Consider the following 112,341-nt stretch of genomic DNA (forward strand, 5'->3'; position numbering starts at 1 on the left):
CGCCTGGAGCGCAAGCCCGCGAGCGTCGCCGTGCACACCCGCGGCGTCGACCCGCACGTCGCCGCCCGGGCCGTCGAGGCGGTCCGCAGCGGACCGGCGACCTGGGACGGCGTGACAGTCACCCAGGGCAAGGAAGTCATCGAGCTGTCGGTGGTGGTCACCAACAAGGGCACCGCCGTCGACCAGCTCCGCACCCAGCTCGCCGCCAGCGCGGTGCTGTTCATCGGCGACGACGTCACCGACGAGAACGCCTTCGGCAACCTGACCGGGCCGGACGTCGGCATCAAGATCGGTCCCGGGGAGACCCGGGCCGACTACCGGGTGGCCGAGCCGATCGAGGCGGCCCGCGCGCTGGGTCTGCTGCTGGAGACGCGGCGGCACTGGCTGTTCGGCGAGCGGGCGGTGCCGATCGAGCGGCACTCGATGCTCGCCAACGGCCGTACGGTCGCGCTCGTCACGCCGGAAGCCAAGATCACCTGGCTGTGCCACCCGAAGCCGGACTCGGCGGCGATCTTCGCCGACCTGGTCGGCGGCAGCCCGGCCGGGCACTTCACGGTCGGCCCCGAGCGCGGCGGCATCCCGCTGGGCCAGCGCTACCGCAGCAACACGATGACCGTGGAGACCCGCTGGTCCGGCCTGACCGTGACCGACTGGCTCGACCTTCCGGTACGGCAGACCACGCCGGACGACCCGGCCGTGGTCAGCGGCGACTCGACACTGGTCCGGGTGCTCAGCGGCACCGGGCGGGCCCGCGTCGAGTTCGAGCCGCGCCCCGAGTTCGGTCAGGTGGCGGTGCAGCTCCAGCCGCTCGACGACGGGCTGCTGGTGCTCGGCTCCAACGAGCCGGTCGCGCTGCACTCCCCCGGCGTCGAGTGGGAGGTCACTAACGACGCCGGGTACGAGACCGCGAAGGCGGTGGTCGACCTGTCGGCGGCCGGTGGCCAGGTGGTGCTGGAGCTGCGCTTCGGCACGCAGAGCCTGGAGCCGCACCGGCTGCCGCTGCACGAGCGGCAGGCCGCCGCCGAGCAGCCCTGGAAGGACTGGGTGGCCTCGCTGCGGCTGCCCGCCACCGCCCGGGACCTGGTCGCCCGCAGCGCGCTGACGCTGCGTGGGCTCTGCCACGAGCCGACCGGCTCGATCCTCGCCGCGGCCACCACCTCGCTGCCGGAGGAGCTGGGCGGTGTCCGCAACTGGGACTACCGCTACTGCTGGCTGCGCGACGCCGCGATGACCGCCCGCGCGCTTGTCGACCTCGGCTCCACCGAGGAGGCCGAAGGGCTGCTGCGCTGGATCGACGGCGTCGTCGAGCGCACCGGCGGGCACCCGGAGCGGCTGCACCCCCTCTACACGGTGGACGGCTTCGAGCTGGGCGCCGAGGCGGTCATCGACACGCTGCCCGGGTACGCCGGCTCCCGGCCGGTACGCGTCGGCAACCTCGCCAACCACCAGCTTCAGCTCGACGTGTTCGGCCCGGTCGCGGACCTGATCGCGGCAGTGGCCGACGCCCGGGGCTCGATCCGCGACGACGAGTGGCGGGTCCTGGAGAACATGGTCGAGGCGGTACGCCGCCGCTGGCACGAGCCCGACCACGGCATCTGGGAGGCCCGCCTCCCACCGCGGCACCACGTCTTCTCCAAGGTCATGCTCTGGATGACAGTGGACCGGGCGCTGCACGTGGTGCGGCAGCACGGCGGCGAGGACCGGCCCGAGTGGGTCGAGCTGCGCGACCGGATCGCCTCGAACGTGCTGGAGCACGGCTGGCACCCGGAGGCCGAGGCGTACAGCGTGGCCTACGGCTACGAGGAGATGGACGCCTCGTCGCTGTGGATCGGCATCTCCGGGCTGCTCGCCGGCGACGACCCGCGCTTCCTCTCCACCGTGCTCAAGATCGAGGCGGAGCTGCGCAGCGGTCCGGTCGTCTACCGGTACCACTGGGACGACGGCCTGCCCGGCCGCGAGGGCGGCTTCCACATCTGCACGTCGTGGCTGATCGAGGCGTACCTGCGCACCGGCCGCCGCAGCGATGCCGAGGAGCTGTTCACCCAGATGCTCGACACGGCCGGGCCGACCGGGCTGCTCCCGGAGCAGTACGACCCGCTGGCCGAGCGCGGGCTGGGCAACCACCCGCAGGCGTACAGCCACCTGGGCCTGATCCGCTGCGCCCTGCTGCTGGACAACATGCTCAAGCAGTGACCTGACCGAAGCGCCCGGACGGCGGCGGGAGACCAACGGTCCCCCGCCGCCGTCCCCGTTCCACCCGCCCCGCCCCGGCCCGTCCCGGCCCGCCCCGGCCCCGGCGATCTTGCACTTGCTGCCCCGGCAAATGGGCTGTAACGGGCACCTGGCGGGCACCAAGTGCAAGATCGGCGGGGCGGCGCAGGGGCGGGGGCGGGTCAGGCTGGGGTGTGGGGGGTCAGGGCGTGCACGACGTCGCCGACCACGACGATCGCGGGCGGGCGCAGCGCGGCGGCCTCGACGTCGGCGGCGACACCGGCGAGCGTGGAGCGCAGCGTCCGCTGGCCCGCTGTGGTGCCCTCCTGGATCACCGCGGCCGGGGTGCCCGCCGGCTTGCCGTGCGCGATCAGGGTCGCGGCGATCGCGGCGAGGTTCTTCAGCCCCATCAGGATCACGAGCGTGCCGGGCAGCCCGGCCAGCGCCTCCCAGCGCACCAGCGACGCGGGCGAGTCGGGCGCGACGTGCCCGGAGACCACTGTGAACTCGTGTGCCACTCCCCGGTGGGTCACCGGGACGCCCGCCACCTCGGGCACCGCGACCGCGCTCGTAACCCCGGGCACCACTGTCACCGGTACGCCCGCCTCGGCGCAGGCGAGCAGCTCCTCGCCGCCGCGGCCGAAGACGTACGGGTCGCCGCCCTTGAGCCGCACCACCACCTTGCCGGCCCGGGCCCGGTCCACCAGGATCCGGTTGATCTCTTCCTGGGCGCGCGACGGCCCATACGGGATCTTGGACGCGTCGACCAGCTCGACGTCGGGGCGCAGCTCGTCCAGGAGCAGCCCGGGCACGAGCCGGTCGGCGACGACCACCTCGGCCTCGGTGAGCAGCCGCCATCCCTTCACGGTGATCAGCTCCGGGTCACCCGGCCCGGCGCCGACCAGCGCGACGCGCCCGCCGGTGTTAACAGGGGGCCCTTCCTCTACCTGAGGCGTTAACGGGGGGCCCTTCCTTACGAGCAACTCGCGGACGGCGTCGCGGACGGCCATCGCGCGGCGCGGGTCGCCGCCGCCGAGCACCGCCACAGTCACCGGGCCGTGCCGGGTCACCGCCGGGGTCCACGCGCTCGCCGCCGACCTGTCGTCGGCGCGGACGCAGAAGATCCGCCGCTCGGCCGCGGCGGCGCTGACCGCCGCGGCGGCGGCCCGGTCGTCCACAGCCACCTGGACCAGCCACGCGCCGTCCAGGTCGCCGGGGGCGAACCGGCGCGGCTCCCAGTGCAGCCGCCCGGCGTCGACGTGCGCGCGCAGCGCCGGGGTCAGCTCGGGCGACACCAGCAGGACGTCCGCGCCGGCGTCGAGCAGCGCCGGCACCCGCCGGGTGGCGACCGCTCCCCCGCCCACGACGACCACGCGCCGCCCGTCCAGCCGCAACCCCAGGGGGTACGGGCTGGGCGACGTCGGTCCGGTCACTTCTCCGCCACCCCGGCGGATTCGAACGTGGCGACCTCGTGCAGTACCCGGACCGCGCCGGTGACGACCGGCAGGGCCAGCAGCGCCCCGGTGCCCTCGCCGAGCCGCAGCCCCAGATCGATCAACGGCTCCAGGCCGAGGTGCCGCAGCGCCGCCGTGGCGCCCGGCTCGGCGCTGCGGTGCCCGGCGACCATGGCGCCCACCGCGTCCGGCGCGAACGCGGCGGCGGCGAGCGCGGCGCTCACCGCGATCACGCCGTCCAGCAGCACCGGCACCCGGCGGGCGGCGGCGCCCAGGATCAGGCCGGTCAGCGCGGCGTGCTCCAGGCCGCCGACCGCCGCGAGGACGCCCAGCGGGTCGGCCGGGTCGGGCTGGTGCCGGGCCAGCGCGGCGCGCACCACCGCCACCTTGCGGGCGTACGTCTCGTCGTCGACCCCGGTGCCCCGGCCGGTGGCCGCCTCCGCGTCCACGCGCGCGAACGCGGCGATCAGCGTGGCCGACGGGGTGGTGTTGCCGATACCCATGTCGCCGGTGAGCAGGATGCCCGCGCCGGCGTCGATCAGCTCGCCCGCGACCCGGATGCCGGTCTCGAGCGCCGCACGGGCCTCGTCCCGGGTGAGCGCGGCGGTGACCGTCATGTCCCGGGTGCCGGCGCGGACGTTCGCGGCCCCCAGACGCGGCCCGGCCGGATCGGCGGATTCGGCGCCGGGGACCGGGGTGGCCACGCCGACGTCCACCACGGTGACCGAGGCGCCGGCCTGGCGGGCGAACGCGTTGACGACCGCGCCGCCGGCCAGGAAGTTGGCGATCATCTGGGCGGTGACCTCCTGCGGCCACGGGGTCACGCCCTGGGCGTGCACGCCGTGGTCACCGGCGAAGATCGCCACCGCGGCCGGCTCGGGCAGCGGCGGCGGGCAGGCGCCGGCCAGCCCGGCGAGGCGTACCGAGAGCGGCTCCAGGGCGCCGAGCGAGCCGGCGGGCTTGGTCAGCCGGCCCTGCAACTCGCGCGCCGCCGCCATGGCGGCCTCGTCCAGCGACCGGATCGCCGCGACTGTGGACTCCAGCATCATGCCTCCAGGATCCCTGCCAGCGTCCTGATGAACGCGTCCGTGGTGCCCGGGTCGCGTACCGCGATCCGGAGCCAGTCCGGGCCGAGCCCGGGGAACGTGTCGCCCCGGCGTACCGCCCAGCCGAGCGCGCGCAGCCGCTCCCGCACCTCGGCCGCGCCGGCGAGGTGGATCAGCACGAAGGCGCTGGCCGGGCGGCCCGCCACGCGTACACCGGGCAGGCCGGACAGGCGGGCGACCAGGTGGTCGCGGTCGGCGGCGAGTTCGGCGGCGATGGCGCGTTCGGCGGCGACGGCGGCCGGCGTGGCGCAGGCGGTGGCGGCGGCGAGCGCCGGGGTGGAGACCGCCCAGAGCGGCTGCGCGGCGGCGAACCGGGCCGTCAGCGCGGCGTCGCCGAGCAGGTAGCCGATCCGCAGCCCGGCCAGGCCCCAGGTCTTGGTGAGGCTGCGCACCACGACGAGGCCGGGCAGGTCGCGGCGGGTCGCGAGGGACTCGGGCTCGCCGTCGACGCCGGGCGCGGCGGTGGTGTCGGCGAACGCCTCGTCGACCACCAGCACCCGACCGGGACGGGCCAGCGCGGCGATCGTGCCCGCCGGGTGCAGGACCGAGGTCGGGTTCGTGGGGTTGCCGATCATGACCAGGTCGGCGTCGTCCGGGACGCGGGTCGGGTCCAGGCGGAAGCCGTCGGCCGGGTCGAGCAGGACGCGGTCCACCCGGTGCCCGGCGGCCCGCAACGCCGCCTCCGGCTCGGTGAACTGCGGGTGCACCACCACCGGGCGGCGGGCGCCGGACAGGGCACGGGCGATCAGCACGAATCCTTCGGCGGCCCCGGAGGTGAGAAGTACCTCCTCCGGGGGTCGCCCGTGCCGGTGAGCGACGGCGGCGCGGGCCGGCGCCGGGTCCGGGTACGCGGCCAGGTCGCCCAGCGCGGCGGTGACCGGGTCGGCCAGCCAGTCCGGCATCGGGGCACGGCGCACGTTCACCGCCAGGTCGACCAGGCCGGGCGTGGCCTCGGCGTCTCCGTGGTGGCCCAGGTCGGGCTCGTCGAGCGCGGCGGCGCTTCCGGTCGGTGGTGCGGGCATGTCCGCGATCCTGCCGGGAAGCCGCCGCCCGGGACAGCGCATCCCGGCGTGGGTCGCGTCACGGTCCGCCAGTTTATGAGTTCTTCTCATTTCCGAATCGGAAATGTCATAGCTTGACCCCGTGAGCAATCGTCCCCTTGCTTCCGCTGGCCGTCTCGTTCCTCTCCTCCGCGCCGGGCTGATCGCCGGCATCGTCGTCGCCGCCGCGTTGTATCCGCTGGTCGCCGTCACCGGTCTCGGGGCCAAGGCCACCGCGCACGCGATGGAACAGAAGACGAACATCCTCAAGACCGCGCTGCCGGCCGAGACCTCGTACGTCTACGCGCCGGACGGCAAGACCGTGCTGACCATGTTCTACGAGGAGTACCGGCAGTACACCAAGATCGAGAGCATGTCGCCGAACATCCAGCAGGCGATCGTCGCCGCCGAGGACAACCGCTTCTACCAGCACCACGGCGTCGACCCGAAGGGCGTGGCGCGGGCCTTCGTCTCCAACGCCCGATCCGGCGGCGTCTCCCAGGGCGCCTCGACGATCACGATGCAGTACGTGCGGATGGCGCTTCGGGACAGCGCGACCACGCCCAAGGAGGTCCAGGAGGCGACTCAGCAGACCAGCCTGCGCAAGGTCAAGGAGATGCGCATGGCGATGGACATCGAGAAGCACCTGAGCAAGGAACAGATCCTGGAGCGCTACCTCAACTCGGCGTATTTCGGCCACCGCGCCTACGGGATCTACGCCGCCTCGCAGATCTTCTTCTCCAAGACCCCGGCCACGCTCACCCCGGTCGAGGCGGCCACGCTGGCCGGGCTGGTGAAGTCGCCGTCGGAGTACGACCCGATCACCTCCGACCAGAAGGACGCCACCGCCCGGCGCAACTACGTGCTGGACAACATGTCCCGCCTCGGCTACCTCTCGCCCGACGCCGCCGCGGCGGCCAAGGGCCAGCCGATCAAGCTGAAGCTGACCGACCCGCCGAACGACTGCGCCGCGATCGACGGCGGGCACCGCAGCTGGGGCTTCTACTGCGACTACCTGAAGAACTGGTGGAGCTCCCAGCCCGCGTTCGGTGAGAACCGGCTGGAACGGATGGACAAGCTGCGCCGCGGCGGCTACCGGATCGTGCTCGCCGTCGACCCGAAGACCCAGGCGGCGGCCGAGAAGAACGTGGGCGCCAAGGACAACACCGGCAGCCCGTTCGCCAACGGCATCGTGGTCGCCGAGCCCGGCACCGGGCGGATCAAGGCGATGGCGGTGAACCGGAACTACTCGCTCGACCTGGCCGAGAACCCGAACAGCTCGAACCCGGAGGCCGGCCCGAAGGTCAAGGCGAACTACCCGAACACCGTGGCGCCGCTGCTCGGCGGCGGGACGCTCCCGGGCTACCAGGCCGGTTCGACGTTCAAGATGTTCCCGATGCTCGCCGCGCTCAACGCCGGGATGCCGCTGTCCACCGCGTACGACTCGCCGTACACGTACAAGTCGGCCGTCTACGACGGATGGGCGCCGTCGAACGCCAGCGGCGCGATGACCGGGCGGCAGACCATGTGGTCCGGCTTCGGCAAGTCGGTGAACACGTACTTCGTCCAGCTGGAGGAGAAGATCGGCGCGGACGCCGGGGTGCACCTGGCCGAGCAGCTGGGGCTGCGCTGGCGTACCGACGTGGACCGCGACCAGGCGTCACCCGCAAAGGTGAAGAAGTGGGGCGCGTTCACGCTCGGCGTCTCCGACGCCACCCCGCTGGAGATGGCGAACGCCTACGCCGCGATCGCCGCCGACGGGCGCTACTGCGAGGCGATCCCGGTCAACTCGATCATGAACCGGGACGGCACGCCCGCCACGTACACCACAGCGGGCGGGGTGCAGCGGGAGGTGGCCAAGCCCCGGTGCCGGCAGGTGGTGAACGCGGACGCGGCCCGGGCCGCCACGGACGCGGCGCGCTGCCCGACCGGCGACACCCCGGCCAAGGGGAGCTGCGGCGGCTGGTCGACAGCCGACAGCGTCCGCGGCACCGTGGGGCGGCCGGTCGCCGGCAAGACGGGTACGACGGACAGCACCCGGTCGGCCTGGTTCGTCGGCTACACGCCGGAGCTGGCGGCGGCGAGCTTCATCGCCGACCCGGACAATCCGTTCAACGCGGTGGGCGACGGGCAGTCGCAGATCCCGGTGAACGCGGTGGCGCAGACGCTGCGGGACTCGCTGAAGGGCCAGCCGACCCGCCAGTTCACCCCACCCTCGGACCAGATAGTCGGCTGACCCGCCCTGATCCGCCCGGGGGTGCGCCCGGGTAGTCGATCAAGGAGTTTGCGTCCGGATCGTTTGATCCGCCGACGCGAGCTCCTTGATCGACGTTGCGGCGGGGGCAGGCCGTCACCTGACAGGTCAGGCCGGCGCGGGCACGGGGGCCAGCGCGGCGGCCACCAACCGGGCCGCGACGCCCGGGTGCGCGGTCCAGTGCGGCACGAGCTGCGAGGCGTGCACGGCCTGCCGGACGAAACCCTCCGGATTGCCGCCCTCCCAGCGCCAGGCCGGCCGCTCACCCGCACGGGGCGTCAGCACTGCGGCGTGCTGCTTGTGCCCGGTCACCGTCGTACCGGCCGGGGCCACCACGCTGTCCGTGACCGCCGTGGCGGTGCGGTAGCCGACCACCAGGCCGTCCCGAACCGTGCCGACCGCGTCCAGCACCCCGCACATCGGCAGGCCGTCCAGCTCCCGGGCCAGCCAGAGCAGGCCGGCCCCCTCGGCGATCACCGGGCGGCCCGAGCGGGCCAGCTCGGCCACCGCGATGCAGAGGCGGCGGTTGGCGGAGAGCTGCTCCGCGTACGTCTCGGGCAACCCGCCGCCGACGACGAGCGCCCGAGCCCCGGCGGGCAGCGCCTCGTCGCGCAGCGGGTCGAGCGTGACCACCTCGGCGCCGGCGGCGCGCAGCAGCTCGGCGACCTCCGGGTGGCTGTAGGCGCCGGCCGGGCCACCGGCCAGCGCGACCACCGGGCGCTCCGCCGACGCCGGCGGGGCGTCGGCCGGCTCCGGAGACCACGGCTCCACCGTGAGCGCCGGGGCGGACCGGGCCAGCACCAGCAGCCGGTCGAGGTCGACGGTGGCGGCCACCGCCTCCCCGAGCCGGCGCACGCCGCGCTCGGCGTCGGCGTCGCCGCGCACGACGGCACCGGTGCCGTGCCGCCGGGCGGGCAGGACGGGGGGCAGCTCGTGCCGGCGCAGCGCGCCGTAGACCGGTACGCCGACGTCGTCGAGCGCCTCGCGCAGCAGCGCCTCGTGCCGGGGCGAGGCCACCCGGTTGAGGATCACGCCGCCCAGCCAGAGTTCGTCGTCGTACGCCCGGAAGCCGTGCACCAGCGCGGCCACCGACTGGCCCATCGCGGCCACGTCCACCACGAGCACCACCGGGCTGCGCAGCGCGGTGGCCACCGCCGCCGTGGATTCGCTCTCCGGCCGCCCGGCGACCGAGTCGTAGAGGCCCATCGTCCCCTGCACCAGGGCGAACCCGGCTCCGGCCGCGCCGTGCGCGAAGAGCGGGACGATCCGCTCCGGGCCGACCAGTCTCGGGTCGAGCGTGCGCCCGGGGCGGCCGGCGGCGAGCCCGAGGTACGCCGCGTCCACCTGGTCCGGCCCGACCTTGAAACCGGCCACCGGGAGATCCCGGTCGGCGAGGGCCGCCAGCAGGCCGAGAGAGACGGCGCCCGTGCCGTGCCCCGAGGAGGGCGCACTCAGCACGACGCGCGGCACGTCGGTCATCATCGACTCCTGATGTGGGTGGTTTCCGCCCGCGTGACCATACCCGCCCGGCCCGGCCCGCGGAGGTCCGCGCGTACCGCCGTTTCTGGCCGGCGACGGCGAGTGGCATCGCTCATACGGGTAGCCTTGGCCAACGTGTACCGGTTCCTGCTGACCCCGCGCTGGCTCGGCTACCTCGCGCTGACGCTCGTCGCCGCGACGGTGATGGTGTTCCTGGGTAACTGGCAGCTGGACCGCTACCGGGGCCGGACGGCGATCAACGACCGGATCGACGCCGGAGCCACCATGACGCCCGCGCCGCTGCGCGACGCGCTGCCAGCGCCCACCGGCGGCGCGGGTGCCGTCGGTCCCGCTCCGGCCGAGGAGCTGACCTGGAGCCGGGTCACCGCCACCGGCCGGTACGACAGCACGAACACCGTCCTGATTCGCGGCCGGACCGTCGACCGGACGGTCGGCTTCGAGGTGCTCACCCCGCTGGTGCTCGCCGACGGCAGCGCGGTGCTCGTCGACCGGGGCTGGATTCCGCCCGCGCCGGGGGCCGGCGCGATGGTGCAGCCGCAGGTGCCGGCGGCGCCGGACGGCGAGGTGACAGTGACCGGCCGGGTGGTCGCCAGCGAGAGCGGCGGGGGCGGGGTCGGCCGGCGCGACGGGAAGCTGGAGGCCCGGCGCATCGACATCCCCCGTCTGGCCGAGCAGCTCCCCTATCCGGTGACCGGCGGATACGTGCTGCTCGACGGGCAGACGCCGGCCGCCGACCCGGCCTTCCAGGCGGTGCAGATCGGGCACACGAACAACTGGCAGAACTTCGGCTACGTGTGGCAGTGGTGGATCTTCGCGGTGATGAGCCTGTTCGGCTACGGCTGGGTGGCGCGCCGGGAGGCCCGCCGACTCGCTGGGCTGGACAAGCCGGGTGAGCCGGTGGACCGGGCCGCCGAGCCGGCCGCCCCCACGTCCGCCTGAGCAGGACCGGTCAGCCGGTGATCCGGCCGGCGTGGATGGCGCGGACCGCGTCGATGGTGTCCGCCTCGGCGGCCGTCTTGTCGTGGCGGTAACGCAGCACGCGGGCGAAGCGCAACGCCATGCCGCCCGGGTAGCGGCTGCTGGTCTGCACCCCGTCGAACGCGATCTCGACCACCTGCACCGGCCGGACCCGCACCTCCCAGTCGCCCTTCTCCACTGCGAGCGAAAGGAACCGTTCGGTCTGCCAGCGCAGCAGCTCGTCGGTGAGCCCCTTGAACGTCTTGCCGAGCATGACGAACTCGCCGGTCCGCGGGTCGCGGGCGCCGAGGTGCAGGTTCGACAGCCACCCCTCCCGCCGGCCGCTGCCCCACTCGACCGCGAGCACCACCAGGTCGAGCGTGTGCCGCGGCTTGACCTTCACCCAGGCCGAGCCGCGCCGGCCCGCGTCGTAGGGCGCGGCCGGATCCTTCACGACCACGCCTTCCTGACCCGCGTCGACAGCCGCGGCGAACGCCGCGGCTGCCTGCTCCGCATCGTCCACCTCGACCCGGTCGACGAGCAGCGACGCGTCGACCGCGCCGGCCAGGGCCGCCCACCGCTCCCGACCGGGCGCGTCGATCAGGTCGGCGCCGTCGAGGTGCAGCAGGTCGAAGAAGTACGGCGTGAGCACCGGCTCGCCGGTGCGCTCGGCGGCGGCCAGCACTGCGGGCGCGACCTGCGTCGGCCCGGTGGTGCTGGGCGTGGCGCGCCGGGCCGCCCGGCTGGACGTCTCCTGGAACGGCAGCGGCCGGCCGGCCGCGTCCAGCCCGATCGCCTCACCGTCGAGCACCAGCTCGCGGGCGGGCAGCGCGCGCACGGCGGCCACCACCTGGGGCAGCCGGCCGGTGATCTCGTCCAGGCTGCGGGTGAACACGGCGATGTCCGGGCCGGAGCGGTGCACCTGGATGCGGATGCCGTCGAGCTTCACGTCGACCGTCGCCGGCACGCCGGTGGCGGTGAGCGCCTCGTCGACAGAGGGCGCGCTCTGCGCCAGCATCGGTGCGAGCGGCCGGCCCACCTGGAGCCCGAACCCGGCCAGCGCCGGAGCGCCGCCGGTGAGCGCCGCGACCGCCACGGCGCGCAGGTCACCGGCGAGCAGCAGGGCACGCCGGACGGCCGCCACCGGTACGTCGGCGGCGCGGGCGACCGCGTCGGTCAGCAGCCCGGCCGGCGCGCCCTGGCGCAGCTCGCCCCGGAACAGGCCGGTCAGCAGACGCTGCTCGTCGGCGGTCGCGGCGGCGAACAGCCGGCCGACGAGGTCCCGCCGCCGGGCCTGCGAACCGGCCCCGGCGACGCGGGAGATCTCCTCGATCGCCGCGTCGACGGCGGTGACGGTGAGCGTCGGCTCGGCGGCCGGCGGGGGCAGGTCACGCAGGCCGGCCCAGCCGACACCGGTCTGACGCTGGCGCAGCTCACCGGCGAGATAGCCGGCGCCGGCCGGGATCTCGCCCGGCTCCAGCCCGCGCAGCGCAGCGGCCAGCAGCTCCACCTTGGCCCGTCTGCCACTGGTGGCGCCGACCGCGGCCGAGGTGGCCGCCAGCTCCGCGAAACGCACGCCCATATCCTGCCAGCCACCAGCGACACCGGGGCCGATCCGGCGACCCGGCACACCACACGGGTGGCCGGGTCACCGGCGGCCGGTCAGGCCGAGACCGGTTCCTCGATCCGCAGGCCGCGGCCGCGCACGCCCTCGGCGACCCGGGTGAGCAGCGCGTCGAGCGTGACCAGCGCGGCGGAGAGCTCGCCGATCTGTTCCTTGAGCGTGTCCTCGGACCACGCGGAGACGTCGACGTCCCCCAGAGCACGGACGGCGGCCTGAAGCCGCTCAATCTCGTCGTTCGTACGCATGTTCGAAAGGCTATAACACCCCGCCCGTCGACACACCACAAACTCCGACATCGGCCCCGAAGTTACGGTTTCGACACCTCAGGCGCGGTTTCCGGCCTCCGCCACCCGGGCCAGCAGCAGCGCCTCGGCCAGGCAGACGCGGGCGAACTCGCCCAGGTGCAGGCTCTCGTTCGGCCCGTGGGCCCGCGCGTGCGGGTCCTCCACGCCGGTGACCAGGATCGCGGCCTGCGGGAACATCTCCTGGAACGTGGCGATGAACGGGATCGACCCGCCCACCCCGATGTCGACCGGGTCGGTGCCGTCCCAGGCCGCCTTGAACGCCGACCGGGCCGCGTCGAACATCGGGCCGGAGGCGTCGATGACGCAGGGCGCGCCGTCGTGCTCGAGCGTCACCGACACCTGCGCGCCCCACGGCGCGTGCCGCTCCAGGTGCGCGGTCAGCGCCGCGTACGCCTTCTTCGGGTCCTCGCCCGGCGCCAGCCGTACGCTCAGCTTCGCCTTCGCCGACGGCACCAGCGCGTTCGGCGCCTCGCCGGTGGCCGGCGCGTCCAGGCCGAGGATCGCCAGCGCCGGCTTGGTCCAGAGCCGGTCGGTGATCCGGCCGGTGCCGAACAGCTCCGCGCCGTCGACCAGGCCGGCCTCGGCGCGGAACCGGTCCTCCGGGTAGTCGACGCTGGCGCCCTCGCGGCCGACCAGCCCGTCCACCGCGACGTCACCGGCCTCGTCGTGCAGCGTGGCGAGCAGCTTCACCAGCGCGGTGAGCGCGTCCGGCACGGCGCCGCCGAACATGCCGCTGTGCACCGCGTGGTCGAGCGTGCGCACCTCCACGAAGCAGTTCACGACGCCGCGCAGCGAGGTGGTCAGCGCCGGCACGCCGACGTCCCAGTTGGTGGAGTCGGCGATGACGATGACGTCCGAGGCCAGGTCGTCGCGGTGCTCGGCGAGCAGCCGCTCCAGCGAGTCCGAGCCGTACTCCTCCTCGCCCTCGATGAACAGCACCACGCCGACCGGGAGCCGGTCGCCGAACGCGCGCAGCGCGGCGACGTGCGCCATGATGCCGGCCTTGTCGTCGGCGGCGCCCCGGCCGTAGAGGCGGCCGTCGCGCTCCACCGGCTCGAACGGGTCCGACTCCCACAGCGACAGGTCGCCGACCGGCTGCACGTCGTGGTGCGCGTACATGAGCACGGTCGGCGCGCCGGGCGGGGCCGCCTTCGTGCCGATCACGGCCGGCTGGCCGCCGGACCGGACGATCCGCGTGTCGAGGCCGCAGCCGCGCAGCAGCTCCGCCACCGCCTCGGCGGAACGCTCCACGTGCGAGTGGTCGAAGCCCTCGAAGGCGATGCCCGGGATGCGGACGAGTCGCTCGAGGTCGGCACGGACGCCGGGAAGTTCCCGCTCGACGGCGGCCCGCACCTCGGACTCGGAGAGGATCGGAGTGGTCATGAGCGGAATCGTATGCTGGCCTTACCCCGGCACGTCGCCCGAGCCCGATCGCCGCCCCACCCGCACGTAGTAGCGGTCCGCGTCGTGCGGCAGGGCGGGCGCCCCGTCCACCACCAGGTCCACCGCCGCCGCGGTGCCGTCGGCGGCGAAGTGCGCCCGCTCCCCCTCGTGCCAGCGGCGCAGCTCCGGCAGGATCTGCGCGCCGTCGCGGGCAAGCGCCCGGCGCAACCGCAGCTCGGCCGGCGCGGTGACGAGCACCGACAGGGTCAGCTCGGGGCGCACCGCGGCGCGGGCGGCGCTCACCCCCTCCACGATCAGCACCGGCCCGGCCAGCACCGGCACCACCCGGTCCAGGAAGCTCCGGCGCACCCAGCTGTACCGGCGGTAGCCGCCCGCCCGGCCCGCCCGCACCGGGCCGAGCACCTGCTCCTCCAGCCGGGCCCAGAACGTGAGCTGGTCGTCCCAGCCGTCGAGCAGGTCGTCGGTGTGCACAAGCGGCGGGCGCACGCCGCCCGCCCGCTCCGCGAGCGCGTCCGCGAGGCGCGTCGCGAACACGCCCTTGCCCGCGCCGCTGGGCCCGTCGACTGCGACCAGCCGGGTACGCCCCAACCGCGCCGGCCCGGTCAGCACCCGGCGGGCCAACCCGGCGTACGCCTCGATCACTGCGACGTTCACCCGACCGACGCTAACGTTCCCCCGTCCGCTGGAACCTGCGACCCGGGCGGACCGTTTCGGCGAGCGGCGGCGCGGGCCGCTGGGCATCATCGGGGGGTGCTCCATGACGTGATGTGTCCGGGCGTCGACGCCCTCCTGGAACAGGCCCGCGCCGGTCTCCGCCGGCTCACTCCGCACGAGACCGTCGAGGCGGTCCGAGGCGGCGCGCTGCTTATCGACACGCGTACCGAGGCGCAGCGCCGCGAGGAGGGTGAGCTGCCCGGCGCGATCGTCATCGACCGCACGGTGCTGGAGTGGCGGCTCGACCCGGCGAGCGCCTGGCGCATCCCCGAGGCCAACGGATACGACCGCGAGATCGTCGTGGTGTGCCGGGAGGGGTACAGCTCGAGTCTGGCCGCCGCCAGCCTTCAGACGCTGGGGCTGCGGCAGGCCACCGACATGATCGGCGGGGTGCAGGGCTGGCGGGAGGCCGGGCTGCCGATGTCCGACCGCCCGGCCGACGTGCGCTACTGAGCCCCGCGCTCCACGGCCACCACGCGCTCCTCGGACGCCGGGCGCTCGACGGACGCCGGGCGCTCCTCGGACGCCAGGCGTGCCGGCTGGCTCGGGCGGCGCCTCAACGCGGTGGTGCGCCGGGCGGCACGAACGGCAGTCCGGGCGGCGGGCCGGACTCGATCAGCCGCCACAGCGCGTCCGTGTCGAGGTGTTCCTCCACCATGTCGCCCAGCAGATCGAGCGTCCGCTCCCGGGCCGCCGCGAAGGACGTGTCGGGCGCGACCTTGAAGCCGGTGCGTCCGGCCGCCTCCGCGACGTCGGTGAGGAACCGGCGGCGGAACGCGTCCGAGGAGAAGGCGCCGTGCCAGTGCGTGCCGTACACGGCGCCGAGGCGCGCGCCCTCGCCGGTGCCGTCGGCGTAGCGCAGCAGCGGCGGGAGACCCGGGTCGGCGGCCGAGACCCGGCCGTGGTGGATCTCGTAGCCGTACACCGGCACGTCTCCGGCGGCGGTGCCCTCGGCCCGGCGGACCGTCTTGCGCGGCTCGAAGGTGATCTCGACGGGCAGCAGTCCGAGGCCGGGCACTGTGCCCCGGCGGCTCTCCACCGGGTCGTGGATCGCCCGGCCGAGCATCTGGAAACCGCCGCAGATGCCGAGCAGCGGCCGGCCGGCGGCGGCGTGTGCCAGTACCGCGTCGGCCAGGCCGGTCTCCCGCAGCCAGGCCAGGTCGGCGACGGTCGACTTGGTGCCGGGGAGCACCACGAGGTCGGCGGCGGCCAGTTCGGCCGGCTCGACGGTGAGGCGTACCCGCACCCCCGGCTCGGTGGCGAGGGCCTCGACGTCGGTGGCGTTGCTGATCCGGGGTAGCCGCACCACTGCGACGTCGAGCCAGTCGGTGCCCCGGGGCGCGGGCGGCCTGCCGAGCACCCGCCCGTACGCGAGCGAGTCCTCCGCGTCCAGCCACAGGTCCAGCGCCCAGGGCACCACCCCGTACGTGGGACGGCCGGTGACCCGGCGCAGCATGTCCAGCCCCGGCTGGAGAAGCCCGCGGTCGCCCCGGAACTTGTTCACGACAAATCCGGCCACCAGTGCCTGGTCGGCCGCGTCGAGCAGGGCGACGGTGCCGAACATCGAGGCGAACACGCCGCCCCGGTCGATATCGCCGACCACGATCGTCGGCAGCCCGGCCTGACGTGCAAGCCCCATGTTGACGTAGTCCCCGTCGCGCAGGTTGATCTCGGCCGGGCTGCCCGCGCCCTCGCAGATCACCACGTCGTACTCCTCGCGCAGCTCGGTCAGCGCCGCGTACGCGGTGGTGGCGAGCCGGGACCGCACCTCGTGGTAGTTGCCGGCGGTGACCGTGTCCACCGCCTCACCGAGCAGCACCACCTGGCTGGCGTGGTCGCTGCCCGGCTTGAGCAGCACCGGATTGAACCGCAGGTCGGCGTCGAGCCCGCAGGCGGCAGCCTGCATCGCCTGGGCCCGGCCCAGCTCTCCGCCGCGCCCGTCCGGCCCGACCACGACGGCCGAGTTGTTGGACATGTTCTGCGCCTTGAACGGCGCGACCCGGACGCCGCGGCGGCGCAGCCAGCGGCAGATGCCGGCGGTGAGCACGCTCTTACCGGCGTCGGAGGTGGTGCCGGCGACCAGCAGCCCGCCGCTCACCGCACGCTCTCCCCGTACCCGTGCGCCTGGCCCCCGCTCCACGCCTCGGCCGCCCGACCCGGGACGCGAGCCGCCCGACCCCGGATGCGAGCCGCCGGAGCGGAGGCCCGAGCCGCTCGACTGAGGACGCCCAGCGCGGCCCGTCCGGCCGCTCCGGCCAGGCGCCCGACGGTCACCGGGTAGAGCGCGGCCAGGCCGAGCGCGGCCACGCCGACCGCGCCGGAGATCCGGGCGGCCCGCTTCAGGTGCCGCGCCTCGGGGCGGGGACCGTCACCGAGGAACGGCCGGGTCTCGGCACGGCCGAAGTAGACGTTGCGCCCGCCGAGCCGGACGCCGAGCGCGCCCGCCATGGCCGCCTCGCACTGACCGGCGTTCGGGCTCGGGTGGTCGGCCCGGTCCCGCCGCCACACCTGCCAGGCGGCGGCGCGGTCCCCGTGCGCGGCCGGCGCGACCGCCACCGTGAGCAACCCGGTCAGCCGGGACGGCACCAGGTTCAGCACGTCGTCCAGCCGGGCCGCCGGGGTGCCGAAGCGGGCGTACCGGGGCGAGCGGTGGCCGACCATCGCGTCGAGCGTGTTGGCCGCCCGGTAGCCGAGCAGGCCGGGCAGGCCCGCGACCGCGCCCCAGACCAGCGGGGCGACCACGGCGTCCGAGGTGTTCTCGGCGACCGACTCGACGGTGGCGCGGGCGAGTTCGGACTCGTCCAGGGCGGACGGGTCCCGCCCGCAGAGGTTGCCGAGGCGGGCCCGGGCGGCGGGCAGGTCGGCACGGCCCAGCGCCCGTGCCATCACCCGGGACTCGTGCCGCAGCGTGCGCCCACCCAGCACCGTCCAGGTGCCGGCGGCGACCAGCGCGGCCCGGCCCACCGGATGACGGCGGGTGGCCAGCGCGGCGGCGGCGCCGAGCAGGACCGGCGCGCCGACCGCCAACGCCGTGAACGCCGCGCCCGCCGACCGGTCGGGGCGGTAGAGCCGCTGTTCCAGCGCACCGGCCGCCCGGCCGAAGCCGGCCACCGGATGCCACCGGCGGGGGTCACCGAGCAGCGCGTCGAGCGCGTAGCCCGCCACCAGTCCGGTCGCGTTCGCCATGGCGGTCGCCTGCCGCACCCTCACCACCTCCGGCGGGCCAGCCTAGTCGTACCGCGGGGTGGTGACGCCGATGTCACCACCCCGCGCCCCCGTCGGACGAAGGGTCAGGCGGGCACCGGGGTCCGTCGCCTGCTCCGGCGCCCCGACGCGGTCCCGCCCGGGCTCGCGCCGCCCGGCTCGCCCTCACCCGGCCCGGAACCACCCGGTCCGCCGGCCTCCGGCGCTGCGACCTCGCCCAGTTCGTCGTCCTCGGCCGGGGCCGGCCCGTCGTCCGCCACGTCGCCCAGCTCGTCCTCCTCCCCCACCGGGCCACCCGAACCGGGGTCGAAGCCGGTGGCCTGCCGCTCGCCGGGCCGGTCGTCGAACGGGTCGGGCTCGCCCACCCGCTCGACGGTGCCGACGAGCCCGACCCGGCCGCCGCCGTACTCCGGGGGCGGGAAGTCGTCGTCGAAGGGCCGGTCGTCGAAGGTGGCCGGGGCCTGCCCGTCAGGCACCGGCTCGGTCGTCTCGCCGTGCACCCGCTGCTCGGCCTCCGCGTCCTCGACAGTGCTGGTGGCCGCACGGGGCTGGTTGCGCAGGAACCGGGCCCGGCCGCGGGACAGGTCGTGCCCGACGGCGACCGCCTCCAGTTCGTAGAGCGTGCGGTGGGTGCCGGATTCGTCGGTCCAGTCCCGGGTGTAGAGACGGCCGGCGACTATCACCGGGTCGCCCACCGCCACCGAGGACGCGACTCCCTCGGCCAGGCGACGCCAGCAGTTCACCCGTACCCGCAGGCTGTTGCCGTCGACCCAGCGGCCGCTGTCGCGGTCGAGCCGGCGGGCGGTCGAGGCGACCTTGAAGTTGGCCACCAGCGTTCCGCTCTGGGTGGTCCGGCGCCACTCCGGCGCGGTCAGCACATTGCCGACGATCGTGACGTACGTATCGAACATCGCCCCTCCCAGGGATCGACTTGTCCCGGTGAGCGTCGTCCGGCCGTCTCGCCCGGACCACCCGCCCGGCCCGTGCCTGTGGATGACGGACCGCCCTGTGGACAACGCCCTGATCAAGGTCCCGATCTGCTAGGTCAACCGGCCCTACGCGCCTGACCTGCGGCGACGCATGATCGAGTGGAGCCGGCAAGCAGGCGTTCCGGAATCGCGCCGGTTGGGTAAGTACTTGATCAACCGAGAGAAAGGGAGCTCCGATGCTTCTCCGAGACGTCCGCGAGGCAGCGCGATGAGCGCCGTGGCGAACCCCGCGACCGTGGCCGAGTGCCTGCGGGTCGGCGCCGGGTTCTCCCAGGGCGACCGCAACTGGATCGCCGAGCAGTTCGCGACCCTGGACACCCGGCTCGCCGGCTTCCACGCCGACGCCACCGAGCTGGAGGTGTCCGTCAAGGATCGCGAGGCCCGGGGCCAGAAGGTGACCCTGGAGTGCTGGATCGCCGGTCGGCAGAAGATCGTCACCACCTCGACCGAGGAGGATCTGCACGCCGCGCTCAACGACGTCCGGGACGACCTGCGCCGCAAGCTCAACGACGCGAAGACCCGGCAGGAGCCGCGCAACAACAAGCACCTGCGCGCCGTCGACCAGCCCGAGGTCGCCCCGTTGCAGGACGCCGAGCGCGAGGACGCCGAAACCGTCTGAAGTCCGGCACGGCCCGCCCGCACGGTGCCGGCGGGCGGGCCGTCCCCGCGCTGACGCGTTGTTAACAAGGGGCCCTTCCTCTACCGGATGCGTTAACAAGGGGCCCCTCCTTACAACCCGGCACCCCTAGCGCCGGGTAGCGCGGCGGCGTACCGTCGCGGTCGTGGAACCGGACGTGCTGGGCGCCCCCTACGAGCGGCGGACGATCGACCTGGGCACCGACGACGAGGGGCCGGTCGTCGCGACCCTGGTGCGACGGCGGGCCGACCGCCCGACCGGGCGCGCCGTGCTCTACGTGCACGGCTTCGTCGACTACTTCTTCCAGACCCACGTGGCCGACTTCTTCGCCGAGCGGGGTTGGGACTTCTACGCGCTCGACCTGCGCAAGTACGGCCGCAGCCTGCTGGCGCACCAGACCCCGAACTTCTGCCGCGACCTGAGCGACTACTTCCCCGAGCTGGACGCCGCCGCGGAGATCATCCGCGCCGAGGAGGGCCACGACACCCTGCTCGCCATGGGCCACTCGACCGGCGGCCTGATCATCTCGCTGTGGGCCCACGACCGCCGCGACGCCGGACTGGTCGACGGCATCGTGCTCAACAGCCCCTTCTTCGACATCAACGCGCCCTGGATGGTCCGCCGACCCCTCGCGGCCGCCGTCTCCCGCCTGGGCCGCAGGGCGCCGCAGCGTGTCCTGCCGTTCGGCCTGGGCACGGTGTACGGCGAGAGCCTGCACGCCGACCACCGGGGTGAGTGGCGGTACGACCTGGCCTGGAAGCCGCTCGCCGGGTTCCCGGTCCGGGCCGGCTGGATCAGCGCGATCCGGGCCGGTCAGCGCCGGCTGCGGGCCGGGCTGGACATCCCGGTGCCGGTGCTGCTCGCCTGCTCCACGCGCAGCTTCCGGGGCACCAAGTGGCACGACAGCGCCACCGGCGCCGACGCGGTGCTCGACGTCGAGCACATGGTGCGCTGGGCGCCCCGCCTCGGCCACCACGTCACGCTGGCCCGCTTCGACGGCGGGCTGCACGACCTCACGCTGTCCAGTCCCGGCGTACGCGAGAAGGTCTTCGCGGAGGTCGGACGGTGGGCGGAGGGGTTCCTCCGCGCCGGTCCGACCGAGCCGGAGTCCACGACGCCGCCGTCCCCTCGGCGGCCGGCCGACGCGACCGCCGAGGGCTGAGGGCGTACCCGCCTCGCCGCTTCAGTCGGTGACGACCGCCGCGAGCGCGGCGCGGATCCGGTCGAACGTGGCGACCGGGTGCCTGCCCGCGCGCGACGGCAGCACCACGCCCAGGCAGCGCAGCGCCGGTCCGCCGTCCGGCCCGGCCTCGACCGCGAACACCGGCGCGCCCACGTACCCGGCGGGCAGCTCCGTGGTGACCCGCACCTCGCCGCCGTCCCGGGCGACCCGCTCGACCACCGCTTCCAGTGGCCGCGACCCGTCCTCGCCCGCACCCAAAGCCAGCACGAACGCCGAGGCGGGCGCCACGCCGATCCGGGCGACCCAGTCGGCCGGCGCGGCCACCGCCTCGGTGACCTGCTGGGTACGCCAGCGCCAGCCCCGGTCGTCGGCCCAGCCGTGCAGGCCGCCGGTCGGCATCGCGGCGAGCCCCAGCTCCGGCAGGTGCAGCCAGTGGTCGGCGAAACCGGGCAGCTCGATCGGCTCGTCCGCCCCCTCGGCCGGCTCGGTGACGCTCGGCCGCAACCCGATCTCCCCGTACGCCCGCTCGGTCAACGCGTCGGCGGTGAGCAGCCACTCGTGCGCGATCTCCCCGTCGTCGGTGGCGCCGACCAGCTCGCTGTAGAAGAAGGCTGTGCCGAGGACGCCGGCCGGCGCGCCCGGCCCGTCCGAGCCGGTGACGGGCAGGATCGCCCGTCCGAGGAGCTGACACAGCTCGAAGACGATCTCGTTCTCGGTTTCCTGGTCGAGCAGCATCCGACGAGGGTACGGATCGCGTCCCGCCCGGCCCGCGCCGGACCGCCGTAACTGTGGTGCCGGTCCAGGCCCCAGCGTGGGACGCTGAGGGGCGGAACGGACGCGCCGACCCGTACCCCCGGGCGGACGGGGAGCGGCGGTACCCTCTTGGCGCGACGACCGTCGGCGCGCGCCCGTAGCTCAGCGGATAGAGCAGGGGACTTCTAATCCCAAGGCCGCAGGTTCGAATCCTGCCGGGCGCACCATCACCGCCGCAGGTCAGATCGTCAGCGGGCTACAGGTTGTTGATCCGGGCCAGCAGCTCCGCCTCGGTCAGGTTCTCCAGGACCGCGTCCTGCTTGCGCCCCAGGACGGCCAGCAGCTTCTCCTTCTCCAGCTTCTTGGCCGCCGCCGCCTTCGCCGCCTGGTCCTCCGCGAGGCGGACGGCGATGACGTGCTTGACGACCTCCAACTTGGTCTCCAGGGTCGCCTTGGCCGGATTGGCCTCGGTGGCCACGAACGACTCGGTGTCGACGGCCTTGAGTTCGGCGTTGACCGCCTTGGCCACGTCGTCGAGGCTGAAGCCGGACTTGGCGGTCAGCGGAAGCTCCCACAACTGCTCCGTGGTCAGCAGTCCCTTGGCCGACGGATAGCGGAACTTCTCCCGCGTGGCCTTTTCAAAAATGGTCACGACGACCTCTCTCCGATTTCTGGTTGGGGGATCAGAACTGGATGCCGATGAGGCGGCGCCGGCCGCCGGTCATGGTCACCTTGGCGACCACAGAGTTGCGGATCGTGGAGCTGAAGCCGAGGCCGGAAAGCTGATCCGGAGACGGCTCGCACTTGGTGCGGTCGCCGAGAACCTCGAACACCTTGCGATGCGGTTGCAGGTCGGCGCGGAGGAACTCGTTGTAGATTCCCCGCGTCGGCTGGTCGTTCACGCACCCCTTCAGGATGAAGAAGTAGTGCCGGTTGCCGACCTCGTTGTCGTCGAAGTAGTTCGGCGAGTACATGATGGTGGAGACCGGTACGAACTGTTCGGTGGTGATCCCCCACAGCTCCTTGCCCGCACTGCCCCGCTGCACGTCCTTACCCGGCCGGAAAGCGGTGATCACGCCGTCGGTGACCGTCACCCGGCCCACCTCGACGGTCTCCTTGTGGCCGACCGCGCGCTCGTGGCGGTAATGCTCAATCTTCCCGTCGCTCTCGGTCTCGATCACGAAGCCGACCTGGGCGCTGTCCCGCTTGCGGTACTGGTTCACCTCGATCCGGTACTCACCGTCGAGGACATGGTCGGCCCAGGTGACGTTCTCCACCGGCTCGCGGGAGAACGGCCCGCTGGCGTTCATGTCGACGTCCAGCTTGTCGCGCTTCTCCTGGTACCAGATGTGGTCGCCGTTGGGCTCGAACACGTGCAGGTCGAGGTCGTCGTGGTTGAACCAGGACAGGCTCACCCGCAGCTTGCCGGTGACGTTGCCGCCGGCCCGCTTGACCTTCTCCCTGATCGAGTCGGTGACGTTGCCGCCGTACGACCAGCCGAAGTCGTTATCCCACTTGAACAACCGCGGAGCAGCCGGGTGCCGGCCGGTCGTGAGACTGACGAAGTGCGGCTCGTGGGTGTTGGCGACCCACAGGTCGATGGAGGTGGCGCCGGGCAGGATGTCCTTCATGAAGGAGACCACGGGAATCTCCTCCGGCTTCGCGTCACGGAGGCGCGCACCTGCCGGCTTCGTGGTGGCCGCCTGCATGAGCAGCCCTTCGATGCCGTCCTTCATTCGCGGCTGCGTGTCGTTGTCGACCCACAGCACGTTGGTGACCGACACATCGGACAGCCGCGCGAACCGTCGCTGCAACGACTCCTCGATGCCCAACTCGTCAATGGTCTTCATGGCAGCCTTGACCATGGCCGGGGTGATCAGCGCCGTGGGGCGCTGGTAGTTCTGCGGCGCCACCTTCGTCTCGAACGACCGGACCGCCTGCTCCGGGTCGACGCTCGCGGAGAGAGCCTGGACGAGGGTGCCGATCACCGTGTTGCGGAAGCGTGCCGCCGGGTTCATGGCGTTGGCGAAGACGAAGGCCCGTCCGTCGGCCGCCTCCGTCCACCGGTTCTGCAGCGACCGGAACTCGGTCACCGCCCGACGATGCTCCGCGCCGCGGTAGAGGGCGTTGTCGTCGATGAGGTCGACGACGGTGTCCAGAGCGTGCGGGGTCAGCTCGGCCAGGCCACGCTGGAAGACCTGCACCGCGGCGTCGAAGTCGCTCTGTGCCGCGCCGACGTCGTCGGCGCGATGCCGCTTCTCCACCCGGCCGTGCAGGTGGTGCCACACCTCGACCTGGCCGTCGCGCAGCGCTCGGTTGGTCTTCGTCCCGTACTGCGCCTGAGTGGACCGGAAGATGGTGGACAACGGCAGCGAAAGGACGAACTCGTCCAGAGCGGCTGCGACGACGGAGAAGACCGGGTCGGAGGCCGAAACCCCGGACCAGACGGTACGGACGCGCCCGGCGTGGATCTCGACGACGTTGCCCAAGTGCTTGATGAAACGGCGGCAGGTCGAGCAGTCGTACTCGGATCGCTCACGGAACCGCAGATTGGTGCCGGCGGGAAAGGACTCGAGAAACGTGAGCCAGAGTGAGTCCCGGTCGAGGCCGTCGCCGACGACGTACAACTCACCTTTGGACATGGTGGACAGACGTGAAGTCACATCCGCCACGAACTGCTGGAAATCGCCCACCGTTCATCCCCCTTGATCGCCGGAGATCCTACGGAGCGAAACGCCAATCGGAGAACCACGTTTCCGGCCTTCCGCACGGTCACGCGACGGGCGCCGGTCCCTCGTCTCCGTGTGCTACCAAGAAGCCGTTGCCTGCCGGCCCCGGACGTACTGCGGCCGGAGCGCCTTGGTGAAGGGCTAGGGGTGCGTGGATGAGAGCGATTGTGTACGACCGGTACGGGCCGCCGGATGTGTTACGGGTCGAGGACGTCGCCAAGCCCTCCCCCACCGGCCGACAGGTGCTCGTCAAGGTCGCAGCGACCTCGGTCAACCTGAGCGACTGGGAGACCCTGCGAGGCTCGCCGCTGTATTCGCGCATCGGCGGGCTGCGCTCCCCGGCACGGCGGACACTCGGTTCGGACATCGCGGGCTGGGTCGATGCGGTCGGCCCGGAGGTCACCCGGTTCCGTCCCGGCGACGAAGTGTACGGCGACAACCTCATGCTCAAGGGCGGCTTCGCCGAGTACGCGATCGCTCCCGAGTCGGTTCTGGCCCCCAAGCCCGCCGCCCTGACCTTCGCCGAGGCCTCAACGATCCCGCAGGCGGGAGCCATCGCCTGGCAAGGGACTCAAGGCGCCGCAGCCGGGAAACGGGTCCTGATCAACGGTGCCGGCGGAGGAACGGGCTCCTTCGCCATTCAGATTGCCAAGCAGCTCCGCGCCGAGGTGACCGGCGTCGACAACGCCGGCAAGCTCGACTTCATGCGGTCGGTCGGCGCGGACGAGGTGATCGACTACCGCAGCCAGGACTTCACCCGCAGCGGCCCGTACGACCTCATCCTCGACCTGGTCGCGTACCGGTCGGTGTTCGACTACCGCCGGGCGCTGGCCCCCGGCGGCCGTTACCGGTGCGTCGGCGGCCCGGTCCCGGCGGTGCTTCGCGTACTGACGATCGGTGCCGCGGTCGGCCGGCTCAGCCGCCGGCGCATTGGTGTGCTCGCCGTCAAGGAAGGGCCGGCGCATTTCGAACCTGTGGCCGACCGCTGCGCCACGGGTGAGCTCACCATCCACATCGACCGGTCCTTCGGCCTCGACGAGGTGCCCGAGGCGTTGGCCCACGTCGGAGAGGGCCGCGCCCTCGGGAAAGTCGTCGTGGCCGTCGTCTGACCGGCGGCCCACAGCCATGCCCACGCGGGTGCAGCCAGGGCCCCCGAGCCCACGCCGACCAGAACCGAGACCAGCGGACCACCTAGTCGACCAGCCGGGCAACCAGCGCGGCGATCAGGTCGGGGTGCTCGTCGGTGACGAGATGGCCGGCGTCGGGAACGATGTCGGCGTCGACATGGATCCGCTGTCGTGCTCCTGCGCGCAGTCGTTCCGGGGGCAGGAACACGTCGTGGTATCCGCTCGCGATCACGACCGGCATCGTGTGAGCGGCCGCCGGTACGAGGTCATCGGAACTCACCGGACGGGCGTTCCGGGCGACCAGCGTCATCCACTCCACCAGTTCGGCGCGGGGCTCTCGGCCGGGAGCAGACAGGATGCGTAGCAGTCGACGGCTCGAAGCATCTCGTGGCCGCACCAGCCATGCCAGGAACGCCAGCAGGACACGGGGTGTGATCCGGAGCCGGCACAATCCGCCTGGAGACACGGCGACCTTTCCCCGAATCCGCGAATGATCTGCGGCGAGCGCGACAGCGCCGCCGAATGAATGCCCGAACACCACGACCGGCCCGGCGGTGGTCTTCTCGATGACCTCTCCCAGCCATGAGCCGTACCAGGTGAGGCGGCCACCGGCGGTGCCCGCTTCATCGGAGCTCAGCCCTGGCTGACCCGGAATGTCGGCGGCGACCACCCGGTAGCGCTGAGCCAGGGCGGTGAGCAGCGGCAGGTAGGCGGCAGTGCTGAAGCGGTCGCCAGCGACGAAGACGACTGTGACCGGGCCTGCGCCGACGGAGACGACGTGCGTGTCTTCGGCCTGAGCGTGAATCACGCGTCGATCGTGCGGGATCGGCCATGCGCTCAGCTGTTCCTCGCACCACTGGCGGATGCCGTCCCGGCCCGCGGCGGTTCGATAGATCGAGGTCACGGCTGCATCCTGCATCAGGGTGTTCGGAAGCGCCACGAGCTGCAAGGTGACGAAGGCGAGCGGTACGCCTCTGCCGGCGTCCATCCGCCCGGCAGGTGACGTACTGCGCTCCGGGACCTACCGGCTCGGACGGATCCGGTCAAGTGCTCGCCGTACGGCCAGGACCACCCGCCCACGCCGGCCGCCGACCGGGCCGGCCGTTCCGGGCTCGTCCGGTCGGCGGTCGGCGTCCGCCCACTCCGCGTCGTTCCAGGTCGCGGGTACGGCCCCGACCGGCTGGAACCCCAGTCGTTGAGGGCGTCGAGGTTATGCCCGTAGTAGCCGGGGAACGCGAGCACGGCCGCCACGTCCCGGTGCATGGCCTCCTCGGTCGTCCAGCCCGAGGCGTCCAGGTGGGTGACCTGGTAGCCGTGATCGCGCAACCACCCGGTGGTCCGGTCGAGGACCGGCATGCGCCAGAAGAGGGTCACCGGTGTGTTGCTCAGGAGGCGGAAGCCCACGTCTGCGCTGAGATCGGCCTCCGCGTCGAACGCGGCCACGACCGGGACCGTACAGCCAGGCCCGATCAGGCCGCCAGCGCCGCCAGGGCGCGGTCCATCGCGGCGTTGAACTCCTCGGGCTTCAGCGTCAGCCGGGACTTGACGTCGCGGCTCCACTGGTCGGCCAGCACCTCGGCGGCGCCCGCCTCGACGCCGTCGAGCGCCGCGTCGGCCAGATCCGACGGCGCGATCTTGTCCACCGGCCAGCCCGCTGACATGTCGGTGTCGGCCAGGCCGAGGTGCACCGCCGTCACCAGCGTGCCCTGCTCGGCGAGTTCCAGGCGTACGCCGTTCGTCATGGCCCATGCGGCGGCCTTGGTCAGGTGGTACGCGCCGGCGCCCCTGGTCCCGAACCACGACATGGCGGAGAGGACGTTCACGATCGCGCCCCCGCCGTTGCGGGCCAGCGCCGGTGCGAACTCCCGGATCATCGTCAGGTGGCCGAGCACGTTGGTCTCCACCTCGTGTCGGACCGCCTCCAGCGAACCGGTCACCAGGTCGGTTCCGGTCTGGATGCCCGCGTTGTTGACGAGCAGCGTGACGTCCGGGGCGGCCTCGGCGACGGCCCGTACGGATGTGGCGCTGGTGATGTCGAGCGGCAGCACCTCGACCCCGGGCAGGTCGACGGTCTCGGGCCGGCGGGCGGTCGCGTAGACCTTGCGGGCGCCGCGTTCGAGCAGGCGCTGGGCGAAGGCGCGGCCCAGGCCGCGGTTGGCTCCGGTGACGAGGGCTACCGAGTTGTTGATGTCCATGCCCGGTACGCTAAAACCTGACGTTGACGTCAGAGGCAAGTGCTGTTCGCCGGAGCGGAGTGAGAGGAGCCACATGCCCGAGCTGATCCGCATCGGCGAGGTGGCGCGCGGCGCCGGTGTCTCGGTGCGCGCCGTGCGCTACTACGAGGAGCAGGGGCTTCTCGTCCCCAGGCGCAGTCCGTCCGGCCAGCGCCTCTACCGGCCGGACACGGTCACGCTGGTTCGCTTCATCCAGCAGATGTACGCGGCCGGCCTGACCAGCAGCCGGATCGCGGAACTCCTGCCGTGCTGGGACTCCGGGCACACCGACCCCGGGCAGCGGGCCATGCTGCGCGCCGAGCGCGAGCGCATCCAGGCCAAGGTCGACGACCTCCGGGCCGCCCTGGACCGCCTCGACGAGGTCATCGCGATCACCGACAGCCACCCGTAGGCGGACGTCGCGGGCCTAAGACGTCTGTCGGCCCTCGGTCTCGCGGTGGGCGCGCAGTGCGCCGACGACCGCCAGCCCCACGCCGCCGAGAGCGACAGCCGTCTCCACCGCCGGGGACACCCGCAGGGCGCCTCCCGCCGAAGCGCCCACGCTCACCATGATTCCCGGTTGCAGGAAGGCGTCCTCGGCGGGCTTGACCAGGGTCCACCAGCTCGCCCACGTGGCGGCGAAGTCCGAGCAGATTCGCACGGCCACAAGCGACAGCAGGACCATCCCCGCCGGGAGAAGCCCGTATCGGTCGCCCCGCCGTCCGGACCACGCGAGCACCCCGGCGGCCACGAGCGCGGCGAGCAACGCCGGCCACACCGCCGCGAACAGGTCGGGCAGCGGCGGCTCGCCGGGCGTCAGCGCCACGCGCGCCACGCACCAGACGAGCACGGCGACCGCCAGGGCCGTCGTCACCACACCCCGCCGCCCGCCGCGTGCCGGCGACGCCGACACGGCAGCCCACAGCAGGAGTACGCCGAGAGCCAGGCCCCCGGCTGTCAGCCGCTGCCGGTCCATGCCGTCCTGCCAGCTCTCCAGCAGGTACGCCCGCCCGGCAGCCTGCCCTCGTGCCGGCTCGCCCGCGTCCGCCGCCTGTTCCCCGTACCAGCGCAGGTTCGCCACCGTCACCAGGGCGAACAGCCCGGTGCCGGCGGCGACGCCCCACCTCACCCGGGGAGCACCGGAGGCGGTGAGCGCGTGGCCGCACAGCGCCGCCAGCGTGACCACTGCCCACAGAAGCGATGCCTGCCGCATGGCGAGCAGTGCCGCCCCGACCGACAGCAGGGCGGCCGCGACCGCGGCGACTCGCAGGCCCGACGACAGACGCATGGCGGAGAGAGTGGCACAGGAATCCTGGACGCGTTGACCCGCCGCCGACTTCCCGGACCGTCCCCGCAGCGAGGAGGATCTGTGGGCGGACGAGCGGGTGCAGGAGTCCGGCACGCACTCCATCCTGGACATGTCGCGGGTGCTGACCGACGGCGAGGAGCCCGACTTCGGGACGTTCCAGCGGGTGACCGAGGCCGAGGCGCTCGCACGAGCGGGCGCCGCCAGGCCGACCCGCGCCCACGTCGAGGCGCTCAAGCCGCTGGCCGAGCAGCGCTGGTTCGGCCGGTACGCCGTGCTGCACGACGAGGCGGGTATCCCGAACGAAATCTCCTTCTGGGGGTTCTCCGGGGACTAGCGGGCCCGGCCGGCGAGCAGCCACCGCCGGACAGGCACCTCCAGCAGCACCCGTTCGCTGTCCGGTGTGACCGGCTGCCGGATGTCCCATCCCCCGTACTTCTCCGCGAACGTCGCGACGACCTCGGGCGGGAAACCGGCGCGGTGTACGCGGGCCTCGCCCTCCGCGACGACCGGGTGGACGCCGTCCTCCAGGGCGAGCGAGACGCGGGGGTCGGCTGACACGTTGCGGGCCTTGACGCTGCGCCCCTCGCAGCCGATCCACCAGACGCCGTCGGCGTAGACGAACCACACGGGCGTGACGTGCGGTGAGCCGTCACGGCGCAGCGTGCAGAGCCAGACGTTGCGCTCGCGGGCGAGCCGGTCCTCGACGGCCGGCGGGAGCGGTGTGGTGGGAGGTGAGGTCATGCAACAAGTGGATCAGGCGTGGCGCGGAGGCTCGCCGCCGGACCGGACCGATTGTTCCCGTCGCGCCGCGTGCCGCGCCTGCAACCCGACGGCGCCGATCAGCGTCACCACGAGCACGGCGGCAGCCTGCCAGGCCCGGTCGGCGCGCCCGTCGGAGCAACTCCGGTTCGCCATGTCCAGGTAGTAGGCCCGGTCCGGGTAGTCGGGGACGTCCCGCCAGTGGTTGAGATCCATCACGAGCGCGTTGCCGCAACTGGTGTTCTTCTCGTGGTCGCCGGGGCCGATCCGCACCGGCATTAGCAGCAGGAAGGCGATCACGACTGCGCCGAGCAGCGCCACCAGGAACGGGCCGAGCCCCAGGCCGCGCGGAGACTCCCCCGTCATGCCGCGCAGTATGCCCGAACCATGAACGCCTCGCCGCCCCGCAACCGGCTCACTCGCAGATCCGCCACTCCCCGCCCTCCTTGACCATCGGGAACGACTGGGTCACGTTGGTGCCGGTCGCCGGCGTGAAGCGGATGGTCGTCGAACCGCTCACCCGCCCGTTGTTGTTCGACACGTTCAGCCCGGTGATGTCGTAGCCGGTGAACTCCGGCTGGGAGGACTGCTGCTGGGCGAATTCGGCCTCGCTGACCCGGTCGCGCACAGAGGAGCAGAGCTGCCGGTACGCGGCGGGGTAGTTTCGGTCGACGATTGCCTCGGCATAGGTCTCCGCAGTGGACCGGGCCGGGCCGGTGGCTTCCTGCACGACCCGGAAGAGGAAGAAGCCGCCGAGCACACCGCCGGAGCAACAGACCGCCAGCACCACGCCGAGCACGATGAACAGGGTTCGCTTGGACTTCTTCGGCGGCACCATGGCCGGCTGGTATGCCATACCCCGCAGGGTAGGAAACGCGAGCAACGGTAAACCGGATGCCGCTACTCCGCTTCTCGGCGGCGCCGCGCGACACTGGACCCCGACTGCTTTACGGCGGAGCGAAACTCGTCAAGCACCAAGGGTGACCAGTTCCGACAAACCGTGTTATTCTCCGGCGTCAATCTATGCCGTGCGGACCCGGCCGGGTCGCTGCCGGAAGGACATCTCCCCGATGCCGGTCGCTGCCGCCATGCCCCTGCCCGGGTCTCCCCCGGCCCGTCCGGCGGGCGAGGCGTTCGCCCTCATCTTCACGACGTTCCCTGCGGTTCTGCGGCTCACCTGCGGCCTGGTCGGGGCGGTGGTCGCGCTGTCGGTGCGGACGCCGCCGGTGCGGGTGGCGCTGCTGATCCCCGCTGTCGTCGTGCTCACCGCCTGGTCGGTCTGGTACGCGTGGCGGGCGTTCCGGCACGGCATCGACGGCCCGCTGGTGGCCGGCGACGTCGCGCTGACCACCGCCGCCGCGTTCGCCGTCCCGTGGCTGGTCGCGCCGGAGGTGCTGCCGGGCGAGGCGAGCTGGATCGCGGTACTCGCCAGCTCCACGGTGATCAACGCGCAGGCCACCGCTCCGGCGCGCTGGTCGGTGCCGGCCGGGCTGCTGGTCACCGCCGCGTACGTCACCGGGGCCACGCTGGCCGGCAACCCGGTCGAGGCGCGGGCGCACGCCGGCACGCTGCTGGTGCAGACCGGCAGCACGGCGGTGATGACAGCGGTGATGCGCCGCCGGATCGGCCGCGCCGACGCCGCGTTCGCCGACTATCAGCGGCTGTCCCACGAGGCGGTGGTGGCGCGCGCCGCCCGCGAGGCCGAACGGCGGCACAACCGCGACCTGCACGACACCGTCCTGGGCACGCTCACCATGGTCGGCCTCGGCGCGGTCCCCGACTCGGCGACGTTGCGCGAGCGGTGCGCGCACGATCTGCGTACCCTGACCGCCCTGGCCGGCGCGCGGACCGCGGGCGCGCCCGGCGAGGCCGACCTGGACGAACGTCTGCGCGAGGTGCTCGCCGGGATGTCCGAGCCGGCGGTGACCGCGACCCTGGAACCGTGCCGGCTGCCGGCGGAGGTCGCCACGGCGCTCGCGGACAGCGCCGCCGCCGCGCTCGCGAACGTGGCGCGGCACGCGCCGGGCGCGGCTGCATCGCTGCGCCTGGCCCGCGAGGGCTCCGCCGTCGTGGTCGAGGTGGCCGACGACGGTCCGGGCTTCGACCCCGCCACGGTCCCGGCCCACCGGTACGGGCTGCGCGAGTCGATCCACGGGCGGATGGCCACCGTGGGTGGACGCGCGGTGGTGACCTCTGCCCCTGGCGCGGGCACCCGGATTCGGCTGGAGTGGTCCGATGGCGACTGAGTCGGGTACGGCGGTGACCGCCGACTCCGTGCTGCGCCCGCTGCCCCGGCAGCGGGTGGCGACGCGCCCGGCGCCGGCCACGGCCCCGCCGGAGGCGCACGCGGTGGCGGACGCGTCCGACGGGGGCGCTCGGGTCGCCGTGATCGTCATCGCGGCGGCCTGGCACCTGGCGGTCGCGCTGCCGGCGGTGTTGCGGGCCGGACAGGGCATGGCGGCGCCGACCGTGGTGGCGGTGGGCTGGCTGGTGACCGCGCTGGTCGGGGTCGGGGCCGGCGTACGGCTGCTGCGCGGCGGGCTGCCCCCGGCCCGGAGCCTGGCCGTGGCGCTGCTGGTGGTCGACGCGGCGGTCGTCGCGGGCGCCGGCGAGCGCTTCCTGTTCAGCACCGCCAACTGGGTGTGGGGCGGTCTGGCCTGGTTCTTCCTGCTGGCGCTCTGGCAGCGGCCGGTGCGCTGGCTGCTGGTCATGCTCGCCGCGCACGGCGCGATCGCGATGACGGCGGTGGTGCTGTACGGCGCGACCGCGCCGGCCGATCTGAGCCGGGCCACGATGTACGTTTACGGCACCTCCACCCTGCCGGTGGCGGTCTTCGTCGGCGCGGCGGCGATCACCGCGCAGGCCCGCGACCGGGCGGCCACCGCGGCGGCGGCGCTGGCCGTGGCGGCGGAGCGGGAGGCGGCCGAGCGGGCCCGCACCGAGCGCCAGGAACGGCTGGCTCTGGTCAGTGGTACCGCCGAGGAGGTGCTCGCCGAACTGGCGGCGGGCGACGCCGACCCGGCCGATCCGGCGGTGCGGCGGCGGGCGGTGCTGGCCGCCGCCCGGCTGCGCCGGCTCATCGCCGAGTCGGACGACGTGCCCGACGCGCTGCTGCACGAGCTGCGCGCGGCGGCCGACCTGGCCGAGCGCAACGGGCTGCCGATCGACCTGGTCGCGGTCGGCACGCCACCGGAGCTGCCGGTGGAGATCCGGCGAGGGCTGGCCGACCCGCTGACGGCGGCGCTCGCCGCGGCCGAGGGCTGGGCCCGGCTGACGGTGGTCGCGGGACCGGACGAGGTGGTGGTCAGCCTGGTGACACCGGAGCACGACGGCCCGGACGAGACAACGACCGGTGGGGGTGGGCCGGTGGAACACCTGCACGAGCGGGACGGGGAGATCAGATGGACGCAGACCCGCTGGCGGCGGACGTGAACGCCGGGTGGCCGATCGGGGTGGCGATCGTGGACGACCATCCGGTGGTGATCGACGGGGTGCGTGCCTGGCTGGCCGGCGAGCCGCGGTTGCGGGTGCTGGCCACCGGCGACGACCCGGACGAGGTGCTGCGGGCCGCGCCCGACGCCGAGGTGGTGCTCCTCGACCTGCGGCTGCACGGCCGGATGGTGCTGGACAAGCTGGCCGAGCTGAGCGCGGCCGGGCGCCGGGTGGTGGTCTACTCCGAGCACAGCGACCCGCCGACCATGCTGGCCGCGCTGGACGCGGGCGCGGTGGCGTTCCTGGCCAAGCACGAGGGACGCGAGCACTGCGTGGCCACCGTGCTGGCGGCGGCGCACGACCGGCCGTACGTGCCGCCCGCGCTGGCCGGCGCGATGGTCGGCGACGCCCGTCCGGATCGTCCGGCCCTGTCCGACAAGGAGCGTGAGGCGCTGCTGTTGTGGTTCCAGTCGATGTCGAAGGCGTCGGTGGCGCGCCGGATGCAGATCAGCGAGCACACCGTGAAGCAGTACGTCGACCGGGCGCGGATCAAGTACACCCGAGCGGGTCGTCCGGCCGCCACGAAGGCGGCTCTGCTCGCCCGCGCGATCGAGGACGGACTCGTCCGACCGGAAGAGATCGGCATCTACCGGTCGCAGGCGTCGGCCGACCGGCCGACCCCCTAACAGGTGTCATGACAATCACCCTACGAATCCGGCAGGCTCCCTGATACCGCCAACCGTCACCGGGAGGTCGTACCGTGCCGGAGGACGCCGCACCATTCTTCGTCGGGCCGCATCGGTTCGACGCCGACGCCGACCCCACCCGTCCCGTGCTCGACCGGCGTTACGCGCTGGTGCCCGAGCCGGGTGAGCGCATGCTCGGGCACCATCTGCTGCGGGTCGCCGGTCACCTGCTGGGCCCCACCGAGGACGTCCGCTGCTGGGCGCTGCCCACGCCGGCGACGATCACCGTGACCGACCGCCGCCTGGTGTACGTCTGCAGTGGCTCCGAGTTGTCAGTGGTCCCCGGGCGGGACAGCCGGACGGGTGCCCGGCACCGGCGTCCGGTCCGGCTGTCCCGCCTGGTCAGCGGTCAGATCCGCTGGCAGTGGCCGTCCCGGCTGGAACTGGCCGACCTCGGCGACGGCACTGCCGAGTTGCGCGTGGTCTGCGACGCGCTGCGCACCATCCGGCAGCCGGCGCTGGCACTGAGCGGCCCAGTCGGGCCGGTCGCCGGGCTGGCCCGGCAGGTACGCCGCTCGGTGGCCGGATACCGCCTGGCCAACCCCGATCTGGTCGACCTCTCCCCGCCGGAGCGGGACGTGCTCACCACCCGGGTCGCCGCCTCCCCCGGCCCGATGCTCGGCACTGTGACGCTGCCGGGTTCGCTGCCGGTGGAGTTCCTGTCCCGCGACGACTACTACCGTCCGCCGGTGGCCGAGACGTCGCCGTGGGCACTGTCGGACGCCCCGGCCCGCGACCAGCCCGGCTCCGCCTGCTGACGCGCGCGGCCGGGCCGCGGGGTCAGGAGGCGCTGCGGGTGCGGCGCTCGGAGCGGTCCAGCTCGACGGCCTCCTCCGGGGTGGGCGCGCTGCCGCCCAGGTGGGCCGGCTGCCACCAGGTGTCGTCCGGGCCGGACGGCTGGTCCGGGTACTCCCGCTGGGCCCGGTCGACGAGCGCCGACAGGCGGGTACGCAGGTCGGCGGTCATGACCGTGGCGTCCGGGTAGGCGGCCGGGTCCATCGGCTCGCCGACGATGATGGTGATCGGCGTGTGCCGGCGGGTGAGCGTGCGCGGGCGTCCCTTGGTCCACAGTCGCTGCGTGCCCCAGAGCGCCACCGGCAGCAGCGGCACGCCGGCCTCCTGCGACATCCGGGCCGCGCCGTTCTTGAGGTCCTTGACGGTGAAGGAGCGGCTGATCGTCGCCTCCGGGAAGACGCCGACCACCTCGCCGCGGCGCAGCGCGCCGACAGCACTGGCGTACGAGCCGGCGCCGGCGGAGCGGTTGACCGGGATGTGCTTCATGCCGCGCATCAGCGGACCGGACACGCTGTGCCGGAAGACGCTGTCCTTGGCCATGAACCGGACCAGCCGCTTGGCCGGGTGCGCGCCGTAGCCGCAGAAGATGAAGTCGAGGTAGCTCACGTGGTTGGACGCGAGCACCGCCCCTCCGCTGCGCGGCACGTGGTCGCTGCCGGACACGTCCAGGCGCAGGTCGAGCAGGCGGAACATCGTCTTCGCGGCGGTGATCACGGGTGGGTACACGAGTTCCGGCATGGCGAAACTTTACCCCGAGTAGGTTACGCGACCGTAGGGCCGATCTGCCCTCGGCAGACCGGGCTCGCGCAACGGGCCGGGTGCGGAGACGATGGCACCATGACCGAACGCGCTGTCCTGCTCTGGATCCACGGCGGAGGCTGGCGGGCCCGCGCCGAGGAGGACGGCGCGGCGCTCGCGTCCCTCGGGCTGCGCGTGGTCGAGGCCACCTACCGGTTCTCCCACCAGGCACGCTGGCCGGCCCAGCTCGACGACGTACGCGAAGCCGCGCGAGCCGCGCGGACCGGAGCGGACGGCCCGCCGCTGCTGGTGGGCGGCGACTCGGCGGGCGGGATGCTGGCCCTCCAGCTCGCCCTGCGCGGGGTGGACCGGCCCGGCGATGTGGCGGGCGTGCTCGCGTACTGGGCGCCGGTCGACCCGCTCGACCCGGAGCAGCGGCGCCGGCGTGCCCCCGGCGACGACCCGTGGACCGACCTGCTGGGCCATCCGCCGGCCGCGGGCGACCCGGCCACCGCCGACGCGACAGTGGCCACCCACCTGGGCTCCGGCGTGCCCGTGCTGCTGGTCCAGGGCCGCGACGACGAGGCGGTGCCGGCCGCCCAGTCGGTCGAGCTGACCGCCCGGCTGCTCGCCGCCGGCCACCCGGTACACCTGTGGCTCACCGACGGCGGTCACGCGCTCGACCTGGACCGGCCCGACCTGCGCGCGGTGGCCGCCGCGTTCCTGGACAGCGTCCTGCCCGCCGTCGCGGACGACTAGGTTCGAGGCATGCCCGACCTCGCCGCGATCGTCATCCACTGCCGCGACCCCTACCTGCTCGCGCCGTTCTGGAGCGCGGTCACCGGGTTGCCGGTGGTCGAGGAGGACCGGGTCAAGCTCGCCGAGGGCACGCTCGCCCCGGCCGAGGCGGTGCTGCTGCGCGACCCGCACGGCCGCCGGCCGGACCTGTGGATCAGCCCCGCCGCCGAGCTGCCGGAGCCCGGCCGGATCCACCTCGACCTGGTCGGCGACGCCGAGGAGCGGGCCGCTGTGCTGGAGGCGGGCGCGACAGTGGTGCGCGAGCTGCCGCGCTGGACCGTGCTGGCCGACCCGGAGGGCAACGAGTTCTGCCTGCTGCCGCCGAACGAGGCGCACAGCGCGCCGCCGCCCGGGCACTGACTCAGTCGGCCGGCTCGTCGATGTTGAGCCGGCCCCGCGCGAACGCGTCCAGCCGGCCCCAGCGGCCCGGGATGTCCAGCAACTCGATGCGTCCCATGCCCACCGGCAGGCCCGGATCCACAGCCAGGTGCCCCTCGTGCGGCTCCAGGCCCAGCATGGTGCGGATCAGCAGCAACGGGGCGCCGGTGGACCACGCCTGCGGACTGCACGCGGTCGGGTACTCCACCGGGAACTTCGTCAGCTCCCGCTGGTAGCCGCCGAACGCCTCCGGCAGGCGGCCGTCGAAGTAGGTGGCCGCGTCGAGGATGCCGTTGGCCACGGTGGCCGCCTCCTCGGTGAAGCCGTACCGGCGCAGGCCCCACGCGACGAACGAGTTGTCGAACGGCCAGATCGTGCCGTTGTGGTAGCCGATCGGGTTGTAGCGGACCTCGCCCTCGGCCAGCGTCCGCACCCCCCAGCCGGACCAGAGCCGGGGTCCCACCAGGTGCTCGGCGACGCTCGACGCCCGTTCCTCGTCCACGATCCCGCTCCACAGCAGGTGACCGATGTTGGAGCTGAGCACGTCGCACTGGCGCCCGTCCGGGTCCAGCGCCAGCGCGTAGAAGCCGCGGTCGGCGACCCACCAGTCCTGGTTGAAGCGCCGCTTCAGCTCCGCGGCCTCGCGTTCGAGCTGATCGGCGTACGTGTGGTCGCCCCAGAACTCCCGGGCCAGGCGGGCCGCGCGCATCTTCGCGTCGTACGCGTACCCCTGCACCTCACAGGTGGCCCGGGGAAACGGCGGCAGCGTGCCGTCGGCGTACGAGATGGAGTCCCACGAGTCCTTCCAGCACTGGTTCTCCAGGCCGGTGTCGGTGTTGCGCCGCTCGTACCAGATGTAGCCGTTGCCGATCAGGTCGGCGTACTTGTCGATCCACTTCAGCGCGGCCCGGCACTCCACTTCCAGCTCCTTGACCAGCGCGCCGTCGCCGCTCCACCGCTCGTACTCGTCGAGCAGCACCACGAACAGCGGGGTCGCGTCCACCGAGCCGTAGTACGGCGAGTGCGGCTGCTCCTCGAACGCGGCGGTCTCGCCGTAGCGCATCTCGTGCAGGATGCGCCCGGGGTCCTCGTCCCGGAAGTCGTCGAACCGGGTGCCCTGGAGCGCGGCGAGGATCCGCAGCGTGGTCTTCGACAGCTCCGGCGCGAACGGCAGCACCTGAAGACAGGTGAGGATGCTGTCCCGGCCGAACATGGTCATGAACCACGGCAGGCCGGCGGCCGGCAGCGTCTGCCCGCCGAGCGACAGCGGCGAGAAGCGCAGCGCCGCGAGGTCGACCAGGCTCCGCCGGTAGGTCGAGGCGAGCTCCTCGTGCTCGCTGTTCAGCTTCGGCGCCCGGCTGATCCACTCCTCCAGGTCCTGCTGGAGCGCGAGCCGCTCGACGCCGTGCGCGCGCAGCCCGATCCGCAGGTCCCGGCCGCCGGGACCGATGGCGAACGTCTGCACGTCGATGACGGCGTCCCACTGCTCGTTGGGTTCCAACCGCAGGCTCCAGGAGAAGCCGCGTTTGTCGTAGCGGGCCGGCTGGTTGGCGGAGACGACGGTCTCGCGCCGGAAGTTGCCCCGCCGGTAGCCCAGGCGCAGCCGGTCCGACTCGGCCTCGGCGTACAGCTCGCCCTTCTTGTTCAGGATCTCGTCCTTGATCTGGAAGAGGTCGGCGAAGTCGGACCCGGCGTCCATCCGGATCTCCAGGTCCACTGCCTTCTCGTCGTGGTTGAGGATGGTCAGCGTCTCCCGGAAGCTGCCGCCGACCGCCCGCTCCCGGATCACCGACAGCTTCGCGTCGATGTAGTGCGTGGCCACGCCGGGCACCAGGAAGAACCGGGCCTCGTAGTACTGCAGGTCGTCGTAGGACAGCGTGTTGAGCCGCTCGCCGTTGACGGTGAGCACCCACTTCGACAGGTAACGCGTGTCGAGCGAGAAGAGACCCGTCGGCTCGTTCGGCGTGGCCTCGATGTCGCCGGTGTCCTCGCTGACCACGAAGGTGTTTCCGTCCAGGATGCGGACGGTGTTTGCCCCGGGCATCAGGCGTCCCTCCCACTGAACGTGTGACGTGGCCCCCGGGAATCCGGCGGACCGGGGAAGACCCGCTCGACCTGCAACACCAGCCGCAGGTCACCGACGACTGTCATGTCGCCGCGCAGCAGCGCCGCGATGGCGTTCTCCTCGCCGCCGACCAGCTTGGCGAAGAGGCGGGGCTCGGTGCCGACCACGGTGTCCGCCTCGCCGTCCTCCTGCCGGACCCGCAGGTTGCCCCGGTCGATCTCCAGCAGCCAGTGCGTGGTGTGCGGGCCCTCGTGCAGGTCGAAGCGAAGCGTTCCGGATGTCTTGACCAACAGCGGCTCGAACCCCCGCCGGTCCAGGTCCTCGAAGAATCTTGTGGCCATGTCCACCATCCGGGCGACTCCTCCCGCGATCTGCGGTCTTCCGTCCGAGATGCGGTGTGCCCACCCGTTCCCCGGTCAACCTCGCCCGATCCGGGTGAGCGCGCGCCGCGGGCGTGACGCGAGACGCCGGCTCCCGAACCGGGAGCCGGCGTCACCGCGTCTGACAGGTCAGTTGTTGGGGTCGTCGGCGCTGATGTCCGCGAGAACCGACTGGGGTTCCCGCTCGACCGCCAGGTCACCCATGGAGATCAGGCCGACCAGCCGGCCGTCGTCGACCACCGGGAGCCGGCGGACCGCGTACGTGCGCATCAGGTCGGCGGCGGCCACCGCGTCGTCGTACTGGCTCACCGTCACCACGTCCTTGCTGGTGATCTGGTTGAGCCGGGTGGCGGTGGGGTCCATGTCCTCGGCCACACCCCGCACCGTGATGTCCCGGTCCGTGACGATTCCGACCACGTTGCCGTCGTCGGTCACCACCACGTCACCGATGGCGCTGTCGCGCATCTCCTGCGCCGCGGCGATGAGCGTGTCGTTGCCGTCCATCGTCACCAACCGGGTCGTCATGAACTCTCCGACCGTTGTCATGGTGCTCCCCTCTCGGTGTCGGCACGGCGGTCTACCCGCCGCCCGAGGCGGGGTAACGCGGGGGCGGCCACGACGACGGCCGGCCTCAGCGCTCGGCGGCGACCAGCTCGGCGAGCTGCACGGCGTTCAGCGCCGCGCCCTTGCGCAGGTTGTCGTTCGCGCAGAACAGCGCGAGCCCGTGCTCGACGGTCTCGTCGACGCGGATCCGCCCGACGTACGTCGGGTCCTGGCCGGCCGCCTCCAGCGGGGTGGGCACGTCACGCAGCGCCACGCCGGGCGCGCCGTCGAGCAGCTCGCGGGCCCGGGCCGGGGTGATCGGGCGGGCGAACCGGGCGTTGATCTGCAACGAGTGGCCGGTGAAGACCGGGACCCGCACGCAGGTGCCGGAGACCTTCAGGCCGGGGATCTCCAGGATCTTGCGGCTCTCGTTGCGCAGCTTCTGTTCCTCGTCGGTCTCGTCGGAGCCGTCGTCGACGATCGAGCCGGCCAGCGGGAGCACGTTGAAGGCGATCGGGCGGGCGAACGAGCGCGGCGCCGGGAACTCGACGGACGAGCCGTCGAACGCGAGCCCGGTGGCGTCCTCGGCCACCTTGCGGACCTGCTCGTCCAGCTCCGCCACGCCGGCCAGACCCGCGCCGGACACTGCCTGGTAGGTGGCGACCACCAGGCTGACCAGCTCCGCCTCGGCGTGCAGCGGGCGCAGCACCGGCATCGCGGCCATCGTGGTGCAGTTGGGGTTCGCCACGATGCCCTTCGGGCGGTCGGCGATCGCGTGCGGGTTGACCTCGGCGACCACCAGCGGCACCTGCGGGTCCATCCGGAACGCCGACGAGTTGTCGATCACCACGGCGCCGGTCTCGGCGACCCGGGGAGCCAGCTCCTTCGCGGTGCCCTTGCCCGCCGAGAAGAGCACGATGTCCAGGCCGCGGTAGTCCGCGGTGGCCGCGTCCTCGACTGTGACCTCGCCGTCGCGCCAGGGCAGCGTGCGCCCGGCCGACCGGGCCGAGGCGAACAGGCGCACCTGCTCCGCCGGGAACTCGCGCTCCGCCAGCACCTGCCGCATGACGCCACCGACCTGGCCGGTGGCTCCCACAATGCCGATCCTCATGCCCGCGAGGCTACCCAGCCGGGCGGCGACGATGGGAAACGTTTCCCACCGCGCGGATGCGGGGCGACGGGAATCACAGGCCCGCCGCCCCGTCCGGTCAGGTGTGGTCGGCCACCTCGCCGAGACCGCTGGCGACCAGCTCGTCGCGGATGACCGCCGCGTCCCCCTCGATCACCATGGTCAGCGACTCCGGGTGCAGGTAGGTGGCGGCCGCGGCGGAGACGTCCTCGACGGTCGCCGCGAGCAGTTGCTCCCGCAGCCGCGCGTGGTAGTCGTCCGGCAGGTCGTGCACGACGAGCGTGGTCAGGGCCGCGGCGATCGCCCGCGGGCTCTGCAACTCGACCGAGAGCTGCCCGGCCCGCCAGGAACGCGCCACCTCCAGCTCCTCCTCGGTCACCCCGGTCAGCTGGGTACGCGAGATCTCGCCCACCGACTCGACGAGCGCCGGCGCGGTCACCGCGGTCTGCACGCCGGAGCTGACCGCGAACCGCCCGAAGCGCCGGGACGAGGCGAAGTCGCCCCGGATCCCGTACGTGTAGCCGCGTACCTCGCGGATCAGGTGGTTGAGCCGGGACGTGAACGCGCCGCCGAGCACGGTGCCGGCGAGCGTCATCGGCACGTGGTCGGGGTGGGCGCGGTGCGGGGACGGGTGACCGAGCCGCAGCGTGGACTGCACCGAGCCGGGCCGGTCGACCAGGATGATCCGGCGCTGCCCGGCCAGCCGCACGTCGATCGGTCCGCCGCGTTCCACCGGGCCCCCGCCGGCGCCGGCGAACGCGATGGCGGCGAGCGCGTCCAGGTCGATCCGTTCCAGGTCACCGGCGACGACGAGCGTGCCGGGGCGGATGAACCACTCGGAGTGGAAGACCGTGACGTCGTCCACCTCCAGCGCGGCCACGCTGCCCGGGTCGCCGTAGAGCGGGCGACCCCACCGGTGCTGCGCGCCGAACAGCTCGGCCCGCAGCACCGCGTCGGCACGCGGGCCGGGGTTGGCCCAGTCCATCCGCAGCGCCGTGGCCTCGTCGTCGCGGACGCGCAGCACGTCGGCCGGGGCGAGCCGGGGCGTCCGGACCGCCTCGGCCAGCAGTTCCACGGCGGCGGTCAGCCGGTCCACCGGCACCTGCACGCTCACCTGGAACGAGTCCCAGTCGAGCCCGGTCGACAGCTCGGTGCCGAGCGCCTCGATGGCCAGCGCGTACGCGGTGGCGTCCCGCTGCGCGGTGCCCTCCTCCAGCGCCTTGGCCAGCACCGCGCCGAGCCCCTCCTTGCCGACCGGCTCCCGGCCTGCGCCGCCGTCGAGCAGCAGCAACGCGACGGCGAGGTTCTGCCCGGGCAGGTGCGCGGCGACCACCTGGCCGGCGGCCGCCGTCCGCCGGACCACCTGCGGGAACCGGTACGCGCGCGCGGCGCCGGGGCCGGGACGGGCGGCGATCAGCGACATCACTTCTCCTCGGGCAGGTAGGTCAGGATCACCCGGTCGGCGGCGCCGAGCAGCTCGGCGGCCTGCTCGGCGATCTGCTCCGCGGTCACCGCGAGCCAGGCCGGCAGCCGGTCGGCCGCGCGGGCCGGGTCGCCGAACTGGGTGGCGTAGCGGCCGAGCGTGTCCGCCCGCCCGTCCACCGTGGACATCTGCCGCCACCACATGGTGCTCAGCAGCGCCTTGGCCCGGTCCAGTTCGGCGGCGGTCACCGGCACCGTGGCCAGCTCGTCGACCACCTCGGCCAGCCCGTCGCGCAGCCGCTCGGCGCTCACCCCGGGGCGGGCCGTGGCGGTGGCGATCAGCGGGGCGGGCGCGTGCGCCAGGTCCACCCCGTACGCGCCGACCAGGTCCGGCTGGGCGAGCCGCTCGCCGTCGGCCAGGCGCTGGTAGAGGCGGCTGCCCCGGCCGCTGCCGAGGACGGTGCCCAGCACCGTCGTCACGTCGTACCCCTGGGTGCCGAACGGGTGGGTGCGGTGCGCGACGTAGACGCGGGGGGCGGGCACGTCGGCGGTGACCGTCTCCACCGCCGGGCGGCCGGTGGCCGGCACGGTACGGCCGTCCGGCGCGGCCGGGATGTCGGCGCGCGCGTCGAGGCCGCCGGAGTACTTGTCGGCGAGCGCGAACACCTCGGCGGCGGTGGTGTCGCCGACCACCGTGAGGACGGCGTTGTTCGGCGCGTAGTACGTGCTGTGGAACTCCTGGAAGGTGGCCAGGTCGGCGGCGTTCAGGTCGGCCATCGACCCGATCGTCGCGTGGTGGTACGGATGCCCCGGCGGGTAGAGCAGCGGCAGCAGCCGCAGCCAGGCGTCGCCGTACGGCACGTTCTCGTAGCGCTGCCGCCGCTCGTTCTTCACCACGTCACGCTGGTTGTCGAGCGTCTCCTGGGTCAGCGCCGGCACCAGCCCGCCCATCCGGTCGGCCTCCAGCCAGAGCGCCAACTCCAGGTGCTCGGCCGGGACCGTCTCGAAGTAGTTGGTCCGGTCCGGGTTGGTGGTCGCGTTGAGCGAGCCGCCCGCGCCCTGGATGAGCTTCATGTGCTCGGTCTTCGCCACGTTCACCGAGCCCTCGAACATGAGGTGCTCGAAGAGGTGGGCGAAGCCGGTCTGTCCCGCCGGCTCGTGGCGGGAGCCCACGTCGTACCAGAGGTTGACCGCCACGGCCGGGGCGGTGCGGTCCTCGCTCACCACCACGCGCAGGCCGTTGTCCAGTCGGGTCGTCTCGATCGGCCAGGGGAAACCGCTGTCGGGCATGGCACCGACGCTATCCGATCTCGGAGGCGGAAAGGTGACACGCGCGCCGGAGCATCGTCGGTGCGCGCCGGGGTACCCGTGCGGGCATGGCCGCCACCACACCGTCCGCCGTCGAGCGCGCCGCCGCCGCGCTGGCCCGGCTCCGGCACGCCCGGCTGCTGCACCCGGCCGGGCGCACGTTCGGCGGCGAGGCCCGGATCTGGGGTACGCCGGGACCGCCGGCCGGGGTTCCGCTGCTCGACTCACCGGGCCGGTGGCCGGCCACGGTCCGTCTCTCCAAGGGTGTGCCGACGCCGGGCCGCTGGCCGGACGTGCTGGGCGTGGCGGTGCGGCTGCACCGCGACCCGGAGCCGCCGGTGGACCTGCTGTTCAGTTCCAGCGGCGCCGCGCCGGTGCTGCGGAACCTGCCGCTGCCCCGGCGGCGCTTCACCGGGACGTACACGTCGATCATGCCGTTCCGGGCCGGCGGGCGGCGGCTGTTCCTGGCCGTGCTGGCCGACCCGGAGTCACCCGACCTGGGTCGCGGCCTGGCCGAGGCCGGCGCGGCGGTCGCGGCCGACGAGCCCCGGCTGGTGCTGGCGGCGGCCTCGGCGGTGGGCCGGTGGCGGCCGTTCGGCGAGGTACGCCTCGACGACGAGCGCGGCGCCGCCGAGGACGCCGCGCTCGCCTTCGATCCGATCGGCAACGTGCCGCCGGGGTTGCGCCCGGCCGGCCCGCTGGCCCGGTTGCGGGACGACAGTTACCGGGGTTCCCGCCGGGCCCGGGGCGCGACGCTCAGTCGGGCGGCTCGACGGGGGTGACGGTCTGCTCGGAGGTGCGGTGCTCCAGCACCGTGTCGGGGGCGGCGTTCTGGTCCGCCTCGCGGATGTCGGACTCGGTGAGGATCGCGTCGGCCTGCGCCTCGGCGTCGTCGCTGCCCGCCGCCGCCTCCTCCGGCAGCAGATGCGCTCGGGACTCGATCCGTTCCTGGTCACTGGGGTCATGGCTGGTGGTCATGCCGATCACATACCCCGCGTTCCGCACTTCGGAACGACAGCGGGCTTTCCGGCGCGCGTCGGGTACGCTGGCCGACGTGACGCGGTCGTATCGATGGTTTAGGCAGCCGGCTGGAGGAGCCGGTGACTCGACCATGAGCTGACGTCACTTACCTCTTCGAGCCGGCCGGGCAGGGATTCTTTTCCCTGCCCTTTCGTATGCGAGCAGCCGGCTCGATCCCCCGGACCCGGCACGGGGGCACGGTCGGCGGAAGGAATCCCCACCGTGACCACGTCCCAGGACGCCCATCGGGTCATCGACCAGCGCATCGACCGTGTGGTGCCGCTGACCACCCCGGCCCTGCTGCACCACCACCTGCCACTGGACACCCCGCTGGCCGAGGCCGTCGTGGCGGGCCGGCGTGCCGTCGGCCGGGTGCTGGACCGCGCCGACGACCGGTTGCTCGTCGTCGTCGGCCCCTGCTCCGTGCACGACCCGGCCGCCGCCCTGGAGTACGCGGGCCGGCTGCGCGAGGCCGCCGCGCGGGTCGCCGACGACCTGCTCGTGGTGATGCGCGTCTACTTCGAGAAGCCGCGCTCGACGGTGGGCTGGAAGGGCCTGATCAACGACCCGGCGCTGGACGGCTCCGGCGACGTGAACACCGGTCTGCGTACCGCGCGGGCGCTCCTGCTCGACGTGCTGCGCCTGGGTCTGCCGGTGGGCTGCGAGTTCCTCGACCCGATCACCCCGCAGTACATCGCCGACACGGTGGCCTGGGGCGCGATCGGCGCGCGGACGGTGGAGAGCCAGGTGCACCGGCAGCTCGCCTCCGGGCTGTCCATGCCGATCGGCATGAAGAACCGCCCCGACGGCAGCATCGCCACCGCCGTGGACGCGATCCGGGCGGCCGGTGTGCCGCACGTCTTCCCCGGCATCGACGTCTCCGGCACCCCGGCGATCATGCACACCCGGGGCAACGCGGACGGGCACCTGGTGCTCCGCGGCGGGGGCGGCCGGCCGAACTACGACGCGGAGTCGGTGGCCGGGGCGCTGGAGCTGCTGCGGGCCGCGGGCCTGCCGGAGCGGGTGGTGGTCGACGCCAGCCACGCCAACAGCGGCAAGGACCACCGCAACCAGCCGCTGGTCGCGGCGGACGTGGCGGCCCAGCTCGCCGCCGGTCAGCGCGGGATCGTCGGCATCATGCTGGAGAGCTTCCTGTCGCCCGGCCGGCAGGACCTGGACCCGACCCGGGAACTGGCGTACGGCCAGTCGGTCACCGACGCCTGCATCGGCTGGGACAGCACGGCCGAGGTGCTGGAGCACCTGGCGCAGGCCGTCCAGGCCCGCCGGGCCACGCTTGCGGCACGGGCCTGAGCGGGGTTGGGGCGAGTTTGACCGGTTCGGCGCCGGGTAGGTGGTCGGCGTGACCGATGACGCGCCCGTGACCGAGCAGCCGGACACCCGGCCGCTCGACGACCTGCTCGACGACATCTACCACGGCCAGGAGCGGATCACTCAGGCGGACATCTACCGCCGGGCGGTGGCCGCCGAACTCCCCGCGGAGCTGCTCACCCGGATCGCCGCGCTCCCCCAGGGCGAGTACGCGGCGGACGAGGCGGCCGACCTGTTGGGCGGCACGGTCGCCTGAGCCCCCGCCGACGAGAGGACGCGACATGACCGACCGCAACCCCGACCCCGAGCACCTGGCGGCGCTCGGCCAGCCTCCGGAGGGCGTCGACACGCTCCCGGAGCCGGACTTCGCCAACGAGCACGACCGGACCGCTGTGGACCGGGAGGTCATCACCGGGGAGGACGAGGACGAGCGGGAGCCGGAGGCGTCGCGCGGCTGGGCCGGCGAGGACCACGGCACCACCCCCACCTGACGGTGGGAGACACGGGAAAGGGGGCCGGCTCGCCGGCCCCCTTTCGTGTCCGTGGTTCACGCCTCGTGGCGGTCGCCCTCGGCCGCCTGCTGGGCGACCGCGTACCCCATCTGGAGGAAGTCGGAGGCGGCCACCGCGGTCAGCGCGGTGGCGACCAGCCGGGTCAGCCGGGGCGCCAGCACCAGGCCGCCGGTGAGCCCGGTGGCCACCCAGACCGCCAGGCAGAACGGGCAGCTGACCAGCTCGCCGAGCGCGTGCCGGGTGGGGCTGCCCTCGTCGCGGACCTGCTCCATCACCTCGCCGCTGCCGATCGGGTGGTCGTAGCGGGTGAACGGCGCCCGCAGCGGGCTGGTGATCGCGTCCTTGGACAGCAGCCGGCTGAGCTTGTGCGTGGCGATCGAGAGCAGCACCACGTCCGCCGGCGTGGGCCGTTCGGGCACCGGCCGGCCGGTCGCCCGGACCAGGCCGACGAGCGCGGCGGTCACGCCCGCGTACGTGCCCATCGCTTTCAGGTAGCCCTCCAGCGGCCGGTGCTCGTGCGGCGCGTACGCCTGGCGCAGGCGCGCCACCTTCTGCTTCAGGCCACTCCCGGTCAACCCGGCCTCCTCGTGCTCGTCGTGCGGGCCGGGCTCATCCGGCGGTCAGGTTGTCGGCCACCTCGCGGTCGAGGTTGGCCAGGATCTCGTCGGCCAGGTCGTGGTCCGGGCCGGCCAGGTCGAGCCGCACCCGGGCGCCGCCCGCGCCGGCCGGCTCCACGTCGATCTCGGCGGACCAGTCCGCGGCGCTCCACCGGGCCCGCATGTCGTCGGCGTCGACAACCTCGACCCGGCACGTGCCGGAGTTGCGCAGCCGCTCGGGCAGCCAGGCCGAGGAGCGGTCCGGGTCGGTCGCGGTGTTGAACACCACCTCCGGGGGCGCGGACATGCCGCGCTCGGCGTGGCTGGCCATCAGGCGTCCCGCAACCGGCTCGGGTCGACCTCCCGGCCGGGGTGCCGGGCCAGGTACTCGGTCTCCAGTTCGGCGGTGCGCCGCAGGTGGTTGGCGAGCGCCGAGTCGGTGGCGTGGCGCAGCGTGTCCAGCCGGGTGCGGTGCAGGCTCTGCATCTCCCGGACCAGGTCCTCGTCGCCCAGCTCCACCGGGTCCACCCCGAGCTGCTCGCCGTCGACGGTGCGGGCGTGGTCGCCGTCCCACTCCGCGACCCGCTGTTCCGGGCTCGCGTCCCGGCGTACCGATTCGGTCATCGTCGCCCCCTCGTCTCGTTCGGGTTGGCACCTGTTCGGATGCCCAGCGGGCGTGTCACCAAACCACCGCCCGGACTACGACGCCGTGTCGGAGACGCCCGGCGGTCCCGGTACTCTCGTGGGCATGAATCGGCTCTGGACACCGGCGTGGATCTTCCGCCACGTGGCCATGGTCGTGCTGGTGGCGGGTTGCCTCGGGCTGGGCTGGTGGCAGGTCACCCGCGCCGCCGGGGGGAACGCGATCAGCTTCGGTTACGCGATCGAGTGGCCGGTCTTCGCCGGTTTCGTGATCTTCGTCTGGTGGCGTGAGGTCCGGCAGGCGCTGCGGGCCGAGCCGGCGGACGACGCGCAGCAGGCGGGCGACCCGGCGCCGTCGGCCACCGCCGGCCCCGAGCCGGACGACGCCGTCCCGGCGGTACGCCGTCCGGTGCGCGTCGTGCGGGTGCCGGCCGCCCCGGCGGACGGGGCGGACGACGCCGAGCTGGCCGCGTACAACCGCTATCTATCCTGGTTGAACGCCAATCCGGGCGCCCGGCCCGGCGACTATCCCGGCTGAGGCCGGTGCGGAAGGACGGACGACGGTGGGCGGAGCCCTTACCCGGTACCGCGTGATCGCCTGGATCGTGGGCGTGGCGCTCGTGGTGCTGGTCCTGATCGGCATGCCGCTGAAGTACGGCTTCGACAACCCGAGCGTGGTGGGCGTCGTCGGGGTGGCGCACGGCTGGCTGTACATGCTCTATCTGGCGCTCACGTTCGACCTGTCCCGCCGGGCCGAGTGGCCGCTGAAGCGGATGCTGCTGGTGATGCTCGCCGGCACCGTGCCGTTCGTCTCGTTCTACGCCGAGCGGCGGGTGAGCCAGTGGGTGGCGACGGAGCAGCGGCCGCGTACCCCGGAGCCGGTCGCGGGCTGAGCGCCGCTCACCGCGGCGGCCGCCACGGCTCGGGCGGCGGCGGGTCGGCCCAGCCGCCCATGCGTGCCGCCTCACGGGCGCGGCGCAGCGCCCGGCTGACCTGACCGAACTGCCGCTCGTCGTCGCTGCTGAACAGCAGCACCTCGGTGCCGCGGACGCGTCCCCACAGCTCGTGCGCCGGGGGCCGCCAGCGGTCGCCGATCAGCACGAGCAGCAGCGGCACCAGCCCGACCCCGCCGAGCATGAGGTACGCCCCGGCGGTGAGCCGGTGCAGGCCGCCGGTGAAGCCGAGCAGCACCCCGACCGCGGCGATCATCGCGGCGGACACGACGACCGCGGGGATCGCGAGCCGGTCGTGCGGGCCACGGTCGGTCCGCACCTGGGTGATCTCGGCCACCGGCCAGGTGTTGCGGCCGACGGTGAAGCGCTCGGCGGTGACGACGATGCCGGGCCGGGCGTAGAGCAGCTTGGGCGTGGCCGGTCGGGGCGGCTGGGTGGCGGAGCGGTCGGTCTGCACGGCGGCCTCCCGGGGACGCGGATCCCGTGCGGGAATCCCGGTTCCGGGCTTCATTGTGTTGCGGGTCCGCCACCTGACCTCGGGTTTTCGCCGGCCGGCCGCGAACCTGCCACGGTGGGGCCGCCGGAAAGAGAGACCGATTTCAGTCTTTGTCATGACTTTGCGTGGCGGTGGCTGACGACATCCGCCCAGAACGACCAATCGGGCGAGCCACACCATCTACGCACAGGGCCCGAACCCGGGTACGGCCGGTCGGCGAGGCGGGCACGGACGGTCAGGCGTATCACCGTCACTTTCCGCCACTTTGCCAACTTTCGCCCCTGCTTGAACTCCCGGCTACTCCGATCACGGGTTAGGTTGTGCAGGTCGGCCCGGTCGACAGCCATCCGCCCCGGATGGCCCCGGGCCGGTGTCGCCGGGGCGCGAACGCGCCCGGCGACCGGTGGGAGAGGAGCTTTCCGCTCTTGTCGTCCTTACGGATGCTGCTCCGCTCGCTGGCGGTGGCCGGCCTTTCGGCCGCGCTACTCGCCCCGGCGCAGGTGGCTCGGGCCGAGCCCACCCCCGCCGAGCTGACGAAGCAGATCGAGAAGTCCTCGACTGAGCTGGAGCGAATCGTCGAGTCCTACAACAAGCTCAACGAGGACATCAAGGCCAACAAGGCCACCGCGGCCAAGCTGGAGGCCCGCATCGGGCCGTTGCAGGAACAGGCCGAGCGCAGCCGCGCCGAGGTGGGCGTGCTGGCGGCGACGGCGTACAAGACCGGCGGCATGCGTACCGCCGCGGCCCTGCTGGACCCGGGCGGCCAGGCCACGCTGCCGGAGCGGCTGGGCACCCTGGACCAGCTCACCCGCCAGCGCCAGCGCACTCTCTCCAGCTTCACCGCCGACCAGCAGCGGCTGATCGACCAGAAGACCCAGCTGGACGTCACGCTCGCCCGCGAGGCGGCGCAGGCCAAGCAGCTCAAGGCCGCGAAGACGCGGATCGAGGGAGACCTGGCCGGCCTCTACGAGATGCGGCGCAGGGCGTACGGGCGGGCCACCGAGGCGCCCGGCAACGCCGGCTCGGCGGGCAAGCCCCCGGCCGTCTCGGGTGACGCCGGCAAGGCCGTGCGGTACGCCTACGGCGCGGTCGGCAAGCCCTACGGCTACGGCCAGGACGGCCCCGGCAGTTACGACTGCTCGGGTCTCACGCTCGCGGCGTGGCGGGTGGCCGGGAAGTCGCTGCCGCACAGCGCGGCGAGACAGTGGAGCGCCACCAAGCGGATCAGCCGCAGCGAGCTGCAACCGGGCGACCTGGTGTTCTACTCCGGGCTCGGGCACGTGGCGCTCTACGTCGGCAACGGCCAGATCATCGACGCGCCGAGCGCCGGACGCAACGTCAGCAAACGCGGTATGAACATCATGTCGATCGCCGGCTACGGCCGGGTCTGATCGACGCGGACGGCGAACGGCCGGCGTCCCCCTGTCGGACGCCGGCCGTTCGTTGTCTCAATTACTACCAGGTCAGGCCGCCTGCAGCCCTTCCGCGCGAGCCAGCTCACGCAGCCGGCCGAGGGCCTGGATCTCCAGCTGGCGGATCCGCTCCCGGGAGAGCGAGAACCGCGACGCGACCTCGGTCAGCGAGTGCTCGCGCCCGTCCTCCAGGCCGTAACGGGCCCGCATGATGCCGGCGGACCGGTCGTCGAGGTGGTTGAGCAGACCCTCGATCCGCTGCCGCTCCAGGCCGGTGAGCACGATCTCCTCGGGCGAGGGCGCGTCACTGTCGGCGACCAGGTCACCGAGGTTGGTGTCGCCGTCGTCACCGACCGGCGTGTCCAGCGAGACGGTGTCCTGCGACCAGCGGACCAGCTCGTTGACCCGCTCGACGGTCACGCCGAGGGCGGTAGCGATCTGCTCCGGCTCCGGGTCGGCACCCAGCTCACGGGTGAGCTGCCGGGCCACGTTGCGCATCCGGTTGACGTCCTCGACCAGGTGCACGGGCAGCCGTACGGTCCGCTCCTGCTGGGCGATCGCCCGGCTGATGGCCTGGCGGATCCACCACGTCGCGTAGGTGGAGAACTTGAAGCCACGCTCGTAGTCGAACTTCTCGACCGCCCGGACCAGGCCGGTGTTGCCCTCCTGGATCAGGTCCAGCATGGGCATCCCGGAGCGCACGTAACGCCGGGCGATCGACACGACCAGCCGCAGGTTCGCGCGGATGAACAGGTCCTTCGCGCGCTCACCCTCGACGACCAGCCGCTCCAGGTCCTCCCGGTCGACGCCGTCGGGGATGCGCTCTGAGTCGAGCAGGTGCTCGGCGTAGAGGCCCGCCTCGATCGCCTTGGAGAGGTCAACCTCCCGGGCGGCGTCGAGCAGCGGCGTCCGGGAGATCTCGTGCAGGTAGACGCCGACCAGGTCCCGCTCCTCGGCGACCTCGTCGGTACGCATGCCGATGTTCTTGTCCACGATTGCCACGGTCCCCTCGCTCGCGCCGGTTGCCCGGTTCCTTGCCATCCCCACGTTCATCAGCCCTCCCCGTAACCTCCGCTGTGCCCGTAGGTGCTGACACCTACACAACAGGTGTGACGCGTCGGGGATTCCTTGTCGTGAGTCGAAACTGTCACGAATGCCTGAGTGCTAGCTGAGAGCCCGGTCCATGTTTCCTGTTACCGGCCCGGTTCGGACGGCTTCCGGACACGGCTTTTGACGCCTGCCGGAGCTGCTGAATCGCTATTCGCCCATGGAATGGCACCATTGCCTGTTCCATGAACACAGCGAGCCGCGTCACCGGGTCGTTGCGATCCTGGTCACTGCGAGATACGCGCTCGCGGACCGGTCGGTTCAGCCATGCTCAGGATTACCCTCCGCCTCGTTGAACAATCCGTACGGGCGGGAACGTCCCCCTCCCGCACGTGATACGCGTCGCACCCGCCTGGCGGATGCGCCGGGCGGGTGGATCGGGCGGGAAGAGCGGGCCGGAGCGCTCAGGAGGCGAGCAGGGCCAGCGCGCCGCGTACCTGGTGGGCGGAGCGGGCCAGCGCCGCTCGGGCGGCCGGCACCTCGGCGCCGGAGACGAGCGCGACGAGCGCGGTCTTGAGGTCGCCGTCGGCCTCCCGCAGGGCGACCCGGCAGACCTCCTCGGCGCAGCCGGTGGCCTCCACGAGGATCGAGATCATGCGGCCGCGCAGTTTGGCGTTCGTGGCCACCATGTCGATCATCAGGTTCGAGTAGACACGGCCCAGACGCACCATGACGGCCGTGGAGAACGTGTTGAGCACCAGCTTCTGCGCGGTGCCGGCCTTCATCCGGGTCGACCCGGTGACCACCTCCGGCCCGGTGTCCACCCCGATGAAGACGTCCACCGACGCGGCGGCCTCGGCCTCCGGATTCGCGCAGAGCAGCACCGTACCGGCCCCCAGCTCCCGGGACGCGGCGAGCGCCCCGAGGACGTACGGGGTGCGTCCGCTGGCCGCCAGGCCCACCACCAGGTCGCCCGGGCGTACGCACTCGGCGGCCTCGGCGGCGCCGCCGCGCTCGTCGTCCTCGGCGTCCTCGACCGCCCGCCACATGGCGTCCGGGCCACCGGCGAGGTGCGAGCAGAACCAGTGCCGGGGCGAGTTGAACGTGGGGGCCAGCTCGGCCGCGTCCAGCACGCCGAGGCGACCGGAGGTGCCGGCGCCGAAGTAGTGCACGCGGTGTCCGTCACGCAGCGCGGCCACCGCCAGGTCGACGGTCTCGGCGATCTCGTCCAGCACGGCGGCGACGGCGGCCGGCACCCGCCGGTCGGCCTCGTTGATCACGGTGAGCACGTCCCGGGTGGACATCAGGTCGAGGTCGAAGCTGTGCGGGTTGCGGCGCTCGGTCGGCGCGCCGACACGCACCACCGGCCGGATCGCCGCCACGCCGTCGCGTTCCACCCGGCCCGCCGTCATCCCCGCCTCCGACCGGGACCGACCCGGCGCGACTTGACCGCCTCGGCGGTGGCTTCGAGCGCCTTCTTGGTCCGGGCCCGGCTGCGCGCGGCCACCCCGACGAAGAGGCAGTCGACGACGGTGAGCTGGGCCAGCCGGCTGGCCGTCGCGCCGGAGCGGTAGGTCGTCTCCCGGGCGGCGGTGGTGAGCACGTGGTCGGCGACCTCGGTGATCGGCGAGCGCGGGAAGTTGGTGAGCGCCACGGTGGTGGCCCCCCGGGCCCGCGCCTGCTCCAGCACCTCGATGACGTCGGACGTGGTGCCGGTGTGCGAGATGCCGACCGCGACATCGCCGCGCCCGAGCAGGGCGGCGGAGGTGAGCGCGGTGTGCACGTCCGGGAAGTAGAACGCGATGCGGCCGATGCGGTGCAGCTTCTGCTGGAAGTCCGAGGCGACGAAGCCGCTGGCGCCCGCGCCGTAGACGTCGATCCGGCCGGCCGCGCCGATCGCCTCGACCACCAGCTCGCAGACCGCCGGGTCGAGCTGCTCGGCGGTCTCCTCGACGGCCCGGGCGTCGTTGAACGCGATGGTGGCGATGATCTGGGCCAGGTCGGCGCCGGGCGGGATGTCGCCGCCGACCACCCGCGCGTCCGGCGGCTCGATCCGGCGGGCGGCCTCGGCGGCGAGGCGGATCCGCAACTGGGGATAGCCGTCCATGCCGACCGAGCGGCAGAAGCGGATCACTGTCGCCTCGGACGTCTCGGCGGCGGTGGCGAGGTCGGTGATCGTACGCCGGGCGGCGTCCGCCGGATCGGAGACGACCAGCCGGGCCACCCGCTGTTCGGCCGGGGACAGCGAGGGCAGCAGGCCGCTGATGTGGACGATCAGTCCACCGGGCTCGTGACTCGCAGAAATCTTCGAACTCTTCGCCACGGATGAAACTTACTTTCAGAGGGCGTGAGCGTCAACCATGACACCGCGTATCGGGAAATTTACCGTCTTCCGTGCCCGCCACCCGAGCCAAGGATCCCATTCTCGCAGCCCGGCCGCTTCATCCGGTCCGCTCGAGTCCGTCCCGCCGGGCGGCGTGCCGGTCCGCCGTCGCGCGACCCGATCTGGCTGGACGGCCTCGACCAGGCAGGCCGGACGGCCGCCGCCGGGTCGCCGGACGGCCGGTGGGGCCGTTCGTTAGCGTGTGTCCATGACGGAACGCACGGTGCTGGTGACCGGAGGTACGGGCGGGCTGGGCGGCGCGGTCACCGAGGCCTTCCTGGACGCCGGCTGGCGGGTGGTCGTACCCCAGCGGGAGCCCGGGACGGACGGCGGCGGCCCGGTCCGCGTCGAGGCGGACCTGCTGACCCCCGAGGGGGCCGCGCGGGCGGTCGAGGTCGCCACCGCCGAACCCGCCGCGCCGCTGCGCGCACTGGTCAACCTGGTCGGCGGGTACGCCGCCGGCGGCCTGGTGCACGAGACCCCGGTCGAGGAGTTCGAGCGGATGCTGCGGCTCAACCTGCGCCCGACCTACCTGGTGACCCACGCGGCGCTGCCGCACCTGGCCGCGACCGGCGACGGCGCCGTGGTGTGCGTCTCCGCGCGGGCGGCGGTGTCGCCGTTCCCGGGCGCCTCGGGCTACGTCACCGCCAAGGCCGCGGTGCGGGCGTTCGCCGACGCGGTCGCGGTCGAGTACCGGCAGCGCGGCGTGCGGTCCAACACGGTGCTGCCGAGTGTCATCGACACCCCGGCCAACCGGGCCGCCCAGCCCGACGCCGACCACCGGCGCTGGGTGCCCCCGGCGGAGATCGCCGGCGTGATCCGGTTCCTGGCCTCCACCGAGTCGGCGCCCACGAGCGGCGCCGGCATCCCGGTCTACGGCCGGGCCTGAACCGGCACCGGGCCGTCGCGGCCCGCCCCGCCGACCGGACGCGGCGGGCCGCCCGGAGCCGGGCCGGGACCGGCGGACGGATCATCGGGCAGCCACTCGCTCAGGTGCGCCCGGATCCGGCGGGCCACCTCCTCCGGCGGGCCGTTGCCGTCCACCACCACGAAGCCGCCGTACTCCGGCAGCCTCCGATACGCGGTGTCCGCGTCGGTCAGCCATTCCATGCTCTCGTGGTCGGTGCCGCGCCGCTCGATCCGGCGGTACGCCTCGGCCGGGTCCACTGTGAGCAGGAACGTCACAGCGGGCGCCGGGAAGACCCGGTAGCCGGCCCGGGCCAGCCGCTCCCACCGCTGCCCGCCGTGCGCCCGGATGCTCGCGTACTGGCAGAACGACCAGCGGTCCATCACCGCGGTACGGCCCGTGACCAGGCAGCTGAGCAACGCGAGCGCGATGGCCAGCCACCGCAGCGCCGACTCGACCGCGAGCAGGCCGTCGCGCCCGACGAGCCGCTGCGCGTCCGCACGGCCGACCCGTTGGGCGATGCGGCCCAGCCAGCGGCGGCCACCGGCGTTGCGGTGATAGGTCGCGGGGTGGCCGGCGGCGGTCAGGGCCTGGGCGAGCCGGTGCGCCTGGGTGGTCTTGCCCGAGCCGTCGATGCCGATCAGGGCTACAGCGCGCAGTCGGGCCCTGCCGCGCCGCGCTCGCCGTGAGCTGGCCACCTTTTCGAGGTTATCCGACCGACGCTCACATCGCCTATTTGTCGCTTTCCTGCCCGAGCGGACGGAACCGCGCCGCTACAGGTGTGACCAAAGCGCCAGCCGGGTACGCATCGTGATCCCAACGCCCATGACGACGAGGGAGCCGCAGATGGCCGAGCGCGGGGACGAGACCCTGGTGCACACGCTGAAGAAGGTCGCCGCCGTGCTCAAACAGTCCGAGATCCCGTTCGCACTGGGTGGCAGCTTCGCGGTGTACGCGCACGGCGGCCACTCCAGCGACCACGACGTGGACTTCCTGCTCCGGGAGGTGGACGTCGACCGGGCGCTGGAGGCGCTGGTCGAGGCCGGCTTCACCGCCGAGCGCCCGCCGGAGGACTGGCTGGTCAAGGTCTACGACGAGGACCGGATGGTGGACCTGATCCACCGGCCGGTCGAGACGCCGGTGACCGAGGAGACGTTCGCCGACACGATCGTGCGCCCGGTCGACGCCATCCACATGCCGGTGCTCTCGGCCAGCCAGCTCATGGTGCACAAGCTGCTGAGCTTCTCGCAGCACTACTGCGACTTCGCCCGCGCCCTGCCGCTGGCCCGCTCGCTGCGGGAACAGATCGACTGGGAACGGGTACGGAAGGAGACGCAGCACTCGCCGTACGCGGAGGCGTTCCTGGTGCTGCTCGACCGGCTGGTCGTGCTGCCCGGCGGCGTGCCCGGCGGAAGGGAGACCCTGTGACCGGACAGTCGCACGACGTGCCACCCGACGAGTACGTCGAGGCGGAGATCCAGAGCATGCTCGCCGAGGACCCCTCGGTGGCCGAGCAGGGCATCACAGTGGTGCGCCGGGAGAGCGGGCTGGTGCTCTACGGCGAGGTGGAGAGCCCGCACCGGCGGGAGGAGATCCTGCGGCGGGTCGCCGAGCGCTTCCCGGACACGCCGGTCACCAGTGACATCGGGGTGATCCACACCGAGGCGCCCACCCAGGTCGAGGAACTGCCGTGAGGGAGGTTCGATGGTGATCCGGATCGCCGCCGTGGGCGACGTGCATCTGGACGAGGACGTGGTGGGCCGGTTCCGGCCGGCGCTGGAGGAGCTGCCCGGCAGCGCCGACGCGCTGCTGCTCGCCGGTGACCTGACCCGGCACGGCACCGAGGCCGAGGCGCGCTGCGTGGCCCAGGAGTTCGGCGATGTCGGCGTACCGGTGATCACCGTGCTCGGCAATCACGACCACCAGTGCGACCAGGTGCCGCAGGTGGTGAAGGTGCTGGAGGACGCCGGGATCACCGTGCTGGAGGGCACCGGCACCGTGGTGGACACCCCCGGCGGGCGGCTCGGGGTGGCCGGCGTGAAGGGGTTCGGCGGCGGGTTCGCCGGGCGGTGCGCCAGCGACTTCGGGGAGCCGGAGATGAAGGCGTTCGTGCGGACCACCCGGGAGAGCGCGGACGCGCTGGCCGGGGCTCTGCTCTCGCTCGACTGCGACGCGCTCGTCGCGCTCACCCACTACGCCCCCGTGCCCGACACGCTCGCCGGCGAGCCGCTGGAGATCTATCCGTTCCTCGGGTGCTACCAGCTCGGGCAGGCGATCGACGCCGCGCCCACCGCGCTGGCGCTGCACGGGCACGCCCACCACGGCACCGAGCGTGGCACCACGCCGGGCGGAGTGCGGGTCCGCAACGTGGCGCACCCGGTGATCAAGCAGGCGTACAGCATCTTCCACCTGGGAGATCACCTGGACTGAGCGGGAGGTTTCCGGGATCGGACGTACGGGTATCCAGCCGCCATGGAGCTGATTCTCTGGATTCTCGCAGTCGTATTGGTGGTCGCCGGAATTCTCGCCCTGTTCCGCCGGCAGATCCTCTGGGGCATCGTCCTCATCGTCGTCGGCCTGCTGGTCGGCCCGGGCGGCGTCAGCATCTTCAACACCTAACCCCTACCGAAGCGCGACGCGCCGGAGTCCTCGGGCCAAGACGTTCCTCCCCCTCGGATCGGAACGTCGGAGCCCGAGGACTCCGGCGTCTGCGTGTCCGGGGCCGGTGCGCCTGTCCGCCGGCGTTTGCCCGCCCCGCTGAGCGGAAACATCTCGACCATGGAGATGTCGCAGAGTGTCACCCGGCGGACGGCCGGCGCCCGGAAGTGGTGGGCGCTGCTCGGCTTCGGCGCCGCCACCTTCGCCGCGGCCGCCATCGGCGGGCTGGGTGTCCAGGGCACCTCCGCCGAGTACCAGAGCCTGGAGCAGCCCGCCTGGGCGCCGCCGTCATGGCTGTTCGGCCCGGTCTGGACCGTGCTCTACGCGCTGATCGCGATCGCCGGCTGGCTGGTCTGGCGCCGGGCCGGCTTCGGCCCCGCGCTCTGGGCCTGGGTGGTGCAGCTCGTGCTCAACGCGATCTGGACGCCGCTGTTCTTCGGCGCCGGGGCGTACGGTCTGGCGTTCGCCGAGATCGTGCTGATGTGGCTGGCGATCGGCGTGACGGTGGCCCTGTTCCGGCGGATCTCCCGGCCGGCCACGCTGCTGATGCTGCCGTACTGGGCGTGGGTGACGTTCGCGTCCGCGCTGAACTTCGCGGTGTGGCGGCTGAACTCCTGACCGGTCCGGGCGCGAGGGCCGGTCGCCCCCGCGCCCGCCGGGCTCAGCAGCGGGGTACGCCGGGGATGTAGCCGTCGTAGCCGGTGTAGACGTAGGCGTCGGAGATGAACCGGCCGGAGCCGATCCGGTCCCAGATCGAGCTGGTTCCGTAGGTGCCGCTGACGCTGGTGCCGCTGGTCTGGCACTGGATGGTCACCTTCGCCCCGTCGGCGACCGTGCCGACCGAGCTGTAGCCGGTGCCGGGGCCGGAGCGGACGGTCAGCGGGGAGCCGGCCGTGTTGACGGTGCCCTCGCCGGTGTTCGTACCGCCGCAGCCGTTGTCGCTGGTGTAGGTCTTGGTGCCCCAGTAGAGCGCCTGGACGCCGTTGAACTTGATCTTCACGGAGCTGCCGTCGATGCGCTGCTCGTAGTGCAGGTGCGGGCCGGTGGAGCCGCCGGTCGTGCCGACGTACCCGATCACCCGGCCGTAGCCGACGGTCTGCCCGACGGAGACGTTGAAGCCGCTCAGGTGGGCGTAGTAGGTGGTGTGGCCGCCGCCGTGGTTGATCCGGACGTACTTGCCGTAGCTGGTGTCGCCGAGGTTGGTGACCACGTCGACGGTCCCGGGCGCGCTGGCGACCACCGGGTCACCGGCGTCGTCGGTGCGGTTGAAGTCGATCGCGTTCGCCGGGCTGTGGTTGGTCCGGGTCTGCCCGGACCAGGACTGGTTGCACGGGAACGGGACCTTGAACGTCGGCGCGGCCATCGCCGGCGCGGCCGGTACGAGAGTCGCCGCCAGGACCACCGCGCTCGCCCCGAGGGCGAGCCATCGCTTCCGCATCCACTGCCTCCTATGTTGAAAGTCTTCAATATGATGCAGACATCCTGACAGAAAGTTCCGTTCTCGGGAAGATTCGTGGGAGCGCACCCAGCCCCGTGACCAGGGTTTCGGGATTGTTACCGGGCCGTGTCCGGCCAGGGGTGGACCCGACATGATGCAAGCGCTTACATGTGAGGACGACCATCGGACCGGCGCGGGTTCGATCCCCCCACGCGCCGGCAAGGAAGGAGATCGGCATGGCGTTTGCCAGATCGCGCCAGACGCTCGCGGTCGCCGGCGTCCTGGGGCTGGCGCTCGGTGTCGCCGCCTGCGGCACCGGCGATGACAAGAAGAGCGACAAGGCCGGATCGGCCGAATGCGCCGCATACGAGAAGTACGAGGGTCACGACGGCAAGAAGGTGACCATCTACTCCTCCATCCGGGAGATCGAGGCCGACCGCCTCAACGAGTCCTGGAAGGAGTTCGAGGACTGCACCGGCATCGAGATCGACCACGAGGGCAACGCCGAGTTCGAGGCGCAGCTCCCGGTCCGGGTCGACGGCGGTAACGCCCCCGACCTCGCCTTCATCCCGCAGCCGGGCCTGCTGAAGCGCTTCGTCGACTCGGGCAAGCTCAAGCCGGTCGGCGCCGACACCAAGGCGATGGCCGAGCAGAACTACTCCCCCGACTGGCTGAAGTACAGCACCGTCAACGGCCAGCTCTACGGCGCCCCGCTCGGCTCGAACGTGAAGTCCTTCGTGTGGTACTCGCCGAAGACCTTCAAGGAGAAGGGCTGGACCGTCCCCACCACGTGGGACGACCTGATCAAGCTCTCCGACCAGATCGCGGGCAGCGGCACCAAGCCGTGGTGCGCCGGCATCGAGTCCGGTGACGCCACCGGCTGGCCGGCCACCGACTGGATCGAGGACGTGCTGCTGCGCACCGGCGGCCCGGAGGTCTACGACAAGTGGACCACCCACCAGATCCCGTTCAACGACCCGCAGGTGGCTGACGCGCTCAACCGGGCCGGCACCATCCTGAAGAACGAGAAGTACATGAACGGCGGCTTCGGCGGCGTCAAGAGCATCTCCACCACCGCCTTCCAGGAGGGCGGCACGCCGATCACCACCGGCAAGTGCGCGATGCACCGCCAGGCGTCCTTCTACGCCAACCAGTGGCCCGAGGGCAGCAAGGTGGCCGAGGACGGCGACGTCTTCGCGTTCTACTTCCCGGCCATCGACCCGGCCAAGGGCAAGCCGGTGCTGGGTGGCGGCGAGTTCGTCGGCGCGTTCGCCGACCGTCCCGAGGTCCAGGCGGTGCAGACCTACCTGGCCTCCGGCGAGTACGCCAACAGCCGCGCCAAGATCGGTGACTGGGTGTCCGCGAACAAGAAGCTGGACATCAACAACGTGCCGAACCCGGTGGACAAGCTCTCCGTGGGCATCCTCCAGGACGAGAAGACGGTCTTCCGCTTCGACGGCTCGGACCTGATGCCGGCCGCGGTCGGTGCCGGCACCTTCTGGAAGGGCATGGTGGCCTGGATCAACGGCAAGGACACCAACTCCGTCCTGAACGACATCGAGGGAAGCTGGAAGTGATCTAGCAGGTGGCCCGGTCCGCGCACGCGGACCGGGCCACCTCTGGTAACCGAGCCCTTGAAGGAGGGTCGATGGAGTTCGACTTCGCGGCGGAGCAGCCGAAGTTCCTCATGCTCATGTACGGGCTGATCGCCTTCGTCGCGGTGGTGGGCGGGCTGCTCCTGCTCCTCGACGTGGTGCCGTCGTACTTCGCCCGGCGCCGGGAGGCGCAACTGGTCGCCGCCTCGGTGAGCGGCACGCCGCTGCCCCGCCGGCCCAAGCAGCGCGAGGGCGCGTTCGCGTTCTTCTTCCTGTTGCCGACGCTGCTGCTGCTCGCCGTCGGACTGGTGGTGCCGGCCATCCGCACCACGCTGCTCTCCTTCATGGACTCCAGCAGCAGCAACTGGGTGGGACTGGACAACTACCGCTGGATGTTCGCCGAGGACTCGATCGTCCGGGTCCTGATCAACACGCTGATCTGGGTGCTGCTGGTGCCGCTGGTGGCCACCGCGTTCGGCCTGATCTACGCGGTCCTGGTGGACAAGGCCCGGTTCGAGGCCGTGGCCAAGTCCCTGATCTTCCTGCCGATGGCGATCTCGTTCGTCGGTGCCTCCATCATCTGGCGCTTCGTGTACGCCTACCGGGGCGAGGGCGACCAGATCGGCCTGCTCAACCAGATCGTGGTGAGCCTGGGCGGCGAGCCGAAGCAGTGGCTGCTGGACTCGCCGCTGAACACGTTCCTGCTCATCGTGATCATGGTGTGGATCCAGGCCGGTTTCGCGATGGTGGTGCTCTCCGCCGCGATCAAGGCCATCCCGGCCGACATCGTCGAGGCGGCCCGGCTCGACGGCACCACCGCGTGGCAGATGTTCTGGCGGATCACCATTCCGAGCATCCGCCCGGCGCTGATCGTCGTGGTGGTGACGATCTCCATCGCCACGCTCAAGGTCTTCGACATCGTCCGGACCGCCACCAACGGCAACTACGACACGAACGTGATCGCGACCGAGATGTACAACCAGGCGTTCCGCTACCAGGAGAACGGGCAGGGCTCGGCGCTGGCGGTGTTCCTGTTCGTCCTGGTGATCCCGATCGTGATCTACCAGATCCGCAACCTGCGCAAGCAGCGGGAGGGCTGAGATGACCACCACCACGCCCACCGTCGGAGTCGGCGCCCAGGCCACCGAGCCGACCACCCGGGTCGCCCGGGTGCGCAAGCGCCTGAACAGCCGTACCGCCACGCTCGTGTCGATCGTCATCGCGATGCTCTGGACGATCCCGACCTTCGGCCTGTTCATCTCCTCGCTCCGGCCGGAGAACGAGATCAAGACCACCGGGTGGTGGACGTTCTTCACCAACCCGCAGATCACGCTGGAGAACTACCAGGAGGTGCTGTTCAGCTCCGGCTCGTCCGGGCAGCTGGCCAGCTACTTCATCAACTCGCTGGCGATCACCATCCCCTCGGTGCTCTTCCCCCTGGCCTTCGCGTCGCTCGCCGCGTACGCGCTGGCGTGGATGAACTTCAAGGGGCGGGACTGGGTCTACATCGGCATCTTCGCGCTCCAGATCGTGCCGCTGCAGATGGCCCTGGTGCCGCTGCTGCGGTTCTTCTCCACCGGCGTCACGGTCGCCGGCGTGCAGATCATGCCCGCGTGGGACCTGGTCGACGAGCAGAAGTTCGCCCAGGTGTGGTTCGCGCACACCTGTTTCGCGCTTCCGTTCGCCGTGTTCCTGCTGCACAACTTCATCTCGCAGCTCCCCGGCGACCTGATGGAGGCGGCCCGGGTCGACGGGGCCACCCACCCGAAGATCTTCCGCACCATCGTGCTGCCGCTGATCATGCCCGCGCTGGCCGCGTTCGGCATCTTCCAGTTCCTCTGGGTCTGGAACGACCTGCTGGTCGCGCTGATCTTCGCCGGTGGCGGCGACGAGACCGCTCCGCTCACCGTCCGGCTCGCGGAGCTGGCCGGCACCCGGGGCAACGAGTGGCAGCGGCTGACGGCCGGCGCGTTCGTGTCGATCGTCGTACCGCTGATCGTGTTCCTGTCCCTCCAGCGCTTCTTCGTGCGAGGTCTGCTCGCCGGCAGCGTCAAGGGTTGATCCGGCGTCCCGCCGCCGGCACGGCCGGCGGCGGGCCCGGGTCACAGCGGGGAGCCCACGATGACCAGAATTGACGACGTCGCCCGGCTGGCCGGAGTCTCCACGGCCACCGTCTCCCGGGCGCTGCGGGGCCTGCCGACGGTCTCGGCCGCGACCCGCCGCCGGGTGCTCGCCGCCGCCGAACAACTCCAGTACGCGGTGTCGCCCAGCGCCAGCCGGCTGGCCGGCGGCCGGACCGGCACGGTCGCGGTGGTCGTTCCCCGGATCACCAGATGGTTCTTCGGCACAGTGGTCGAATCGGTCGAGGAGTTCCTCCAGGACAGCGGGTACGACCTGCTGCTCTACAACCTCGGCGGCCGGGAGCGGACCCGCCAGCGGGTGTTGCACACGGCGAGCCTGCACAAGCGCGTGGACGCGATCATCCTGGTCGCCACCCCGCTGCGGGCGGCCGACGTGCACGCGCTGACGAAACTGGAGCTGCCGGGCGTGACGATCAGCTCCGGCACCAAGGTCCCCGGCTGGCCCTGCGTCCGGATCGACGACGTGGCCGCCGCCCGGACCGCCACCCGCCACCTGCTCGACCTCGGCCACACCCGGATCGCGCACATCTCCGGCGACCCGGACGACGAACTGGCCTTCACCACGCACCTGGACCGGCGGCGCGGCTACCAGGAGGCGTTACGGGCCGCCGGCATCGCCCTCGATCCGAGCCTCGACGTCGAGTCCCGGTTCACCATCGACGGCGGCACCCGGGCCACGGCCGAACTGCTGGCCCGGGGCGAGCCGCCGACCGCCATCTTCGCCGCGTGCGACGAGATGGCGATGGGCGCGATCACCGCGCTGCGCGACGCCGGGCTGCGGGTGCCGCAGGACGTGAGCGTGATCGGCATCGACGACCACGATCTCGCGGGTGTGCTCGGTCTGAGCACCATCGCCCAGCCCGCCGCCGAGCAGGGGCTGCTGGCCGCCCGCATCCTGCTCGACCCGCTGGGCGTACGGGCCGCCGCGCCGTACCCCGGCCCGGTGCCCGCGCCGCGCGACGCCGACACCGACGACCGGACGCCGACCCCGGTGATCCTCCCCACTCGCCTGGTGGTGCGCGAATCGACAGCGCCGCCCCGGGCACACTGAACCAACTTGCTCGTCCCGCACCACCAAGACAGGAGTAAGGCGCTGAACACCCACGCGACGCAGCAGGCCCCGGGCACCGGATGGTGGACCGAGGCGGTCATCTACCAGGTCTACCCGCGCTCGTTCGCCGACTCCGACGGCGACGGGATCGGCGACCTGCCGGGGATCACCTCCCGGCTCGACCACCTCGCCGAGCTGGGCGTCGACGCGCTCTGGCTGTCTCCCTTCTACCCGTCCCCGCAGGCCGACGCCGGGTACGACGTGGCCGACTACCGCGACGTCGACCCGCTGTTCGGCACGCTCGCCGACGCCGACAAACTGATCGCCGAGGCGAAGGCCCGCGGACTGCGGGTGATCGTCGACCTGGTGCCCAACCACACCTCGTCCGCGCACCGCTGGTTCGAAGCGGCTGCGGCGGCCGCGCCGGGCAGCCCGGAGCGGCAGCGCTACGTCTTCCGCGACGGCAAGGGCCCGGACGGCGCCGAGCCGCCGAACGACTGGGTGAGCGTCTTCGGCGGCCCAGCCTGGACCCGGCTGCCCGACGGACAGTGGTACCTGCACCTGTTCGACTCCGGCCAGCCCGACCTCAACTGGGACAACCCGGAGGTGCGCGCGGAGTTCCTCGACGTGCTGCGCTTCTGGCTGGACCGCGGCGTGGACGGCTTCCGGGTGGACGTGGCGCACGGCCTGATCAAGCAGGCCGACCTGGCCGACTGGCAGGAGCCGCAGGAGATCCTCTCCGGCAGCGAGGTGGACAAGCCCCGTCCGCCGATGTGGGACCAGGACGGCGTGCACGAGATCTACCGGGAGTGGCGGCGGCTGCTCGACTCGTACCCCGGTGAGCGGATCCTCGTCGCCGAGGCGTGGGTGGAGCCGGCCGAGCGGCTGGCCCGGTACGTGCGTCCGGACGAGATGCACCAGGCGTTCAACTTCGAGTACCTGCTCGCCGCGTGGACCGCGCCGGCCCAGTACGCGGTGATCACCCGATCGCTGGAGGCCACCGACTCGGTCGGCGCGCCCACCACCTGGGTGCTGTCCAACCACGACGTGGTCCGGCACGCCTCCCGGCTCGGGCTCGGCACCGCCGGTGGGCGGGCCAACGGCGTCGGCGTGGACGACCCGCAGCCGGACGCCGCGCTGGGCCTGCGCCGGGCCCGGGCGGCCAGCCTGCTGATGCTCGCGCTGCCCGGGTCCGCCTACCTCTACCAGGGTGAGGAACTGGGGCTGCCGGAGCACACCACGCTGCCCGACGAGGCCCGGCAGGACCCGACGTGGGCGCGCAGCGGGCACACCGAGCGCGGCCGGGACGGCTGCCGGGTGCCGATCCCGTGGGAGGCCGACGCCCCGTCGTACGGCTTCGGGCCGACCGACGCGAGCTGGCTGCCCCAGCCGTCGACATGGGCCGAGTACGCGCTGGACCGGCAGCGCGGCGTGGCCGGCTCGACGTACGAGTTGTACCGGACCGCGCTGCGGCTGCGCCGCGAGCACGCGCTGGCCCGGGGCCCGCTGCGGTTCCTGTCCTCCGGCGACGAGGTGCTCACGTTCACCAACGGCGACCTCACCGTGCTGACCAACTTCGGCGCCGACCCGGCGCCGTTGCCGGCCGGCGCGCAGGTGCTGGTGTCGAGCGCGCCGCTCGACGGCCCCGCGGTCCCGACGGATGTCACCGTCTGGTTCCGGGTGTAAGGAAGGGCCCCTTATTAACGCCTCCGGTAGAGGAAGGGCCCCTTCTTAACACTCACCTGTTAAGAAGGGGCCCTTCCTTCCAGGCGGTCGGCTCGGGCGTGCAGCAGGTCGTGCACCTGCGCGATGTCCCGGGGTGAGGTGCGGGCCGCGAGCCAGTACATGATCCCGGTCGGGATGAAGAAGAGCTGGAACGCGGCCAGCCCGACCGCGTAGTTCAACGGCGGCGGGAAGGCCGTACGCAGCGCCGCGAACGCCACCCCGACCAGCCCGTTGCCGGCCGCCCGCCCGACGCCGTTCACCAGGTTGCCCAGACTGTAGACAGTGCCCCGGTGCTCGGGCGGGTTCACGTCGGCGATCAGCGCGAACCAGTTCGGCGAGTTCGCCGACGTCAGCGCCAGCGCCACCACGGCGGTGAGCAGGCTCAGCCCCACCGTCGGCTCGGTCAGCACGCTGGACAGCACCGCCGTCACCACCGCGCCCGCCCCGGCGCCGTCGGGCACGTCGATGCGGATCGGCACGAAGAACAGGACCAGGTAGAACGGCAGCGCCGCGAGGATGCCGACGGCCGCGACCGTGGCCCGGCCGCTCGGCGTACGCCGTTGCAGCGCGTCGCCGACCAGGCCGCCCACGATCGAGAACACACCGCCGAGTTGGAACAGCGTGGCGAAGACGCTGCCCACCACCACTGCCGTGGCCGGTGAGTAGCCCTGTGCCTCGGCCCGCTGGCTGAACAGCACCGGCAACCAGACCAGCGAGCCGAACGCGGCCTGGGCGGTCAGCCCCTGCATGATCAGCCAGCGGTTGGTCCGGCGGGCCAGGATCCGGGGCAGGTCGGCGCGGCTGATCCGGTAGTCGTACTCGTTCCCGGCGTCGATCGCCCCGGCCAGCTCCGGTTCGCTCTGCCCGCGCCGGATGTCGTAGGTGAACAGGTACGCCAGCGTCGCGGCCAGACCCACGCCGGTCAGCAGCAGGAACGGCCGCCGCCAGTCGGTCGACCCGAGCACGCCGCCGAGCAGCGTCCCGGCCAGCGTGCCGACGCCCTGGGACAGCCCCCAGAAGCTCATCACCAGGCCGCGTCGGCGCGGTGAGATCAGGTCGGTGACCACCGAGAAGCCGACCGAGCCCACCGCGCCCAGCCCGACCGCGCCGACGAACTGCGCGGCCAGGAACGTCGCGTACCCCTCGGCGAACGCGCTGCCCCCGGTGCCGGCGGCCCAGAGCAGCGTGCCGACCATGAGCAGCGGCTTGCGGTTGGTGCGGTCCCCGACGTACGCCCAGCCCACCGCCGCCACCGCGCTGACCAGGAAGCTGACGGCGGTGACCAGGCCGAGCATCCGGGTGGGTACGTCGAGCGCGGTGGAGATCGGCCCGTACAGCGGGGGCACCAGGCCGATCGCCACGTTGTCCAGTGAGGCGAGCACCACGAAGACCACGACGCTGTAGAGCCGGTGTGCCGCGTTCCCGCGCCGGGAGACCTTCGTGCCCGTCATGCAGGGCAGCCAATCAGGTGCGGGCCGGATCCGGGACACCGCCCCCGAACGCCGGGCGTGTTAAGAGGTCCTAACTTAATGATGTTGGGCGTAACCGACCGGATGTGAGGGTCGTTTCGTCTGGACGTGAGGAGGGGTGAGCAGCCGCCGTGGATCGTCTCGGATGAGTTGTGGGCCGAGATCGCACCGCTGCTGCCACCCCGCCCACCACGCCGCCGCCGGTACCCGGGGCGCAAGCCGCTGGATGACCGCAAGGTGCTGTGCGGGATCTTGTTCGTGCTCTACACCGCGATCCCGTGGGAGTACCTGCCCCAGGAACTCGGGTTCGGCTCCGGGATGACCTGCTGGCGCAGGTTGCGGGACTGGAACCAGGCGGGGGTGTGGCAACGGCTGCACGAGGTGCTGCTGGCCCGGCTGCGCGGCGCGGGCCAGTTGGACATGTCGAGGGCGGTGATCGACGGCTCCCACATCCGGGCGCTCAAGGGCGGCCCAAAACTGGTCCGAGCCCGGTCGACCGCCGCAAGCCTGGCTCGAAACACCACGTCATCACCGACGCCGGCGGCATCCCTCTCGCGGTCACGCTGACCGGCGGCAACCGCCACGACTCCACCCAGACCACCGCCCTGCTCGACGCCATCCCCCCGATCGGCGGACGCCCCGGCCCGCCACGGCGGCGCCCCGACCGGCTGTATGCCGATCGGGGCTACGACTACGACAGCCACCGCCAACAGATCCGGGCCCGCGGCGTCACCCCCGTCATCGCCCGACGCGGCACACCCCACGGCTCTGGCCTCGGCACCCGACGCTGGGTCGTCGAACGCACCATCGCCTGGCTGCACTGGTTCCGCCGCCTGCGCATCCGCTGGGAAATCCGCGACGACATCCACCAAGCCTTCCTCAGCCTCGCCTGCGCCCTCATCTGCTGGCGCCAACTCCAACGCACCCAAAGTTAGAAGTTCTAAGAAGGGGCCCCTTCTCTACCGGAGGCGTTAAGAAGGGGCCCTTCCTTACCCCCGGGCGTGGGCGTAGCGCTCGCGGATGGCCGGCACGGCCTCTGCCGCGTACTCCTCGGTGTCGCCGACCGACCAGGTGGGCGGGGTGTCGCCGCCCAGCGCGACCCAGGCGGCCTGCCGGGCCGCGCCGTCGGCCACGTACTCGCCGGGCGGCGGCACCGTGACCGGACGACCGAAGACCTGCGGCGCGATCCGCCGCACCGCGGCGGACCGGGCGCCGCCCCCGACCAGGATGATGCGGTCGGCGCGGGCGCCCTGGGCGAGCAGCGCGTCGAGACCGTCGGCCAGCCCGCAGAGCATCCCCTCGACCGCGGCCCGGGCCAGGTGCGCCGGGGTCGAGGTGCGCAGTGTCAGGCCCTTCAGCTCGCCGGTGGCGTGCGGTCGGTCCGGCGTCCGCTCCCCCTCCAGGTACGGCACCAGGACCAGCCCGTCGGCGCCGGGCGGGGCGGACAGGGCCAGTTCACCGAGCGTGTCGAGGTCGACGCCGAGCAGGGTCGCGGTGGCATCGAGCACCCGGGCCGCGTTCAGCGTGCACACCAGCGGCAGGAACCGGCCGGTGGCGTCGGCGAACCCGGCCACCGCCCCGCTCGCGTCGGCGGCCGGGGTGTCCGCGACCGCGAAGACGGTGCCGGAGGTGCCGATCGAGACGACCACGTCGCCCGGACCGGCGCCGACACCGAGCGCCGCCGCCGCGTTGTCCCCGGTGCCCGGCCCGAGCAGGATCCGCCCCGCCGCGCCCGGGTCGCGGTCGAGCACCGCCGGGTCGAGGTGTCCGGCCGCCTCGGCCGGGCCGAGCACGACCGGCACCTTCGGGCGCCGCCCGAGCGCCTGTTCCAGCAGGTCCAGCCGGTATTCGCCGGTGCGCGGCGACCAGTAGCCGGTGCCGCTGGCGTCGCCCCGGTCGGTGCGCAGCGCGTCCAGGCCGGGCGCGCCGGCCAGCCGCCAGGTCAGCCAGTCGTGCGGCAGGCACACGGCGGCCACCCGGTCGGCGTTGTCCGGCTCGTGTCGGGCCAGCCAGCGCAGCTTGGTGGCGGTGAAGCTGGCCACCGGCACCGCGCCGGTCGCGTCGGCCCAGAACCGGCGGCCGGTCTCCCCGCCGCCGGCCTCGGCGACCAGTTCCGCTGCCGCGTCGGCGGACCGGGTGTCGTTCCACAGCAGCGCCGGGCGGACCACCTTCCCGGACTCGTCCAGGCAGACCATGCCGTGCTGCTGGCCGCCGACCGAGACGGCTGTCACGTCGGACAGGCCGCCGGCCTCGGCGACCGCCGCCCGCAGGGCCTCCCACCAGGCGTGCGGGTCGACCTCGGTGCCGGGCGGGTGCGGCGCGCGGCCCTGCCGGACCAGCGCGCCGGTCTCCGCGTCCCGGACCACCACCTTGCAGGACTGGGTCGACGAGTCGACCCCCGCGACGAGCGGCATGGCGGCCCGCCTCAGCGCGCGCCGAGCACGTGCTCGACGGCGAGCTGGTTGAGCCGGACGAAGCCGAAGCCCTTGGCGCCGACCGACTCCGGGTCGAACTCCTCGAACGCGGTCCGGTCGGCCAGCAGCTCGCGGTAGCCCTCACCGGGGTTGAGCGTCGGGGTGGCCAGCTCGGCCACCCGGGCGGCGGCGAGCGCCTCGACCACCTCCGGGTCGGCGCGGAACGCCGCGGCCCGCTCCTTGAGCAGAAGGTACGTCCGCATGTTCGCCTCGGCGGAGGCCCACACGCCGGCGATGTCCTCGGTGCGGGACGGCTTGTAGTCGAAGTGACGCGGGCCGTCGTACGCCGGGCCGCCGTTCGGGCCGCCGTGCTCCAGCAGGTCGACCAGGGCGAACGCGTTGAGCAGGTCGCCGTGGCCGAAGACCAGGTCCTGGTCGTACTTGATGCCGCGCTGGCCGTTGAGGTCGATGTGGAACAGCTTGCCCTGCCAGAGCGCCTGGGCGATGCCGTGGGCGAAGTTCAGCCCGGCCATCTGCTCGTGCCCGACCTCCGGGTTGAGCCCGACCATCTCCGGGCGGGCCAGGGTGGAGATGAAGCCGAGCGCGTGGCCGACGGTGGGCAGCAGGATGTCGCCGCGCGGCTCGTTCGGCTTGGGCTCCAGGGCGAAGCGCAGGTCGTAGCCGTTGTCGACGACGTACTCGCAGAGCAGGTCCACCGCTTCGCGGTAGCGGTCCAGCGCGGCCTGGACGTCCTTGGCGACGTCGTACTCGGCGCCCTCCCGGCCGCCCCACATGACGAACGTCTTCGCGCCCATCTCGGCGGCCAGGTCGATGTTGCGCAGCACCTTGCGCAGCGCGTACCGGCGTACGTCGCGGTCGTTGCTGGTGAAGCCGCCGTCCTTGAACACCGGGTGGTTGAACAGGTTGGTGGTGACCATCGGCACGACCAGGCCGGTCTCGTCGAGCGCCTTGCGGAACCGGCTGAGCCGGGCGTCGCGGGTGGCCGCGTCCGCGCCGAACGGGACCAGGTCGTCGTCGTGGAAGGTGATGCCGTACGCGCCGAGCTCGGCGAGCCGGTGCACGGCCTCGACGGCGTCCAGCTCGGGACGGGTCGCGTCGCCGAACGGGTCACGGGCCGGCCAGCCCACCGTCCAGAGGCCGAAGGAGAACTTGTCCGCGGGGGTGGGACGGGGTGCCATGGCAGACCTCCAGGTGGTGGTGTCGTCCGCGATTTGTTCAGCGGTTGAATTAAATGGCGACGATGTGGCAGTGTCAAGAGGTGAGAAGCGCCAGCACCGCCGGGGCGGTCCGGCAGGGCAGCCTGCGCGAGTTGAACCTCGCTGTCGTGCTCCGGCGGATCGCCGCCGCCGACCGGCCGCCCTCCCGGGCCGGGATCGCCGCCGGCACCGGCCTGACCCGGGCCACCGTCTCCGCGGTCGTGGACGACCTGATCGCCGGCCGGCTGGTCGCCGAGGCGGAGCCGGAGCCGCGTACCGGGGCGGGCCGGCCGGCCCGGGGCCTGGTGCTCGCCTCCGACGGCCCGGCCGGGCTCGGCCTGGAGGTGAACGTCGACTACCTGGCCGCCTGCGTCGTCGACCTGACCGGCACGGTCCGGCACCACCTGGTCCGCCGTGCCGACCTGCGCCCGGTCTCCCCCGCCGACGCGCTCGCCCGGCTCGCCGCGCTGGCCGCCGAGGCGCGCGCCGCCGCCGTACGCGACGGTCTGACCCTGGCCGGGGCGGCGCTCGCAGTGCCCGGCCTGGTCGGCGACGGCGGCCTGGTCCGGCTCGCGCCGAACCTCGGCTGGCGCGACGTGGACGTGCCGGCGCTGCTCGCCGGGCACCGGCTGGCCGAGCCGGTCGACGGGGTGCCACCGCTCGTGGTCGACAACGAGGCGAACCTGGCGGCGCTCGGCGAGCTGTACGCGCGACCGGCCGGACCCCGCAGCTTCCTGCACATCACCGGCGAGATCGGCATCGGCGCCGGGATCGTGCTGGACGGCTCGCTCTACCGGGGCGCGCGCGGCTGGAGCGGAGAGATCGGTCACTTCCCGGTCCAGCCGCAGGGGCGGCCGTGCCGCTGTGGCGGCCAGGGCTGCCTGGAGCGGTACGCGGGCCAGGAGGCGATCCTGGCCTCGGCCGGGCTGCCCGGCGCGGAGCTGCCCGCCGACACCGCCGCCACCCGCCTCGCCGACCTGGCCGGCGCCGGCGACCCGGCCACGCTCGCCGCCCTGGCCGACGCCGGCGCCGCCCTCGGGATCGCCGTGGCGGGCGTGGTGAACCTGCTGGACCTGGACACGGTGGTGCTGGGCGGCGGATACGCCCCGCTCGCGCCCTGGCTGCGGCCCCCGGTGGTGGCGGAGGTATCCCGGCGGGTGCTGACCGCCGCCTGGGCGCCGGTCGAGGTGCGCCCGGCGGTGCTCGGGGCACAGTCCGCCGCGGTCGGCGGAGCCGGCTCGGTGGTCCGCCGGATCGTCGACGGGCCGGTGGGCTGGCTGGCCCGGAGCGCCTGATCCGGCCCGTCCTGGACGGGCATTCCGTGCCTGCGCTCGGTACGCTTGCCGCCAGGCAACCTGTTCGCCGAGCGAGGAGTGCACCGACAGCATGCGCAGGGGTCGACTGACCGAAGCGCCCGGCCACCTGAGGTGACCGCCGCGCGCCGGGGCGGTGTCGCGGGGCCGGTGAGCGGCGGTGGGCACGCCTGGAGGAAGCGACCCCGGCGGGTGGCCGGGGCCGCGCTCCCGGCTGACGACCGGCTCGCCCAGGAGCTGCTGGACGGGCTCGCCGAAGCGGTCGTGACAGTCGATCCCGCCGGCGTGGTGGCCCTGGTCAACGCGATGGCCACCGACCTGCTCCCGGAGCTTGCCCCCGGAGTCGACCTGGCCGGGTGCCGGGTGCCGGCGCTGGCCGAGGCGGCGCGCGCCGGGTCGGACACGTTCGAGACGGAGCACCACGGCCGGCGGTTGCGCGGGCTGCGGCGCCCGCTGGCCGCCGGGCGCGGCGCCTGGTACGTCCGCGACGTCACGGAGGAGCACGCGCGCACCGACGCGCTGCTCGCCGAACGGTCCCGGACCGCGTTCCTCGCCCAGGCCGGCAGCCGGCTCGGGCTGTCCCTGCACCGGGACCAGACGCTGCGCGCCACGGTGACGCTGCCGGTGCCCTACCTGGCCGACGTCGCAGTGGTGGTGCACCGCCCGGCCCCGCCCGCCGAGGACCAGCCGCACTGGATCCGGTACGCCACCGGCGAGTCCGGCCCGGTCACCGGCGTGACCGGCTGGCGCACAGTCGAGTCCGTCCCCGGGCTGGTCGAGGCGCTCGACGGCGACCGCACCGAGCCCAGTCCCTGGCTCGACGCCGAGCTGGCCGACCTGGCCGAGGTGCTGCCCGCCGGCTTCGGCCGGCCGGGCACCGTGCTGATCAGCCCGATGCCCAGCGCCGGCGGCCCGGCCGGCGCGCTGGTGCTGGCCCGCCGCCCCGAACGGCCCGGCTTCGACCAGCGGGAGATCGCGCTGGCCCGGGAGTTCGCCGGGCGCGCCGGCGCCGCGCTGGCCGCCGCCGAGTTGTACGGCGAGCAGGCCCACCTGGCACGGGTGCTGCAGAACAGCCTGCTCCCGCCGGAACTGCCGCGCCTGCCCGGCATGACGCTGGCCGGCGGTTACCGCGCCGCCGGGGACAGCCTGCGCATCGGCGGGGACTTCTACGATGTGTTCCCCACCGGCGAGGGCGGTCTCCTCGCGCTCGGCGACGTCTGCGGCAAGGGCGTCGGCGCGGCCGTGCTGACCGGCCGCGTACGCCAGTCGCTGCAGACGCTGCGCCTCGTCGAACAGCGGCCCCGGGAACTGCTGGAGCTGCTCAACCGGGCGCTGCTGGACGCGCCGGACGCGGCCCGCCGGGCCCAGTTCACGACGCTCCTGCTCGGCGCGGTACGCCGCGAGCCGGACGGCGGGCTGCTGGTCCGGGTGGCCGGTGGCGGGCACCCCGCCCCGCTCGTCGTCCGCGCCGACGGCGGGATCGAGACGGTCCGGGTGGGCGGAATGCCGGTGGGCGCGCTCACCGCCGCGCGGTTCGCCGACGCCGAGGTACGGCTGGCACCGGGCGACCTGCTGCTGGCGTACACCGACGGGGTGACCGAGGCCCGGGGCGGCCCGACCGAGCTGGCCATGTTCGGCGAGGACCGGTTGCGCCAGGCGGTCGCCTCCGGCGCCGGGCTCCCGCCGGCCGCGCTCGTCGAGCGGGTGCTCCAACTCGTCGACGAGTGGCTGGACGGGCAGCCGCACGATGACATCGCCATGCTGGCCCTGGCCGCCGGGTGAGCCCGGAGCGCCGGATCGGGCCGGAGACGCTCGCCGCCTATCTCGATCACCTGGACCGGGCCGACCGGGCCGGCGCTATCGCGCTGGCGCAGGAGCTGCTCGCCGACGGCGTCCCGGTCGCGGACGTCCTGGTGGACCTCGTCGCGGTGGCGCAGCAGGAGATCGGCCGCCGCTGGCTCACCGGTTCCTGGAGCGTCGCCCAGGAGCACGCCGCCACCCATGTCAGCGAGCTCGTGGTCGGCGCGGTGGGCGCGACCGTCGGCCCACCGCGACGCGGGCACGTGGTGATGGCCTGCGTCGAGGGCGAGTGGCACGCGCTGGCCGCCCGGATCGTCACCGAGGTGGTCCGGGCGGCCGGCTGGCGGGTGACGTTCCTGGGCGCCAGCGTGCCGGCCCGGCACCTGGTCTCCTACCTGCACCAGACCGGCCCGGACGCGGTACTGCTGAGCTGCGTGCAGCCGAACCGGCTGGTCCGGGCGGCGCGGATGGTGGAGGCGAGCCGCGCGGCCGGGGTGCCGGTGCTGGCGGGCGGCCCCGGCTTCGGGCCGCAGGGCCGGTGGGCCACCACCATCGGCGCGGCGGCCTGGGGCGCCAGCGCCCGGGACGCCGTCGCGCTGCTGGACCGACCGCTGCCCGCCGGCGCGCACACCGGCGCGCCGCCACCGCCACCCGACGACTCGTACGTCGCGGTGCTGCACCGGCGGCGTGAGCTGGTCCGGCTCGCGCTGGCCGCGGTGGACCCGCCCGAGGAGACCGCCGAGGACGTCGCCACCGGCATCGCACACCTGGTGGACGCGCTGATCGCGGCCGTGCGGGTCGACGACGACCGGCTGCTGCGGGACTTCGTCGAGTGGCAGGCGGAGGCGCTGACGTCCCGGGGCGGCCGGGCGCTGCTGGACGACGTGCTCGGCACGCTGGAGCGGGCGCTGATCGAGCATCCCCGGGTGGTGGCGCGGCTGCGGGCCGTCCGCCGGGCCAGGTGAGTCCAGCGGGCCGGGTGAGTCAGGCGGTACGGGCCACCGGCGGCTCACCGGACGGGCGGGCCGGGTCGCCGATCCACTCCCCCGAGGGCTGCAGCACCGGCCAGCCCTCGGCCACTGTCGCCTCCCCGCGCCGGCCGACCTGGTCGAACTCGCGCATGCCGCCCAGCAGCGCCAGCCGCCCCTCCGGGCTCATGCCGGCCAGGATCCGCTCCAGCCGGCGCCGCCGGTCGGCGCGCAGTTCGGCGAGGAGCCGCAGGGCCGCCGGAGTGAGGTGCAGGGAGATCTCCCGCCGGTCGTAGCGGCCCGGCTCGCGCTCCAGCATTCCGGCGGCCACCAGCCGGTCGCAGAGCCGGCTGGCGGAGGAGAGCAGCATGTCGGTGAGGGTGGCGAGCCGGCGGAGGTTGATGCCGTCATACTGCTCGACGACCATGATCGCGCGTAGCTGGGCACTGGACAGCCGGCTGGTGGTGCGCTCCCGGGCCGCCTCCCAGACGGCGAGCAAGGTGCCTGCCGCCTCGTCCAGGGCGGCGGACATGCTCGGTTCAGGTCCCTGGGAATCACGCTCTTCGGTCATGGTGGGCCCGAGACTACTCCCCGGACCTGCGCGGCGACCTGTGCAAAGGAGCAAAGATGAGCGGAGCTGAGGGCCGCGCGCGCCGGGTCCTGACGGACGCGCCGACGGATCTCATCGTGGACCGGCTCGCCGCCGAGCTGGCGCGCACGTACGGGATCACCCGCACCGAGCTGTACCAGGTCGACTACCGGCTCGCCGAACTGCTGCCGCTGGGTGACGGCGCGACGGTCGCCCACCCCGGCCATCCGGCCTGGCGCGCCTTCGACCACCAGGAACCGGTGATCGCCGACGAGGTGGGCTGGTTCCCGGTGGGCATGCGCGGCGAACGCCGGGGCGTGCTCCAGGTGTCGCCGATGCCGGCCGACCCGGACGCGCGCCGCGAGCTGGTCACCATCGCCACGGTGCTCGGGCACGAGCTGAGCGCGGTCATGGCGACCACCGACATCTACGGCACCGCCCGGCGCAGCCGGCGCCTCACGCTCGCCGCCGAGATGCAGTGGGAACTGCTGCCCGGCCGCAGCCGGATCCGCCCGTCGTTCAGCCTGGCCGGGCAGCTGGAACCGGCGTACGCGGTGCGCGGGGACAGCTTCGACTGGTCCGACGACGGCCACCGGCTCTGGCTGGCGGTCTCGAACGGTTTCGGCGAGGGGGTGGCCGCCGCGCTGCTCGCCTCGCTCGCCACGTACGCGCTGCGCAACGCGCGCCGGGCCGGGCTCTCCCTGGCCGACCAGGCCGCGAGCGCCGATCAGGCGATCTACGCGCAGCACCGGGGCCAGCAGCACGTCTCGGTGCTGCTGGTCGAGCTGGAACTGGCCACCGGCGCGTTGACTGTGGTCGACGCCGGTTCGCCCCGCCTGCTGCGGCTGCGGGCCGGCGAGGTCAGCGAGCAGGCGCTGGACAAGCAGTTCCCGCTCGGCATGTTCGAGGGCACCGACTACCAGGAGCAGACGTTCCAGCTGAAGCGCGGTGACCGGCTCTTCGTGGTGAGCGACGGCGTCATCGACGCCACCACCGAGCAGACGCGCTACGGCGAGGCGGCGCTGGACCGGTTCCTGCGCCGGACCGGGCCGATGGAGCCGCTGGACGCGGTGCGGTCGCTGATCGGCGACCTGCGGGCCTTCGTCGCCGGTGACCTGGTGGACGACGCGGTGGTGGTCTGCCTGGACTGGCTGGGCCCGCAGCCCTGACCCGGCCCTCTCAGTACGCGCCGCGGCTGTTGATGACCGCGCCGAACGTCTTCCACAGGATGGTCAGGTCGGCGGCCAGCGACCAGTTCTCCACGTAGTACAGGTCCAGCCGGATGCCGTCCTCCCAGCTCAGGTCGGACCGCCCGCTGACCTGCCAGAGGCCGGTCATGCCGGGCTTGACCAGGAGGCGTCGCGCCACGTCGCCGTCGTAACGGGCCACCTCGGACGGCAGCGGCGGGCGCGGGCCGACCAGGCTCATCTGGCCGAGCAGCACGTTCACGAGCTGGGGCAGCTCGTCCAGCGACCACTTGCGCAGCAGCCGGCCCACCCGGGTCACCCGCGGGTCGTCGCGCATCTTGAACATCAGGCCGTCGGTCTCGTTGCGCGCGGCCAGCTCGGCGAGCAGGGCGTCGGCGTTGACCACCATGGTGCGGAACTTGAAGACGCCGAACTCCTCGCCGCCCTGACCGACCCGGGTCTGCCGGAACAGCACCGGGCCACGGCTGTCGATCTTGATGGCGAGCGCGATCACGATCAGCAGCGGCGCCAGCACGAGCAGCGCGATCGACGAGATCGACCGGTCCACGAAGCCCTTGACCAGCTTGCGGGCGCCCCGGAACTCGGGCGCCTCGACGTGGATCAGCGGCAGGCCGGCGACCGGACGGGTATGGATACGGGGGCCGGCCACGTCGGTCAGCGCGGGCGCCACCACCAGGTCGACCCCGGTGCCCTCCAGCTGCCAGCCCAGGCGGCGCAGCCGGGTCGCGGTCAGCTCACCGGAGGCGGTGACCGCCACCGTGTCGGCGCCGATGGCGGTGGCCGCCTCCGGGATGCCCCGGAAGGAGCCGACCACCGGCACGTCGCCCAGCCGCTGCGGCACCGGGGCGAGCAGCGCGTCCGGGATGCACGCGCCGACCACCTGGTAGCCCGCGTACGGCTCCCGGCGCAGCGTGTGCACCAGCTCCAGCACGTGTGCCGTGTCGCCCACCACGAGCACCTTGCGCGACCAGCCGGCGCCCCGGTCGCGGGCCCGGTGCAGCCGCTTGCGGGCCGCGAACCGCGCCACCTCCAGGCCGACGGTGCCGACGGCGAAGGAGATGGCCAGGAAACCCCGGGAGACGCCGACGTCGGCGATGTACCCGGCGATGGCGATACCGCCGGCCAACCGCATGCTCGCCGCGCTGACCCGGCGGTACTCGTCCGCGCCGTAGCCGAGCACCTGGTCGTCGTAGCACCGCATCGCCTTGAGCGAGACGAGCCAGACCAGCAGCAGCGCCGGGGCGACCACGACGTACGGGATCTCGGACCCGGTCGGCTCCTCGTCGCCGAACCGCGCCAGGTAACCGACCAGGATGGCCACCGCGAGCACCGCGGTGTCCAGCACCACCAGGACCCGGATGTAGGCCCGCTCCGCCGCTCGTGTCGTCTTGCCCGGGCGATCACCACCGGGTCGCGACGTCGTGGCAGGGGTCAACAGCGTCGCCGAGGTCACCGGCCCTCCCCACTTCGCTCAGGACCGCCCCGTCCCCGCCCGGCTCCGGTGTGGAGCCCGCGGTCGAGGCACCCGGTCATCATGCCTGGACAATTATGGTTACCGATTGATTCGGACGCATTACCGTCAGTTCTCATCCCACGCTTTGAGCCGGGAAGCCTTCCGCCGTACCGGATTTCCCGGTACGGCGGAAGGGTAGCGCTGAGCGCCAGGTCAGCGGGGGGCGGGCGGCCGGAGCGCGATCGCCCGGAGGAAGATCTCGCCGATCTTGCTGGGGTCGGTGGTGACGAACGCGCCGCCGCCGGTGACCTTGGTGATCGACTCCAGCTCGGCCCGGTTCACCTCGGTGCCGATGCCGATGATGACGACCTGGACCGGCTGCTCGTCGTCCTTCAGCTTCTTCAGCTGGTCCAGCAGCTCCTTCTGCGAGATGCCGTTGTCGTCCTCGTTCTTGCCGTCGGTGAACAGCACGATCGAGTTGACCTTGCCCGGCTCCCAGTCCTGCTGCACCTTCTTGTACGCCGCGAGCATGGTGTCGTACAGGCCGGTGTCGCCGCTGGAGGGCTTGATCGAGGCGAGGCCGCGCTGCAGCGCCCCCCGGTTGCTCGACAACGGCTTTATTCCGACCAGCTCGCTCCAGTCCTGCGAGCCCTGGAGGTTCGTGGAGAAGGTCCACAGGCCGATCGACCAGGAGTCGTCGAAGAGCCCGAGGCCCTGGCTGGCGGCCGCCACGGTGACCTGTTCCCGGCTGGCGCCGTTCGCCGTCGCGACCGGCTTCTTCATCGAGCCGGAGACGTCGATGACGCAGAGCATCCGGCCCGACTGCGTGGCCACCGACCAGGTGGTGGTCGCCGTCGAGATGGCGCCCGGGTCGAGGTCGGCCGCGCCGCCCTGACCGGACGGCGGCACCTGGCTCGCGCCGCCGTTCGCCGGGCTCGGCGCGCCCGTCGGGGCCTGGAAGCCGCGCCCCCAGTTGCCGTCCGGCGCGCGCAGCGCCTGCGAGGCCAGCCGGTCCTTGAAGTCCGGCGTACGCAGCACCTCGAAGAGCACCCGGGCGGCGGACGCCTTGGCCGGCTCGATGCCGGGCAGCACCGCGAACGGGTAGTCCAGCGGGATCGGCACCGGCTCCAGGTAGAGCGCGGCCAGCCGGATCGGCGGCTTCGTGCTGTTGTAGGCGATCACGTCCTCTTCGGACAGCGCCGCCGCGCCCAGTCCGTTGGCGATCGCCGTCGGGTCCGACGAGCGCGGGAACCGCGCGAGGAGGTCCTGCCGCAGCGAGGAGCGGTTCGTCGCCAGCGCCCGCAGCGCCCCGACCATCGCCTCCTGCGCCTTCGGCGAGCCGGACTCGCCGGTGGAGCTGGCCGCGGCGGTGAGCGACAGCAGCCCGGACAGGCCGGCCGCGTCCTGGGTCGGCTCGACGATCCCGGCCCGCAGCGGCTTGCTCGCGGTGACCTGGGTCAGCAGGTCGGACCACCGCAGCTTCTTGTCCGGCCAGCCGATGCGCGAGGCCACCGGCTCGGGCAGCGCCACGACCACCGGGCTGCGCGCGATCGAGGCGCCGTTCGTCGGCGCGAACGCGCTGGCGCCGCCGCTCTTGAGCCGGACCAGCCAGGTGGAGGAGTCGGGCACCCAGACGTCGGGGGTGACGGCGGTGCCGCTGGCCTGCCCGACACCGGCGAGCGTGGCGCCGTGCTTGCTGGCCACCGCGGCGGCCACCTCGACCGACTCGGAGGAGGAGACGTTGACGGCGATGCAGGTGCCGCCCACCGCGGCGCCGTCGGAGACCCACTGGTCGGCGGCGCTACGCACCGCGGGGGCGATCTCCGGGGCGGTCGCCACCGACAGCTCGATCCGGCCCGAACAGTTCGGGCCGGCCAGCTGCTGGTAGCCGAACCAGGAGCCGCCCACGACGGCGACCAGGGCTACCGCCACAGCGGCGGCGCCTGCTCCACGGAGGTTGGAACGCATGCGATGGCGGCCAGACACGGTGACCATCTTGCGTACCTCGTGGGGTTACCACCACAACCGTTCGGACGAAAGTTACGCAGCAGAAACAGTTGATCACCTAACCCATACGCTAAGTTACTGGTCAGTCATCTTTGGGTGATATCAGTCCACTCCGGACTGTTGTTTCGGTGACCGGTCGATCACGGCAGAAAGCAGGTCGGGCTCGGTACCGGAACCGGTTCCCCCACCGCCTCGGGCACTCCACTGACCGGATCGACCCGAAAGATCCTGATCATGTCGGCCCGCTCGTCGGCGACGTACAGGTGGTCCCCGGCGAACGCGAAGTGCCGCGGCCACTCGCCGCCGGTGTCGACCTCGGCCACCAGCTCCGGCGCGGCGCCGTCGAGCGCGAAGACCGCCACCGTTCCGACGCCCCGGTTGCCCACGTAGAGGAAGCGCCCACCGGGTCCCACGCTCACCTCGGACGGCTGGACGTGCCCGGCCCGCCCGCTGGCGTCGACGCGCGCCCGCTCCCGCGGCCCGTCCGGCGTCAGGTCGTACGCGGTGACGGTGGCGTCCAGCTCGCCGACCAGCCAGCCGCGCCGCCCGTCCGGGTGCCGGGCCAGATGGCGGGGCCCGGTGCCGGGCGGGGTGCTCAACCGGGGTTCCCGGGGCGTCAGCCGGCCGGACCCGGCGTCGACGTCGTACCGGTAGACCGAGTCGGTGCCCAGGTCGACGGCGAGCAACGGGCCGCCGGCCGGATCCGGCGAGACCATGTGGCAGTGCGCGTGCTCCTGCCGGTCGGGGTCGGGGCCGTGGCCGTCGTGCCGGACCAGGTCGGTGCGCTCCCCCGGCACGCCCTCGGCGTCCAGGCCGAACACCGCCACGCTGCCGCCGCCGTAGTTCGCCACGAACAGGTGCCGCCCGTCCGGGGCCACCGCCAGGTGACAGGGCTCGGCCCCGCCGGAGGGACGCTCGCCCAGCGGCGTGAGGCCCCCGTCCGGCGCCACCCGGAACGCGCTGACCCGGCCGTCCGGCAACTCGTTGCACGCGTACAGCACCGGCAGCGCCGGATGCCGGGCCAGGAACGACGGCGACGGGGTGACCGCCACGACACCCAGCGGCGTCAGCCCGCCGCTCGCCCGGTCCCGCCGGGCCGCGACGACGCCCTCGCCCCGCCCGCCCGTCTCCGCCGTGTAGCCGCCGATGTGGACGATCTCGTCCTGCCCGGTCACCGCTCCCACCTTCCGTCGGTCCTGTCTCCGCAGATCCAACCAGAGGCTTCCCGGTACGGTGCCCGATCAGTCCCGCGACGGCCGACGGGATTCCCGGCGGGCGGCTCAGCCCACCGGCACCGGCTCGCCGCGCTGCCGCGCCACGTGCTCCACCAGCGAGATCAGCACCAGCTTGCCGGACTGCCGGTCCCGCGCGTCGCAGAGCACGAGCGGGACGTCCGGGTCCAGGTCGAGGGCGTCGCGTACCGCCTCCAGGCCGAACCGGCGGGAGCCCTCGAAGCAGTTGACGCCCACCACGAACGGGATGCCCCGCTGCTCGAAGTAGTCGATGGAGGGAAAGCAGTCGGCCAGCCGCCGGGTGTCGGCGAGCACCACCGCGCCGAGCGCGCCGAACGCCAGCTCGTCCCAGAGGAACCAGAACCGGTCCTGACCCGGCGTGCCGAACAGGTAGACCTGGAGGTCGTCGTTGATGGTGATCCGGCCGAAGTCCATCGCCACGGTGGTGGTCGACTTCTGCTCCACCCCGGAGACGTCGTCGGTGTCGAGCCCGGCGCCGGTCAGCACCTCCTCGGTCTGCAGCGGCCGCACCTCGCTCAACGCGCTGACCAGCGTCGTCTTGCCGGCGCCGAACCCACCGGCGATGAGGATCTTCAGTGCCAGCGGCATCTGGGGCGCCCCCGGCTCCCGGTCATAACGCACGGAGTCCACTGACCACCGCCTTGAGGATGTTGTCGTCGGGCAGGTACGCGGTGGCCGGTGGCCGGTGCACCGCGACGAAGCCATGGGCGAGGAGGTCGCCGAGCAGCACCCGGACCACGCCCACGGCGAGGTCCAGGTCGGCGGCGAGATCGGCCACGGCCTTGGGCCGGCGGGCCAGTTCGATCAGCCGGCGGTGCTCCGGCTGGAGGCCGGGCGTGCCGGCCGGATCGACGTCAGGGGTGGCGAGCACGAAGGCCAGCAGGTCGAAGCCGTCCACCGGCGGGCGCACCCGGCCCCCGGTGAGCGTGTACGGGCGCACCACCGGACCGGCGTCGGCGTCCAGCCACTCGTGCTGCGGCCCCGGGGAGTCAGCGCGCATCGGCCGGCCCCCCGCCGCTGCGCGCCGGCGCGGCCAGGTTCTCCCCGACCCGGATCACCAGCATCGCCATCTCGTACGCCACCAGGCCGATGTCGGCGTCGGCGTCGCTCGCCACCGCCAGGCAGGCGCCCTGCCCGGCGGCGGTCACGAACAGGTAGGCGGACTCCATCTCCACCACGGTCTGGCGGACCGCGCCGCCGCCGAGGTGCCGGGTGGCGCCCTTGGCCAGCCCGGAGAAGCCGGACGCCAGCGCGCACAGGTGCTCCGCCTCGCTGCGGTCCTGGTCGCTTGAGGCGCCGAGCAGGAGCCCGTCCGCCGAGAGCACCACCGCCCGGCGCGCGGCGGGCACCCGGTCCACCAGGTCGTCGAGCAGCCAGTCGAGATCGGCGTTCTGCCGCGTCGTGTACACCACTAGGCGTCCCTCTCAGTCGCGGTTCGGTCCTCCGCCACCGGCAGGGCGGGCTCCACGGCCGGCCCCGGCGTGGCGGACGGCGTACCGGTGTCAGGCTTTTCGATGGTGGCCGGATCGGCGTCACCCGCCGGGTCGGTGGTGCGGGAGCCGTCCCGGCGTCCCCGCGCGGTGCCCGCCTGCAACGCCGACATGGCCCGGCGCGCCTCCTCCGGCGTGCGGTACGCCGGGGCGTCCACGACCGCCGCGCGCGGACGCGCCGACGCGCCGCGCCGCCGGATCCGGCGCGGCAGGCCGTCGCCGTCGGCGGGTGGCTCCACGGTCGAGGCGCGCGCGGACTGCAACGGGACCACTGTGTTCTCCGACCGGTCCCGTCCCAGCCGGTTCGGGCGCCCCGGACGCGGCACCGTGGCCAGCCGGGTCACCTTGGCCAGGCGCCGCCGCTCCGGCCCGGCGGGGCCGTCCGCGCCCACCGGCGGCTCGTCGGTGATCAGGTCCGACGGTACGAACACCGCGGCGACGATCCCGGCCGGACGGGCCGGGCGCAGCTCCACCCGCACACCGTGCCGTGCGGCCAGGCGCGCCACCACGAACAGCCCCAGCCGGGCGCTGTCGGTCGGGTCGAACTCGGGCGGCTCGGCCAGCTTGCGGTTGGCCGCGGCCAGGGCCGGCGCGGACATGCCCAGCCCTCGGTCGGTGATCTCGATGGTGTAGCCGCCCGGGACGGTCCGGCCGGTGACGTCCACCCGGGTGCCCGGCGGTGAGTACGCGGTGGCGTTCTCGATCAGTTCGGCCAGCAGGTGGATCACGTCGCCGACGGCCCGGCCCAGCACCCCGGCCGGCGCCACCTCACCCACGTCGACCCGGTCGTACGCCTCGACCTCGGAGATCGCGCCGCGCATCACGTCGACAGCGGCGACCGGCCGGCGCCAGCCCCGCCCGGGCGCGGCCCCGGCGAGGATGACCAGGTCCTCGGCGTGCCGCCGGAGCCGGGTCGCCAAATGGTCGACCTGGAACAGCCCGGCCAGCTCGTCCGGGTCCTCGGTACGCCGTTCCAGCCGGTCCAGCAGCGCCAGCTGCCGGTGCACCAGGCCCTGGCTGCGCCGGGCGAGGTTGAGGATCACCTCGTTGAACCCCCGGCGCAGGCTGACCTCGTCGATCGCGGCGCGCACCGCGGTGCGGCGCACCTCGTTGAACGCACGCGCCACCTGGCCGATCTCGTCGCCGCCGTGGTCCAGTTCGGGCGCCTCCCGGGCGACGTCGACCTCCTCGCCCCGGCGCAGCCGGGCGACCACGTCGGGCAGCCGGTGCTCGGCGACCTCGGTCGCGGCGGCGCGTACGCCGGTCAGCCGCCGGGCCAGCGACCGGCCGACCCGCAGCGCCACGAGCACGCAGACCACTATCGCGACGAGCCCGAGCACACCGGCGGCGGCGAGCTGGACGAGGATCCGCGTCGCCATCGGCACCGACCGTTCGGCGAGGGCGTCCGCGCCGCGCAGCTCGAAGTCGCGCAGGCTCTGCCACACCTCGGCGTGACTGGCCTCCCAGCCGGCCATGTCGAACCGGGCCGGCAGCCCGGGCGAGCGGATCAGGGTGTCCTGGAAGGCGCGCATCTTCACGAACCCGGCGGCCTCGGTCAACCGCTGGTACGAGCTCCGCTCCCCGGCCGGCAGGTCGGCCACCGCCGTCTCCGCCAGGAAACGGTGGTTCTCCAGGGTCCGGACCAGCTGCTCGTGCTCGCCCTCGGCGTACCGGCCGGCGGTGACGGCGCCGGCCAGCAGCGCGTCGGCCTGGCCGAGCAGCTCGCGGGAGCGGCCCAGCGCGGTGAGCGCTGTCGCCTCCCGGTTGAGCTGGGCGTCGGGCAGCGCGGCCATCGCGCCGAACGCCTGGAACGCCGAACCGATCATTCCGCTGTAGAGGCCGACGGCGCCGGACCGGTCCACCTTCCGGTCGTCGATGAAGGCGCGCCCGGCGGGCAGCGCGTCCAGCGCCGAGACCAACTGGTCGAGCCGGGCGTCGAGCTGCTCGTCGGCGACGTCGCGCAGGTCCTTGCCGTCGACCTTGCGGCGCAGCTCGACTATCGCGTCGTCGGTGCGTACCCGCTGCTCGGCCAGCGCCGGCAGGGTGCCGCCGCCGGCGAGCTGGACCACCGACAGCCGCCGCTCCCGCTGCAGCTCCGCCACCACGCTCTCGCCGGGACGGCCGAGGTCGTAGAGGAGGGTACGGGCGGAGAGCAGGTCGAGGGCGGGCCCGAAGGTGAGCGTGGTGGCGAAGATCCACAACGCCAGCAGCCCGGTCACCGGGCCGATGACCAGCGCGGTCAGCTTGGCGCGGATCGGCCAGTCACGGGTGTTCAATCAGACCTCGCCCGGGAAGGTGTCGCTCGGTGGCGCCGGCAGCGGCCGCCGTTTCGCCGGCCACGACGCCGGGCCCCGGCCCGGACGCCTTGGGCAGGATACGTAATCCGGGGCGGATGCACTACCGGCCGTCTCGGCTCTCGCTACGGTCCGAGACGGGCACGACGGGCTCAGTCGGACACCGGACCGGCACCGGACGGCGACCGCGACACCGCGCCTTTTTCCCGACCGGGGCGGAAAGTGCCGCGCAACGGGATTGGCGATCACCCGCACGAGGGAATACCAGCGTGCGAAGGAGGAGCCATGTCGTCCACCCAGGTAGTCGTCATAGTCATCGTCGTCCTCGTCATCGCCGCGCTCGCCGCGGTCGCCGTGGTCGCCAGCCGGCGGCGCGCGCTGCGGGAGCGCTTCGGCCCGGAGTACGACCGGGTCGTCGCCGAGCAGGACAGCCGCAGCGCAGCCGAACGTGAGCTGCGTGAGCGCGAGCGCCGGCACGCCGAACTGGAGCTAACCCCGCTGAGCCCGGAGTCGCGGGCCCGCTACGCCGCCGCCTGGGAGGAACTCCAGGTGCGCTTCGTCGACTCGCCCGCCGAGACCGTCGGCGAGGCGGACGAGTTGGTCAGCCGCCTGATCGCCGAGCGCGGATACCCCACCGGGGACTTCTCGGACCAGATCGCCCACCTCTCCGTCGAGCACGCCCGTACCCTCACCCACTACCGCGACGCCCACGAGATCCGGCAGCGCAACGAGCGCGGTGAGGCCGGCACCGAGGACCTCCGGCAGGCGCTCGTGCACTACCGGGCCCTCTTCGCCGACCTGCTCGGTGAGGACCCGGTGCCCGCGTCCACGCAGCAGCCGGAGCAGCCGGAGCAGCGCCACCCCGACCACGACCACGACGTCACGAGCCGCTGAGGAGGCCGCCGCCATGCGCCAGGAAGAGCAGCAGGTCACGCAGGACCACCCCGAGGCCGTCCGGTCCGCGCCGGTACCGGTGCCGCAGCCGGGCGACCACGCCGACGGTCGGCACGACGCCGACCGGGCCGACGTGCCCGAGGACGTGCTCGACGACCGGGGCACCTTCGACGACCCGGCCGTCGCCGACGATCGCCGCGAGCCGGGAGCCGACGATCGGCGCGACGACGAGATCGACGAGACCCGCGCGTACGACGCGGGCGAGCTGAGCGACGCGGGCGACCGTACCGACGACGGGCGCGACGACGACGGGCGTCCCCCGTTCCACGAGCCGGCGCCGCTGCCGACGGCGTTCGGCGCGGCCACGGTGGGCGACGCGGTCGCCGCGTCGGCGCTGGCCAGCGCCCGTCCGCAGGACGAGCGCGACGCCCGCGACGAGGACACGGCCGTGCCGGGCGACGGCGCGCCGGGCCGGACCGACGCGCTGGACGACGAGCGGGCCGACCCGACGGCCGGGGACCGCCTGCACGACCGGGACCGTTGGGACGCCGAGCACTCCGACGCCGACGACGCGGACCGGGACGACGCGGCGGCCGACGGTGTCGTCCGGGGCGACGCGGCGGCCGACGGCGCGGTCGGGTACGGCAGCGCCGAACCGGGTCTGGTCGACCCCGACGCCGAGCCGGTCGCCGCGACCGACGAGGACGCCGGCCGGCACCACGACCGCGTCGACCCGGACACCGCCACCGCGGCGGCGGCCGGCGCGGCAGCGGCCGGCACGACCCTGGGCGGGGCGGACCGGCCCACGCCGGGCACGGTACCGGCCGACGCCGCGACGCTGTTCGCGCCGGAGGCGGCGCAGGGCTTCCGGGACCGCTGGCGCGACGTGCAGCTGCGCTTCGTGGACGACCCGCGCGCCGCTGTCGGCGAGGCCGAGTCGCTGGTCGAGGAGGCGATCGAGGCGCTCTCCACCGCCCTGCGCGAGCAGCGCACCCGGCTCGGCGCCTGGCAGGAGTCCGGCTCCACCGACACCGAGCAGCTCCGCGTCGCCGTGCGCGGCTACCGCGACTTCCTGGACCGCGTCCTGGGGCGCTGAGGCCCGCCGCTGAACCCCACTGAGCCCCGGCCGGCGACCCGGCCGGGGCTCAGTCGCGCCCGGACCGAACAGCAGGCATGAAACTTCGCAATCGGGGTACGTGCGGGCAGCAGTGCACACGAGGGGAGCACGGGCATGGGTGGCGGCGGCCTGCGTCTGGACATGAACGCGGTGGACTACCTGATCCTCGGGCTCTACTTCGTCACGGTGCTCGGCGTCGGTTTCGCCGCCCGGCGCGCGATCCGTACCAGCGTGGACTTCTTCCTCTCCGGCCGCTCGCTTCCCGCCTGGGTCACCGGCCTGGCGTTCGTCTCGGCGAACCTGGGCGCGCTGGAGATCATCGGCATGGCCGCCAACGGCGCCCAGTACGGCATCATGACGGTCCACTACTACTGGATCGGCGCCGTGCCGGCGATGGTCTTCCTCGGCATCGTGATGATGCCGTTCTACTACGGCTCCAAGGTCCGCAGCGTCCCCGAATACCTGCGGCTGCGCTTCAACCGCCCCACCCACCTGCTCAACGCGATCAGCTTCGCGGTCGCGCAGGTGCTCATCGCGGGCGTGAACCTCTACGCGCTGGCCCTGATCATGCAGGCGCTGCTCGGCTGGCCGCTCTGGTTCGCGATCGTCGTCGGCGCGGTGATCGTGCTGGCGTACATCACCGTCGGCGGCCTCTCCGGCGCCATCTACAACGAGGTGCTCCAGTTCTTCGTGATCATCGCCGGTCTGGTGCCGATCACGGTGATCGGCCTGGTCAAGGTCGGCGGCGTGAGCGGCCTGATGGACGCCGTCCGCGACTCCAAGCTCGGCGAGGCCGGCCTGCACGCCTGGGAAGGCACCGGCAGCACCGACAACCCGCTCGGCGCGCACTGGCTGGGCATCGTGTTCGGCCTCGGCTTCGTGCTCTCCTTCGGCTACTGGACCACCAACTTCGCCGAGGTGCAGCGCGCCCTGTCCGCCCGCAACATGAGCGCCGCGCGGCGTACGCCGATCATCGCCGCGTACCCGAAGCTGCTCATCCCCGCGGTCACCGTGATCCCCGGCCTGATCGCCCTGGTCACCGTCAAAGGGCTGGGCGCCGACGAGGGCGACCTGGTCTACAACAACGCGATCCCGCTGCTCATGCGCGACCTGCTGCCCAACGGCGTGCTCGGCATCGCGGTCACCGGCCTGGTGGCCTCGTTCATGGCGGGCATGGCGGCCAACGTCAGCGGGTTCAACACCGTCTTCACGTACGACATCTGGCAGGCGTACTTCCGGCGGAACGAGTCGGACGAGCACTAGTGAAGGTGGGCCGGATCGCCACCGTGGGCGCGGTGGTGATCGGTATCGGCACCGCGTTCATCGCCGCCGGGTTCAGCAACATCATGAACTACATCCAGGCGCTCTTCTCGGTCTTCAACGCCCCACTCTTCGGCACCTTCATCATCGGCATGTTCTGGCGGCGGATGACCCCGCTGGCCGGCTTCTGGTCGCTGCTGTCCGGCACGGTCGTGGCGACCGCCACCTACCTGCTCTACAAGGGCGGCGTGATCAGCTTCAACTCGGACCTGGAGGAGAGCTTCTGGGGCGCGGGCCTGGCCTTCGCCACCGTCGCCGTGGTGGCCGCGATCGTCACGCCGCTGACCCGGCCGAAGACCGACGACCAGCTGACCGGGCTGGTGTACGGCCTCAGCGACACCACGCTCGCCGACGACTCGCTGGCCGGCGACACCGCCTGGTACCGCTCCCCGGTGCTGCTCGGCGTCGTCGCCGTGGTCCTCGCCGCCCTGTTCTACATCCCGGTCTTCTAGAGGAGGGGACGCACGCCATGACAGACGACGCGGACCGCAACTACCAGGGCGGCGAGGCGCACGACCCGCTCGTCGACGAGACCGAGGACGCCCGGGAGGCCCGCTCGGCGGCGGCCCGGCTGTTCGACATCCGCCGGGTGATCGGCGGTCTGTTCGTCGCGTACGGGCTGATCGTCGGCCTGATGGGGCTCTTCGACACGTCCGCCGAGATCGAGAAGGCGCAGGGCCTACGGATCAACCTGTGGGCCGGCGCGGCGATGCTGACCTTCGGCCTGCTGATGCTGCTCTGGCAGCGGCTGCGCCCGACCGAGACGCCGGAGCCGCGACGCGACGATGCCTGACCGTCCGCATGGCGCGGCCCGCACCGGGTACGCCCAGGGGATCAGGCGAAAGGGACAGGAGGGCAGCAGCATGACCGATCGTGACCGCGGTGGCGAGCGGCCGCTCGAGGAGACCCCCGAGGTGGCCGCTGCGGTGGACGACGACAGCACGGTGCCCCAGTTGCGCGCCGGCGGCACCGACCCGGACAACCCCACCTTCACCGAGCCCGACGGCGCGGTGCCCGACACCGGTTCGCCGAACATCATCGGTGACCCGTACGCGGCCGGGACCGGCGCGACCGGCACCGGAACGGGCGCGGCCCCGGACGGCATCCGTACCGGCGCCGAGCAGCCCTGGGAGCCGGAGGACCTGGTGATGGCCCGGGGCCAGGACATGACGCCGGAGAACCTGGAACGGGCCCGCCGCGACCTGCACGAGCTGGGCCGGGCCGCGATCGAGCGCACGGTTCCCTGACCCGGACGCCCGGGGGCCCCTGGCCGACGTGGGCGTCGACCAGGGGCCCGGGGAACCCGCGCGGGCGGTGCCTCACTCCCGCCGCCGCGGGTGGTACGGCAGCGCCTCAGGAGAGCGGCGGGTACGCGTTCTGCATCAGCTGCTGGAACTGGGCGGCGAACCACGCGCCGGAGCTCGGCGCGTCCGGCAGGGCGCCGGACATGTTGTTGCCGTTGCGGGCGTTACCGGTGTACGTCGGGTCGCACATCCGGTCGAAGCCCTTGCCCTCGTTGTTCGGGATCTCCTTGCTGGAGCCGTCCGACTCACCCGGGGGCTTCACCCAGACGTAGGCGTCGATCCCGGTCTCCGGGTTGGCCCGCGGCCGCTCGCCGAGACCCGCGCCGGCCTGGTTGCACCAGTTGCCGGTGTGGAAGCGCCGGTCGACCCGGCCGCCGTCGACGTAGGCGTCCACGCTGGTCGACGGGCCGGGGCCGGTCGGCCGGGCGGAGCCGCCCCAACCGTTGCGGGAGGTGTCGATCAGCATGCCGATGTTGCTGTCGAAGCCGATCGAGACCAGCTTCTGCCGGAACGCCTGGGCGAACGACAGCTCGTCGAGGTACTGGTTCCAGTCTGCCCACTTGGACTGCCGGACGGTCTGGCCGTTCACCGTGTCGGTGATCTTGACGTACGGCTCCTTGAGGGCGGAGTAGTTCGCCGTGTTGACGATGAAGCCCTGCACGTTGGCGACGGTGCTGCCGGATGCCACGGCGGCGGCCTTGAGCTGGTCGGCGACCGGGCCGAAGTTGCTGTCCCAGCCGATCCAGCCGTGGTGGGCGGCGTCGATGTAGTTGTAGACGTTGCCGATCGCGCCCAGCTTCGCCAGGGCGTAGCCGACACCGTTCACGTACGCGCCGTTGGCCTTCACCGTGTCACACATGACGGTGCCGCCCGCGTTGCCCGAGGTGTTGGTCACCAGGTTGGGCAGCGAGTCGATCTCGATGATGTTGACGATGCGCAGGTTCCGGTACTTCGTGTCGCCCTGGATCGCGGCGATCGGGTCGATGTACTCGGACTTGTAGCGGGGCAGCTCGTCCGGGCCCAGCTCACCGTTGGAGGCGAGCGCCGAGCAGTCGCGGCCGGGCAGGTTGTAGATGACGAACTGGATGTAGCCGGCGCCCTGGGCGAGCGCGGCGTCCAGGTGTTCACGGACGCCCATCGCGCCGTTGGAGCTGCTGTCCGGCGTGCCGTTGATGGCGGCGATCCGGTCGAGCCAGACCGCGGTCGGGTTGTTCGACACCCGGTTGCCGCCGGACACCGACTCGGCCTTGGCCTTCCACTCGGGGTTCACGTACCCCGTCACCCCGGCGTACGGGTTGTCGACCCGCTGCCCGGGCGGCGGCTGCGACGTCGGCGGGGTCGACGTCGGCGGCGTGCTCGTGGGCGGCGTGCTGGTCGGCGGGGTGCTGGTGGGCGGCGTGCTCGTCGGCGGGGTGCTGGTGGTCGGCGTGCCGCCGTTGCAGACCGTGCCGTTGAGCGTGAACTCGGTCGGCTTGGGGTTGCTGCCGCTCCAGGAGCCGTTGAAGCCGATGGTGGTGCTGGCGCCGCTGGCGAGCGCCCCGTTGTACGACTCGTTCTGCGCGGTGACGTTCTGGCCGCTCTGGGACCACCGCGCGGACCAGCCGTTCACCACCCGCTGCGAGCTGTTCGGGAAGGTGAAGCCGAGGCTCCACGAGGTGAGCGCGTCACCGATGTTCCTGATGGTCACGTTGCCGGTGAATCCACCGGGCCAGTCGCTGGTCGTATAGGTCACGCTGCACTGGGTGGCGGCCTGCGCCGCGGTGACCGGGAGGGTCACCAGTCCACCGGCTACCAGGACGCCGGCGCTGGTCAGCGCGAGCGCCCGGTTCCGGCCGGACAGCCTTCTCCACAGATTCATGCCACTGATCTCCTTGGGCGAGACCGGATCCGCGTACGGCCCGGCGCAAATGGCGGCTGCGGTCGCCCTGCGGGAACGACCGTGCGCGCCACGGGTTACTTCGGGGGACGCCCGACCCGGACGGGCGTTGGGGGTGGTGGTGCCGACCGGTCCGCAGGACCGGCCGATGGAGCCGGACGTCGGCCGGTGAACCGGCTGCCCTCGACGCCTGAGCTCGCGGTGTGGCTCCCCGAACCGCGTGCAGCGATTCTTGCATGGGAGCGCTTCCATGGCAATGCCTCGATGCGCCTCGGGCCCACCCTACCGCTCGCCCCGAGCCCGCCCCACCAACCGCCGCGCCCACCGCCCGCCCGGGCCCCGCCCACCAACCGGCGCGCCCCACCAGCCGGTACGCCCCACCAGCCCGCCCGCCGCACTCACCCCACGCACCGCGCGCCTCACCAGCCGGCCCGCCGCACAGCCGGCCCGCCGCACTCAACCCACCCACCGCGCGCCTCACCAGCCGGCCCGCCGCACTCAATCCACCCACCGGTGCACCATCGACCCGCCGCGTTCGCCCCATCCACCGGTGCGCCGTCGGCCCGCCGCGCTCGTCCTCATCCACCTACGACCCCCCGTCCGCGGGGCGACGCCGGACCGCGGCCGGCACCAGCGCGGCGGCACCCGGCCCAGGCCGGGCTCGCCGGCGACCGCTCCCGCGGGCACACCCCACCTCGCCGCGCCCACCCTCACGCCGGGCGGCGGACCGCCCGACCTGGGTGGAACGCCATGGGTGCCAAAACGGCCCGATGACACCCATGACGTTCCACCCACCGGCGGAGGCGCGCTCCGCCTCCGACCGTCCGGAACGGGACGGGCGGATCGGCGGCAGCGGCAGCGGCAGCGGCAGCGGCAGCGGCAGCGGCAGCGGCAGGGAAAGGGGATGACGGGAACCGCACGAGCGGGATCCGCGTCACGGGGTCGCCAAAGCGGGCCGATCGGCGCGTGGCGTCGGGGACAGCGCGGACGGCGCCTGACCTCGACAAACTCCTAAAAGCGAATCTTTCCCCGGATAAGTCGCGAAAAGGTCTAACGTCGGCCTTAGCTCGACTGACGTCGGGCTCAGGACGAAACAGGGATGGAGACGCTGGTCATGGCTAAGAAGATGCTCGGGAAGGTGGTCGCGGGCGCTGCCCTTGGCGGCGCCGGCCTTCTCGTGTTCACCCCGGGATTGGCCTTCGCGGGCGGGCACGACGAGGGCAAGGTCATCACCAAGCCGCACGTGGTGAAGGCCGGGGACACCGTCGAACTGCTCGCGATCTGCTCGGAGCCGCAGAAGCACGCCACGGTCTGGTCGAAGGTGACCGGCAAGGTCGACCTGCACCCGGCCCGTGACGGCGAGCACGGCGACTGGGCCGACCGCGGCGGCGACTGGGGCGGCGACGAGGACTGGGGCTGGGACGACAAGGGCCCGGACGGCAAGGACGAGCACAGCAAGGGCCCGGACGGCAAGGACGAGCACGGCAAGGACGAGCACAGCAAGGGCCCGGACGGCAAGGACGAGCACGGCAAGGACGACCACGGCAAGGGCCCGGACGGCAAGGACGAGCAGGGCAAGGGTCCGGACGGCCGCGGTGAGCCGGGCGGGGACGGACACGGCCCGGGCGGGAACGCCCCAGGTGGCAACGGGCCCGGCGGGAACGGGCCCGGCGGGGACGGCATGCCGCAGCCTCCGGCGAACCAGCCTCAGCCGCCGGCCGGCCAGCCGGGCGGGCAGCCGCAGCCGGGTGGCCAGGGCGCCGGCACGGCCGTCGACCCGGGCGACTGGCAGGGGCACGACGAGTACGGCCAGGACGCCGAGCCGGGCTGGGAGAAGGAGAAGCCGGGCGCGCCGGACTGGACCAGGGACGCGCACGGCCCCGACGGCAAGGACCGGTACGGCAAGGACGCCAAGGACGAGCACGGCAAGGACGACCGTGGCGGCCGGCCGGACGACAAGGGCAAGGATGGCAAGGACGGCAAGGACGGCAAGGACGGCAAGGACGGCAAGGACGAGCACAGCTCCTGGCAGGACGGCAAGGACGACTGGCAGGACGGCAAGGACGGCTGGCAGGCGAGCGGAGGCGCCTGGCAGGACGACAAGAGCGACTACGGCAAGGACGCCGAGCGCGACTACGGCAAGGACGACAAGGGCGACTACGGCAAGGACGGCTGGGAGCACGGGAAGGACTTCGTCTACTACGGCGAGGCCACCGTCTCGCACGACGCCCGGCCGGGCCGGTACGAGCTGAAGGGCTCCTGCGGCGAGGGTGAGCTGGTGGTCCTGCCGCGCGGCGGGGTCGACGGCGGTGACGGTGGCATGGCGAGCACCGGTGTGGACCGCAACCTCGCCACCGGTGGGGCGGGCATGATCGGCGCCGCGGCGCTGGGCGGCCTGGTGCTGCTGCGTCGGCGGCGGGCCGGTGAGCTGGTCTGACCGGACGACGACCCGGGCCGGCGGCCGTCACGGGAGACCGTGGCGTGCCGTCGGCGCGGCCGTCGTCGTCCTGCTCGCCATGGTGGGAGCGGGTTTGGTCGGCGCGTCCGTCCGGACCGTCCCGTCGTCGCCCACCCCGCCGCAGCCGCTCGGGCAGGCGGGTCCGGTCGCGACCGGCCCGCTGACCGATCCGGACGGCGCCTACGCCGACCCGGACGCCGGAGGGGAGCCCACGTCCGACGTGACAGGGCAGGCCGTCCCGGGCGCCGAAGGGCAACAGACATCGGCCGCCGGAGGCGGATCAGCGCCGGCCACCGCCGCACAACCCGCACCGGGCGCCGCCGGGCAACCGGTGCCGGGCGGCAACGGGCCGACGCCCTCCGGCCAGGGCACCCCGGCCGTGGCCGGCCCCGCCCCGCTGCCCCGGTCCGCGCCGACGACCATCTCGATCCCCCGCATCGGGGTGCAGGCCGAGATCATGTCGCTCGGCACGAATCCGGACGGCACGGTCCAGGTGCCCCCGCTGGACCAGGCCATGAAGGCCGGCTGGTACTCCCCCGGCGCCAGTCCGGGCGAGGCCGGCAACGCGGTGATCGTGGGCCACGTCGACTCCGCCCAGCTCGGCCCGGCGGTGTTCTTCAACCTCGGCGCGCTGGTGCCCGGCGACACGATAGTGGTCACCCGGCAGGACGGCAGGGCCGCCACGTTCACGGTGCGCGAGGTCGGGTCGTACCCGAAGACCGCCTTTCCCGCCGCGCAGGTCTACGGCCCGTCGGCCGTGCCCGCCCTGCGCGTGGTGACCTGCGGCGGGGTGTTCGACCGGACGGCCGGAAGCTACCTGAACAACATCGTTGTCTACGCCCCGAGGACCGGGTGAGGGCGGAGACGGCCGTGGCCCGGTGGTCGGTTCCCCGACCACCGGGCCACGCTCGGTTGAACGGTCAGGCCGCCGCCGAGGTCCGGACCAGGGTACGGATCTGGCGCAGCAGCACCGACAGCGCGGACAGGTCGGCGCGGGACTCGTCGAACTCCCCCATCGCCCGGTGCGCCCGGTGGATCGAGGTGGCGTTCGCCTGCTCCCATTCCTGCACCCGCTCCACCGGTGGCACGTCGTCCGGGGTGGAGCCGAGCACCTCGGCGGTGAGCGCGGCCAGCGCGGCGTACAGGTCGTAGCGCAGCGCCATCCGGGCCAGCGTCTGCCACCGGTCCTCGCGCGGCAGCAGGGAGATCTTCGACAGCAGCGCGTCCACCCGGAACCGGTCGGAGAGCACGAAGTAGACCGAGGCCACCTCGCCCACGTCCCGCCCGGTCGCCTGTGCCGTCTCGACGATGTCGAGCAGACCGAAGCTGTACATCAGGCGGGTCGCCTGCTCGGCCAGGTCACGCGGCAGCCCTCGGTCGACGAGCGACTCGATGTGCGCCGCGATGGCCTCCCGCTCGGTGCCCCAGAACCTGTTTTCCAGGTCCGGCAGGAGCCGGGCCACACCGTCGCGCAGCCGGGCGATCTCCGCCGGCACGTCGATCGGCGAGCGGCGGTTGGTGACCAGCCAGCGCACCGCGCGGTCGAGCAGCCGCCGGGTGTCCAGGTAGACGGCGGTCTGCAACTCGGGCGAGACCTTGTTGTCCAGCGCCTCGACCGCGTCCCAGAGGTCACGCAGTCCGAACACCTCGCGGACCACCACGTACGCCCGGAGCACGTCCGCCGCGGAGGCGGCCGTCTCCTCGACCACCCGGAACACGAACGAGATGCCGCCCCGGTTGATGGCCTCGTTGACCAGGACCGTGGTGACGATGTCCCGGCGCAGCCGGTGCCGGCCCATCCGGTCGGCGAAACGCTGCCGCAGCGGCGTCGGGAAGTAGTTGACCAGGATGTCGGTCGTCCACTCCTCGTCCGCCAGGCCCTCGCCGACGATCTCGCGCTCCAGCACGATCTTGACGTACGCGAGCACCACCGCGAACTCCGGCGGGGTCAGCCCGGTCTCGGTGCGGACCGCCAGTTCCTCGTCCGACGGCAGCGCCTCCAGCGCCCGGTTCAGCGCGCCGGACCGCTCCAGGTCGTTGATCATCCGCCGGTGCACGGGGAGCAGCGAGGCTGCCTGGGCCTGGGCGTTGTTGAGCGCCCGCGCCTGGTCGTAGTTGTCCCGCAGCACCAGCTCGGCGACCTCGTCGGTCATCCGGGCCAGCAGCTCGTCGCGCTCCGGCCGGTCCAGCTCCCCGTCGGCCACCGCCGTGTTGAGCAGGATCTTGATGTTGACCTCGTGGTCGGAGCAGTCCACCCCGGCCGCGTTGTCGATGAAGTCGGTGTAGATGCGGCCGCCGGTCGCTGCGTACTCGATCCGGCCCTGCTGGGTGAAGCCCAGGTTGCCGCCCTCGCCGACCACCCGGCAGCGCAGGCTCTTGCCGTCCACCCGGATGGCGTCGTTCGACTTGTCGCCGACCTCGGCGTTGGTCTGGCTGGACGCCTTGACGTAGGTGCCGATGCCGCCGTTCCAGAACAGGTCGACCGGCGCGGTGAGGATCGCCTTCATCAGCTCCTGCGGGCTGAGCTGCGTGACGTCCTCGTCGAGCCCGAGCACCGCGCGGACCTGCGGCGTGATCGGCACCGACTTGGCGGTACGCGGGTGCACGCCGCCGCCTTCGGAGATCAGCTCGCTGTCGTAGTCCTCCCACGACGAGCGGGGCAGGTCGAACAGCCGCTTGCGTTCCTGGAAGGAACGGGCCGAGTCCGGGTCCGGGTCGAGGAAGATGTGCCGGTGGTCGAACGCGGCCACCAGCCGGATGTGCTTCGACAGCAGCATCCCGTTGCCGAACACGTCGCCGGACATGTCGCCGACGCCGACCACCGTGAAGTCCTGCGTCTGGGTGTCGTGTCCCAGCTCCCGGAAGTGCCGCTTCACCGACTCCCAGGCGCCCCGGGCGGTGATGCCCATCTTCTTGTGGTCGTAGCCGGCCGAGCCACCGGAGGCGAACGCGTCGCCGAGCCAGAAGCTGTGCGCCTCGGAGATCTCGTTGGCGATGTCGGAGAACGTCGCCGTGCCCTTGTCGGCGGCCACCACCAGGTACGGGTCGTCGCCGTCGTGCCGGACCACGTCCTCGGGCGGCACGATCTCGCCGCTGACGATGTTGTCGGTGACGTCCAGCAGCGCGGAGATGAACTCCTTGTAGCAGGCCACCGCCTCGTCCCGGTCGCCCGGCTTCTGCTTGAGCACGAAGCCGCCCTTGGCGCCGACCGGCACGATCACGGCGTTCTTGACCATCTGCGCCTTGACCAGGCCGAGCACCTCGGTCCGGAAGTCCTCGCGCCGGTCGGACCAGCGCAGGCCGCCGCGGGCCACCGGCCCGTACCGCAGGTGCACGCCCTCGAACCGGGGCGAGTAGACGAAGATCTCGAACTTGGGTCGCGGCGCCGGCAGGTCCGGGATGGCCTGCGGGTCCAGCTTGAACGCCACGTACGCCTTGGGCCGCCCGCCCACCGGCTTCTGGTAGAAGCTGGTGCGCAGCGTGGCCTGGATCAGCGTCAGGTACGCCCGCAGGATGCGGTCCTGGTCGAGGCTGGCCACCTCGTCCAGCGCCTCGCCGATCGCGTCGACCAGCTCACCGCTGCGCTGCCGGCGCTCGTCCAGCGTGGTCGCGCCCGGGGCGAACCGGGTCTCGAACAGCTTCACCAGCAGTTCCGCGATCTGCGGGTAGGCGATGAACGTCTGCTCCATGTACTCCTGGGAGAACACGGTGCCGGCCTGCCGCAGGTACTTCGCGTACGCGCGCAGCACGACGACCTGCCGCCAGGTGAGTCCGGCGCGCAGCACCAGCTCGTTGAAGCCGTCCACCTCGGCCTCGCCCCGCCAGGCGGCGGCGAAGGCGTTCTCCACGTGCGGGCGCACCTCGGCCAGGTCCTGGTGCCGCTCGGGCAGCTCCAGACCGAAGTCGTAGAGCCAGATCCGGCCGTCGACGCGCTCCACCTCGTACGGGTGCTCGTCGACCACCTTCACGCCGAGCGAGTGCAGCACCGGCAGCACGGCGGAGAGCATCATCGGCTCGCCGTACCGGTAGACCTTGAACCGCACGTCCATCGCCTCGTCGGCGTCGGCGGCGCGGCCCGCGTACGGACGCGGCGGCGCCTGCTTGCGGAACAGGTGCATCTCCAGCTGGCCGGGCTCCTCCAGCAGCTCCAGCTTCGCCAGGTCCTTCATCGCCTCGTACGGCGTGTGCCCGTCCTTGTAGCCCTCCGGGAACGCGTCGGCGTACCGGGCGAACAGGTGCTTGGCCTGCTCGTCGCCGAGCTTGCGCTCCAGCACCAGCCGGTAGTCGTCGTCCCAGAGGCGGGTCGCGTCGGCCAGCTCCTCGGCGAGCAGGTCGGCGTCGATCTCACCGGGCGGGTTGTTCGGGTCGGTACGCACGATGAAGTGCACCCGGGCCAGCATCGACTCGGTCACCCGCGTGGTGTAGTCGACGCCGACGCCGTTCAGCTCGCGCAGCAGGATGTCCTGCATGCGCAGCCGGTTCTGCGTGGTGAACCGGTCCCGCGGCAGGTAGATCAGGCACGAGATGAACCGCCCGTACGCGTCCCGGCGCAGGAACACCCGCAGTTGCCGGCGGCCCGCCATCCGCAGTACGCCGATCACCGCGTGGTACAGGTCGTCGGTCTTGATCTGGAACAGCTCGTCGCGCGGGTACGTCTCCAGGATCTGCAACAGGTCCTTGCCGGAGTGGCTGCGCAGGCTCAGGCCCGAGCGGTCCAGCACCTCGGCGACCTTGCGCCGGACCACCGGCAGCTCCTGCACGCTGGTCCGGTACGCGGCGGTGGAGAACAGGCCGAGGAAACGCCGCTCCCCGACCACCTCACCGGCCTCGTTGAAGATCTTGAAGCCGATGTAGTCGAGGTAGGCCGACCGGTGCACAGTGGCACGCGAGTTGGCCTTGGTGATGATGAGCAGGCGCTTCTCCAGCACCTTCTCGTGCGCCTCGGGCGTCATCGAGTTCAGCGACCGGGCCTCCGGCGAGTCGGAGCGCAGAATGCCCAGCCCGGTGCCGAGCACCGCCTCCAGGGCCTGCCCGCCGCCGCGCGCGCCGTCGGTGTCGACCAGGCGGTACTCCCGGTAGCCGAGGAACGTGAAGTGGTCGTGCGCGAGCCAGCGGAGCAGCTCCACCGAGTCGGTGATGTCCTTCTCCGGCACCGGCGGGCGATTGTCCGACGTCCGGGCGGCGGCCAGCTCGTCGGCGAGGGCGAGCGCCCGCTGCCGCATCTTGGGCCAGTCCTCGACCGCCTCGCGCACATCGGTGAGCACCCGCTGCAACTCGCGGCGCAGCGCCTCCCGTTCGGCCGGGTCACGGATCGGGTCGATCTCGATCCGCATCCAGCTCTCGACCAGGTCACCGGCGATGGCGTCGTCCGGCTCCACGTCCGCGGAGACCTCGGTGAGCCGGCCGAGCGGCTCGCGCCGCACCACGACCAGCGGGTGCACCAGCAGGTGCACGTCGAGGTGACGGGAGTTCAGCAGGGCGGTCACCGAGTCGACCAGGAACGGCATGTCGTCCGTGACGATCTCGACGACCGTGTGGTGCTGCTCGGCGTCCGGCTCGTGGATGCGCAGCTTCAGCTCGCCCGGAACGCGCTGCTGGGCCAGGTCCCGGTGCGCCCGGGCCGCCTCCAGCATCTCCTCGGCCGTGAAGCCGATCAGCTCCTCGTCCGGCGCGAACCGCCAGAAGCGGTCGACGAGTGTCGCCGCGTCGTGGTCGTCGCCGGCGAGCGCGACCGCCTGGGCGACCAGCCGCTCCGCGTTGGGAACGGGCTCGTCCAGCTCGGCGTCCTCCGACTCGTCACCCAGCGCCTGCGTCGGCAGGCCCAGGTCGTAGAGGGTGTCGATGCTGGAACCGGTCATCCCGGTCACTCCTGTGTCGAGACGGCTGAAACCGTCCCCGTCGGTCGCCGAATCGAAGCTGTCGTCGTCGTCCCGGCCGGTGTCAGCCTGCCGGAGGTCGGGTCCCGGTTTGATCGCCGGACGCCGGTCCATCGGTGCCACTCCCCTCGACCCACCGCACTGTGGGTCACTCTGCCGCCCAGCCTAGGCCCTACCGCGCGGTACCTCCCGCGGCGGACCACTGGCCGGACGTCCGGATCGGGACTCTGTCCTTTCACCCGTTGCGGGTCCGTGGTCGGCCGCCCGCGGAGTACCCCGACTGGCGATGTTCATCACACTGCCACAGAGGGCTTTCCGCGCTGCCGGAGGCCGTGGCGGGGCGGTGGCGAGCGCCGGGCCGTACTAGCGTGCAGGGCAGTTGAGCACCGGAGGGACTGCTTCATGCCCGTGTCGTACCCCGTCCGCCCCCGTCGCCACACCCGCCGTCGCCTTCTCGCAGGGCTGGCCGCCGTCCTGGTCACAGCGGGCGCGCTGACCGGATGCTCCGGGGACGACGGCCCGGAAACGGCCGTCGAGGCGTTCCTCGGCGGCTGGCGCTCCGGCGACCTGCAGGCCGTCGGCTTCATCCAGCCGACCGGCGGGCGGGTGCCGGCCGGCGAGGTGGCCAAGCAGCTCCAGGCGCTCGCCGGTGAGCTGGCCGCCAACCCGCCGGAGCTGAGCCGGACCGGCGAGATCACCACCAAGGGCGACGTCGCCACCGCCCGGGTCAAGGTGAGCTGGGCGCTGCCCGGCGGCGCCCGCTGGGCCTACGAGAATCCGGTACGCCTCAAGCGCGGCGGCGACGACCAGTGGCAGGTGATCTGGGAACCGGCTGTGGTGCACGAGAAGCTGGAGGACGGCGACCGGATCGCGCTGCGGCGGGAGCCCGCCCAGCGCGCCGGTGTGCTGGACGCCGCCGGCCAGCCGATCGTCGCGCCGCGCCCGGTGGTCCGGGTCCAGGTCGTCCCCGGCGAGATCGACGACGTCCCGGGCCTGATCCGGAAGCTGGACACCGCGTTCAAGGCGATCCGCCCCGCGCTCAGCCCGCCGGTCGACCTCGGCGACCTGCCCAAGCGACTCAAGGAGGCCAAACCGGACGCGCGCGTCGATGTGGTGACGCTTCGCGACGAGGCGTACCGGCAGATCAAGCCGCGCATCTACGAGCTGCCCGGCACCCGGTTCGAGTCGGAGCAGCTCCTGCTGGCGCCGACCCGCGAGTTCGCCCGGGCGCTGCTCGGCTCCGTCGACCAGGCCACCGCCGACGACCTCCAGGCCCACCCCGAGCGGTACGCGCGCGGCGACCTGGTCGGCCACGGCGGCCTCCAGGGGCGGTACGACGAGCGGCTGCGCGGCGTCACCGGCGTCACCGTGATCACCGAGCGGACCACGCCGGAGGGCAAGGTGGAGCCGACCGGCACGGAACTGTTCCGCAACGACCCGAAGCCCGGTCAGCCGGTGAAGACCACCATCGACGTGGCCACCCAGAACGCGGCCGACGCCGCGCTGCGTGGGCAGACCCGCCGCTCCGCGCTGGTGGCGCTGCGGATCAGCGACGGCGCCGTGCTGGCCGCCGCGAACGGTCCCGGGCCGGCCGGCGAGAACCTCGCCTTCACCGCCCAGGTTCCGCCCGGCTCGACATTCAAGATGGTCAGCGCGCTCGGCCTGCTCGACCGGGGCGCGGTGACCCCGCAGACCACTGTGAACTGCCCGAAGGCGGCGACGGTCGAGGGCCGCAGCTTCAAGAACTCGGACAATTTCGAGCTGGGCGCGGTGCCGTTCGCCACCGACTTCGCCAAGTCCTGCAACACCGCGTTCGTGGCGCTGGCGCCGAAGCTCGGCCCGGACGGGCTGGCGCAGGCCGGCCGTACGCTCGGCCTGGAGGCCGCGTGGGATCTCGGCGCGGACGCGTTCACCGGCAAGGTCTCCGCCAACGGCTCGGCCACCGAGCAGGCCGCCGCCGCGATCGGCCAGGGCACCACGCTGGTGAGCCCGCTGGCCATGGCGAGCGCCACCGCAGCAGTGGCCCGGGGCAAGTTCGAGCAGCCCAAGCTGCTGCTCGACCCGGCGCCGGCCAAGGCCGCGCCGGCTGGCGAGGCGCTCAAGCCGGAGTCGGTGGCGGCGCTGAAGTCGATGATGCGCGGGGTGGTCACCTCGGGCAGCGGCAGCGCGCTGGCCGACGTGCCGGGCGAGCCGGTGCACGGCAAGACCGGCACCGCGGAGTACGACAACAACCCGGCGAACACGCACGCCTGGTTCGTCGGGTGGCAGGGTGACGTGGCCTTCGCCGTCTTCGTCGAGCAGGGCGGGGCGGGTTCCAAGGTGGCGGCGCCGATCGCCGAGAAGTTCCTGCGCGGCCTGGCCGCGAGCTGAGGCGTACCGGTCAGGCGATGTCGATGCCGGAGCGGGCCGGGTCCGGCTCGTCTCCGGCGGGCGCCCGGCGCAGCAGGCCGGGCCCCAGCGGGTCGGTGCCGAGGTCGTCGACGGCGCCGTCGGAGGTCGGGTCGGGGCCGATCGGCTCCACCGCCACCGCCGGGGCCGGTACTGCTGCCGGGGCGGGCAGCGGCTCGGGCGCCGGTCGGCTGTCCGCGGCCCGGGGCGCGGGCGCGACCGGCCCGGCCGGCAGCAGCCGGGGCGGCACCGCTCCCGGCGCGACGACCGGGGCGAGCCCGGCCACCACCGTGTTGACGATCTCGGCCGCGTACGCCCCGTCCGGGTCGTAGTCGGGGTCGAAGACGGTCAGCTCGACGCCGAGGCAGTGCGGGGTGTCGACCAGCCCGGCCAGCAGGATCTCCAGCTCGGCGAAGGCGATGCCACCGGGGTCGGGCGCGTCCACGGCGGGCATCACCGCCGGGTCGAGCACGTCGACGTCGATGTGCACCCAGTAGCCGGCGCAGTCGACGAGCTGCTCGTGCGCCCACTGGGCGGTACGGGCGGCGCCCTCGGCGCGCAGCGCCGGCACCGGCCGGGTGGTGATGCCGGCGGCCTGCAGGTCGAGGCGGTACTCGTCCTGCGCGCGGATGCCGAGCACCACCACGTCGATGTCCCGGAAGTAGGGCCGCCGGCCCTCGATGGCGGCCAGGTCGGGCTGCCCCCGCCCGGTGACCAGCGCCAGGTCCTCCCCGGCGGCCGCGCCGACGTAGGAGGCGTTGCCGGGGTGCCGGAAGTCGGAGTGGCCGTCGACGAAGACCAGGCCGATCCGCCCGCCGACCGCCTCGCCGAGACGGTGCATGGCCAGCCCGGAGCCGAGCAGCACCGAGCAGTCCCCGCCGAGCACCAGCGGGAACTCGCCCCGGTCGATGATCGCGCCGATCCGGTCGGCGAGCGCCAGCGAGTACGCGGAGATCTCCGGCGCGTGGCAGACGCCGTCGCCGGGCCGCCAGTCCCCCGGGTCGTACCGGGGCGGGGTCAGGCAGCCGGCGTCGCGGGCGCGCAGCCGGGCGAGCAGGCCGTGGTCGCGCAGCGCGCCCGGCGCCTTGCCGCACCCGGGCACGGAGCTGGCGGTGGGCGGGCGCAGTCCGAGGTTCGTCGGCGCGTCGAGGACGGCGATCCGGCGCATCATGGGCTCCCGTCCTCGGAGGTCGGGCGGGCCGGCGGTGCGCCGGCCCGCGCGGGTTGACTCAGAACAGCGCGCTGGCCAGGGCGCGTCGGGCGGACGCCACGGCGGGGTCGTCCGGGCCGGCGATGGTGAACAGGCCGAGCAGGTGCTGGCGTACCCGGTCCCGGTCGTCCCCGGCGGTGCGCCGCACAAGGCCGACGAGCCGCTTGTACGCCTGGTCGGCGAGGCCGCTGAGCACCTCGATGTCGGCGGCCAGCAGCTGGGCGTCCACGTCGTCCGGGGCGGCGGCCGCGGCGTCCAGCGCCGCCTGCGGGTCCGCGCCGGAGACCCGGCGGGCCAGCCCGACCTGCGCCAGGCCCGCCTCCGCCGCCGCGTCGGCCGGGGACTCGGCCAGGATCTTCCGGTACGCCGCCTCGGCGGCGTCGAGGTCGCCGCTCATCAGCGCGTCGTCGGCGGCGTCGAGACGCGGGTCCTCCGGCTCGGCCACCGTGACGCCACCGGCCTTGAGCACGGCCTGGAGCCACTGTCGCAACTGCGACTCCGGCACCGGTCCGGGGAAGGCGTCGATCGGGCGGCCGCCAACGATGGCGTACGTGGTGGGCAGCGCCTGGAGCTGGAACATCTGTGCGAGCCGCGGCTGCTGCTGCACGTCGACCCGGGCCAGCAGCCACGCTCCGCCGCCCTCGGCGGCCAGCTTCTCCAGCACCGGGGCGAACTGGTCGCTCTCCGGGTAGCCGGCGGCGCCGAAGAAGACCACAACCGGTGTGGTGAGCGAGCGTTCGAGCACCTCGGACTGGATGTTCGCCTCGGTCACGTCGATCACGGCGGCGGAGCCGGCGGGGCTGCCCGGCAGCCCGGCGGGTGTGCCGCCCGGAGACGGTGTGGCGGTGGAGGTGTCGGCAGGTGCGGGGGTGCGCAGCGCGCTGAGGTCGACCGCGCCGCGGGTGAAGATCGACGAGGTGATCCGTGGGTCGCTCATGGTTGTCTAGTCTCGCACGTACCCCACGGATCTCCGACCAGCCGCGACGGCGACAGTCACCACTCTCCCCCAGCTCAGCCCGCCCGTAAGGAAGGGCCCCTTATTAACGCCTCCGGTATAGGAAGGGCCCCTTGTTAACAGCTGCTGTTAACAAGGGGCCCTTCCTTACAAAGCGGGGGTCAGAAGCGGGCGGGCTCTCGGTAGACGCCCCACTCGGCGCGGAGGGCGTCGCAGATCTCGCCGAGGGTGGCCTCGGCGCGGACGGCGTCGAGCATGGCGGGGATCATGTTCTCGCCGCTGCGGGCGACCTCGACCATCCGCGCCACGGCGGCGGTGACGGCGGCGTCGTCGCGGGCCGACTTGCGCTCGGCGAGCACCCGGCGCTGCTCCAGCTCCACCTCGTGCGAGATGCGCAGGATCTCCAGGTCCTTGGCCACCGTGCCGGTGTGGCAGTTGACGCCGACGATCTTCTTGTCGCCCTTCTCCAGCGCCTGCTGGTAGACGAACGCGGACTCGGCGATGTGCCCGGTGAACCAGCCGTCCTCGATGCCGCGCAGGATGCCGGAGGTCATCGGGCCGATGGTGTGCGGGCCCTCGCCGCCGAGCTGCTTGATCCGGGCGAAGATCTCCTCCGCCTCGGCCTCGATCCGGTCGGTGAGCGCCTCGACGTACCAGGCGCCGCCGAGCGGGTCGGCCACGTTCGTCACGCCGGTCTCCTCCATCAGCACCTGCTGGGTACGCAGGGCGATCTCGGCCGACTCGTCGGTGGGCAGGGCGAGCGTCTCGTCGAGGGCGTTCGTGTGCAGCGAGTTGGTGCCGCCGAGCACCGCGGCCAGGGCCTCCACGGCGGTACGCACCACGTTGTTGACCGGCTGCTGCGCGGTGAGCGACACCCCGGCGGTCTGCGTGTGGAACCGCAGCCACTGGGCCTTCTCGCTGGTGGCGCCGTAGACGTCGCGCAGCCAGCGGGCCCAGATGCGGCGGGCGGCGCGGAACTTGGCGATCTCCTCGAAGAAGTCCACATGGGAGTCGAAGAAGAAGCTCAGGCCCGGGGCGAACGTGTTCACGTCCAGCCCGCGCGACAGGCCCAGCTCGACGTACCCGAATCCGTCGGCCAGCGTGTACGCCAGCTCCTGCGCGGCGGTCGAGCCGGCCTCGCGGATGTGGTAGCCGGAGACCGACAAGGGCTTGTACCGGGGGATCTCCCGGGCGCAGTACTCCATCAGGTCGCCGATGAGGCGCAGGTGCGGCTCGGGGTCGAACAGCCACTCCTTCTGCGCGATGTACTCCTTGAAGATGTCCGTCTGGAGTGTTCCGTCCAGCGTGGACAGGTCCGCGCCCTGCCGTTCTGCGGCGACCAGGTACATGCAGAAGACCGGCACGGCCGGCCCGGAGATGGTCATCGAGGTGGTCACGCCGGCCAGGTCGATGCCGTCGAACAGCACCTCCATGTCGGCGGCCGAGTCGACGGCGACGCCGCAGTGGCCGACCTCGCCGAGCGACTGCGGGTCGTCCGAGTCGCGGCCCATCAGCGTCGGCATGTCGAAGGCGACGGAGAGCCCGCCGCCGCCTGCGCCGAGGATCATCTTGTACCGCTCGTTGGTCTGCCGGGCGTTGCCGAAGCCGGCGAACTGCCGGATGGTCCAGGTCCGCCCGCGGTAGCCGGTCGGGTGCAGGCCCCGGGTGTACGGGAACTCGCCCGGCCAGCCGATCCGGTCGAAGCCCGGGTACGCCGTGCCCTCCGGCGGGCCGTACACCGGGTCGACGCTCATGCCGGACAGCGTGGTGAAGTCCGCGTCGCGCTTGCGGGCGGCGTCGTAGCGGGCCTGCCAGCGGGCCCGACCGGCGGCGATCTCGTCAGCGTCCATGCGCGGAGCTCCTTCTCAAGTCGTCGTCCCAAGCCCGAGTGTAGAGCGAGATCCTGAACGATCCTTAAGTGCATGCGTACCGGTCGGTAACCCTGCGGGGCCCGGCGCGAAGCCCCACCACGATCGTCGATCCGCAGGTCAGGGCCCTGTCTCACGTGCCGGACGGCTTGCCGCCGGAGCCTCCCGGGCGGCGCAGGGACGTGCCACACTCCCGCCGTGGGCATGCACATCGCGATCGGGCCGATTACCTAGGCGGCGTACGCCTTCCGCGTGCGTCGCCGGCCAAGCCACCCCTGTCGGCTCGACACTGTGAGGCCCCCGTGACCACGTTCCCCTTCACCCCCGACACCGTCGATCGCCGGCCGCCCGGCCCGGCCGCCCGGCCGCACGACGAGTCCCCCGCCACGTGCACGATGGTGGTGCACCTCGGCCCCGGGCACTCCACCAGCGGCCTGCTCAAGGTGCTGTCCGTGCTGCACTCACGCCGGGTCGCGGTCTCACACGTCCAGTACGTGCAGTGCCCGAACCTGTCGGCGGTGATGATCGTGGAGTGCTCCCCCTCCGTGGCGTCGCTGGAGACGGTGCGCAAGAGCGTCGCGAACGCGGTGCCGGTGGTCAGCGTCAGCATGCACACCGCGCCCACCCGCGACGCCGTCCGGCGCCCGCGGGCACGTCGCGGCCGGTGACCGGACGGGTCAGCCCGCGGAACCGGAGACGCCGCCGCCGCGCATGACGTCCCGGGCGGTGAGCGCCACGTGCAGCGACAGGCGCCGCTCGCTCGAATCCAGGTCGACGCCGAGCACCCGCTCGATCAACTGCAACCGCTGGTACAGCGCGGACCTCGACAGCGACATCTCCTCCGCCGCGCGCCGCTTGTTGCGTCCCTCGACCAGGTACGCCTCCAGCAGGGCCACGTGGTTCGTGCCGTGCCGCTCGTCGTAGGAGAGCAGCGGCCCCAGCTCGCGCTCGACGAACGTCTGCAGGCGCACGTCGTCGCGCAGCAGGTAGAGCAGGCCCCGGAGGCGGACGTCGAGGAGCCGGTAGAAGGGCCGGGGTTCGGCGGTGTGCGCCGTGGCGTCGGCCACCTGCGCCGCCTCGACCAGCGAGCGCCGCGCCAGGTCGAGGGACCTGACCACCGAACCGGCGGCGACCACGACGTCCGACCCGGCCCGCAGGCCCGCCCGGGTGAGCGCGGTGGACAGCCCGAGCAGCGCGGCCTCGTCGGACTCGGCCTCGGCGAGGGCGACGAGCACTGTGACCTCCGCGCCACCGAGCCCGTCGACGTCACCGGCCAGCGCCGCCAGCCCGCAGTCGCGCACCGCCGTCTCCACCGCGTCCAGCAGTTCCCGGCGGCGCGCGTTCATCTCGACGCCGGGGCTCAGGCCCGGCCGGCGACGGCGTACCACCACCCCGAGCAGCCGCCGCTGCTCCAGCGCCACACCGAGCCCGCGCGCCCGCAGTGCCACGTCCCGGGTGGGCGCCGAGTGGTTGACGATGCTCCACAGCAGGCTGCTGCGCGCCTGCCGTTCGACAGACGAGTCGTCCCGCGCGACGAGCTGGTTCAGCGCGATGGTGGACGCGGCGCGCTCCAGCAGGACACTCGTCCGGGCCGGCGGCTCCTGGTCGCACAGCAGCACCAGCCGCCCCCACCTGTTGCCCCGGGCCTCCACGCCGGTCACCAGCCAGCCCGAACGCGGCTCGTAGCCGGTGCCGGACGGGACCTCGACCGCGCGGGAACGGGTCTCCCAGCGGTCGAGAAGCTCCTCGGCCGACAGCGGGCCCGTCTCGTACGCCAGCACCTGGTGGGAGAGGTTCTCCAGCACCGCGGGACGCCGGGACAGGCGGGTGACCTCACGGAGCACCTGCCGGGGCTCCGCGCCCTCCACCGACAGCTCGGTGAAGATCCGGTGGATCTCGTCCTTCGCGAGCAGGTCGGCGGTCTGCTCCTCGACGATCACCGAGTGGACCACCTCGGTCACCGCCACGAACCGCATCTCCCGCTGGAGCGCGACGAGCGGCAGGTTCCGGCTGCGGGCCTGCTCGACGAGCGCGGCCGGCAGCGTCCCGCCGAACCGGCGGCCCAGCTCGACCACGACCCCGGCCGCGCCGACCGCCGCCAGGCCGTCGATCCACCGGCGCAGCCCGTCGTCGTCCGGCGGCAGACCGATGCCGGTGGTCAGGACCAGCTCCCCGCCGCGGAGCAGGTCGGCGATCTCCGGGATCTCGGCCACGTGCACCCATCGCACCGGAGCGTCCAGGCGGTCCCGCCCGGCCACGACACGCGGCCCGGCCTGCTGCAACGCCGGCAGTTCGAGCACGTCGCGAACCGTCATCGGCATCAGACCGTCTCCCTCCTCGCTCCGGCGCACAGTATGTGTGCTTCTCCAGGGCGGGAACGACACAGTGCCCATTGCCCGGGCCTGGGGAAGCGCAGATGATCCGGGCATGACCCAGACAGCACCCGGCACCGTGCCCGCTCCCGTCCCGCTGGAGCGGGTGACCCACTGGATCGACGGCAAGCCGTTCGCCGGCGTCACCGAGCGTACGGCCCCAGTCTACGATCCGGCGCTGGGCGCGGTCCGGACGGAGGTGCCGCTGGCCTCCGTCGACGAGGTGGACCAGGCGGTCGCCTCCGCCGCCGCCGCGTTCGCCTCCTGGCGGAACTCGTCGCTGACCAAGCGCACCCAGGTGCTGTTCGCGTTCCGGGAGCTGGTGAACCAGCACAAGCAGGAACTGGCCGAGCTGATCACGGCCGAGCACGGCAAGGTCGTCTCGGACGCCCTGGGCGAGGTCACCCGCGGTCTGGAGGTCGTGGAGTTCGCCTGCGGCATCCCGCACCTGCTCAAGGGCGGCTACTCCGAGGGCGTGTCCACGAACGTGGACGTCTACTCCATCCGGCAGCCGGTCGGCGTCTGCGCCGTCATCTCCCCGTTCAACTTCCCGGTGATGGTCCCGATGTGGTTCGTGCCCATCGCCATCGCGGCCGGCAACGCCGTCGTGCTCAAGCCCAGCGAGAAGGACCCGTCCGCGTCGCTGCTCGTCGCCCGGCTCTGGGAGCAGGCCGGCCTGCCCGCCGGCGTGTTCAACGTCGTGCACGGCGACAAGGTCGCTGTCGACCGGCTGCTGGAGCACCCCGAGGTCAAGGCCGTGTCGTTCGTCGGCTCCACCCCGATCGCCCGGTACGTGTACGAGACCGGCACCCGCAACGGCAAGCGCGTACAGGCCCTCGGCGGCGCGAAGAACCACATGGTGGTGCTGCCGGACGCCGACCTCGACCTGGCCGCCGACGCGGCGGTCAACGCCGGGTTCGGCTCGGCCGGCGAGCGGTGCATGGCGATCTCCGCCCTGGTGGTCGTCGAGCCCGTCGCCGACGACCTGGTGGCGCGCATCCGCGAGCGCATCGCCGGCCTGAAGATCGGTGACGGCCGCCGCTCCTGCGACATGGGGCCGCTGGTCACCCGGGAGCACCGCGACCGGGTCGCGTCGTACCTCGACGCGGGCGTCGAGGCGGGCGCCGAGCTGGTGGTGGACGGCCGGCAGGTGCAGGTCGACGGCGACGAGTCCGGGTTCTGGCTCGGGCCGAGCCTGCTGGACCGGGTCTCGCCGGAGATGAGCGTCTACACCGACGAGATCTTCGGGCCGGTGCTGTCGGTGGTGCGGGTCGGCAGCTACGACGAGGCGCTCAAGCTGGTGAACTCCAACCCCTACGGCAACGGGACCGCCATCTTCACCAACGACGGCGGCGCGGCCCGCCGCTACCAGAACGAGGTCGAGGTCGGCATGGTCGGCATCAACGTGCCGATCCCGGTGCCGATGGCCTACTACTCGTTCGGCGGCTGGAAGGACAGCCTCTTCGGCGACTCCCACGCCCACGGCGCCGAGGGCGTGCACTTCTTCACCCGCGGCAAGGTGGTCACCTCCCGCTGGCTCGACCCCAGCCACGGCGGGATCAACCTCGGCTTCCCCGAGAACGACTGAGCAGCGGAGAGAGGCCACCATGAGCACCAGCGCACGCCGCACCTACGAACTCGACCGCGCCCACGTCTTCCACTCCTGGTCCGCCCAGTCCCTGCTCGACCCGATGGTGGTCGAGCGCGCCGAGGGCTCGTACTTCTGGGACGGCGACGGGAACCGCTACCTGGACTTCTCCTCCCAGCTCGTCAACACCAACATCGGCCACCAGCACCCGGCGGTGGTAGCGGCGATCCAGGAGCAGGCCGCCAAGCTGTGCACCATCGCGCCGTCGTACGCCAACGACGCCCGCGGCGAGGCGGCCCGGCTGATCGCCGAGCGGACGCCGGCGGGCCTGGAGAAGGTGTTCTTCACCAACGGTGGCGCGGACGCGATCGAGCACGCCGTCCGGATGGCCCGGCTGCACACCGGCCGGCCGAAGGTGCTGTCCCAGTACCGCAGCTACCACGGCGGCACCCAGACCGCGGTGAACCTGACCGGCGACCCGCGTCGCTGGCCCAGCGACAACGGCACCGCCGGGGTGGTGCACTTCTTCGGCCCGTTCCTGTACCGGTCGGAGTTCGGCGCCACGACCGAGGAGGAGGAGAGCCGGCTCGCGCTGCGCCACCTCGAACGGGTCGTGGAGATGGAGGGCCCGTCCACCATCGCCGCGATCGTGCTGGAGACCGTGCCGGGCACCGCCGGCATCATGCCGCCGCCGCCGGGCTTCCTGGCCGGCGTACGCGAGCTGTGCGACAGGCACGGCATCCTCTACATCGCCGACGAGGTGATGGCGGGGTTCGGGCGTACCGGCGCCTGGTTCGCCATCGACCACTACGGCGTGACGCCCGACCTGATCACCTTCGCCAAGGGCGTGAACTCCGGTTACGTCCCGCTCGGCGGTGTGGTGATCGCCGACCACGTCGCCGACACGTTCGCCACCCGCCCCTACCCCGGCGGGCTGACCTACTCCGGTCACCCGCTGGCCACCGCCGCCGCCGTCGCGACCATCAACGCGATGCGGGACGAGGGCATCGTCGAGAACGCCGCCCGGATCGGCGAGGACGTGCTCGGCCCGGGGCTGCGGGAGATCGCCGAGCGGCACCCGAGCGTCGGGGAGGTACGCGGGCTCGGCGTCTTCTGGGCGCTGGAACTGGTCCGCGACCGCGAGACACGGGAACCGCTGGCGCCGTACGGGGCCTCGTCGCCGGAGATGAACGACGTGCTGGCCGAGTGCAAGCGCAACGGCCTGGTCGTGTTCGCCAACTTCAACCGGATCCACGTGGTGCCGCCCTGCACCGTGTCGGAGACGGAGGCCAAGGCGGGCCTGGCGGTCCTCGACGAGGCGCTGACACTCGCCGACCGGCACACGGTCTAGACGTACACCCATCACCGCCCGCCGGGTCCACCCCGGCGGGCGGTCCCATATCCGAGATCCGCGAGACGGCCGGCGACCCCGGCGACGCGGAGACCCCGCACCCAGAAGGTGACGAATGACTACCGTAGATCTCGCCGACCCACCGGTCACCAACCCCTTCACCGGCACCACCGACCTTCCGCGCGCCGCCGAGGGCTGGACCCAGCTCGTCACCCCGGACGGACGCCTGCACCCGGACGTGGACGTCGACCGCGACGCCCTCGGCCGCCTCACCCGCGACCTGTACCGGGGGATGCGGCTCGCCCGCCGCCTCGACGACGAGGCGTTCGCGTTGCAGCGGCAGGGCGAGCTGGGCCTGTGGTTGCAGTGCCGCGGCCAGGAGGCCGCACAGGTCGGCTCCGTCGCGGCGGTACGCGCCGACGACTACGTCTTCCCGAGCTACCGCGAGCACGCGGCGGCGCTGTGGCGCGGCATCGGCCCGGCCGACCTGCTCCGGCAGTGGCGCGGCGTCGCGCACAGCGGCTGGGACCCGGAGCCGTACTCGTTCCACATCTACACGCTGGTCCTGGCGGCCCAGCTGCTGCACGCCACCGGGTACGCGCTCGGCGTGCAGCGCGACGGCAGCGACACGGTGGTCGTGACGTACTTCGGTGACGGCGCCGCCAGCGAGGGCGACGCGAGCGAGGCCATGAACATCGCCGCCGTCAACAACGCCCCGATGGTGTTCTTCTGCCAGAACAACCAGTGGGCGATCTCGACGCCGACGGCGTCGCAGACCCGCACGCCGATCCACCGCCGCGGCGCCGGATTCGGCCTGCGCAGCGAATGGGTCGACGGCAACGACGTGCTCGCGGTGTACGCGGTGACGTCCGCGGTGACCGAGCACGCCCGCGCAGGCGCCGGTCCCGCGATCGTCGAGGCCACCACGTACCGGATGGGCGGGCACAGCACGTCGGACGACCCGACCCGGTACCGCACGGACGACGAGCTGCAGGCGTGGCGGGCGCGGGACCCGCTGGCCCGGGTCGAGGCGCTGATGCGCGCCGAGGGCTGGAGCGACGAGGCGTACCTCGGCCAGATCCAGGCCGAGGCGGACGAACTCGCCGACCGGACCCGCCGGGAGTGCCTGGCCCTGACGGCGCCGGACCTCGCGGACGCCTTCGCCACGGTGCTGTCCG

General features: G+C 73.0%; 101 protein-coding genes, 1 tRNA gene and 5 pseudogenes (2 of these 107 only partly in view). 52 read left to right on the plus strand and 55 right to left on the minus strand.

Annotated features, from left to right (window positions below; all coding sequences use genetic code 11):
• A protein-coding gene (gene otsB, locus MicB006_RS19825) for a trehalose-phosphatase (RefSeq protein ID WP_116508096.1) crosses the window boundary here: on the plus strand, positions 1-2,193 show its 3' portion. 408 nt of this gene lie to the left of the window's left edge; the window shows 2,193 of its 2,601 coding nt (coding positions 409-2,601); the start codon falls outside the window, past its left edge; it ends in the stop codon at positions 2,191-2,193.
• A 200-nt stretch (positions 2,194-2,393) separates the two neighbouring features.
• Here the strand turns inward: otsB and cobA are convergent, their stop codons facing one another.
• The 3 genes from cobA to cobC are packed head-to-tail and all read right to left on the minus strand — an operon-like array spanning position 2,394 to position 5,793.
• On the minus strand, positions 2,394-3,644 hold the full coding sequence (gene cobA / locus MicB006_RS19830; protein ID WP_116508098.1) for a uroporphyrinogen-III C-methyltransferase: 1,251 nt from the start codon (positions 3,642-3,644) through the stop codon (positions 2,394-2,396).
• Complete coding sequence (gene cobT / locus MicB006_RS19835) at positions 3,641-4,711, minus strand: nicotinate-nucleotide--dimethylbenzimidazole phosphoribosyltransferase (RefSeq protein WP_116508100.1); 1,071 nt, start codon at positions 4,709-4,711, stop codon at positions 3,641-3,643. The genes cobA and cobT overlap by 4 nt, the downstream gene beginning before the upstream one ends.
• The gene (gene cobC, locus MicB006_RS19840; protein WP_116508102.1) at positions 4,711-5,793 is read right to left on the minus strand and encodes an Rv2231c family pyridoxal phosphate-dependent protein CobC; all 1,083 of its coding nucleotides are present in this window, start codon (positions 5,791-5,793) and stop codon (positions 4,711-4,713) included. The genes cobT and cobC overlap by 1 nt, the downstream gene beginning before the upstream one ends.
• A 121-nt stretch (positions 5,794-5,914) precedes the next feature.
• Between cobC and MicB006_RS19845 the strand changes: the two genes are divergently transcribed.
• A complete protein-coding gene (locus tag MicB006_RS19845; protein WP_116508104.1) occupies positions 5,915-8,047 on the plus strand; it encodes a transglycosylase domain-containing protein in 2,133 nt (710 codons plus the stop codon).
• Positions 8,048-8,173: 126 nt separating this feature from the next.
• On the opposite strand, the gene MicB006_RS19850 is transcribed toward MicB006_RS19845, so the two are convergent.
• Positions 8,174-9,544: a cobyrinate a,c-diamide synthase gene (locus tag MicB006_RS19850; protein ID WP_116508106.1), complete on the minus strand. Its 1,371-nt coding sequence runs from the start codon at positions 9,542-9,544 to the stop codon at positions 8,174-8,176.
• A 135-nt stretch (positions 9,545-9,679) separates the two neighbouring features.
• On the opposite strand from MicB006_RS19850, the gene MicB006_RS19855 reads away from it, so the two are divergent.
• On the plus strand, positions 9,680-10,504 hold the full coding sequence (locus tag MicB006_RS19855) for an SURF1 family protein (RefSeq protein ID WP_116511638.1): 825 nt from the start codon (positions 9,680-9,682) through the stop codon (positions 10,502-10,504).
• Between the two features lie 10 nt (positions 10,505-10,514).
• Here the strand turns inward: MicB006_RS19855 and MicB006_RS19860 are convergent, their stop codons facing one another.
• From MicB006_RS19860 to MicB006_RS19875, 4 genes and pseudogenes are all read right to left on the minus strand, one after another.
• Positions 10,515-12,098, minus strand: coding sequence for an ATP-dependent DNA ligase (locus MicB006_RS19860; protein WP_116511636.1), 1,584 nt, complete (start codon positions 12,096-12,098; stop codon positions 10,515-10,517).
• Positions 12,099-12,184: 86 nt separating this feature from the next.
• Positions 12,185-12,391, minus strand: a complete 207-nt coding sequence (locus MicB006_RS19865; protein ID WP_073830643.1) for a hypothetical protein — start codon at positions 12,389-12,391, stop codon at positions 12,185-12,187.
• Between the two features lie 78 nt (positions 12,392-12,469).
• A complete protein-coding gene (locus MicB006_RS19870; protein ID WP_116508108.1) occupies positions 12,470-13,834 on the minus strand; it encodes a dipeptidase in 1,365 nt (454 codons plus the stop codon).
• Positions 13,812-14,686 (minus strand): annotated as a pseudogene (locus MicB006_RS19875) (uridine kinase); the annotation flags it as partial. The pseudogene MicB006_RS19875 and the gene MicB006_RS19870, both read right to left, overlap by 23 nt.
• Between MicB006_RS19875 and MicB006_RS19880 the strand changes: the two are divergent.
• The gene (locus tag MicB006_RS19880; RefSeq protein ID WP_116508110.1) at positions 14,621-15,022 is read left to right on the plus strand and encodes a rhodanese-like domain-containing protein; all 402 of its coding nucleotides are present in this window, start codon (positions 14,621-14,623) and stop codon (positions 15,020-15,022) included. The pseudogene MicB006_RS19875 and the gene MicB006_RS19880 sit on opposite strands and share 66 nt — an antisense overlap.
• A 103-nt stretch (positions 15,023-15,125) precedes the next feature.
• Here MicB006_RS19880 and MicB006_RS19885 read toward each other — a convergent pair whose 3' ends face one another.
• The 3 genes and pseudogenes from MicB006_RS19885 to ssb all read right to left on the minus strand — a co-directional run bounded on the left by MicB006_RS19885 (position 15,126) and on the right by ssb (position 18,684).
• Positions 15,126-16,667 carry a cobyric acid synthase gene (locus MicB006_RS19885; RefSeq protein WP_116508112.1) on the minus strand — a complete coding sequence of 514 codons (1,542 nt, stop codon included), beginning with the start codon at positions 16,665-16,667 and terminating at the stop codon, positions 15,126-15,128.
• Positions 16,668-16,777: 110 nt separating this feature from the next.
• Positions 16,778-17,773, minus strand: a pseudogene (locus tag MicB006_RS19890) (cobalamin biosynthesis protein); the annotation flags it as partial.
• 86 nt (positions 17,774-17,859) lie between these two features.
• Positions 17,860-18,684, minus strand: a complete 825-nt coding sequence (ssb, locus tag MicB006_RS19895) for a single-stranded DNA-binding protein (RefSeq protein ID WP_116508114.1) — start codon at positions 18,682-18,684, stop codon at positions 17,860-17,862.
• Between the two features lie 286 nt (positions 18,685-18,970).
• On the opposite strand from ssb, the gene MicB006_RS19900 reads away from it, so the two are divergent.
• Positions 18,971-19,381, plus strand: coding sequence for an HPF/RaiA family ribosome-associated protein (locus MicB006_RS19900; RefSeq protein WP_073830639.1), 411 nt, complete (start codon positions 18,971-18,973; stop codon positions 19,379-19,381).
• A 163-nt stretch (positions 19,382-19,544) separates the two neighbouring features.
• The gene (locus MicB006_RS19905) at positions 19,545-20,561 is read left to right on the plus strand and encodes an alpha/beta hydrolase (protein ID WP_192900105.1); all 1,017 of its coding nucleotides are present in this window, start codon (positions 19,545-19,547) and stop codon (positions 20,559-20,561) included.
• A 21-nt stretch (positions 20,562-20,582) separates the two neighbouring features.
• Here MicB006_RS19905 and MicB006_RS19910 read toward each other — a convergent pair whose 3' ends face one another.
• A complete protein-coding gene (locus MicB006_RS19910) occupies positions 20,583-21,317 on the minus strand; it encodes a hypothetical protein (RefSeq protein WP_116508115.1) in 735 nt (244 codons plus the stop codon).
• Positions 21,318-21,486: 169 nt separating this feature from the next.
• Between MicB006_RS19910 and MicB006_RS19915 the strand changes: the two genes are divergently transcribed.
• Positions 21,487-21,562: transfer RNA gene (locus MicB006_RS19915), tRNA-Arg, on the plus strand.
• Positions 21,563-21,591: 29 nt separating this feature from the next.
• Here MicB006_RS19915 and MicB006_RS19920 read toward each other — a convergent pair.
• Positions 21,592-21,987, minus strand: coding sequence for a hypothetical protein (locus MicB006_RS19920; RefSeq protein ID WP_043328857.1), 396 nt, complete (start codon positions 21,985-21,987; stop codon positions 21,592-21,594).
• A gap of 31 nt (positions 21,988-22,018) precedes the next feature.
• Positions 22,019-24,028: a hypothetical protein gene (locus tag MicB006_RS19925; protein ID WP_116508118.1), complete on the minus strand. Its 2,010-nt coding sequence runs from the start codon at positions 24,026-24,028 to the stop codon at positions 22,019-22,021.
• A gap of 191 nt (positions 24,029-24,219) precedes the next feature.
• On the opposite strand from MicB006_RS19925, the gene MicB006_RS19930 reads away from it, so the two are divergent.
• A complete protein-coding gene (locus MicB006_RS19930) occupies positions 24,220-25,173 on the plus strand; it encodes an NAD(P)-dependent alcohol dehydrogenase (protein ID WP_116508120.1) in 954 nt (317 codons plus the stop codon).
• Between the two features lie 82 nt (positions 25,174-25,255).
• Here MicB006_RS19930 and MicB006_RS19935 read toward each other — a convergent pair whose 3' ends face one another.
• From MicB006_RS19935 to MicB006_RS19945, 3 genes are all read right to left on the minus strand, one after another.
• The gene (locus MicB006_RS19935; protein ID WP_225980426.1) at positions 25,256-26,131 is read right to left on the minus strand and encodes an alpha/beta fold hydrolase; all 876 of its coding nucleotides are present in this window, start codon (positions 26,129-26,131) and stop codon (positions 25,256-25,258) included.
• The gene (locus MicB006_RS32810) at positions 26,110-26,547 is read right to left on the minus strand and encodes a barstar family protein (RefSeq protein WP_225980832.1); all 438 of its coding nucleotides are present in this window, start codon (positions 26,545-26,547) and stop codon (positions 26,110-26,112) included. The genes MicB006_RS19935 and MicB006_RS32810 overlap by 22 nt, the downstream gene beginning before the upstream one ends.
• A gap of 113 nt (positions 26,548-26,660) precedes the next feature.
• Positions 26,661-27,386 carry an SDR family oxidoreductase gene (locus MicB006_RS19945; RefSeq protein WP_116508122.1) on the minus strand — a complete coding sequence of 242 codons (726 nt, stop codon included), beginning with the start codon at positions 27,384-27,386 and terminating at the stop codon, positions 26,661-26,663.
• Positions 27,387-27,459: 73 nt separating this feature from the next.
• On the opposite strand from MicB006_RS19945, the gene MicB006_RS19950 reads away from it, so the two are divergent.
• On the plus strand, positions 27,460-27,816 hold the full coding sequence (locus MicB006_RS19950) for a MerR family transcriptional regulator (RefSeq protein WP_116508124.1): 357 nt from the start codon (positions 27,460-27,462) through the stop codon (positions 27,814-27,816).
• 15 nt (positions 27,817-27,831) lie between these two features.
• Here MicB006_RS19950 and MicB006_RS19955 read toward each other — a convergent pair whose 3' ends face one another.
• Positions 27,832-28,692 carry an aminopeptidase gene (locus tag MicB006_RS19955; RefSeq protein WP_116508126.1) on the minus strand — a complete coding sequence of 287 codons (861 nt, stop codon included), beginning with the start codon at positions 28,690-28,692 and terminating at the stop codon, positions 27,832-27,834.
• Positions 28,693-28,789: 97 nt separating this feature from the next.
• Between MicB006_RS19955 and MicB006_RS19960 the strand changes: the two genes are divergently transcribed.
• The gene (locus tag MicB006_RS19960; protein ID WP_192900106.1) at positions 28,790-29,047 is read left to right on the plus strand and encodes a hypothetical protein; all 258 of its coding nucleotides are present in this window, start codon (positions 28,790-28,792) and stop codon (positions 29,045-29,047) included.
• On the opposite strand, the gene MicB006_RS19965 is transcribed toward MicB006_RS19960, so the two are convergent.
• The 3 genes from MicB006_RS19965 to MicB006_RS19975 are packed head-to-tail and all read right to left on the minus strand — an operon-like array spanning position 29,044 to position 30,328.
• Positions 29,044-29,454 (minus strand): TIGR03618 family F420-dependent PPOX class oxidoreductase, encoded by a 411-nt coding sequence (locus tag MicB006_RS19965; protein ID WP_116508128.1) that lies wholly within the window; start codon positions 29,452-29,454, stop codon positions 29,044-29,046. The two genes, MicB006_RS19960 and MicB006_RS19965, sit on opposite strands and share 4 nt — an antisense overlap.
• Positions 29,455-29,466: 12 nt before the next feature.
• Positions 29,467-29,838, minus strand: a complete 372-nt coding sequence (locus MicB006_RS19970) for a hypothetical protein (RefSeq protein WP_116508130.1) — start codon at positions 29,836-29,838, stop codon at positions 29,467-29,469.
• A 49-nt stretch (positions 29,839-29,887) separates the two neighbouring features.
• Positions 29,888-30,328 (minus strand): hypothetical protein, encoded by a 441-nt coding sequence (locus MicB006_RS19975; RefSeq protein WP_116508132.1) that lies wholly within the window; start codon positions 30,326-30,328, stop codon positions 29,888-29,890.
• A gap of 214 nt (positions 30,329-30,542) precedes the next feature.
• Here MicB006_RS19975 and MicB006_RS19980 point away from each other — a divergent pair, with 214 nt between their 5' ends.
• The 4 genes from MicB006_RS19980 to MicB006_RS19995 all read left to right on the plus strand — a co-directional run bounded on the left by MicB006_RS19980 (position 30,543) and on the right by MicB006_RS19995 (position 34,408).
• Positions 30,543-31,718 (plus strand): sensor histidine kinase, encoded by a 1,176-nt coding sequence (locus MicB006_RS19980; protein ID WP_116508134.1) that lies wholly within the window; start codon positions 30,543-30,545, stop codon positions 31,716-31,718.
• Positions 31,708-32,904: a hypothetical protein gene (locus MicB006_RS19985; RefSeq protein ID WP_116508136.1), complete on the plus strand. Its 1,197-nt coding sequence runs from the start codon at positions 31,708-31,710 to the stop codon at positions 32,902-32,904. Before MicB006_RS19980 ends, MicB006_RS19985 begins: the two co-directional genes overlap by 11 nt.
• On the plus strand, positions 32,874-33,590 hold the full coding sequence (locus MicB006_RS19990; RefSeq protein WP_116508138.1) for a response regulator transcription factor: 717 nt from the start codon (positions 32,874-32,876) through the stop codon (positions 33,588-33,590). Before MicB006_RS19985 ends, MicB006_RS19990 begins: the two co-directional genes overlap by 31 nt.
• 74 nt (positions 33,591-33,664) lie before the next feature.
• Positions 33,665-34,408 carry a hypothetical protein gene (locus tag MicB006_RS19995; RefSeq protein ID WP_116508139.1) on the plus strand — a complete coding sequence of 248 codons (744 nt, stop codon included), beginning with the start codon at positions 33,665-33,667 and terminating at the stop codon, positions 34,406-34,408.
• A 22-nt stretch (positions 34,409-34,430) separates the two neighbouring features.
• Here MicB006_RS19995 and MicB006_RS20000 read toward each other — a convergent pair whose 3' ends face one another.
• Positions 34,431-35,183: a 1-acyl-sn-glycerol-3-phosphate acyltransferase gene (locus tag MicB006_RS20000; protein WP_116508141.1), complete on the minus strand. Its 753-nt coding sequence runs from the start codon at positions 35,181-35,183 to the stop codon at positions 34,431-34,433.
• A 99-nt stretch (positions 35,184-35,282) separates the two neighbouring features.
• On the opposite strand from MicB006_RS20000, the gene MicB006_RS20005 reads away from it, so the two are divergent.
• Together MicB006_RS20005 and MicB006_RS20010 are read left to right on the plus strand one after the other, a co-directional pair.
• Entirely contained in the window at positions 35,283-35,942 is a 660-nt protein-coding gene (locus tag MicB006_RS20005; RefSeq protein WP_116508143.1) for an alpha/beta hydrolase, read from the plus strand.
• 9 nt (positions 35,943-35,951) lie between these two features.
• Complete coding sequence (locus tag MicB006_RS20010) at positions 35,952-36,341, plus strand: VOC family protein (RefSeq protein WP_073830621.1); 390 nt, start codon at positions 35,952-35,954, stop codon at positions 36,339-36,341.
• A gap of 1 nt (position 36,342) precedes the next feature.
• Here the strand turns inward: MicB006_RS20010 and MicB006_RS20015 are convergent, their stop codons facing one another.
• The 6 genes from MicB006_RS20015 to MicB006_RS20040 all read right to left on the minus strand — a co-directional run bounded on the left by MicB006_RS20015 (position 36,343) and on the right by MicB006_RS20040 (position 43,188).
• Positions 36,343-38,403, minus strand: a complete 2,061-nt coding sequence (locus tag MicB006_RS20015; RefSeq protein ID WP_116508145.1) for a glycogen debranching N-terminal domain-containing protein — start codon at positions 38,401-38,403, stop codon at positions 36,343-36,345.
• Positions 38,403-38,774: an SCP2 sterol-binding domain-containing protein gene (locus MicB006_RS20020; RefSeq protein ID WP_116508147.1), complete on the minus strand. Its 372-nt coding sequence runs from the start codon at positions 38,772-38,774 to the stop codon at positions 38,403-38,405. Before MicB006_RS20020 ends, MicB006_RS20015 begins: the two co-directional genes overlap by 1 nt.
• A 159-nt stretch (positions 38,775-38,933) precedes the next feature.
• Entirely contained in the window at positions 38,934-39,350 is a 417-nt protein-coding gene (locus MicB006_RS20025; RefSeq protein WP_116508149.1) for a CBS domain-containing protein, read from the minus strand.
• A gap of 85 nt (positions 39,351-39,435) precedes the next feature.
• Positions 39,436-40,458, minus strand: coding sequence for an aspartate-semialdehyde dehydrogenase (locus MicB006_RS20030; protein WP_116508151.1), 1,023 nt, complete (start codon positions 40,456-40,458; stop codon positions 39,436-39,438).
• A 97-nt stretch (positions 40,459-40,555) separates the two neighbouring features.
• Entirely contained in the window at positions 40,556-41,899 is a 1,344-nt protein-coding gene (locus MicB006_RS20035) for a pitrilysin family protein (RefSeq protein WP_116508152.1), read from the minus strand.
• Positions 41,899-43,188: a pitrilysin family protein gene (locus MicB006_RS20040; protein WP_116508154.1), complete on the minus strand. Its 1,290-nt coding sequence runs from the start codon at positions 43,186-43,188 to the stop codon at positions 41,899-41,901. Before MicB006_RS20040 ends, MicB006_RS20035 begins: the two co-directional genes overlap by 1 nt.
• A gap of 86 nt (positions 43,189-43,274) precedes the next feature.
• Here MicB006_RS20040 and MicB006_RS20045 point away from each other — a divergent pair, with 86 nt between their 5' ends.
• Positions 43,275-43,988 (plus strand): phosphodiesterase, encoded by a 714-nt coding sequence (locus MicB006_RS20045; protein ID WP_116508156.1) that lies wholly within the window; start codon positions 43,275-43,277, stop codon positions 43,986-43,988.
• Here MicB006_RS20045 and MicB006_RS20050 read toward each other — a convergent pair.
• A complete protein-coding gene (locus MicB006_RS20050) occupies positions 43,963-44,184 on the minus strand; it encodes a hypothetical protein (RefSeq protein WP_013288141.1) in 222 nt (73 codons plus the stop codon). The genes MicB006_RS20045 and MicB006_RS20050 overlap by 26 nt on opposite strands.
• Positions 44,185-44,439: 255 nt before the next feature.
• Between MicB006_RS20050 and MicB006_RS20055 the strand changes: the two genes are divergently transcribed.
• From MicB006_RS20055 to MicB006_RS20065, 3 genes are read left to right on the plus strand one after another with little or no spacing between them, the layout of a single operon-like run.
• Complete coding sequence (locus tag MicB006_RS20055; protein ID WP_116508157.1) at positions 44,440-45,537, plus strand: 3-deoxy-7-phosphoheptulonate synthase; 1,098 nt, start codon at positions 44,440-44,442, stop codon at positions 45,535-45,537.
• 40 nt (positions 45,538-45,577) lie between these two features.
• On the plus strand, positions 45,578-45,811 hold the full coding sequence (locus tag MicB006_RS20060) for a hypothetical protein (protein WP_018786980.1): 234 nt from the start codon (positions 45,578-45,580) through the stop codon (positions 45,809-45,811).
• 25 nt (positions 45,812-45,836) lie between these two features.
• The gene (locus MicB006_RS20065) at positions 45,837-46,046 is read left to right on the plus strand and encodes a hypothetical protein (RefSeq protein WP_116508159.1); all 210 of its coding nucleotides are present in this window, start codon (positions 45,837-45,839) and stop codon (positions 46,044-46,046) included.
• Positions 46,047-46,102: 56 nt separating this feature from the next.
• On the opposite strand, the gene MicB006_RS20070 is transcribed toward MicB006_RS20065, so the two are convergent.
• The 3 genes from MicB006_RS20070 to MicB006_RS20080 are packed head-to-tail and all read right to left on the minus strand — an operon-like array spanning position 46,103 to position 47,287.
• Positions 46,103-46,642, minus strand: coding sequence for a DUF1360 domain-containing protein (locus tag MicB006_RS20070; RefSeq protein WP_073830611.1), 540 nt, complete (start codon positions 46,640-46,642; stop codon positions 46,103-46,105).
• A 34-nt stretch (positions 46,643-46,676) separates the two neighbouring features.
• Positions 46,677-46,994 carry an SRPBCC family protein gene (locus MicB006_RS20075; RefSeq protein WP_030502250.1) on the minus strand — a complete coding sequence of 106 codons (318 nt, stop codon included), beginning with the start codon at positions 46,992-46,994 and terminating at the stop codon, positions 46,677-46,679.
• Positions 46,994-47,287 carry a DUF6158 family protein gene (locus MicB006_RS20080; protein WP_030502251.1) on the minus strand — a complete coding sequence of 98 codons (294 nt, stop codon included), beginning with the start codon at positions 47,285-47,287 and terminating at the stop codon, positions 46,994-46,996. The genes MicB006_RS20075 and MicB006_RS20080 overlap by 1 nt, the downstream gene beginning before the upstream one ends.
• Positions 47,288-47,411: 124 nt before the next feature.
• On the opposite strand from MicB006_RS20080, the gene MicB006_RS20085 reads away from it, so the two are divergent.
• Together MicB006_RS20085 and MicB006_RS20090 are read left to right on the plus strand one after the other, a co-directional pair.
• Positions 47,412-47,843, plus strand: coding sequence for a hypothetical protein (locus MicB006_RS20085; protein ID WP_116508161.1), 432 nt, complete (start codon positions 47,412-47,414; stop codon positions 47,841-47,843).
• 25 nt (positions 47,844-47,868) lie between these two features.
• Positions 47,869-48,198, plus strand: a complete 330-nt coding sequence (locus tag MicB006_RS20090; RefSeq protein WP_116508163.1) for a DUF3817 domain-containing protein — start codon at positions 47,869-47,871, stop codon at positions 48,196-48,198.
• Between the two features lie 7 nt (positions 48,199-48,205).
• Here MicB006_RS20090 and MicB006_RS20095 read toward each other — a convergent pair whose 3' ends face one another.
• Positions 48,206-48,715 (minus strand): DUF6232 family protein, encoded by a 510-nt coding sequence (locus tag MicB006_RS20095; RefSeq protein WP_116511655.1) that lies wholly within the window; start codon positions 48,713-48,715, stop codon positions 48,206-48,208.
• A gap of 464 nt (positions 48,716-49,179) precedes the next feature.
• Between MicB006_RS20095 and MicB006_RS20100 the strand changes: the two genes are divergently transcribed.
• Positions 49,180-50,145: an NlpC/P60 family protein gene (locus MicB006_RS20100; protein WP_116508164.1), complete on the plus strand. Its 966-nt coding sequence runs from the start codon at positions 49,180-49,182 to the stop codon at positions 50,143-50,145.
• Positions 50,146-50,217: 72 nt separating this feature from the next.
• On the opposite strand, the gene MicB006_RS20105 is transcribed toward MicB006_RS20100, so the two are convergent.
• From MicB006_RS20105 to MicB006_RS20115, 3 genes are all read right to left on the minus strand, one after another.
• Positions 50,218-51,207 (minus strand): RNA polymerase sigma factor RpoD/SigA, encoded by a 990-nt coding sequence (locus MicB006_RS20105; protein WP_073830704.1) that lies wholly within the window; start codon positions 51,205-51,207, stop codon positions 50,218-50,220.
• 470 nt (positions 51,208-51,677) lie between these two features.
• Positions 51,678-52,625 (minus strand): N-acetylmuramic acid 6-phosphate etherase, encoded by a 948-nt coding sequence (locus MicB006_RS20110; protein ID WP_073830606.1) that lies wholly within the window; start codon positions 52,623-52,625, stop codon positions 51,678-51,680.
• Positions 52,622-53,536: a MurR/RpiR family transcriptional regulator gene (locus tag MicB006_RS20115; RefSeq protein ID WP_073830605.1), complete on the minus strand. Its 915-nt coding sequence runs from the start codon at positions 53,534-53,536 to the stop codon at positions 52,622-52,624. Before MicB006_RS20115 ends, MicB006_RS20110 begins: the two co-directional genes overlap by 4 nt.
• A 268-nt stretch (positions 53,537-53,804) precedes the next feature.
• Here MicB006_RS20115 and MicB006_RS20120 point away from each other — a divergent pair, with 268 nt between their 5' ends.
• Positions 53,805-54,485 (plus strand): SDR family NAD(P)-dependent oxidoreductase, encoded by a 681-nt coding sequence (locus MicB006_RS20120; RefSeq protein ID WP_116508166.1) that lies wholly within the window; start codon positions 53,805-53,807, stop codon positions 54,483-54,485.
• Here the strand turns inward: MicB006_RS20120 and MicB006_RS20125 are convergent.
• A complete protein-coding gene (locus MicB006_RS20125; protein WP_116508168.1) occupies positions 54,470-55,201 on the minus strand; it encodes a dTMP kinase in 732 nt (243 codons plus the stop codon). The genes MicB006_RS20120 and MicB006_RS20125 overlap by 16 nt on opposite strands.
• Before the next feature lie 148 nt (positions 55,202-55,349).
• Between MicB006_RS20125 and MicB006_RS20130 the strand changes: the two genes are divergently transcribed.
• The 5 genes and pseudogenes from MicB006_RS20130 (at position 55,350) to MicB006_RS20145 (ending at position 57,779) form a co-directional block, all read left to right on the plus strand.
• The gene (locus MicB006_RS20130; protein ID WP_116508170.1) at positions 55,350-55,931 is read left to right on the plus strand and encodes a nucleotidyltransferase; all 582 of its coding nucleotides are present in this window, start codon (positions 55,350-55,352) and stop codon (positions 55,929-55,931) included.
• A gap of 56 nt (positions 55,932-55,987) precedes the next feature.
• Entirely contained in the window at positions 55,988-56,197 is a 210-nt protein-coding gene (locus MicB006_RS20135) for a hypothetical protein (RefSeq protein WP_225980833.1), read from the plus strand.
• A gap of 10 nt (positions 56,198-56,207) precedes the next feature.
• Positions 56,208-56,985, plus strand: a pseudogene (locus MicB006_RS20140) (metallophosphoesterase).
• Positions 56,976-57,122, plus strand: coding sequence for a GPGG-motif small membrane protein (locus MicB006_RS32045; RefSeq protein WP_013288160.1), 147 nt, complete (start codon positions 56,976-56,978; stop codon positions 57,120-57,122). Before MicB006_RS20140 ends, MicB006_RS32045 begins: the two are co-directional and overlap by 10 nt.
• A gap of 159 nt (positions 57,123-57,281) precedes the next feature.
• Complete coding sequence (locus MicB006_RS20145) at positions 57,282-57,779, plus strand: TspO/MBR family protein (protein ID WP_073830597.1); 498 nt, start codon at positions 57,282-57,284, stop codon at positions 57,777-57,779.
• Between the two features lie 43 nt (positions 57,780-57,822).
• On the opposite strand, the gene MicB006_RS20150 is transcribed toward MicB006_RS20145, so the two are convergent.
• On the minus strand, positions 57,823-58,599 hold the full coding sequence (locus tag MicB006_RS20150) for a M23 family metallopeptidase (RefSeq protein ID WP_116508173.1): 777 nt from the start codon (positions 58,597-58,599) through the stop codon (positions 57,823-57,825).
• Positions 58,600-58,835: 236 nt separating this feature from the next.
• Here MicB006_RS20150 and MicB006_RS20155 point away from each other — a divergent pair, with 236 nt between their 5' ends.
• The 5 genes from MicB006_RS20155 (at position 58,836) to MicB006_RS20175 (ending at position 65,072) form a co-directional block, all read left to right on the plus strand.
• Positions 58,836-60,176, plus strand: coding sequence for an ABC transporter substrate-binding protein (locus MicB006_RS20155; RefSeq protein ID WP_116508175.1), 1,341 nt, complete (start codon positions 58,836-58,838; stop codon positions 60,174-60,176).
• Between the two features lie 71 nt (positions 60,177-60,247).
• Entirely contained in the window at positions 60,248-61,294 is a 1,047-nt protein-coding gene (locus MicB006_RS20160) for a carbohydrate ABC transporter permease (protein WP_073830593.1), read from the plus strand.
• A 1-nt stretch (position 61,295) separates the two neighbouring features.
• Positions 61,296-62,255 carry a carbohydrate ABC transporter permease gene (locus MicB006_RS20165; RefSeq protein WP_116508177.1) on the plus strand — a complete coding sequence of 320 codons (960 nt, stop codon included), beginning with the start codon at positions 61,296-61,298 and terminating at the stop codon, positions 62,253-62,255.
• A 60-nt stretch (positions 62,256-62,315) separates the two neighbouring features.
• A complete protein-coding gene (locus tag MicB006_RS20170) occupies positions 62,316-63,386 on the plus strand; it encodes a LacI family DNA-binding transcriptional regulator (RefSeq protein ID WP_073830591.1) in 1,071 nt (356 codons plus the stop codon).
• A 42-nt stretch (positions 63,387-63,428) separates the two neighbouring features.
• Positions 63,429-65,072 (plus strand): alpha-amylase family glycosyl hydrolase, encoded by a 1,644-nt coding sequence (locus MicB006_RS20175; RefSeq protein WP_073830703.1) that lies wholly within the window; start codon positions 63,429-63,431, stop codon positions 65,070-65,072.
• A 59-nt stretch (positions 65,073-65,131) separates the two neighbouring features.
• Here the strand turns inward: MicB006_RS20175 and MicB006_RS20180 are convergent, their stop codons facing one another.
• On the minus strand, positions 65,132-66,562 hold the full coding sequence (locus MicB006_RS20180) for an MFS transporter (RefSeq protein WP_116508179.1): 1,431 nt from the start codon (positions 66,560-66,562) through the stop codon (positions 65,132-65,134).
• Between the two features lie 153 nt (positions 66,563-66,715).
• Here MicB006_RS20180 and MicB006_RS20185 point away from each other — a divergent pair.
• Positions 66,716-67,515 (plus strand): IS5 family transposase gene (locus MicB006_RS20185; protein ID WP_210893946.1). Its coding sequence is split into 2 segments (ribosomal slippage): positions 66,716-67,052 and positions 67,052-67,515, totalling 801 coding nucleotides; the frame shifts between segments, so codons are not numbered across the junction.
• Between the two features lie 54 nt (positions 67,516-67,569).
• Here the strand turns inward: MicB006_RS20185 and xylB are convergent.
• Positions 67,570-68,994, minus strand: coding sequence for a xylulokinase (gene xylB / locus MicB006_RS20190; RefSeq protein ID WP_116508181.1), 1,425 nt, complete (start codon positions 68,992-68,994; stop codon positions 67,570-67,572).
• An 11-nt stretch (positions 68,995-69,005) separates the two neighbouring features.
• Positions 69,006-70,193 carry a xylose isomerase gene (gene xylA, locus MicB006_RS20195; protein WP_116508183.1) on the minus strand — a complete coding sequence of 396 codons (1,188 nt, stop codon included), beginning with the start codon at positions 70,191-70,193 and terminating at the stop codon, positions 69,006-69,008.
• Positions 70,194-70,246: 53 nt separating this feature from the next.
• Here xylA and MicB006_RS20200 point away from each other — a divergent pair, with 53 nt between their 5' ends.
• From MicB006_RS20200 to MicB006_RS20210, 3 genes are all read left to right on the plus strand, one after another.
• Complete coding sequence (locus MicB006_RS20200) at positions 70,247-71,506, plus strand: ROK family protein (RefSeq protein ID WP_116508185.1); 1,260 nt, start codon at positions 70,247-70,249, stop codon at positions 71,504-71,506.
• Between the two features lie 210 nt (positions 71,507-71,716).
• Positions 71,717-73,306 carry a PP2C family protein-serine/threonine phosphatase gene (locus tag MicB006_RS20205; RefSeq protein ID WP_225980427.1) on the plus strand — a complete coding sequence of 530 codons (1,590 nt, stop codon included), beginning with the start codon at positions 71,717-71,719 and terminating at the stop codon, positions 73,304-73,306.
• Positions 73,303-74,289 (plus strand): B12-binding domain-containing protein, encoded by a 987-nt coding sequence (locus tag MicB006_RS20210; protein WP_116508187.1) that lies wholly within the window; start codon positions 73,303-73,305, stop codon positions 74,287-74,289. The genes MicB006_RS20205 and MicB006_RS20210 overlap by 4 nt, the downstream gene beginning before the upstream one ends.
• Before the next feature lie 19 nt (positions 74,290-74,308).
• Here MicB006_RS20210 and MicB006_RS20215 read toward each other — a convergent pair whose 3' ends face one another.
• A complete protein-coding gene (locus tag MicB006_RS20215; RefSeq protein ID WP_116508189.1) occupies positions 74,309-74,824 on the minus strand; it encodes a MarR family winged helix-turn-helix transcriptional regulator in 516 nt (171 codons plus the stop codon).
• Positions 74,825-74,919: 95 nt separating this feature from the next.
• Between MicB006_RS20215 and MicB006_RS20220 the strand changes: the two genes are divergently transcribed.
• On the plus strand, positions 74,920-76,050 hold the full coding sequence (locus tag MicB006_RS20220) for a PP2C family protein-serine/threonine phosphatase (RefSeq protein ID WP_116508190.1): 1,131 nt from the start codon (positions 74,920-74,922) through the stop codon (positions 76,048-76,050).
• 10 nt (positions 76,051-76,060) lie between these two features.
• On the opposite strand, the gene MicB006_RS20225 is transcribed toward MicB006_RS20220, so the two are convergent.
• From MicB006_RS20225 to MicB006_RS20255, 7 genes are all read right to left on the minus strand, one after another.
• Positions 76,061-77,542 carry a sugar transferase gene (locus MicB006_RS20225; RefSeq protein WP_073830581.1) on the minus strand — a complete coding sequence of 494 codons (1,482 nt, stop codon included), beginning with the start codon at positions 77,540-77,542 and terminating at the stop codon, positions 76,061-76,063.
• A 213-nt stretch (positions 77,543-77,755) separates the two neighbouring features.
• Positions 77,756-79,510 (minus strand): substrate-binding domain-containing protein, encoded by a 1,755-nt coding sequence (locus MicB006_RS20230; protein WP_192900107.1) that lies wholly within the window; start codon positions 79,508-79,510, stop codon positions 77,756-77,758.
• Between the two features lie 179 nt (positions 79,511-79,689).
• Positions 79,690-80,724, minus strand: coding sequence for a lactonase family protein (locus MicB006_RS20235; protein ID WP_192900108.1), 1,035 nt, complete (start codon positions 80,722-80,724; stop codon positions 79,690-79,692).
• A gap of 105 nt (positions 80,725-80,829) precedes the next feature.
• Entirely contained in the window at positions 80,830-81,432 is a 603-nt protein-coding gene (locus MicB006_RS20240; protein WP_073830578.1) for an ATP/GTP-binding protein, read from the minus strand.
• A complete protein-coding gene (locus MicB006_RS20245) occupies positions 81,413-81,802 on the minus strand; it encodes a DUF742 domain-containing protein (protein WP_116508196.1) in 390 nt (129 codons plus the stop codon). The genes MicB006_RS20240 and MicB006_RS20245 overlap by 20 nt, the downstream gene beginning before the upstream one ends.
• Positions 81,792-82,214: a roadblock/LC7 domain-containing protein gene (locus tag MicB006_RS20250; RefSeq protein ID WP_116508197.1), complete on the minus strand. Its 423-nt coding sequence runs from the start codon at positions 82,212-82,214 to the stop codon at positions 81,792-81,794. Before MicB006_RS20250 ends, MicB006_RS20245 begins: the two co-directional genes overlap by 11 nt.
• Entirely contained in the window at positions 82,214-84,568 is a 2,355-nt protein-coding gene (locus tag MicB006_RS20255) for a nitrate- and nitrite sensing domain-containing protein (protein WP_116508199.1), read from the minus strand. The genes MicB006_RS20250 and MicB006_RS20255 overlap by 1 nt, the downstream gene beginning before the upstream one ends.
• Positions 84,569-84,871: 303 nt before the next feature.
• Between MicB006_RS20255 and MicB006_RS20260 the strand changes: the two genes are divergently transcribed.
• The 5 genes and pseudogenes from MicB006_RS20260 to MicB006_RS20280 all read left to right on the plus strand — a co-directional run bounded on the left by MicB006_RS20260 (position 84,872) and on the right by MicB006_RS20280 (position 89,164).
• Positions 84,872-85,480, plus strand: coding sequence for a hypothetical protein (locus MicB006_RS20260; RefSeq protein WP_073830573.1), 609 nt, complete (start codon positions 84,872-84,874; stop codon positions 85,478-85,480).
• Positions 85,481-85,493: 13 nt separating this feature from the next.
• On the plus strand, positions 85,494-86,576 hold the full coding sequence (locus MicB006_RS20265) for a hypothetical protein (protein ID WP_116508201.1): 1,083 nt from the start codon (positions 85,494-85,496) through the stop codon (positions 86,574-86,576).
• Positions 86,577-86,711: 135 nt separating this feature from the next.
• Positions 86,712-88,369 (plus strand): annotated as a pseudogene (locus MicB006_RS20270) (sodium:solute symporter family protein).
• A 17-nt stretch (positions 88,370-88,386) separates the two neighbouring features.
• Entirely contained in the window at positions 88,387-88,710 is a 324-nt protein-coding gene (locus MicB006_RS20275) for a hypothetical protein (RefSeq protein ID WP_116508203.1), read from the plus strand.
• 70 nt (positions 88,711-88,780) lie between these two features.
• Complete coding sequence (locus tag MicB006_RS20280; protein WP_073830568.1) at positions 88,781-89,164, plus strand: hypothetical protein; 384 nt, start codon at positions 88,781-88,783, stop codon at positions 89,162-89,164.
• A gap of 106 nt (positions 89,165-89,270) precedes the next feature.
• Here the strand turns inward: MicB006_RS20280 and MicB006_RS20285 are convergent, their stop codons facing one another.
• A complete protein-coding gene (locus tag MicB006_RS20285; RefSeq protein ID WP_116508205.1) occupies positions 89,271-91,079 on the minus strand; it encodes a glycoside hydrolase family 6 protein in 1,809 nt (602 codons plus the stop codon).
• Between the two features lie 788 nt (positions 91,080-91,867).
• On the opposite strand from MicB006_RS20285, the gene MicB006_RS31840 reads away from it, so the two are divergent.
• From MicB006_RS31840 to MicB006_RS20295, 3 genes are all read left to right on the plus strand, one after another.
• Positions 91,868-92,005 (plus strand): hypothetical protein, encoded by a 138-nt coding sequence (locus tag MicB006_RS31840; protein ID WP_161565935.1) that lies wholly within the window; start codon positions 91,868-91,870, stop codon positions 92,003-92,005.
• Positions 92,006-92,196: 191 nt separating this feature from the next.
• Positions 92,197-93,534: a hypothetical protein gene (locus MicB006_RS20290; RefSeq protein WP_116508207.1), complete on the plus strand. Its 1,338-nt coding sequence runs from the start codon at positions 92,197-92,199 to the stop codon at positions 93,532-93,534.
• A complete protein-coding gene (locus MicB006_RS20295) occupies positions 93,521-94,411 on the plus strand; it encodes a class F sortase (protein WP_192900110.1) in 891 nt (296 codons plus the stop codon). Before MicB006_RS20290 ends, MicB006_RS20295 begins: the two co-directional genes overlap by 14 nt.
• Before the next feature lie 64 nt (positions 94,412-94,475).
• Here MicB006_RS20295 and MicB006_RS20300 read toward each other — a convergent pair whose 3' ends face one another.
• A complete protein-coding gene (locus tag MicB006_RS20300) occupies positions 94,476-99,545 on the minus strand; it encodes an NAD-glutamate dehydrogenase (RefSeq protein ID WP_116508209.1) in 5,070 nt (1,689 codons plus the stop codon).
• 288 nt (positions 99,546-99,833) lie between these two features.
• Here MicB006_RS20300 and MicB006_RS20305 point away from each other — a divergent pair, with 288 nt between their 5' ends.
• The gene (locus MicB006_RS20305; RefSeq protein WP_116508211.1) at positions 99,834-101,801 is read left to right on the plus strand and encodes a penicillin-binding transpeptidase domain-containing protein; all 1,968 of its coding nucleotides are present in this window, start codon (positions 99,834-99,836) and stop codon (positions 101,799-101,801) included.
• Positions 101,802-101,811: 10 nt separating this feature from the next.
• Here MicB006_RS20305 and MicB006_RS20310 read toward each other — a convergent pair whose 3' ends face one another.
• From MicB006_RS20310 to MicB006_RS20320, 3 genes are all read right to left on the minus strand, one after another.
• Positions 101,812-102,990 carry an arginase family protein gene (locus MicB006_RS20310; protein ID WP_116508213.1) on the minus strand — a complete coding sequence of 393 codons (1,179 nt, stop codon included), beginning with the start codon at positions 102,988-102,990 and terminating at the stop codon, positions 101,812-101,814.
• A 58-nt stretch (positions 102,991-103,048) separates the two neighbouring features.
• A complete protein-coding gene (locus MicB006_RS20315; protein ID WP_073830562.1) occupies positions 103,049-103,966 on the minus strand; it encodes a tetratricopeptide repeat protein in 918 nt (305 codons plus the stop codon).
• A 179-nt stretch (positions 103,967-104,145) separates the two neighbouring features.
• Positions 104,146-105,834, minus strand: coding sequence for a methylmalonyl-CoA mutase (locus MicB006_RS20320; RefSeq protein WP_116508215.1), 1,689 nt, complete (start codon positions 105,832-105,834; stop codon positions 104,146-104,148).
• A gap of 320 nt (positions 105,835-106,154) precedes the next feature.
• Between MicB006_RS20320 and MicB006_RS20325 the strand changes: the two genes are divergently transcribed.
• A complete protein-coding gene (locus tag MicB006_RS20325; RefSeq protein ID WP_116508217.1) occupies positions 106,155-106,520 on the plus strand; it encodes a hypothetical protein in 366 nt (121 codons plus the stop codon).
• A 9-nt stretch (positions 106,521-106,529) separates the two neighbouring features.
• Here the strand turns inward: MicB006_RS20325 and MicB006_RS20330 are convergent, their stop codons facing one another.
• Positions 106,530-108,173: a PucR family transcriptional regulator gene (locus MicB006_RS20330; RefSeq protein ID WP_116508219.1), complete on the minus strand. Its 1,644-nt coding sequence runs from the start codon at positions 108,171-108,173 to the stop codon at positions 106,530-106,532.
• Positions 108,174-108,279: 106 nt separating this feature from the next.
• Here MicB006_RS20330 and MicB006_RS20335 point away from each other — a divergent pair, with 106 nt between their 5' ends.
• From MicB006_RS20335 to MicB006_RS20345, 3 genes and pseudogenes are all read left to right on the plus strand, one after another.
• Complete coding sequence (locus MicB006_RS20335; protein WP_116508221.1) at positions 108,280-109,812, plus strand: CoA-acylating methylmalonate-semialdehyde dehydrogenase; 1,533 nt, start codon at positions 108,280-108,282, stop codon at positions 109,810-109,812.
• Between the two features lie 16 nt (positions 109,813-109,828).
• Positions 109,829-111,163 (plus strand): annotated as a pseudogene (locus tag MicB006_RS20340) (aspartate aminotransferase family protein); the annotation flags it as partial.
• A gap of 115 nt (positions 111,164-111,278) precedes the next feature.
• On the plus strand, positions 111,279-112,341 hold the 5' portion of the coding sequence (locus MicB006_RS20345; protein ID WP_116508225.1) for a thiamine pyrophosphate-dependent dehydrogenase E1 component subunit alpha. Its footprint extends 68 nt past the window's final position; only the first 1,063 of its 1,131 coding nucleotides appear in the window; the start codon lies at positions 111,279-111,281; the stop codon falls past the right edge of the window.

This window comes from Micromonospora sp. B006, assembly GCF_003408515.1.
In the GTDB taxonomy this organism is placed as follows: domain Bacteria; phylum Actinomycetota; class Actinomycetes; order Mycobacteriales; family Micromonosporaceae; genus Micromonospora; species Micromonospora echinospora_A.

What these genes read in the sequence shown, in the direction of transcription:
- cobT (WP_116508100.1), bottom strand. Translation starts at nt 4,711, where the DNA reads ATGCTGGAGTCCACAGTCGCGGCGATCCGGTCGCTGGACGAGGCCGCC.
- cobC (WP_116508102.1), bottom strand. Translation starts at nt 5,793, where the DNA reads ATGCCCGCACCACCGACCGGAAGCGCCGCCGCGCTCGACGAGCCCGAC.
- MicB006_RS19850 (WP_116508106.1), bottom strand. Translation starts at nt 9,544, where the DNA reads ATGACCGACGTGCCGCGCGTCGTGCTGAGTGCGCCCTCCTCGGGGCAC.
- MicB006_RS19865 (WP_073830643.1), bottom strand. Translation starts at nt 12,391, where the DNA reads ATGCGTACGAACGACGAGATTGAGCGGCTTCAGGCCGCCGTCCGTGCT.
- MicB006_RS19870 (WP_116508108.1), bottom strand. Translation starts at nt 13,834, where the DNA reads ATGACCACTCCGATCCTCTCCGAGTCCGAGGTGCGGGCCGCCGTCGAG.
- MicB006_RS19880 (WP_116508110.1), top strand. Translation starts at nt 14,621, where the DNA reads ATGTGTCCGGGCGTCGACGCCCTCCTGGAACAGGCCCGCGCCGGTCTC.
- ssb (WP_116508114.1), bottom strand. Translation starts at nt 18,684, where the DNA reads ATGTTCGATACGTACGTCACGATCGTCGGCAATGTGCTGACCGCGCCG.
- MicB006_RS19900 (WP_073830639.1), top strand. Translation starts at nt 18,971, where the DNA reads ATGAGCGCCGTGGCGAACCCCGCGACCGTGGCCGAGTGCCTGCGGGTC.
- MicB006_RS19910 (WP_116508115.1), bottom strand. Translation starts at nt 21,317, where the DNA reads ATGCTGCTCGACCAGGAAACCGAGAACGAGATCGTCTTCGAGCTGTGT.
- MicB006_RS19930 (WP_116508120.1), top strand. Translation starts at nt 24,220, where the DNA reads ATGAGAGCGATTGTGTACGACCGGTACGGGCCGCCGGATGTGTTACGG.
- MicB006_RS32810 (WP_225980832.1), bottom strand. Translation starts at nt 26,547, where the DNA reads ATGCCGGTCCTCGACCGGACCACCGGGTGGTTGCGCGATCACGGCTAC.
- MicB006_RS19945 (WP_116508122.1), bottom strand. Translation starts at nt 27,386, where the DNA reads ATGGACATCAACAACTCGGTAGCCCTCGTCACCGGAGCCAACCGCGGC.
- MicB006_RS19950 (WP_116508124.1), top strand. Translation starts at nt 27,460, where the DNA reads ATGCCCGAGCTGATCCGCATCGGCGAGGTGGCGCGCGGCGCCGGTGTC.
- MicB006_RS19955 (WP_116508126.1), bottom strand. Translation starts at nt 28,692, where the DNA reads ATGCGTCTGTCGTCGGGCCTGCGAGTCGCCGCGGTCGCGGCCGCCCTG.
- MicB006_RS19965 (WP_116508128.1), bottom strand. Translation starts at nt 29,454, where the DNA reads ATGACCTCACCTCCCACCACACCGCTCCCGCCGGCCGTCGAGGACCGG.
- MicB006_RS19970 (WP_116508130.1), bottom strand. Translation starts at nt 29,838, where the DNA reads ATGACGGGGGAGTCTCCGCGCGGCCTGGGGCTCGGCCCGTTCCTGGTG.
- MicB006_RS19975 (WP_116508132.1), bottom strand. Translation starts at nt 30,328, where the DNA reads ATGGCATACCAGCCGGCCATGGTGCCGCCGAAGAAGTCCAAGCGAACC.
- MicB006_RS19980 (WP_116508134.1), top strand. Translation starts at nt 30,543, where the DNA reads ATGCCGGTCGCTGCCGCCATGCCCCTGCCCGGGTCTCCCCCGGCCCGT.
- MicB006_RS19985 (WP_116508136.1), top strand. Translation starts at nt 31,708, where the DNA reads ATGGCGACTGAGTCGGGTACGGCGGTGACCGCCGACTCCGTGCTGCGC.
- MicB006_RS19990 (WP_116508138.1), top strand. Translation starts at nt 32,874, where the DNA reads ATGGACGCAGACCCGCTGGCGGCGGACGTGAACGCCGGGTGGCCGATC.
- MicB006_RS20000 (WP_116508141.1), bottom strand. Translation starts at nt 35,183, where the DNA reads ATGCCGGAACTCGTGTACCCACCCGTGATCACCGCCGCGAAGACGATG.
- MicB006_RS20005 (WP_116508143.1), top strand. Translation starts at nt 35,283, where the DNA reads ATGACCGAACGCGCTGTCCTGCTCTGGATCCACGGCGGAGGCTGGCGG.
- MicB006_RS20010 (WP_073830621.1), top strand. Translation starts at nt 35,952, where the DNA reads ATGCCCGACCTCGCCGCGATCGTCATCCACTGCCGCGACCCCTACCTG.
- MicB006_RS20015 (WP_116508145.1), bottom strand. Translation starts at nt 38,403, where the DNA reads ATGCCCGGGGCAAACACCGTCCGCATCCTGGACGGAAACACCTTCGTG.
- MicB006_RS20020 (WP_116508147.1), bottom strand. Translation starts at nt 38,774, where the DNA reads ATGGTGGACATGGCCACAAGATTCTTCGAGGACCTGGACCGGCGGGGG.
- MicB006_RS20025 (WP_116508149.1), bottom strand. Translation starts at nt 39,350, where the DNA reads ATGACAACGGTCGGAGAGTTCATGACGACCCGGTTGGTGACGATGGAC.
- MicB006_RS20030 (WP_116508151.1), bottom strand. Translation starts at nt 40,458, where the DNA reads ATGAGGATCGGCATTGTGGGAGCCACCGGCCAGGTCGGTGGCGTCATG.
- MicB006_RS20035 (WP_116508152.1), bottom strand. Translation starts at nt 41,899, where the DNA reads ATGTCGCTGATCGCCGCCCGTCCCGGCCCCGGCGCCGCGCGCGCGTAC.
- MicB006_RS20040 (WP_116508154.1), bottom strand. Translation starts at nt 43,188, where the DNA reads ATGCCCGACAGCGGTTTCCCCTGGCCGATCGAGACGACCCGACTGGAC.
- MicB006_RS20045 (WP_116508156.1), top strand. Translation starts at nt 43,275, where the DNA reads ATGGCCGCCACCACACCGTCCGCCGTCGAGCGCGCCGCCGCCGCGCTG.
- MicB006_RS20050 (WP_013288141.1), bottom strand. Translation starts at nt 44,184, where the DNA reads ATGACCACCAGCCATGACCCCAGTGACCAGGAACGGATCGAGTCCCGA.
- MicB006_RS20065 (WP_116508159.1), top strand. Translation starts at nt 45,837, where the DNA reads ATGACCGACCGCAACCCCGACCCCGAGCACCTGGCGGCGCTCGGCCAG.
- MicB006_RS20075 (WP_030502250.1), bottom strand. Translation starts at nt 46,994, where the DNA reads ATGGCCAGCCACGCCGAGCGCGGCATGTCCGCGCCCCCGGAGGTGGTG.
- MicB006_RS20080 (WP_030502251.1), bottom strand. Translation starts at nt 47,287, where the DNA reads ATGACCGAATCGGTACGCCGGGACGCGAGCCCGGAACAGCGGGTCGCG.
- MicB006_RS20085 (WP_116508161.1), top strand. Translation starts at nt 47,412, where the DNA reads ATGAATCGGCTCTGGACACCGGCGTGGATCTTCCGCCACGTGGCCATG.
- MicB006_RS20105 (WP_073830704.1), bottom strand. Translation starts at nt 51,207, where the DNA reads ATGGCAAGGAACCGGGCAACCGGCGCGAGCGAGGGGACCGTGGCAATC.
- MicB006_RS20110 (WP_073830606.1), bottom strand. Translation starts at nt 52,625, where the DNA reads ATGACGGCGGGCCGGGTGGAACGCGACGGCGTGGCGGCGATCCGGCCG.
- MicB006_RS20120 (WP_116508166.1), top strand. Translation starts at nt 53,805, where the DNA reads ATGACGGAACGCACGGTGCTGGTGACCGGAGGTACGGGCGGGCTGGGC.
- MicB006_RS20130 (WP_116508170.1), top strand. Translation starts at nt 55,350, where the DNA reads ATGGCCGAGCGCGGGGACGAGACCCTGGTGCACACGCTGAAGAAGGTC.
- MicB006_RS20135 (WP_225980833.1), top strand. Translation starts at nt 55,988, where the DNA reads ATGCTCGCCGAGGACCCCTCGGTGGCCGAGCAGGGCATCACAGTGGTG.
- MicB006_RS32045 (WP_013288160.1), top strand. Translation starts at nt 56,976, where the DNA reads ATGGAGCTGATTCTCTGGATTCTCGCAGTCGTATTGGTGGTCGCCGGA.
- MicB006_RS20145 (WP_073830597.1), top strand. Translation starts at nt 57,282, where the DNA reads ATGGAGATGTCGCAGAGTGTCACCCGGCGGACGGCCGGCGCCCGGAAG.
- MicB006_RS20150 (WP_116508173.1), bottom strand. Translation starts at nt 58,599, where the DNA reads ATGCGGAAGCGATGGCTCGCCCTCGGGGCGAGCGCGGTGGTCCTGGCG.
- MicB006_RS20155 (WP_116508175.1), top strand. Translation starts at nt 58,836, where the DNA reads ATGGCGTTTGCCAGATCGCGCCAGACGCTCGCGGTCGCCGGCGTCCTG.
- MicB006_RS20160 (WP_073830593.1), top strand. Translation starts at nt 60,248, where the DNA reads ATGGAGTTCGACTTCGCGGCGGAGCAGCCGAAGTTCCTCATGCTCATG.
- MicB006_RS20165 (WP_116508177.1), top strand. Translation starts at nt 61,296, where the DNA reads ATGACCACCACCACGCCCACCGTCGGAGTCGGCGCCCAGGCCACCGAG.
- MicB006_RS20170 (WP_073830591.1), top strand. Translation starts at nt 62,316, where the DNA reads ATGACCAGAATTGACGACGTCGCCCGGCTGGCCGGAGTCTCCACGGCC.
- MicB006_RS20180 (WP_116508179.1), bottom strand. Translation starts at nt 66,562, where the DNA reads ATGACGGGCACGAAGGTCTCCCGGCGCGGGAACGCGGCACACCGGCTC.
- xylB (WP_116508181.1), bottom strand. Translation starts at nt 68,994, where the DNA reads ATGCCGCTCGTCGCGGGGGTCGACTCGTCGACCCAGTCCTGCAAGGTG.
- xylA (WP_116508183.1), bottom strand. Translation starts at nt 70,193, where the DNA reads ATGGCACCCCGTCCCACCCCCGCGGACAAGTTCTCCTTCGGCCTCTGG.
- MicB006_RS20200 (WP_116508185.1), top strand. Translation starts at nt 70,247, where the DNA reads ATGGCGACGATGTGGCAGTGTCAAGAGGTGAGAAGCGCCAGCACCGCC.
- MicB006_RS20215 (WP_116508189.1), bottom strand. Translation starts at nt 74,824, where the DNA reads ATGTCCGCCGCCCTGGACGAGGCGGCAGGCACCTTGCTCGCCGTCTGG.
- MicB006_RS20220 (WP_116508190.1), top strand. Translation starts at nt 74,920, where the DNA reads ATGAGCGGAGCTGAGGGCCGCGCGCGCCGGGTCCTGACGGACGCGCCG.
- MicB006_RS20230 (WP_192900107.1), bottom strand. Translation starts at nt 79,510, where the DNA reads ATGCGTTCCAACCTCCGTGGAGCAGGCGCCGCCGCTGTGGCGGTAGCC.
- MicB006_RS20245 (WP_116508196.1), bottom strand. Translation starts at nt 81,802, where the DNA reads ATGCGCGCTGACTCCCCGGGGCCGCAGCACGAGTGGCTGGACGCCGAC.
- MicB006_RS20260 (WP_073830573.1), top strand. Translation starts at nt 84,872, where the DNA reads ATGTCGTCCACCCAGGTAGTCGTCATAGTCATCGTCGTCCTCGTCATC.
- MicB006_RS20265 (WP_116508201.1), top strand. Translation starts at nt 85,494, where the DNA reads ATGCGCCAGGAAGAGCAGCAGGTCACGCAGGACCACCCCGAGGCCGTC.
- MicB006_RS20275 (WP_116508203.1), top strand. Translation starts at nt 88,387, where the DNA reads ATGACAGACGACGCGGACCGCAACTACCAGGGCGGCGAGGCGCACGAC.
- MicB006_RS20280 (WP_073830568.1), top strand. Translation starts at nt 88,781, where the DNA reads ATGACCGATCGTGACCGCGGTGGCGAGCGGCCGCTCGAGGAGACCCCC.
- MicB006_RS20285 (WP_116508205.1), bottom strand. Translation starts at nt 91,079, where the DNA reads ATGAATCTGTGGAGAAGGCTGTCCGGCCGGAACCGGGCGCTCGCGCTG.
- MicB006_RS31840 (WP_161565935.1), top strand. Translation starts at nt 91,868, where the DNA reads ATGACACCCATGACGTTCCACCCACCGGCGGAGGCGCGCTCCGCCTCC.
- MicB006_RS20290 (WP_116508207.1), top strand. Translation starts at nt 92,197, where the DNA reads ATGGAGACGCTGGTCATGGCTAAGAAGATGCTCGGGAAGGTGGTCGCG.
- MicB006_RS20300 (WP_116508209.1), bottom strand. Translation starts at nt 99,545, where the DNA reads ATGGACCGGCGTCCGGCGATCAAACCGGGACCCGACCTCCGGCAGGCT.
- MicB006_RS20305 (WP_116508211.1), top strand. Translation starts at nt 99,834, where the DNA reads ATGCCCGTGTCGTACCCCGTCCGCCCCCGTCGCCACACCCGCCGTCGC.
- MicB006_RS20310 (WP_116508213.1), bottom strand. Translation starts at nt 102,990, where the DNA reads ATGATGCGCCGGATCGCCGTCCTCGACGCGCCGACGAACCTCGGACTG.
- MicB006_RS20315 (WP_073830562.1), bottom strand. Translation starts at nt 103,966, where the DNA reads ATGAGCGACCCACGGATCACCTCGTCGATCTTCACCCGCGGCGCGGTC.
- MicB006_RS20320 (WP_116508215.1), bottom strand. Translation starts at nt 105,834, where the DNA reads ATGGACGCTGACGAGATCGCCGCCGGTCGGGCCCGCTGGCAGGCCCGC.
- MicB006_RS20330 (WP_116508219.1), bottom strand. Translation starts at nt 108,173, where the DNA reads ATGCCGATGACGGTTCGCGACGTGCTCGAACTGCCGGCGTTGCAGCAG.
- MicB006_RS20335 (WP_116508221.1), top strand. Translation starts at nt 108,280, where the DNA reads ATGACCCAGACAGCACCCGGCACCGTGCCCGCTCCCGTCCCGCTGGAG.